Here is a 113,314-nt window from a genome sequence, read left to right on the forward strand (position 1 = left end):
CGCCAGCGCTTGGTCTGGCCGGTGGCCCTGTCCTTGTAGCTGGCGTTCAGGCTGGCGTTGGCGACCGCCAGGCGGTAGGTGCCGGGCTGGGTCAGGTTGAGGTCGAACACCGTGCGCAGCTTGCCGCGCGACACGTTCTCGGGCTGCACCGTGCCGCCGTCCGGCGCGGTGACCGCCAGCTTCTCGATGTTGAGGGGGAAGTGGTTGAAGAAGAACAGGTCGTTGGAGACCGCCGCATCGACGGTGATCCACTCGGCCTTCGACAGGACGGTGCTCGACGGCTTGAGCCACACGTTGTGGGCCTGGGCGTGGGACAGAAGGCCGCACAAGGCGGCCGCGCAGAAGGTGAGGCGATAAGCGATTCGCATGGCTGGGATTCCTTGGTGATGGATCAGGGTTTGAGGTCGAGGGTGATGGCGCCGAGTTCGCTCTTGCCCTGGTCCTTCAGGGACACGGGGGCCTTGGCGGGCCAATCGAACGGGACGGTCACGACTTCGCGGCCGCCCGATTCGCGCGAGGCCTCCACCACCAGCTTGTAGCTGCCCGCCGGCAGCTTGGGCAGAGGGCCGGTTCCTTCGCTGAAGGCCAGATCGTGCCGGCCGGCGGGGCGGGTGGGGCCGGTGATGCCGTCGATCGGGACGCTCAGTTCGCGCCCCGTGCGCCGCCACCATTGGCGCATGTCCTTGAGCCACTTGACGCCCTCGTTGTCGCGCTTCTTGACCTCGTACCACACGGCCAGCGTGCCGGCGACGGCGTTGTCCGCCCGCTCCAGCCACGCGGCCACGTAGGGGCGGTGGTATTCGGCGACGTCCAGGCGGGGAATTTCGACGCCGATGTTCAGCCCGGCCGCGAACACGGCGGGCACGACGCCCAGGCCGGTGCCCAGCGCCAGGCTGTAGCGGGTCGATGCGATGGCGGATGCCATGGGTATTTCTCCTTCGGTTGGGTGGGGGTGAAATCGTCAGGAATGGATGAACAGCAGGGCCAGCAGCAGCGGCACCAGCAGCCCGAGGCCCACCATGGGCCAAGTGAAGGGCCGGCGTGCGGCATGCATCTTCAGGATGAACAGCCCCGTGACGCTGAAGACCAGGCAGGCCACGGCAAGGATGTCGATGAACCAGCGCCAGACGGCGCCGGTGTTGCGGCCCTTGTGCAGGTCGTTCAGGTAGGAGATCCAGCCGCGCTCGGTCAGCTCGTACTCGGCCTGCCCATCGGCCAGTCCGATCCGCAGCCAGGCGTCGCCTCCGGGGCGCGGCAGGGGCACGTAGATCTCGTCCTGCGACCATTCGGCCTCATGGTCGCCGATGTCCACGCGCCACTGCTGCCGGGCCCATTGCCGCAAGGCGTCGGGTACCGGGCCCTGCTGGCCGGCGCCCCGGGCCTGCGCGGCCAGCGCGTCGCGCAGCGCAACGGGCACCGTGGCCCCGAGATGGGTGACGCGGGGCCTGGCCTCGATGTCGGCCGCGTGGTTGAGCGTGAAGCCGGTGACGGCGAACAGCAGCATGCCGACGAGGCAGATGGCCGAGCTGACCCAATGCCATTCGTGCAGTGTCTTGAGCCAGTAGGCCCGGCGTTGGGAAGTGTCGTGCTGCTTGGCGTGCATCGATTCGCGTTACGGAAAACCAGCCGCGACCATCGACCGGAAAAGGTTGTCATTCGGGGTTGGCACTCACGCGAACTGACGCCGTGGTGATTGGCTGAATTTAGTAGAGAATGATAATCATTTTTATTCTCATGCGAGCCAGTATTGACGTTCAGGCCGAGATCCGCAGCCCTTCCGATGCGCTTTGGCAACGATTTGGAGGCGAGCGCCGCGCGGTGGTGTGCTTGAGTTCCGGGCGCGCCAAGGCGTCCGCGGAAGGGGCCGGTGTCGCGGCAGCCGGCCGGCAGGCTCTAGATGCAATACTGTTCAGATAGACAAATGGCCAGCATAATTCGGCTCCATCCAATCCATGGAGGACGGAGCCGATGGCAAGAACGCGCAAGGTACTGCCGCACCAGGTCGATGTCGCCCACCTGATCAGCACAGGTGTACTGGCAAGCGTGTGTTCGAGGCCTCTGATCGACGAGGTGCTGGCCGAGACAGGGCGAGGCAGTCAGCGCAATCGGCTACCCCACAGCCGTACGCGGCCAGAGCGCCTTCCCGCAGGCGCGCCTGCTCGGCCTGGTCGAGTGCGGCACGCACGCCATCGTGGCCGCCGGCATCGCCGCGTACGCACGCAGCGAGAAGGCGATGGCCACGGAACTGCTGCCGGGCTGGCTGCGCAAGGACATGTTGGTAATGGCCGACCGGGGCTTCTACAGCTTCAAGCTCTGGGCGCTCGCTTGCGACAGCGGCGCCACGCTGCTGTGGCGCGTGAGTTCCAACATCAAGCTGGCGGCGCAGCAGGTCCCGCCCGATGGCTCGTACCTGAGCACCGTCTTCGACAGTGAAGACAGCGCCCGGCGGCATGGCCGCACGGTGCGCGTCATCGAGTACACGCTGCGCGACTTGGCCGTCCCCACAAAGGACAGCTACCGCCTGGTGACCACTTTGCTCGACCCCGAGCAGGCGCCCGGCCAAGAATTGGCGGCGCTGTACCACGAGCGCTGGGAAATCGAGGCCGTCTTCGACGAGCTCAAGACGCACCTGCGGCAGGGTCGGCGGGTGCTGCGCAGCAAGACGCCCGATCTGGTGAAGCAGGAACCGTGGGGGCTGCTGCTGGCGCACTTCGCCATCCGCCAACTCATGGCACAAGCGGCTTGGCAGCGCGCACTCGACCCGGATCGCCTGAGCTTCAGCCACGCGGCGCGCGTGATCAAACGCAAGATGCCGCAAGCCGCGGCCGTTCCCCCTGAGCGCCTCGAAAGCTGGCGTGAGTCCCTGCTGGCCGAGATTGCCCGTGGTCGCTGCGTTAGTAGCCGCGGACGCCTCAACCCGCGCGGAGTCAAGCGCAAGATGAGCAGCTTCACCGTCCGCCATCGCGGCGCGTTGCTCCACCAGCGACATCAGCCCACGCCAGTACTGCGTATCTGAACAGTATTGGGACTAGTGCGCCGACACGGAGATATCGAAACATGAAACCGCGTCTTTGCGCCCAGGGCGGCGTTGCAAATCCTCGCGATACCGCCCGGTATCGCCGCGGTTCGCGCCTTGCCCTGAACGCAAATCCATCGGTTTCATTGTGTTCCGATATCTCCGTGCCGGCGTACTAGATGGGCGAGGGTTCGGCCGGGTCGGCCGCTTCGGGCATGAAGCTGTCCCGGAAGGTGAACCAGAGCGAGACGAAGAACATCGCGCCGATCACCAGCCCCGTGGGCAGCAGGCCCGCCGCGGCGATGGCCGCGCTGCCCGTGACGGCCGTGAGCACCAGCAGCACCAGGCCGGCGCCGAAGGACATGGCCATCCACATGGCACCGAACAGCAGGAACGCGCGGGTGTTGCGCAGCACGGCGACCAAGCTGAAGAACAGGCTCTTGACCGGGGACACGGCATGCCAGTGCACCAGCGCCGGCGCGTGCCAGAACGCCAGCGACAGGGGCAGGTACAGCAGTGTGGTCACCCACATGGCGGTGCGGAAGCGCGGGTCCATCACCAGCTCGCGCGTGACGCCGTCGCCGCCCAGGTAGACCTGCGCGAACTGCCCGCCGTCGATCAGCGACGAGATGCCCATGACGATCATGACGCCCACGGCGTACAGTGCGCCCAGCACCAGCATGGCGCGCGTCTGCCGCGGCCCCTGGCGGAAAGCGGTGAACAGGATGACCGGCATGGGCGCGCGTCCCTCGTCGGCTTCGCGCGTGGCGGCCATCAGGCCCAGCGTGGCGGCGGGCATCAGCACCAGGGCCAGCACGCCGCCCACCCACGGCACCATGGCGGCCAGCGACATCAGCAGGATGAAGATGCCGAACAGGCTGCCCAGGGCCAGTGGTTGGCGGAAGAAGGTGCGCACGCCGTCGCGCACCCACCGCGTGCCAGTCCGCGCAGGGACGATCCGCAGTTTCATCGGGCGGCCTCCGCCATTGCAGGCTGCGGCGTTCGCGTGGGGAAGGCCCGGTGGCTCATGGGCACAGCGGCTCCGCGATGCGCTGGCGCAGCACGCGCTCGAAGTGCCGGGGGTCGTGCGGCGTCAGCATGCTGGCCGCGCGCGGCAGGTGGAAGTCCCACAGGCGCGAGACCCAGAAGCGCAGCGCGCCGGCGCGCAGCAGGGCGGGCAGCAGGCGCCGCTCGGCGCCGGTGAGCGGGCGCACCGACTGGTAGGCCGCCAGCATGGCCTGCGTGCGCGCCGCGTCGGCACGGCCGGTGGGCAGGTCGATGGCCCAGTCGTTCAGCGCCACGGCCAGGTCGAACAGCCAGGTGTCGACACCGGCGAAATAAAAGTCGAAGAAGCCGGTGAGGCGTGGCGCATCCGGCTTGCCATCGAACATCACGTTGTCGCGGAACAGGTCGGCGTGCACCGCGCCGCGCGGCAGGGCGGCGTAGGCCGAGCTGGCGGCGACGTGGTTCTGAAACGCCAGTTCGGCACGGATCAGCGCGGCCTGCGCGGGTGTGAGGTGGGGCAGCACCACCGGCACGGTCTCGTTCCACCAGGCGAGGCCGCGCAGGTTGGGCTGGTGGCGGTCGAAATCGCGCGCCGCCAGGTGGGCGCGCGCCAGCATCTCGCCCACCTGCGCGCCGTGCGCGGGGCCGGGCGCCAGCTCGCTCCTGCCGCGCAGGCGGTTGACCAGGGTGGCGGGCTTGCCGCGCAGCGTGTGCAGGATGTCGTCCTCGCCGGCGCCGATCCGCGTGCCCGGCAGCTTGGCCAGCGGCTCCGGCACCGGCACGCCGTGGCGCGCCAGGTGCTGCATCAGGTGCAGGTAGAAGGGCAACTGGGCGTGCGTCAGGCGCTCGAACAGCGTCAGCACCCATTCGCCCTCGGGCGTGGTGACGAAGTAGTTGGTGTTCTCGATGCCGCCCTCGATGCCGCGCAGCGCGCTCGCGTGGCCCAGGCCCAGCGAGTGCAGCAAGGTGCTGGCCTCGCCCTCGGAGACTTCGGTATAGACCGCCATGCAGTCAGAAACTCAGAACTTTCCAGGTGCGTTGCCCCGCGCTGCCGGGGCCGGCCTCGGGGCTTTGTAGGCGCGTGGCGTCGGCCGGGCGCACGTCGTAGGCGGGCACGGGGGCCTTGGGCTGCACGGTGATGCTCTTGGTTTCGCCGCCGGAGCGCACTTCGTCCACGCGGCTGCCGGCGTCTTCCACGTGGATGTGCTCCACGCGCTGCGTGCGGCGGTCCAGGGGCGTGGCATCGCGCACGGCCGGGCCGGCGGCGTCGGGCTGGGCCCAGGCGCCAGCCCCGGCGCCGAGGGCCGCACCCAGCAGGACGATGCGGCAAAGACGGTGGACTTGCATGGGCCGATTGTAGGCCGGCGCGGCGTTCATGGCGGGCGCTGGCCGGGGAGGAGGGCGGTCACCGCGGGCCCCACGGCGTGGATTTGACGAACGCCATCGTCGCCAGGCCATAGGCGGCCATGCCCAGTGCCACCAGCGCAAAAATGGTCCACGCCGGTGCCGCGGCGCTGGCCAGGGCCACGCCACCGGCGGCCACCACCACTAGCCGCAGCGTGCCAGCCATGACCGGGCCCGCCGCCTTGCCAGCCGCCACCGACGAGAAATACAGCGACAGGCCCACCCCGAACAGCGCGTAGCACGGCCCCGCCCACTGGAAGTACGACGCGGTGGAGGCCAGCACTGGCGCGTCCTGCGTGAACAGGCGGGTCCACACGTCAGGCCACCAGGTCACCACCAGGCCGATCGCCCCCAGCATCGCCCCGGCCATCGCCGCGGCGGTCCAGGCCACCCGGCGCGCGCGCGCCGCCTGGCCGGCGCCCATGGCCATGCCCACCAGCGGCACCGAGGCGACGCCCACCGCGAAGGCAATGGGCACCAGCAGGAACTCCAGCCGCGTGCCGATGCCGTAGCCGGCCAGCGCCTCGGGGCCGAACTGCGCCACCAGCCGCGTCAGGATGAGGATCGTCAGCACCGTCTGCAGCGGCGAGATGCAGGCCACCGCGCCCGCCTGGAGGATGGTGCGCAACGTTTCCATCCGCACGGGGGTGCGCCGCAGCGGCAGCTGGATGCCGGCGCGACCCGCCAGCAGCCAGGCCAGCAGCGCCGCCGCCCCGACGCCATAGGCCACGACCTGGCCGGCGGCCACGCCGCGCATGCCCAGCGCGGGCAAGGGCCCCCAGCCCAGCCCCAGGGCGCCGCTGATGACCACCTGCGCGACCGAAATGAGCAGCAGCGCGACCGACGGCACCGTCATGCGCCCCGCGCCCCGGATCACCGACGACAGCGTGTTGACCACCCACACGAACACCGACCCCAGGAAGGCGACCTGCCCATAGGCCACCGCGTGCCGCAGGATTTCGCCCTGCCCGCCGAGCAGGGCGTAGAGCGCCTCGCCCAGCACCAGCATCGCCAGCATGTACAGGCCGCCGCCCGCCACCCCGATCCACAGCGCATGCACCGCCAGGGCGTTGGCCCGCTCGGTCTGGCCGGCGCCCAGGGCGCGGCTGATGGTGGACGACACGCTGCTGCCCATGGCGCCCGCCGACAGCATGGACTGCATCATGACCATGGGAAACACCAGCGCCAGGCCGGCCAGCGCGCCGGAGCCGAACCGGCCGACGTAGATGGTTTCCGACACGCTGGCCAGCGCCGCCGCCAGCAGGGCGCCCATGTTGGGCAGGGCAAAGCGCACCAGCAGGGGCAGCACCGGCGCGGTGATCAGCGTTTGCGTGCGGTCTGCCGCGGCAGCCTGGGCCGGGCCGGCGGTGGAAGAAGCGGATGGCATGCGGTATCCTCGGTTCTGGAGTTCTTTGTATCTGCAACGATTGTATATACAAATAAAGCGATGGCCCACACGTCCGCATCACCCCAGGGGTGTACCTATTTCAAGCTGCGGCAACTGCTGCGCAGCGTGTCGCGCCTGTACGACGCCGAGATCGGCCAGGCCGGGCTCAAGGGCACGCAGTTCTCGCTGCTGGGGTACGTGCTGGCGCTGGGGCCCGTCAACCCCGGCGAACTGGCCGAGCGCATGGGCCTGGACGGCTCCACGCTGACGCGCAACCTGCGCCTGCTGCAGGAGCAGGGCTGGGTGCGCCAGGGGCCCGGCGCCAACGCGCGCGAGCGGCGGGTGGAGATCACGCCCGAAGGCCAGGCCAAGCACGCCGAGGCCCGGGTGCACTGGAAGCGCGCCCAGCAGACGCTCAACCAGGTCCTGGAGCCTGGCGAGGTGGCGCACCTGCACGCCGCCATGGACCGCGCGCAAGCCCTGCTACACGACCGGGAACACGGCGGCGCCGACCCGGCCGCCTGACGCGCGCCACCGGGCGGGCACAATGCCGCCATGCAAGAAACCGCCCCCGAAGCAGCCCCTTCCACCCCCGCGCCGGACGCGCCACCGCGCCCCCTGTTGCTGCTGGTCGATGGTTCCAGCTACCTGTACCGCGCCTACCACGCCCTGCCCGACCTGCGCGCCAACCCGGGCGATCCGGCGAGCCAGCCCACCGGCGCCATCCGCGGCATGATCAACATGCTGACCGCCCTGCGCAAGGACTACCCGCACGCGCAGTACGCCGCCTGCGTGTTCGACGCCTCGGGCCCCACCTTCCGCGACGCCATCTACCCCCGCTACAAGGCGCAGCGCGCGCCCATGCCCGACGACCTGCGCAGCCAGATCGCGCCGATCCACGAGGTGGTCGGCCTGCTGGGCTGGCGGGTGCTGGCGGTGCCCGGCGTCGAGGCCGACGACGTGATCGGCACGCTGGCCCACGCGGCCGAGGGGCAGGGCATGGAGGTCGTCGTCTCCAGCGGCGACAAGGACCTGGCGCAACTGGTGACCGAGCACGTCGCCATCATCGACACCATGAGCGGCAAGCGGCGCGACCTAGCCGGCGTGCAGGCCGAGTTCGGCGTGCCCGCCTCGCGCATGCTGGACTACCAGACCTTGGTGGGCGACGCCGTGGACAACGTGCCCGGCGTGGACAAGGTCGGCCCCAAGACCGCCGCCAAGTGGCTGGCCGAATACGGCTCGCTCGACGCCATCGTGGCCCATGCCGGGCAGATCAAGGGCGCGGCGGGCCAGAACCTGCGCCAGGCGCTGGACTGGCTGCCCACCGGGCGCGAGCTGCTCAAGATCCGCACCGACTGCGACTTGGCGGGGCACGTCGAGGGTCTGCCAGCTATGAATTCAATAGCTGCCGGCGCAATGCAGGAGCCGGCCTTGGCCGATTTCTATGAAAAATATGGTTTCAGGACCCTGGCCAAGGGCCTGAAAAAGCCCGCGCCCGCGCCAGCCCCGGCCGCCGACCTGTTCACCGACGCGCCCGCCGCCTCGCACGCGGAAGGCGGCGGCGTGCGCTACGAGACGGTGCTGGACTGGCCCGCCTTCGACCGCTGGCTGGCCCGCATCGAGGCCGCCGAATTGACCGCGCTCGACACCGAGACCACCTCCCTCGACGAGATGCAGGCGCGCATCGTCGGCCTCAGCTTCAGCGTGGCGCCGGGCGAGGCGGCCTACATCCCGCTGGCCCACACCGGCCCCGACGCGCCCGAGCAACTGCCCATGGACGAGGTGCTGGCGCGCCTCGCGCCCTGGCTGGAGAACCCGCGCGCGCCCAAGCTCGGCCAGCACGTCAAGTACGACCGCCACGTCTTCGCCAACCACGGCATCGAGGTGCGGGGCTACGTGCACGACACCATGCTGCAGAGCTACGTGCTGGAAGTGCACCGGCCGCATGGACTGGCCAGCCTGGCCGAGCGCCACCTCGGCCGCGGCGGCGTCAGCTACGAGGACCTGTGCGGCAAGGGCGCGCACCAGATCCCCTTCGCCCAGGTGCCGGTGGACAAGGCCGCCGAGTATTCGTGCGAGGACTCCGACCAGACGCTGGACGTGCACCTGGCGCTGTGGCCGCGCCTGGAGCAGGACGAGCGCCTGCGCGCCATCTACGCGCTGGAGGTGCGGTGCAGCGAGGTGCTCTACCAGATCGAGCGCCACGGCGTGCTGATCGACACCGCGCTGCTGCGCAAGCAGAGCCACGAGCTGGGCCAGCGCATCGTCGCCCTGGAGCAGCAGGCGCACGAGCTGGCCGGCCAGCCCTTCAACCTGGGCTCGCCCAAGCAGATCGGCGAGATCTTCTTCAACAAGCTCGGCCTGCCCGTGGTCAAGAAGACCGCCACCGGCGCCCCCAGCACCGACGAGGAGGTGCTGGAGAAGCTGGCCGAGGACTACCCGCTGCCCGCCCGCATCCTGGAGCACCGGGGCCTGTCCAAGCTCAAGGGCACCTACACCGACAAGCTGCCGCAGATGGTGGACGCTGGCGGGCGCGTGCACACGCACTACGCGCAGGCCGTGGCCGTCACCGGGCGGCTGTCCAGCAACGACCCCAACCTGCAGAACATTCCCGTGCGCACCACCGAGGGCCGGCGCATCCGCGAGGCCTTCATCGCGCCGCCCGGCCACGCCATCGTGAGCTGCGATTACAGCCAGATCGAGCTGCGCATCATGGCCCACCTGTCGGGCGACGCGGCCCTGCTCAAGGCCTTCGCCGACGGCCTGGACGTGCACCGCGCCACCGCCGCCGAGGTGTTCGGCGTCGCGCCCGACCAGGTGAGCAGCGAGCAGCGGCGCTACGCCAAGGTCATCAACTTCGGGCTGATCTACGGCATGAGCAGCTACGGCCTGGCGCGCAACTTAGGCATCGACAACACCGCCGCGCGCAACTACATCGAGCGTTACTTCGAGCGCTACCCGGGCGTGCGGCGCTACATGGACCAGACCGTGGCCTTCGCGCGCGAACACGGCTACGTCGAAACCGTCTTTGGCCGGCGCCTGACCCTGCCGGAGATCAAGGGCGGCAACGGCCCGCGCCGCGCCGCGGCCGAACGCCAGGCCATCAATGCGCCGATGCAGGGCACCGCGGCCGACCTGATCAAGAAGAGCATGGTCGCGGTGCAGCAGGCGCTGGAAGCCGAAGGCCGCGCCAGCCGCATCATCATGCAGGTGCACGACGAACTGGTGCTGGAAGTGCCCGAGGCGGAGATCGACTGGGTGACGGCCGAAGTGCCTCGCCTGATGGCCGGCGTGGCCGCCCTCCAGGTGCCGCTGGTGGCCGAGGTCGGCGTGGGGCCGAACTGGGAGCAGGCGCATTGAGCCTAGAAACGGCAGTTGACCGCGCTCGCTATCGTCAGGAGCGCCGCATGAACACTGACTTCGCCGCTTCAACGACCCGCACCTGTTGGGTGAGAGCGCTACGCACCCGCCAGCACCGCGCTCGCCGCGCCATGCGGCGTTGCTCGTCCTTGCAGGCATCAGCCTGCCGCGTCCTCGCGCCTTGCCTGCCACGCCGATCACGGCACTGGCGGGCGCGTTCAACTGCCGTTTCTAGGCTGAGTGGCTTCGGATTTCAGGTCAAATCGGCCTGAAGCCCGCGCCAGATATATGCTGAAAGCTATTGAATAAATAGCAAACGAGGTGGCCTGGGCCACCTCGTTCACGTTGGGGGACGGGGCTCAGGCCCGCAGGTAGGCCAGGCCGGTCAGCCGGCCCTTGCCTTCGTAGACGACCTGGCCTTCGCCCGGACGGTAGAGGTCGGCCACCTGCACCGCGCCGCCAATCAGTTCGGTGATGAAGGCGCGGCGGTTGGGCAGGTCCAGCGCCAGGCCAATGGCCTCGCGCAGGTTCGACAGCAGGATCTCGTGGTCCACCGCCTTGCCGTCGCGGACCTTGGCGCGGTTGAGCGTGTTGCCCTTGGGCGGGTCGCCCCGGTCGGTCCAGTAGAGGGTGTCGGTCTGCTCGTCCCAGTCCAGGTCGATGGGCTCGGGCAGCTCGCCCAGCAGCGTCTCGATGTCGGTGCGGCGGGCCGGGTCGGCGCCGGCGGGCAGCGCCAGCGGCGCGCGCACGATGCGGCCTTCGTTGCCGTTGGGCTTGCCCTTCAGCGTCCAGTAGATGTAGCCGCCCTTGGCATCGACGGCGACACCCACGCAGTGCCGCGTGGGGTCGGTCCGGTCCTCGCCGGCGCCGGTCTGCACCAGCGTCGTCAGGTCCGAGCCGTCGGGGCGGCAGCTCATCACGCGCATGCCCTCGCGGTCGCACCAGTAGAGGCGGCGAGTGTGCTCGTTGAAGGTGATCTGCTTGCCCGTGGTGAAGCTGCCGACGGGCACGATCACCTGGCGGTCGCTGCCGTCGTAGTTGCAGCGCTCGACGTGGCCGTCGTTCTCCCAGTAGTCCTCGCCCACGCGCACGAGGCCCATGTAGCTGATGAAGATGTGCCGGCCCACCGGATCGACGGCCACGCCGTCGGGAGCGGATTCCAGGCCCTCGGCGAGGGTCTGGAGGTCGGTGCCGTCGGTGCCCATGGACATCACGCGGGATACCCTGCCCAGGCTCAGGAAGATCAGGCGGTCGGAATTGGTGCTCACTTGGTTTTGTCTCCGGAAGGATGTGTGGTTGCGGGCGCGGGATTCAGGTCAGGCCGCAGGCGCCGCCTCGCGATGGTAGCGCGTCACGCGCTCGACCTCGTTCCTGCTGCCCAGGATCACGCTCACGCGCTCGTGCAGCTGGCGGGGCTGCACGTCGAGGATGCGCTCGCGGCCGTTGGTGGCGGCGCCGCCGGCCTGCTCGACCAGCCAGCCCATGGGGTTGGCCTCGTACATCAGGCGCAGCTTGCCGGGCTTGTGGGGCTCGCGCTTGTCCCAGGGGTACATGAAGATGCCGCCGCGCGTCAGGATGCGGTGCACGTCGGCGACCATGCTGGCGATCCAGCGCATGTTGAAGTCCTTGCCGCGCGGGCCTTCACGGCCCGCCAGGCATTCGTCGACGTAGCGCCTGACGGGCTCGTCCCAGTGGCGCATGTTGCTCATGTTGATGGCGAATTCCTGGGTGTCCTCGGGAATGCGCAGGCCCTCGCGCGTGAGCACGAAGCTGCCCTGCTCGCGGTCGAGCGTGAACACGTCCACGCCGTCGCCGACGGTAAGCACCAGCGTGGTCTGCGGGCCGTAGACGCAGTAGCCGGCGGCCACCTGCTGGCGGCCGGGCTGCAGGAAGTCCTGCTCCTCCACGCCGCGGTCGTCGTCGGGCATCTTCAGCACGCTGAAGATGGTGCCAATGCTGACGTTGACGTCGATGTTGCTGGAGCCGTCCAGCGGATCGAACAGCAGCAGGTATTCGCCCTGCGGGTAGCGGTTGGGCACGACGTAGATGCCTTCCATCTCTTCCGAGGCCATCGCCGCCAGGTGGCCGCCCCATTCGTTGGCCTCGATCAGCACCTCGTTGGCGATGATGTCCAGCTTCTTCTGCACTTCGCCCTGCACGTTCTCGCTGCCGGCGCTGCCGAGCACGCCGCCCAGCGCGCCCTTGTTGACGGCGTGGCTGATGCTCTTGCAGGCGCGCGCCACCACCTCCAGCAGCAGGCGCAGCTGGCCGGGGATGTGGCCGTCGACGCGCTGCTTCTCGACCAGGTGGCGGGTGAGGGAGATGCGGGTGTTCTTCATGGTCTTCAGGCGCTGGTCGCGGGGGTGTCGGCGAGGGCGCGGGTGACGACCTCGCGCACGTCGTTGCTGAGATCGGCCTTGGCGGCGACGCGGGCGATGGCCTCGCGCGCGGCGCCGCGGTAGGGCTCGGCCAGGCGCGCCCAGGCGTCCATGGCGCGCGCCAGGCGGGCGGCGACCTGCGGGTTGAGGGCGTCCAGCTCCAGCACGCGGTCGGCCCAGAACAGGTAGCCGGCCGCGTCCCGGCGGTGGAAGGCGGCCGGGTTGCCGTGGCAGTAGCTGAAGATCAGGCTGCGCGCGCGGTTGGGCGTGCGCAGGCTGAAGTCGGCGTGGCGCATCAACTCGCGCACGGCGGGCAGCACGTCGCCGCCGCGGTCGGGCGCGCGCGCCTGCAGGGCGAACCACTTGTCCAGCGCCAGCGGCTCGTGGCGGAACAGCTCGTAGTAGCGCGCCAGGGCGCGGCCGGCCAGCGCGTGGCCGCCGTCCACCAGGGCGCGCAGCGCGTTCAGGCGGTCGGTCATGTTGCCGGCGGTCTTGACGTGCTGGTAGGCCTTGCCGGGCCACACCGGGTCGCCGCTGGCGCGCGCGCCCAGGCACAGCATGCGCAGCGCCAGGCCGGCGAGGGCGCGCCGGCCGCTGGAGACGGGGTCGGGCGTGTAGGCGCCGGTGTCGGCGTTGCCCTCGTAGGCCCACTGCCAGTCGGCCTGCAGCTCGGTGGCCAGTTGCAGCTCCATCGCGTCGCGCACGGCGTGGATGCGCTGGGGGTCGGCATCGTCCAGCTGCTCGGCGATGTAGTCCTCGCCCGGCAGGGTCAGCACCAACTGCTTGAAGGCGGCGTCCAGGCCGGGGTGGCGCAGCACCGCGCGCAGGGCCTGCATGCAGGCATCGTTCAGCGGCCTGACCGGCACCGGGACTGCACCGTCAGCTATCAGATCGAGAGCAATCCGCAGGGCGAGCCGCTGCCCGGCTTCCCAGCGGTTGAAGGGGTCGCCGTCGTGCGCCAGCAGGTGCATGAACTGGTCGGGGCCGTGGCCGGCGTCCAGCTCGACGGGAGCGGAGAAGCCGCGCAGCAGCGAGGGCACGGGCTCGGCGTCGATGCCGGTGAAGACGAGGGTGGCCTCGGCCTCGGTCAGCACGAAGGTGTCGCCGCCCAGCAGAGCGCCGTCCCGCGGCGCCAGGGGCAGCGCCTGCCCGTCGGGGCCGATCAGGCCCAGGCGGATGGGGATGACGAAGGGCTGCTTGCCGGGCTGGCCCGGCGTGGGCGGGCAGCGCTGCGCCAGCGCCAGCGTGTAGGTGCGCGCGGCGGCGTCGAAGCTGCCGCGCGCCTGCACCACGGGCGTGCCGGCCTGGCTGTACCAGCGCTTGAACTGGGGCAGCAGGCGCGCCAGCTCGCTGCCGGGGCTGGCGTCGGCCATGGCCTGGGCGAAGTCGTCGCAGGTGACGGCCTGGCCGTCGTGGCGCTGGAAGTACAGCGCCATGCCGCGCCGGAAGCTGTCGCGGCCCAGCAGGGTCTGGATCATGCGCACCACCTCGGCGCCCTTCTCGTAGATGGTGGTGGTGTAGAAGTTGCTGATCTCCAGGTACTCGTCGGGCCGCACCGGGTGCGCCATGGGGCCGGCGTCCTCGGGGAACTGCGCGGCGCGCAGGGCGATGACGTTCTCGATGCGCCGCACGGCGCGCGCACTGGGGGTGCCGGCCAGGTCCTCGCTGAACTCCTGGTCGCGGAACACCGTCAGGCCTTCCTTCAGCGAGAGCTGGAACCAGTCGCGGCAGGTGACTCGGTTGCCCGTCCAGTTGTGGAAGTACTCGTGGCCGATCACGCTTTCCACCGCGTCGAAGTCGCTGTCGGTGGCGGTGGCGGGCTTGGCCAGCACGTACTTGGTGTTGAAGATGTTCAGGCCCTTGTTCTCCATGGCCCCGGCGTTGAAGTCGCTGGTGGCGACGATCATGAAGCGGTCGAGGTCGAGCGAGAGGCCGAAGCGCGCCTCGTCCCACAGCACGGAGTGGATGAGCGAGTTCATGGCGTGCTCGGTCTGGTCCAGGTCGCCCGGGCGCACGTAGACCTGCAGCAGGTGCTCGCGCCCGGCGCGCGTGGTGATGCGCTGCTCGCGCGCCACCAGCCGGCCGGCGACGACGGCGAACAGGTAGCTGGGCTTCCTGTGCGGGTCGTGCCAGGTGGCGAAGTGGCGGCCGCCTTCCAGCTCGCCTTCGCCCACCAGGTTGCCGTTGGACAGCAGCACCGGCCAGCGCGCCTTGTCGGCGCGCAGGGTGACGGTGTAGGTGGCCATCACGTCCGGCCGGTCGAGGAAGTAGGTGATGCGGCGAAAGCCCTCGGCCTCGCACTGGGTGAAGAAGTCGCCGCCGCTCATGAACAGGCCCATGAGCCGGGTGTTCTTCTCGGGGGCGCAGGTGGTGAAGACCTCCAGGTCGAAGGGCTCGCCGCCCTCGGGCAGGTTCTCCAGCACCAGGGCGTCGCCCTCCATGCGGAAGGAGCAGCCCTGGCCGGCCAGCATCACGCGCGACAGGTTCAGCTCGTCGCCGTCGAGCCGCAGCGGCTGCGCCGGCACGTCCAGGTTGCGGCGCACGCGCATGCGGTTGAGCACCCGCGTCTTGCCCGGCTCCAGGTCGAGGGTGAGATCGACGTTGTCGATCCAGAAGGCGGGCGGGGCATAGTTCTGCCGGCGGGTGACGGCGGTGGTGTGTCCTTCACGCATCAAAGTATCCTTGCTTCAAAATCAATAGCTACCGGATAAATACCGGTGCGGGCTGGAGGCATAAAATGCTTGAAATCTGGGCATCACACCCCCTGCTTCAGGCTGGCCTCGATGAACGCGTCCAGGTCGCCGTCCAGCACTTTCTGCGTGTTGCTGATCTCGACGTTGGTGCGCAGGTCCTTGATGCGGCTGTTGTCCAGCACGTAGCTGCGGATCTGGTGGCCCCAGCCGACGTCGGTCTTGCTGTCTTCCAGCTTCTGCTGCTCTTCCTGGCGCTTGCGCATCTCGTGGTCGTACAGGCGCGAGCGCAGGCGCTTCCAGGCCACGTCACGGTTGCTGTGCTGGCTGCGGCCGTCCTGGCACTGCACCACGATGCCGGTGGGCAGGTGCGTCAGGCGCACCGCCGAGTCGGTCTTGTTGATGTGCTGGCCGCCGGCGCCGCTGGCGCGGTAGGTGTCGGTGCGCACGTCGGCGGGGTTGATGTCGATCTCGATCGAGTCGTCCACCTCGGGGTAGACGAACACGCTGGCGAAGCTGGTGTGGCGCCCGCCCGAGGAGTCGAATGGCGACTTGCGCACCAGCCGGTGCACGCCGGTCTCGGTGCGCAGCAGGCCGTAGGCGTACTCGCCCTCGACCTTGATGGTGGCGCCCTTGATGCCGGCGGTCTCGCCCGGCGTCTCGTCCTCGATGTCGGTCTTGAAGCCCTTGCGCTCGGCGTACTTCAGGTACTGGCGCAGCAGCATGCTGGCCCAGTCCTGCGCCTCGGTGCCGCCGGCACCGGCCTGGATGTCGAGAAAGCAGTTGCTCGGGTCGGCGGGCTGGTTGAACATGCGGCGGAACTCCAGCTCCTCCACCGTGGCGGCCAGCCGGGCCACGTCGTCGGCGATGGCTTTCAGGCCGGCCTCGTCGCCCTCGTCGCGGCTCATCTCGAACAGCTCGCCGCTGTCGGCCAGCTCGCGCGTCAGCTCGTCGAGCGTGACGACCACGCCGTCGAGCGCTTTCTTCTCCTTGCCTAGCTCCTGGGCCTTCCTGGGGTCGTTCCAGACCGTGGGGTCTTCGAGCGACGCATTCACCGTGCGCAGGCGTTCGGCCTTGGCAGGGTAGTCAAAGATACCCCCGGAGCTCGGCGGTGCGAGCGCTGAGGTCCTCGATGCGGGTGCCGATCTGGTTGATGTGTTCTGCGTCCATGGTGTGCTGCTTCCGGCGAAATCGGTGGAAAGGGCGCCCGGCGGGGGCGCGGAACCCGCGATTTTCTCACCAGCGGCGCCGGCCGGCCCGTCAGGCCTCCGCCAGGAACGCCTCGACCATGCGCGCCAGCCGCTCGGGCTGGTCGTGGTGCAGCATGTGGCCGCAGTCGGGCAGCGTTTCCAGCCGCATCCGCGGCACGGCCTTCAGGCGCTCGTGGAATTCGGCCAGCGTGTAGCGGCCTTTCCACCAGTGCGCCATGCTTTCGTCGCTGGCCTCGACCACCAGGGTGGGCGCCGTGATGGCGGCGTACAGCGCCAGCATCTCCTCGACCTGGAAGAGCTGCGCGTTGATGATGCGGTGCGCCGAGTCGCCCATGATCTCCCAGCGCGTGGCGCCGTCCTCGCCGGTGCGCGGCTCGGCCCAGTGCCGCGCCAGCCAGTCGGCCTTGTCCGGCGGCAGGCGGTGGTTGGTCTTCACCAATCGGGCGGCGACGCCGGCCGCGTCGTCGTAGCCGCGCAGCGCGCGCGCGCCCTGGTGCAGGGCCTTGATCTCGTCCAGCCACCGCGCGTAGCGGGCGGGCGCCTGCTTGGGGCGGGTGGCGGGCATGCCGAAGCCTTCGAGGTTGACCAGGCGGCGGATGCGCGCGGGCCGCACCCCGGCGTACATCATGGCGACGTTGCCGCCCATGCTGTGGCCGACCAGATCGACCTGCTGGCCGGGCGCGTAGTGGTCCAGCAGCCACTCCAGGTCGCCCAGGTAGTCGGCCATGGCGTAGTGGTCGCACGCCGGCCCGGTGGAATGGCCGAAGCCGCGCCAGTCCGGCGCGATGACCAGGCGGCCCTGCAGGAACGCGGGCGACAGCGCGTCCACCATGAACTGCCAGGACGCCGCCACGTCCATCCAGCCGTGCACCAGCACCAGCGGCGGCGGCGCGCCGCCCGGCTCGCCCCACAGGCGCACGTGGTAGCGGTGCAGGCGGACGGGAACGAACGCGCTGCGTGAAGGGCGGAGAACTTGATAGGTGGACATCGGCGCGGATCATAGGGCGCCGGCCGCGCGCCTGCAGGGCGGGCCGAGTGCGCGTGGCCGGCGGTGGGGGGCGGATCGGTCGAGGAATAACAGCCTTATTGACCTTCAGCCCGCGTCCTTGAAGCGGTGGAAGCTATTTTTATGATAGCGAATGCCGCAAGTCGCCAGCAGCAGTGCCAGCAGACACGCGCCCCACTGAGACAGCTTGGGATGGCTGTGGGTGCCGCCAGCGCGGCCGGGGCGCCGGCGTCCACGACGCTTGTCCCGCAAGCGCTGGAAGCGTTTTCGACCTTAAGGCAGGTACTGCACGGGAACGGGGTAGCTCAGGTGGTTCTTGATGGCCGCCTCGTCGTTCTCCCGGCTCTGGTTGGGATTGGCGCCGACGCACCAGGTGTCGGACTTGGGGTGCTTGGCGCCCTCCGGGGTCATGACGCTGCACGCGCTCTGATCGACGATGCTGGCCCGGTTGGACGGGCAGTTGGCCAGCGCGCCGGCGCAGGCGGCGAACTTTTCCTTGACGAGCAAGGTATAGACGTTGTCCTGCGCGTCGGTGAAACGCACCTTCATGGGGTACGAGGGCATGGTGCCCACGCGGAAGCCGACGATGCGGTTGGTGTCGGGCATGGCCACGTCCTGCTTGACCTTGTCGCAGTTCGGGTCGCTCGCGTCCTGGCCCAGCGAGCAGGCGCCGTACTTCTTGAGGAGCGGCTTGTTTTCGGGCACCCGGTCGGCGGGATTGCCCAGCAGCACGTCGAAGCCGTCGTGGTAGTTGAAGGCGCGCCCGTTCTCCAGCCCCTGCACGCCGCCCACGGTGAATACCAGGCCGTTGCCCAGCTCGCTCATGAAGCCCACGGCGTCATCCACCGAGAAGCCGTAGGCGCTCATGCCCAGGTCGTCGTGGATCAGCTTGACGTAGGGGTTGAAGGCGAGCTTGGGGTTGGCCTGGACGGCGCTCTGGCTGTAGTTGTATTGCAGGTCCTGGATGTACATGGCCTGCACGTAGGCGTGGTCGCGGCCCTGGGCCGTGGTGGCGCCCAGCTTGTTGTCGCCCGCGCCGCAGCCTTCGTTGTAGGGCACCCAGCCGTAGATGTGCTTGATGGCCTCCCAGTACTTGAACTCGGCGACGTGCGGCGGAATCTTGCCCGAGCCTTTGGGCTCGCCGGTGCATTGCTTGGCGTCGTACATCGCCAGGTACTTCTTGTGGTTCTCGGCGAAGAAGTCCTTGACGAGGGCCAGCTTGTCCCGCATCGCCTGCGGGGCGGGGCAGTCCTGGGGATATTTCTTGCTGGTGTAGGCGGAGATGTCCTCGCTGCCCCAATCGACGCACGAGCCCCACAGGTCCTGGATGTTCTGCACCGACTGGCCCCATTGCAGGGTGCGTTGCTCCTCGGGCGTGCATTGCTTGTCGAGGCACTTCTTCACCGTGAGCACCGGCGGGTTCTGGCCATCGGGCGGCTGCACGGGCACGTCGGGGTCCTGGATCAGGTAGCCGCCGCGCTGGGCAAAGATGTTGTAGCCGCCGGGCAGGCGCACTTCGCTCATGTTGTAGACCGGCCAGCCTTCGCCCAGGCCGTCCAGGAAGCTGCGCAGCGCCTTGCGGAACTCGGCAGGCTTTTGCACCGAGCCGCTGTAGCCGATGTAGGGGTTGTCCCTGGGGCCGATGGCCACGGGCATGTAGACGTGATCGACGTAGGAAATGTTGTAGCCCACGTTGGCGGGCTTGAGCAGCCGCGCGGCCTGCCCCGCGGGCACGTCGGAATCGCCGAAGGTGTATTCGGACAGTTGCGCGAAGGCGTCCTCGGGGAACTGCACCTTGCTGGCGTACGTCGTCAGCGTGCACGCCGTGCCCTGCGCCTGGCAGGCCACGTCGGCGGGGGTGGCCATGGGCTTGTCTTCGTCGTTGCGCAGGCGCTTGTCGCGGTCGGCCAGCAGCACGCGGCCGCCGTTCCACCAGGTGATGTACTGCTTGGGGCCGAGTTCGCTGTAGAGCGGCAGGGTGATGGTGACTTCGGAGCCGGGCGGAATGCCCTGGCCGTCGTTGACGTAGAGCTTGTAGACCACGTCGGTGGGCAGCGCCTCGGTGGTGCGCAGGCAGCCCTGAACCCACAGGTTCTCCGCATTGGTGCTGGTGGAGAGCACGGGGTAGATCTGCTCGTCGGCGTTGTTGCGGATGGTGATGGTCTTGGGCGCAACCGTCACGTCCTGCATGTCGTAGTCCTTGCAGACGACGGAGCCCTTGGGCGCGCCCGCGCCCGGCGGCGGCGCGGTTACGCCGCCGGGGCTGGAACCGCTGCCGCCGCCGCAGCCCGCCAGGGCAAGCGCCGCCAGCAGGGCCATGTGGGAAGGTGATGGGATGTTGTGCATTTCAGAGACTCCTTGTAGTTGCAGGCTGTTATTGGTCATCGGGCACGCGCTCGAAAAGCCCGTGCGCCAGGTCTTCGGCGTAGAACTCGACCTGCATCCGCCCCGGGCCGTCCAGGCTGAACTGAACGGCCGAGACGGAGCCGGGCGGGGCGTTTTCGCCCTGCAGGTCGAAGGCGAACAGGTCGCCGTCGCGGGGGCGCAGGCGGTGGCGCACCTGGGCGGGGCCGATGACGAGATCGAGCGCCGTGCCATCGGCGTTGAGCACCACCTGGGCATCGCCGTAATAGGCGTTGGCGTAGCGCCCGGCATAGCGGGCCAGCGGCTGGGGCGGCGCGGGATGGGCGGGCGCGGGTTGGCCGGCCAGGCGGCCCAGTGGGCGGTACATGTCGTGCATCCTGGCCTGCATGGCGGCCAGCCAGTCGGCGCTGGGCACGCCATCGGCCACATCGCCCAGGGCCTGCTCGCCAAAGGCCAGCGCAATGGCCTCGGCCAGGCCGCGCGGCTGGGCGTTGGTGAGCACGATGATGCCCAGATCGGCCTGCGGCCACAGGATGAAGGCGGTGTGCGCGCCCAGCAGGAAGGCGCCGGAGTGCGAGACGCTGGGGTGGCCGTGCGGATCGGGCCCGACGTTGAAGCCGTAGCCATAGGCGCCGCCGGGGCGGGCCGTCAGCGCCGCCTGCAGCGCGGCGGGGTGGACAAGTTGCCGCCCTTGCCACCGGCCCTGGGCCAGCACCAGCGCCATCCAGCGCGCCATGTCGGCCGCGCTGGCGCTGGCGCCGCCGGCGGGCGATTGCGCGTCGGGCTGGCGCGGGGGCTGCTGCACGGCGTAGCGGGCGGGCGACGCGCCGTAGCTGTCGTAGCTCAGGCCGATCTGCGCATGGCCCCAGGCGCGGTTGGCCTGGGCGGCCAGGTCGGCGTAGCGCGAGCTGGCGTGGGCCATGCCCAGCGGCTGGTACAGGGTCCGCTCGGACAGGGTGGGCCAGTCGGTGCCGCGCGCCTGCGCCAGGGCCTGCGCGGCGGCCGTCAGGCCGAAGTTGGTGTAGGCATAGCTGCCGTAGGGGTGGAGGGCGGCGTGGCGCAGGCGCTCCAGGATGGCATTGCGCGAGTAGCCCAGGTCCTCGAGCTGGTCGCCGGCGTGATCGGGCAGGCCGCTGCGGTGGGCGAACAGATCGCCCAGGCTCAGGCGGGCGTTGTCTTGCGCCTGAGGATAGGCCAGGGCGAAGTTTGGCAGCAGCCGCTGGATGGGCGTGTCCCACCCCACCGTGCCGCTGCCCATGTGTGCGGCCATGGCGGTGGCGGCCAGGGACTTGGACACCGAGGCGAGCGGGAACACCGTGTCGGCATCCACGGGCGCGTCGCTGTCCACCCGGCGCACGCCGAAGCCGCGGGCATACACCGTCTGGCCGCCATGCACCACCGAGACGGCCACGCCCGGCACGCCGGTGCGCGCCATCCATCGCGGTACCAGGGTGTCCAGCCGTGCGGCGGCCTGGCGCACCCGGCTGGCGTCGGGCGCACCGCCACCGCCGCAGGCGGCCACGGTGAGCACCAGTACAGCGGCGGCGAGGCGAGGAAGGCGCGGCAACCGCATGTTCAGGCTCCGAAAAGCTCGTCGAGCCAGTCCATCGACACGGCGGCGGAATAGGCCAGGTTGCCGGTCTGGCAGTGGCCTTCGGCCCCTTCCTCGGCGGTGAAGACGTGGCGCCAGGCCGGGCCGCCGACGGCGCGCACGAAGCGCTCGGACTGGGCCAGCGGCTCGGCGCCCTCGCCGGTGCCGACCAGGGCCAGCGACGGGCAGCGGATGCGGCGCAGGCGGGCGTCATCCACCCGGAAGTCGCGCAGGTGCTGGTAGGCCCCGCGCAGGCTCGCCTGGCCCAGGCGCACGATCAGGTTGCGCATCATTTCGCGCGTTTGCGCCGGGATGGCGCTATCGGGGATGTGGTCGATGTCCTCCAGCCGCACATCCTCGGCATCGGGCAGCAGGGCGGGGTCGAAGCCGACGAACGAGGCCATGTAGGCGTGCAGGTCGATGATGGGTGAGTTGGCGATGAGCGCGCGCACGCGCGGCTCGTGCGCGGCGATGCGGGTGGCGAAGTAGCCGCCGAAGCTGATGCCCATCAGCGCCACGCGGCGCGGGTCGGTCTCGCGGCGCGCCAGCACGTGGTCCAGCGCCAGCCGGCCCACGTGCTCGTATTCGGGGATGAAGTGCATGCCTGGGTCGAAGCGCAGCGTGTCCATCTGCCCCGGACCGGTGAACAGCAGCAGGTGGTAGCCGCGCTCCAGCGCCGCGCGGCCGTAGGACAGCCAGGTTTCCTCCAGCGTGCCGTCGTAGCCGCTGATGAGCAGCAGTGTCTTGCCGCGGCGTCTGAGCCTGCCGTAGAGGTTGTGTGGGTCGGGCGCGCGCACGTAGTACGCCGGCAGTGGTGTGCCGCCGAAGGGCAGAAAGACTTCCTCCACGTCCCCGCCCTGCCCACGCAGGGCGGCCAGGAAGCATTCACGGCTCTTGCGGCCCAGGCGCGCGTGCTCGGGATCCAGCACGCCGCAGTAGTACTCGGCGGCGCGGTAGCTGTTGCAGGCCACCAGGTACTGCTCACGCGCGCTGACGGCGTGGCCCCGCTGGGCACGGGCCTGGGCGTCGGCCTCCTGGCGCTGGGCAGCGGCGGCGAACTCCGTCACCCAGCTGGCCGGGATGCCGTTCTGTATGCGCTGCGCCAGCGCCAGGCACTCGCCCACCGAGGCGCCCCCGTAGCGCGCCGTGCCCAACTGGCGCATCAGCTGGTAGTCCATCTCGGCGTTGGCAAAGCCCGCCACGCGGGTGCTGCCGCGCTCCATCTTGTCGGCAGGCTGGGGCTGCGCCAGCACGGGCAGGACCCAGCTGGCGGCGGCAGCGGCCATGAAGTGGCGGCGGCGTGGCAAAGGGATGCGCAGGTCTTTCATGACGGTCTCCGGTTTTTCCCGTGGGCGCTGGCGCAGGCCAGCAGCGCGGCGGCAAACATGAGGGATTTCCAGGAAGGATGGCGCATGATGTCGGTTCTTGAGATGCTCTTGTTTTAATAGCTGTCCGTGCTTTCATGGCAAGCGCTGGAGGCCTAAATACTTTGTTTATCGACAGATCGGGCGGGGCTCTGAAAAGTCTAGATACAGATATTTGCCGGCCGTGGGCCATGTTCGGGGCCGGCATCCCAGGTTGAGGGAATGCGTCCCGAGTATCGGACTGTAACTATAATTCGGCGCATGCTGTCTTCCCAGCCGACACCCCTGTTGGCCCACTTCCACACCGGCGACCTGGAGCCGTCCGTGCGCAGGGAGGCGTGGAGCGACATCGCCCACCGCTACGTGGATTTCCGCCCCGCGCCCGACGTGCCGCTGGAGGCCGAGCTGACCATCCTGGCCAGCGACGCCTGCACCCTGGGCACCACGCGCTCGTCGGCCTACGAGATGCGCACCGGCTCGCACCGCGCGCAGCCCGACGACATGGTGGCGCTGACCCTGATGCAGTCCGGCGACCTGCTGCCGGACGCCTACCCACGCAAGCGGGCGGGCGCCCTGAGCCTGTGCGCTCCGCGCGAGGCGGGCGCGTTCCGCTGGGGCCAGGGCGCGCGCCAGGTCTTCCTGACCTTGCCGCGCCGCGACGTGGCCGCCGCGCTGGGGCGCGAGCCCCGCACCCTGCTGCTGACGGCGCAATGCGCGCTGGCCCCGGCGCTGGCCAGCCAGATGAACCACATGGCCCTGCTGCTGGGCCAGAGCGACGCCGTGGACGCCACCGAATACGCCGGCCTGCTGGACGCCACGCGCGCCCTGGCGCTGCTGACGCTGCGCAACCTGGGCCGCCAGGGCGCGGGCGTCGACCTGCCCGACCCGACCGAGAGCCTGCACGCCGGCCGCCACGCGGCGGCGCTGCGCTTCATGGCGCAGCACGCGCAGCGCCACGACCTCGACGCCGCCGCCATCGCGCGCGGCGCGGGCTGCTCGCGCTCGCGGCTGTACGAGGCGTTCACTGCGCAGGGCCAGACGGTGATGGGCACGCTGCGCGAACTGCGCATGCAGCGCGCCCGGGCGCTGATCGAGCAGGACCGCAAGCTGCACGTGGGCGCGCTGTCGTGGCGCTGCGGGTTCGCGGATCAGTCGGACTTCAGCAAGCTGTTCAGGGCGCGCTTCGGACTGTCGCCTTCCGACTGGCACCGGCGGGCGTGGGCCGACCCCGGCGTCCAGTCGGCCGCCTGAGGCCCGGCGCGGCGGCGGACGGGCAGGGCGGCGTACTAGACTTGCCGCCCATGATGAACACACTCACCCTCGGCGCCAGCGATCTGCGCGTCACCCCCATTTGCCTGGGCACCATGACCTTCGGCGAGCAGGTGGGCGAGCCGGACGCCCACGCCATCCTCGACCGCGCCATCGAGCGCGGCGTCAACTTCATCGACACGGCCGAGATGTACGCGGTGCCGCCGCGCGCCGAGACCTACGGCGCCACCGAGGCCATCATCGGCCGCTGGCTGGCGCGGCGCCCCGGCCTGCGCGGGCGCATCGTGCTGGCCAGCAAGGTCGCCGGCCCCTCGCGCGGCATGCCCTGGGTGCGCCAGGGCCTGGGGCTGACACCCGCCGACATCGTGGCCTCCTGCGACGCCAGCCTGAAGCGCCTGCGGACCGACGTCATCGACCTCTACCAGATCCACTGGCCCGAGCGCCACGTGCCCGCCTTTGGCGGCCTGTACTACGACCCGGCCAAGGAAGTGACGCAGACCCCCATCCGCGAGCAGCTCGACGCCCTGGCCGGGCTGGTGCGCGCCGGCAAGGTGCGCCACGTTGGCCTGTCCAACGAGACGCCCTACGGCGTACACGAATTCGTGCGCCTGGCCGAGCAGCACGGCCTGCCGCGCATCGCCAGCACGCAGAACCCCTACGCCCTGATCAGCCGCACCTACGACAACGGCCTGGACGAGACCTGCCACCGCCTGAACGTGAGCCTGCTGGCCTATTCGCCCCTGGCCTTCGGCCTGCTGACGGGCAAGTACGACGCCACCGGCATCCACGCCGCCGACGCGCCGCGCGGCCGAATGAGCCTGTTCGACCGCATGAAGAACCAGCGCTGGGGCCGCCCCGCCGCGCTGGAGGCCGCACGCCGCTACAACCAGTTGGCGCACGGCCACGGCCTGACGCCGACGCAACTGGCGCTGGCCTTCTGCTACCGCTCCTGGCGCGTGGCCAGCACCATCATCGGCGTGACCTCCATGGCGCAGCTCGACGAAGACCTGGACGCCTGGAGCGTGCAACTGTCGCCCGAGATCCTGGCGGCGGTGGACGCCATCCGGCTGGAGCTGCGCGACCCCGCGAATTGAGCCCGTGGCCAAGCCCGTCCGCGTCAGCGAAACGCCGGCCACCGCGCTGCTGCGCGCGCACGGCATCGCTTTCACCGAGCACCCCTACGAATACGTCGAGCACAGCGGCGCCGAACACAGCGCCGAGGTGCTGGGCTTCGACCCCTTCAGCGTGGTCAAGACGCTGGTGATGCAGGACCAGGACACCCGGCCGCTGATCGTGCTGATGCACGGCAACCGCAAGGTCAGCACCAAGAACCTGGCGCGCCAGATCGGCGCCAAGTCGGTCGAGCCCTGCAAGCCCGAAGTCGCCAACCGCCACAGCGGCTACCTGGTGGGCGGCACCTCACCCTTCGGCACGCGGCGCGCCATGCCGGTGTACGTCGAATCGACCGTTCTCGATCTGCCGCGCATCGCGATCAATGGCGGGCGGCGCGGTTACCTGATTGGCATCGAGCCACGGGTGTGCATGCAACTGCTGGGGGCCAAGCCCGTGCAGTGCGCGATCGAGCTGTAGCGGCTCAGGCGTCGGTCCGCGCCGGCCGATCGTCGCCCAGCAGCACGGCGACGAGTTCGCGCACCAACTGAAACTGCCTGGCGTTCAGCCGGTCCATGTCCTCGACCAGCGCCTGTCGCGCAGCCGCCACGTCGCCAGTTGCCGGGGCCGCTGCGCTGGCTGAGCCTTCGCCGAACCGCAGCCATTCGGCCGGCACGCGCAGCCACTGGGCCAGCACCTGGATGCGTGCCTGAGTGGGAATGGCCTCGCCAATCAGCCATTTGCGTGCCGCGTGCAATGTGATCCCGCGCTCGCTGCGCAGGTTGAATTCCCGTGCCAGCCCCGACGCACCCAGCGCTTTCCAGCCGGCCTGATCGAGCGCCTGGCGAAGGCGCTGACTGAAGCCTTCCTGCTCGCTCACCGTGTTCATCGTGGGGATGGTGGCGATGGGTTGACAGATAGTCAGTCAAAAAAACTTGATCAATTGTAAATTCTCGATGCAGAATACGTCCTGATACAGAAAGTCAGGAGGGGTCGCCGCGCATCGTCGAGCTGGGAACGAAGACCCAGGCCAGCAACATGAACTGGCTGCCGTGCCCGCAATTGGCCGATCTCAATGTCATCAACTTGGAGGATTGAAATGACGAACGGATGGAAAACATGGGCGCCAGCACGCTGCGGCCGGCTGCTCTTGCTGTGTGTCGGCCTGGCCGTCGCGCAAACAGCGCTTGCGGAGCCCTCGGAGGCCCAGATGCGGGCGGCGATCGAGGCGAAGTTCGGCAACGTCAACGCCGGCGCCGACGAAACGGCGCAGCGCTGCAACAACCGTGAATACAACCGCGGCCAGGGCGATCCGGTGCTGGCGATGCAGTGCCTCGCGTACGGCATCGGCGGTGGCGTGACCAATGGCGGGCGCAATGCGCGCGCGCCGCAGTTCAAGCTGACGCGCTTCGAGAAGATCGCGTGCGAGAAGGCGCAGGGCAAGGCCGGCTACCTGTGCGACTACGTCATGGGCTATGGCAGCAACATGGCGAGCAACTCGCCGGCCATCGAAGGAATGATGCGCAGCGGCGCGGCGACCCAGGGCCGCTTTGTCAAGCGTGACGGCGGCTGGATTGCGCTGGACAACTGAACCAGGCTCCCTGAGAAGCGCCATGCAGTCCCTTTCTTTTGGGGTTGGGTCGCATGCTTGCATCGCAGACGCTTGGCGTCGGGGAAACAGCCTTCTTTGGCGGTATTGCCGACCCTGGACAGCCTTTCAACGAAACGGCGGTACTCATGCCGTGCGTGTCCGATAAACGCTTGCGGCCGGAGGTGGGTTTCCACCCCAAGAAAAGTATTTTGTCGGGCAGTTGAAAAAACTTTAGAACAGTTCTGTCAGAAACAAAAGGAGAAAAAATGAGGCTATTCACTTGGACTTGGCTGAGCGCCGGCATCCGCCGTGCCTGCGTGTCCTCAATCTAGTTGTTCAGCCGAATTGATGACATCCTGAAGAACCTGGCGCCGCCGAGGCCTGCTGGGCGGAAATCCGAAGCTGGAATTCAAGACAAAAAGAGGAAACCGAGAATGAGGAATGGAAAGATGACCTTGCTGGGGGCGCTGGTCGTCGCCACGCTGGCGGCTTGCGGCGGCGATGGCGATGGCGATGGATCGGATTCGGCGCCGCCGCCGTCGGGTGCACCGGCTCCCGCCCCCGCCCCCAGTCCGGCACCCGCCCCGGCACCTGCACCTGCACCTGCACCTGCACCTGCACCAGGGCCGGCATCCCAGGCTGGGTCAGGGCGCGATTGCGTCAACCCAGACCTTCACAAGGTGGGCACGGTGTACTCGTACGAGGTACGGAACAGCGGGGCCGAGAACGGGGAGTCGCTCTGGGAGCATGCCGTCAAGCGCGAAGCCGAATTCAATGGTTATGCCGGGTCGGTGGAGCACGAGATCAAGACCACGATAAAGCCGGCGGGACAACCGACGAGGAGCGGTCTTCAATATCTCTATGAGCGCCTGGCGGAATCGACCGTTTTCCGCTATGGCATGGTGATTCCCACGGTGCTCGGCCAAGGCATTCCCGATGTGGTGATCACCACGGTGTACGAGCCGCCTGTCGGGTTCAGGGCGCTGGCGCTGGGTGTCGGCGAGTCTTATGCTCTCGAGTTGCAGGGCACGGTTTCCGCCACCGGCGGTCCGACCGGAAGCGTGCCTCCGGTTCAGCTTTCCGAGCACTGGACGGAAACCTACTTGGGCCAGGAGACCGTCACGGTGCCGGCGGGTACGTTCACCACGTGCAAGGTCTGGACCCAAGTCATCGGGACTGACAGCGATGTCATTAATTGGGTGGCCAAGGGTTCCGGGTTGCCGGTGCGTAGTCTTCAGCGCGCGGAGGGCAAGGAATGGCTGAGCGAATTGCTGCCCGGCGCTACCCTCAACGGCGAGCCGATCCGCATCGAGTGAGCATGGCCGCCATGGCGGCCGTACCCCATCCGGGTTCACTGGCAAAATAGCCATCTGGTCCGCGCCGATCCATCGCGGACAGCTATTGATTCAGGAGTAACCCGTGAACTCTCTCGGCCCCTTGCTGGCGGCCCTGGCCGCCTACCTGGTCGGCTCGCTCAGCTTCGCCGTCATCGTCAGCCGCGCCATGGGCCTGGCCGACCCGCGCACCTTTGGCAGCGGCAACCCCGGCGCTACCAACGTGCTGCGCTCCGGCTCCAAGGCGGCGGCCGTCGTCACGCTGCTGCTCGACGCCGCCAAGGGCTGGCTGCCGGTGATGCTGGTCAAGTGGTTCGGCCCGGCCTACGGGCTGGGCGAGGGCACGCAGGCGCTGGTGGGCGTAGCGGCTTTCCTGGGACATTTGTGGCCCGTGTTCTTCCGCTTCCATGGCGGCAAGGGCGTGGCCACGGCGGCGGGGGTGCTGCTGGCCTTCGAGCCGTGGCTGGGCGTGGCGACGCTGGCCACCTTCCTCATCATCGCCATGTTCTTCCGCTATGCGTCGCTGGCGTCCATGGTGGCGGCGGTGTTCGCGCCGGCCTACTACCTGCTGGGCGACGGCGTGGGGTGGGCCGCCTCGGGCGCCAAGACGCTGGCCATGGCGGCCATGGGCGTGCTGCTGCTGGTGCGCCACCGCGAGAACATCCGCCGCCTGCTGGCCGGCACCGAATCGAAACTGGGAGCGAAGAAGCCATGAGCAGCACCATCACCCGCCTGTGCGTGTCGCGGCGCTACAGCGAGGCCGCCGTGTTCAACGGCATCGTGTACCTGGGCGGCATGGTGCCCGAGAGCGGCGCCACCGACATCCGCGGCCAGACCGCCGACGTGCTGGCGCAAATCGACGCCCACCTGGCCGCCTGCGGCAGCGACAAGGCGCGCATCCTGCGCGTGCAGATCTTCCTGGCCGACATCGCCGACATCGGCGCGATGAACGAGGTGTGGGACGACTGGGCCGCCCCCGGCCACGCGCCGCCGCGCGCCACCGTGCAGGCGGCGCTGGCCGACCCGGCGTGGCGCATCGAGGTGGTGGTGACCGCCGCGCAGCGCTGACGATATTGCTATATTAATAGTAGCTACAGACCCAATACCGGCGCCGGCTAAGGCCAGATTTGGCCTTGAAATCGCCCGTCGACGCCGGGCGAGCGTGAACTGGTCGGCAGCGCGCTGACCGCGGCGGCCCACCAGGATTTGGTGGCCCGCTTCCTCAGTCCCGGAAGTTGTCGAAGGACAAGGGCAGATCGGCCATCTCCTTGCGCACCAGCGCCATCACGGCCTGCAGATCGTCGCGCTTGGGCGCGGTGACGCGCACCGCGTCGCCCTGGATGGCGGCCTGCACCTTCAGCTTGCTGTCCTTGATGAGCTTCTGGATCTTCTTGCCGTCCTCGGTGGCGATGCCGTTGCGCACCTTGATGGCCTGCTTGACCTTGTCGCCGCCGATCTTCTGCACCGCGCCCTTGTCCAGGAAGCGCACGTCCACGTTGCGCTTGGCCAGCTTGTTGCGCAGGATTTCCTCCACCTGTTGCAACTGGAAATCGGCGTCGCCGAAGACGGTGATCTCCTTGTCCTTCAGCTCGATGGCGGCGGACGTGCCCTTGAAGTCGAAGCGCGTGCCGATCTCCTTGGCGGCGTTCTCCACCGCGTTTTTCACTTCCACCATGTCGGGTTCGCAGACCGTGTCGAAGGAGGGCATGGGTACCTTTTGCTGTCGGATTGAACGAATGACGAATGCGACAATTCTCCCATGATCGTGGAACGCAACGTGCCCCTGCAGCCGCTCAACACCTTCGGCATCGCCGCGCGCGCCGGCGCGCTGGTGCGGGTGCGCGGCGAGGCCGACGTGCGCGCGCTGCTGGCGCAGCCCGAGCTGGCGCCGCAGCCCAAGTTCATCCTCGGCGGCGGCAGCAACATCGTGCTGACGGGCGACGTCAAGCCCGTGGTGCTGAAGGTCGAGGTGCCCGGCCGCCGCGTGGCCGGCGAGACGGCGCGCCACACCATCGTCGAGGCTGGCGCGGGCGAGAACTGGCACGACTTCGTCGGCTGGACGCTGGATCAGGGCCTGCCCGGCCTGGAGAACCTGGCCCTCATCCCCGGCACCGTCGGCGCCAGCCCGGTGCAGAACATCGGCGCCTACGGGGTCGAGCTGCAGGACCGCTTCCACTCGCTCGACGCCATCGACCTGCGCACCGGCGAGCTGTTCACGCTGGACGCGGCGCACTGCGGCTTCGGCTACCGCGACTCGGTGTTCAAGCACGCGCCCGCGCAGCCCGGCGGCCTGGGCCTGGCCGGCCGCGCGCTGATCCTGCGCGTGCGCCTGGCCCTGCCCAAGGCGTGGCAACCCGTGCTGGGCTACCTGGACCTGGAGCGCCGGATGCAGGAGACCGGCATCACCCAGCCCGGCGCGCGGCAGATCCACGACTGGATCGTCGCCATCCGCCGCGCCAAGCTGCCCGACCCGGCCGTCATCGGCAACGCCGGCAGCTTCTTCAAGAACCCCACCGTCACCCCCGAGCAGTGCCAGGACATCATCGGCCGCGACCCCAAGGTGGTGCACTACCCCATGCCCGACGGCAGCGTCAAGCTGGCCGCCGGCTGGCTCATCGACGCCTGCGGCTGGAAGGGCAAGAGCGTGGGCAACGCGGCCGTGTACGACCGGCAGGCGCTGGTGCTGGTCAACCGCGGCGGGCCTGAGCGGCCGGCCACGGGGGGCGAGGTGATGACGCTGGCGAAGGCGATTCAGACCAGTGTGTATGAGCGGTTCGGGATTCGGCTGGAGCCGGAGCCGGTGGTGGTGTAGAGGTTGGCGGGTTTCGGCCACTTGCGATCGTAGGCGACTGGCTCGTATCTGGAAGCCAATCATGGATCGAGAAGGGTATTAACGGTACCCACCCGTAAAATTAGAAAATTCAGTGCGTCAAGTAATCAGTAAGGAAGATGGTTCCGTGAGCTTGGCACTAGAGAAAATTAAAGCAGCCGCGTTCGGTGGCACCCTTGCTTACGAAATGGCCCGAATGGAAGAGGAGCGGTCGTCCTGGCGCAAGGCCATGCTCGAAACCGACCTCATCGGCAAGCAGGTGCGAGAGCTTGCAGAGAGCTCAGCCTATGCACAGGTGGCGAAGGAACTCAAAGCCTTGCAATCGCCTGCCATGTTCATTGCCCAGCAGTACCAAGACCTCTTGGGGCCTAGCTCTGCCATTGAGTCTGCCTTTAAATCCTGGCAGGAGTCCGAGCGTGTCCAGATGAAGCAGATGCGAAAGATGTTCGATCCGATGGCCGACATTCGCAAAAGCGTTCTGGGGGACACCTCCACGCAGCAGTTCATCAAGGAGCTCACGGAAGGCAGCTCCGTCCGCGACTACGCGAAAGAGATTGCGGAGCGGCCTTTGGGCATTGGGTCGGTGGCCCAGATGCTGGCACAGCAGGCAGAGGACTCTCGGGCTCAGACGAAGAGGCTTTTTGAAGACCTGGGTGTGGGTCGCAGCATCCAGAGCTACCTAAAAGACTTCGAGCACATCAACAAGCAGTGGACGGTGCCTAATGAAATTCTAGGCATCGTAGGCTCATTTAAAGAGCTTCAGGACCAGCTTGGTAATGTCGCGTTGCCCACCATCGATTGGGGCTCAGCAGCCGCTTTGGCAAAGGCGCTGGGACCCGATGGCATCCAAGAGCAATTGGCCCTGCTGGGCATCGAGCCAGACGGCTCCATGCACGAGCCTGCTGAGAAGCCCGAGAGAGGGCTACTCAGTCGCAAACAATCGGATGCAGTGGCTTTGGTGAGCTTGCTGCTGGGCATCCTATTCTTCCTCTATCAGGAAATTTCGAGCCAGCAGGACAAGGCCAAGACGGAGGCCTTTCAAATGCAAACCACGGCCACCTTGCAGGTGCAGACGCAGCAGATTCAGGCCCTCACTGTCCTGATTGAAAAAGCCTTGGTTCAGACAGCACAGGAACCCGAAGAGCGCTTTGTCATGCGTGAACGTCCTGCCACTGTCCGTCTAAAACCCGAACACGGATCAGCCGTGGAGGGGAAGCTCATGCCCAATGAGGTGGTGCGAGCCATAGAAAAAGACGGCAAATGGGTTGAGATCGAGTATTACCACTGGCTGCATGAGGAGTACCGCACGGGCTGGGTTATGAAGAAATACCTAGAGCGCGTTCCTGCCAACTATCTCAAGGCCAAACCGTAGGCGCCGTTGGGCAGAGGCCATGCGAGTAAACGCGGGGAATGTCAGCTCTTCTCAATTTTTGATCTTGAGCCGCCGCTTTTGTAGTAGTCAACCGGGTGGACGACGGCTTTCTCGTCCCACTGAGCAACCACGGGTTGTGATGTGACGAGAGTACCCAGGTGAGATCGGATCAAACCGTTAGTGGTCATTAAGCCGGTAATCACCGCTGACCTGTGTACGACAGCTATCTGGCTTTGAATTCAACGTTCGCAAGGAGGCACTAGGTCGATCTCGGTATTGCACCGTCAGCGTTGCCTTTCACCCCGCCTCAACCATCCGCCCCGTCCCCCTCCGCGTGCGGAAAAACAACCACCCCGCAATGCTCATGTTCAGCAGATTCCACCCGATCCCATTCAGGAACGCCGCCCGGTAGCTGCCCGTCAGGTCGAACACCCACCCCGACATCCAGCCGCCCAGCGCCATGCCCACCATGGTGGCCAGGATGACCGCGCCCACGCGCGCGCCGGCCTCGCTGGTGGCGAAGTGCTCGCGCACGATGATGGCGTACGACGGCACGATGCCGCCCTGGAACAGGCCGAACAGGGCCGACACCACGTACAGCGGCACCAGCCCGTCGAACGGCAGAAACATCAGCAGCGCCACGCCCTGCAGCACCGAGCCCAGCAGCAGCGTGCGGATGCCGCCGATGCGGTCGCAGATCAGGCCCGAGACGAGGCGGCTGGCGATGCCGCACAGCAGCATCAGCGACAGCATGCGCGCGCCCTGCGCGGCGCCGTAGCCCAGGTCGGTGCAGTAGGCCACGATGTGCACCTGCGGCATGGCCATGGCCACGCAGCAGGCCACGCCGGCCAGGCACAGCAGCGCCTGCGCGTGCGCGGGCGGCAGGCCGAAGGGGCGCTCGGGCGGGTAGGGCGAGGCGCGCGGGGCGTGGCCCGCCGCCGCCACAGCGGCCTCGGTCGGCTGCGCGGGCGGGCGCTGTCGCATGCGCAGGGCCAGCAGCGCCATGCCGAGGCCGCAGCCCAGGCCCAGCGCGATGTAGGTGGGCCGCCAGCCGAAGTGCTCGATGCCCCATTGCGCCAGCGGCGGCCACAGCGCGCCGGCCACGTAGTTGCCGCTGGCGCAGATGGCCACCGCGATGCCGCGCCGCTTGTGCCACCACAGGGTGGTGTCGGCCATCAGCGGCGCGAAGGTGGCGGCGCCGCCCAGAAAGCCCAGCAGCGCGTGCGCGGCGCCAAAGCTCCACACGCTGCCCGACGCGGCGGCCGACAGGTAGCCGGCGCACACGGCCAGCGCGCCCACCTGCAGCACGCGGGCGATGCCGTGGCGGTCGGCTTGCCGGCCCATCATGATGCCGCCCAGGCCCAGGCTCAGCATCATCAGCGTGTACGGCAGCGACGCCGCGCCCCGGCCGACGCCGAACTCGGCCTGCACGGCGGGCAGCACCACCGACACCACGTACATGCTGCTGTTGCCCAGCGCCACCAGCCCCAGCGTGGTGGCCAGGCGCCAGGCGGCGGTGCGCGAATCGATCAGGCTGGGGTCGGCGGCGGCGGACATGCGTTCTATGCGTAGCGGCAGATGTAGTGGTACGCCTGGGCCACGCGGATGTCGAAAGACGAATTGGCCGGGATGGCGAAGGTGTCGCCGGGGCCGGACTGCTGCCATTCATCGCTGCCGGCCAGCCGGTACTCGCACGAGCCGGCCACGCATTCCATGGTCTCGGCCGCGCCGGTGGTGAAGGTCAGGGTGGCCGGCAGCACCACGCCCACGCTCTGGCGCGAGCCGTCGGCCAGGGTGAAGCCGTGGGAGACGCACTTGCCGTCGAAATAGACGTTGGCCTGGGTGGTGAGCGTGGCGGCGGCGATGGTGTCGGTGGTCATGGCGCGGGGAGGTCGGATGAAAGCCGCCGATGTTAGCCGCCCGGCGACAATCGCCGCCATGACCCCCGTGCGCACCCGCTTCGTGCTGATCGAGACCAGCCACGCCGGCAACGTGGGCGCCGTGGCGCGCGCCATGAAGGTGATGGGCTTCGACGACCTGGTGCTGGTCGCCCCGCGCTGGCCCGACGTGCTGAGCCGCCCCGAGGCCATCGAGCGCGCCAGCGGCGCCACCGACGTGCTGGCGCGCGCCCGCGCCGTGCCCACGCTGGACGAGGCGCTGGACGGCATGACCCACCTGTGCGCCACGGCGATGACGCCGCGCGACTTCGGCCCGCCCACGCGCGCGCCGCGCGAATACTTCGATTTGCTATTGAATAATGAGCTGCCGGCGCAATACCCGAGCGGGCTGGAGGCCGCAAACGCTCAAAATCCACCGCCCGAGGGCGTGGCCTTCCTGTTCGGCAGCGAGCGCTACGGCATGAAGAACGACGACGTGTACCGCTGCCACGTCGCCCTCAGCATTCCCACCGACCCGGCCTACGGTTCGCTCAACATCGCGGCGGCGGTGCAGCTCATCGCCTACGACTGGCGGCTGGCGCTGGACGCGCACCACGGGGGCTGGGCGGCCCGGCCGCCGGCCGGCGTGCCGGCGCACCGGCCGGCCGATGCCGCGCAGGTGGCCGGCCTGCTGGCGCACTGGGCGCGGGCGCTGGCGGACATCGGTTTTCTCGACCCCGCCGCGCCCAAGAAGCTGATGCCGCGCCTGGCCCAGCTCTTCAACCGCGCGCAACCGAGCGCGGAGGAAATCCACATCCTGCGCGGCATCGCCCGCGCCATGCAGCGTGCCCACGCGGCGGACGAGGTTGCGCCGACGGCACCGGCGGCCGGCCAGCCGCCGCGCTAGACTCGCCCGCACCATGTTCGACCGCATCCGCTCCTACGCCCAGGCCATCCTCGAGCGCGATCCCGCCGCGCCCAGCGTGTGGGACGTGGTGTTCTCCTACCCCGGCTTCCACGCCCTGGTGCTGCACCGCCTGGCGCATCCGCTGTGGACCGCCGGCTGGCACTGGCTGGCGCGCTGGGTCTCGCACTGGGGGCGCTTCCTCACCGGCATCGAGATCCACCCCGGCGCGAAGATCGGCGAGCGCGTGTTCATCGACCACGGCATGGGCGTGGTGATCGGCGAGACGGCCGAGGTCGGCGACGACTGCACCATCTACCAGGGCGTCACGCTGGGCGGCACCGCGCTGATCAAGGGCGCCAAGCGCCATCCCACGCTGGGCCGGGGCGTCATCGTGGGCGCCAACTCGCAGGTGCTGGGAGGCTTCGTGGTGGGCGACGGGGCCAAGATCGGCTCGTCGGCCGTGGTCACCAAGCCCGTGCCGGCCGGCGCCACGGCGGTGGGCAACCCGGCGCGCATCATCCACGCCGAGACCGACGCACGGCGCGAGGAGGTGGCAGCCAAGATGGGCTTTTCGGCCTACGGCGTGACGCAGAACGACGACCCCGTCAGCCAGGCCCTGCGCGGCCTGATCGACGGCACCGCCAGCCAGGAGCACCAGATCGCCCTGCTGTGGCAGGCGGTCGAGAAGCTCGCCTGCAAGCTCGACCCCGACTGCGTGCCGTGCGACGCGGCGAAGGAAGAGCGCTTCTCGGCCGACAAGCTGAACGAGCTGGTGGGCAAATAGCCCCGCCAGTCGGCCGGTCTATCGCGGCGGCCGCACCGCCGACTTGGGGCGGAACGCCTGGCACACCGCGTCGTGCGTTTCCAGGTACGGCCCGCCGATGAGGTCGATGCAATAGGGCACGGCGGCGAAGATGCCGTGCACCACGGGCCGGCCGGCTGCGTCCTTCAGCCCCTCCAGCGTCTCGGCGATGGCCCTGGGCTGGCCGGGCAGGTTGATGATGAGGCTCCGGCCACGGATCACCGCCACCTGGCGCGACAGGATGGCCGTGGGCACGAAGCGCAGGCCGATCTGGCGCATCTGCTCGCCGAAACCGGGCATCTCCTTGTCGGCCACGGCCAGCGTCGCCTCGGGCGTCACGTCGCGCGGCGCCGGGCCGGTGCCGCCGGTGGTCAGCACCAGCGCGCAGCCGGCCTCCACCAGCTCGACGAGGGTGCGGCTGATGACGTCCTGCTCGTCCGGGATCAGGCGCGGCTCGAAGGCCAGCGGGTTCTTCAGCGCCCGGCCCAGCCAGTCCTGCAGCGCGGGCAGGCCCTGGTCCTCGTAGGCGCCGGTGGAGGCGCGGTCGCTGATGGAGACGATGCCGATCCGCACCGCGTCGAAGGTCTGGCTCATGGCTTGGTTGCAATCAAATCAGGAGCGGCCGGCGCTCAGCCGGCGCGGCCGTCGTCGGTGTAGCCTGCGTCCTCGGCGTCGATGGGCTGCACTTCGGGCGCGCTGTCCTCGGCCTGCGCCAGCGCGTCGCGCACCAACTGGAACAGCTCGCGGTAGGCCCGGCCCTGGCGCGGCGCCTGGCCGGTGGACAGGGCCTGCTGCGCGCTGGCGGGGGCCGGCGCGTCCTTGCGCGCCTGGCGCACCAGGGCGCGCAACTGCTGCGCGTCGGTGGCCGGGAACTGGGTGACCCAGGCGCCCACCGCCGCGTCGTCCTCGACCAGGCGCTCGCGCCAGCGCTCGGCGGCGTGCAGGCGCAGGGTGTCGGCGGCCGAGCCCTTGCGCTGCACTTCCAGCGCGGCGCGAATGGCGTCGATCTGGTCCGCGTCCAGCAGGCGCATCAGCTTGCCGACGAACTGGCTCTGGCGGCGCCGGCCTTCGAAGTCCTTGATGCGCGCCAACTCCTGCAGCGCGTCGATCAGGCGCGCCGGCAGGTCCAGCGGCTCGCGCAGGTCGGCGCGCAGCGCGAGCAACTGCTCGCCCAGCGCCTGCAGCTCGGCGCTGTGCGATTTCAGCTCGGTCTTGCTGGGGACTTCGCCGCGCTGCTCGCGCTTCAGTTCGAGGTCCATCTCGCTGCCTTCGGCGACGAACTGGCCGCGCACGAAGTAGCCTCTCTTGGGTTTCCGGGACATGCGTGAGGAGTTGAAAAGTCGACAAGTATGATAGCCGCCACCATGAGTTCCTCTCTCCCCGCACACCAGCCCCAGGCGGGCTTCAGCTATTCCCGCGCTTTCTTCGAAGACCTCGTGGACACGGCGATCCAGCACGCGAAGAAGCTCGGCGCCACCGATGCCGGCGCCGAGGCGTCGGAGGGCACGGGCCTGTCGGTGAGCGTGCGCAAGGGCGAGCTGGAGACGGTGGAGCGCAACCGCGACAAGTCGCTGGGCGTGAGCGTGTACCTGGGCCAGCGGCGCGGCAACGCCAGCACCTCCGACTTCTCGCGCGCGGCCATCGAGCGCACGGTGCAGGCCGCCTACGACATCGCGCGCTTCACCGCCGAGGACCCGGCGGCTGGCCTGCCCGACGAGGCCGACATCGCCACCGCCGCCGAATCCCGCGACCTGGACCTGTTCCACCCCTGGCCGATCACCAGCGAGCAGGCGGCCGGCATCGCGCTGGCCTGCGAGCGCGCGGCCTTCGCGGTGGACCGGCGCGTCACCAACAGCGAAGGCGCCAGCGTGTCGGCGCAGCAAAGCCATTTCTTCGCCGCCCACACACACGGCTTTCGTGGCGGCTACGCCAGCTCGCGCCACAGCATCTCGGTGGCGCCGATCGCTGGCAGGGGCGACGGCATGCAGCGCGACTACTGGTACAGCTCCATGCGCGACGCGCGCGAACTGGCCAGCCCCGAGGCGGTGGGCCGCTACGCCGCCGAGCGCGCGCTCAGCCGCCTGAAAAGCCGCAAGATCGCTACGCGCGAATGCCCCGTGCTGTTCGAGTCGCCCCTGGCCGCCGGGCTGCTGGGCGGCTTCGTGCAGGCGGTGAGCGGCGGCGCGCTGTACCGCAAGACCTCGTTCTTGCTCGACTCGCTGGGCCAGCCGGTGTTTCCGGACCACATCGACATCGACGAAGACCCCTTCGTGCCGCGCGGCAAGGGCTCGTCGCCGTTCGACGAGGAGGGCGTGCGCGTGCAGCCGCGCAAGGTGGTGGACGGCGGGCGGGTGCAGGGCTACTTCCTCGGCACCTACTCGGCGCGCAAGCTGGGCATGAAGACCACCGGCAACGCCGGCGGCTCGCACAACCTGACGCTGTCCTCGCGCCTCACGCGGCCGGGCGACGACCTGGACGAGATGCTGCGCAAGCTGGGCACCGGCCTGTTCGTGATCGAGCTGATGGGCCAGGGCGTGAACTACGTCACCGGCGACTACTCGCGCGGCGCCAGCGGCTTCTGGGTGGAGAACGGCCAGATCGCCTACCCGGTGCAGGAGATCACCATCGCCGGCAACCTGCGCGAGATGCTCAAGGGCATCCAGGCCGTCGGCGCCGACGCCTACAACTACGGCGCCAAGACCGTCGGCTCGGTGCTGATCGACCGCATGACGGTGGCCGGGAGCTGAAGCCGTCTCCCGGGCCGCGATTTTCAAGTGTTTTTGGGGATTGCTAAATAGGTATTGATATCTCAACATCCCAGAGCCGCCGGCATGTGATCTCGCCGGCCTGGGGCGCCAGCGCGTGGCCGAACTTGCGCTGCCACACAAACAGCAGCGGAGTCGCGCAGGTTGGCGCGCTCTTGGAGTAGCAGTGCGTCTTGCGGCGCCGCGCCAGATAGCAGCGCAACGGTTGTTCATGCTCTCGATGATGTGCGTGTGCGCCTTGCCTTGGGTGTGCTGCCCGGCGGGGAAGATGGCTGCGTAGCAGCGCCAGTGGTCGGTGCAGTACTGGATGTGAGGGCCTTGAGGAATCTGCGCGCCCAGCGCTCGGGCTGCTCAGGTGTCACGATCGCCCAGCGCCGAGAATTCGGCAGGAAGTGCGATCAATAGCCCACCACAGCCAAATTGGTCTTTTTGAACCCACGTAGCTCCACAGCTCATCGGCCTCGACGTACTGCACCTGCGCCGCATCCAGGCGCGCCAGCGCCTGACCGCAACCTCCTGGCGCACCCAGCCGATGATGGTGTTGTGACTGGGCCCCACCAGCCGCTCGGTAGCCCGCAGGCCACGCCTTCGGCGTAATGGCGCAAAGCGCTTTGCTTGATCGCCGGGTCAATGAGCCGGTGATCGCGCTCGCCGAAGGTCAGCGCGCAGCCCTTGCAGCGCCAGCGCTGTGTGGCCGTGGCGGCTGCGGCCATTCTTGACCACCTGATCGGTCAGGTGCAACGTGGGCAAGCGAGGTTCATCCGGCAATCTTGAGGGAAAAATGCAAGTGTATCAATACCTGTTTAGCAATCCCTGTTTTTGGCCTGAAGCCGGTGCGGATATTGCGCCGACAGCTATCTATTCAGTAGCAATCGACGCGGCGCGGCGGGTTATTGGGCGCCGTCGGGGCCGCGCTGCTGGCGCGCGGGGCCCCGGCGCTCTTCGCGCTGGCGGTCTTGCTGCATCAGCGGCGCATCGTTGCCCCGCGTGACACCCGGCATCGCGCGGTGGCGCTCGCCGCCCAGGCGGTCCGGCGGGGCGGGCCGCTCCATCTGCCGCGGCGCGGCCTGCGGCATCGGCCGGGGCGGCGCGGGCGCCATGGGCAGCACCTGCGGTGGGCGCGGCGGCTGGTCGCGCACCATGCGATCCCGATCCCGCTCGAAGCCGGGCCGCACCATGGGCGTGGACCGGGTGGGCGGGCGGTCTTCGGGCCGCATGCCTTCGATGATGCGGGGTGGCTGGGCTTCCTGGCGCAGCCGCGGCGGCGCCACGCCGCGCTCGGCGCCGAAGCGGTCCGGATCGGTCATGCGCGCATCCGGCCGGCGCGTCGACAGCGGGGCCTGCGTCGGCAGGCCGGGCACGTAGGCGCGCGGCGGCGGCGCGATGACGCGGCTGCCGTCCAGCACCCCGGGCGGCAGGCGGCTGCCGTCGCCGAAGCGCGGCCGGCGCCCGCGCTCGCCGCCGCCGAACTGCTCGTGCGGCGCCACGGTGATGGCGTGCGGACGGCGCTGGAAATGGAAGTTGTCGGCCGGCGGACGCACGCGCTCGGTCGGGCCGCCCCAGTCGTTCACGCGCCGGCGGTAGCGCGGGCTGGCGTGGTAGTGCGGCTGCCAGTGTTCGCCCGGCGCGAGCGGAAACCACGCCGCGCCCGGCAGGCCGCCGCCCAGCGACACGCCCCAACTGCCGCCGCTGCCGGCGCCGCCGACGAAGCCCACCAGCGCCGGCGCGTACACGGGACGGCGCGCCACCGGGCCGGGCACCCAGGCCCAGCGCGGGCCGATCTGCGCCCAGCGGCCGTAGTGCGAGGGCGCGAAGCCCCAGGGCGCGTCGTCCACCCAGGTCCAGCCCCAGGGGGCGACCCAGGTCCAGCGGCCGTGGCGGTAGGGCGCCCAGTCGGCCACGGTGACGCTGGGGTACCAGACGGGGCCGTAGGTCGCGTCCTGTCCCCATTCGCCGTACTGGTCGAGCTGCTGGTAGCCGGGCATGTCGCGCGACAGGTAGCGCGCCGAGCGCGACTGGTCTTCCAGCGCGTCGCGCGCGGCGGCCCACTGGTCCAGCGCGTCGCGGCCCAGCGCGGGGCCGGCCTGCACCACGCCCAGGGCGCGGCCGGCGAACACGGTCTGCTGGCGCCCCGCCATGGTGGTGGACTGGCCGCCCTCGCCGTACACGGTGGCGCTGCCCGCTGCACCGTCACGCGCGTGGTGTCGGCGCGCGGGTCCACGTCCACGCGGTATTCGCCGGGCTGGCTGGCGACCACGGCCAACTGCGGCGTGTCGATCTCGACGCGCTCGCCCGGCTGCAGCTCGCGCACGCGCAGCGACAGTGTGCCTTGGGTCAGCGCGACCTGCGTGGTGTCGTCGTCCAGCGCGGTGACGCCCAAGTCGGCGGGGCCCTGCAGGCGCAGCGCGATCCAGCCGCCGTGCAGCTCGGCGCGCGAGCCGGCGTCGAGGGCCACGCGCGTGCCGGTGGTGACGGGCCAGTTGAGCGTGGCGGGCGCCCAGCCGGCGCGCTCGTCCTGAGCGATGCGGGCCGGGCCCTCCAGCGCGCTGACGTAGGCCACGCGCGCGGGCGGGTCGGCTTCGGCCTGCTGCTGGCTCCAGCCCGGCAGCGGCGCGGCCAGCAGCAGCGCGGCGGCCAGCCAGCGGCGCCAGACGGAGGTCGAGGGGGTTGCATCCATGGTGGTCGGGGGCGGCGAGGGGAAAACGGCTCTCGCGCCCCTTGATTCAACGCGCCAGCGGCCCGATCGGTTTGTCGCCACCCGATCGGGTCTGCAAAGCTGGCGTCCCGTGTGCAACCGGATGTGTGCGGGTCAGCCCGTGAGTGCTGACTTGACCGCCGCGCTGACGGCGCCCATGTCGGCCTTGCCGGCCAGCCGCTGCTTGGCCGCGCCCATGACCTTGCCCATGTCGCCCGGGCCGGCGGCGCCCAGCTCGGCCACGATGGCCTGGACCTCGGCGGCGATCTCGTCCGCCGACAGGCGCGCGGGCAGGTAGGCTTGGAGCACGGACATTTCGGCGGCTTCCTTGTCCACGAGATCCTGGCGGCCGGCCTTGGCAAAGGCCTCGATGCTGTCCTTGCGCTGCTTGATGAGCTTGTCCACGATGGCAACGACGGCGGTGTCGTCCAGCGTGACGCGCTCGTCCACTTCCTTTTGCTTCATGGCCGCCTGCAGCAGGCGGATGGTGCCCAGGCGCCCGGTGTCCTTGGCGCGCATGGCGGTTTTCATGTCCTCGGTGATCTGGTCTTTCAGGCTCATGGTGTTTTCCTTGGGGGCAGAAACGACAAAGGCCCGCTGAGCGTCCCCGGCGAGCCTTTGGCGGTGAAGAGACCGACCGGAATCAGTACAGCTTCTTGGGCAGTTGCATGCTGCGCACGCGCTTGTAGTGGCGCTTGACGGCGGCGGCCTTCTTGCGCTTGCGCTCGGCGGTGGGCTTTTCGTAGAACTCGCGGGCACGCAGGTCGGTCAGCAGGCCCAGCTTCTCGATGGTGCGCTTGAAGCGGCGCAGCGCCACGTCAAACGGCTCGTTCTCTTTTACGCGGATGGTGGTCATTCGAAGACAGTTTTTCCAATGTGCGGCCAGAGGGTGGGAAGGAAGATCGGGCCTTCACGCCATGCGCCGCGGATGTGCCCCGCCTGTGTAACTAGTATTTGGCCGGCAGGGCTTTGCCAGCAAAGCCTGCGATTTTATGCCATTTTTGGGCGGGCCCGCGCATTCGGGCCGCGTCGGCCGTCAGCCCTTCCAGGTGAACGGGAACTTGAACTGCCGGATGAACCCGTCGGGCACGTAATCGCCCACCACGCCGTAGCGCTCGGGCCAGGGCCGGTCGCTCTGTACGGCGGTGCCGAACAGGTGGTCGAGGAAGGCGTAGTGCGCGGCGTAGTTCTTGTCGATGGCCTCGTCGTCCTGGCTGTGGTGCCAGTGGTGGAAGTTGGGCGTGACGATGACGTAGCGCAGCGGCCCCAGCCGCACGCTGACGTTGCAGTGGTTGAAGACGGCCTGGAAGCCGACGATGACAATGTAGGCGTCGATCACGTCCTTGCTGAAGCCCAGCACGTAGATCGGCGCCAGCACCAGCGTGCGGGTGATCAGCAGTTCCAGGATGTGCTGGCGCGAGCCGGCCATCCAGTCCATGCTCTTGACGCTGTGGTGCACGGCGTGCAGGCGCCACAGCAGCGGCACCTCGTGGTAGGCGCGGTGCGTCCAGTACTGCACCAGGTCGGCCACCAGGATGATGAGAAGCAGCGCCACCCAGAAGTTGAGCCCCGCCACCCAGCCGCGGATGCCGTCGTGCGCGGCCCAGCCGAAGAGTTGGTGCACCAGCAGGTTGGTGGCCAGCAGGATGAAGCCCACCACCATGTGGTTGACGATGAAGTGGGTCAGGTCGGTCTGCCACTCGGGCCGGAAGACGGGCTGGCCGCGCCGCAGCGGGAAGAGCTTCTCGATGAAGATGAAGATCAGCGAGGAGCCCAGCAGGTCCAGGATGAACCAGTCCAGCCCGATGTAGGGCGTGTGGTCGGGGAAGTCGGGATCCACGGCGACCTTGTGCCCGCCCAGCAGCACCGCCAGCGCCACCAGCAGGAAGGCGAACGACGACAGCCAGCGCGCGCGGTCGAAGATGATGTTGACCAGTGCCAGGCTGCCGGCGATCACCATCGACCAGAACAGCAGCGTGCGCAGCATGCCCACGTCGTAACCGCGGCGCAGCTCGGGCGTGGTCAGGTACTCGGGGAAGTGGAAGGCCAGCACCCCCAGCAGGCACAGGATGGCCAGGGTCAGGGCGATGGTGCCGCTCACCAGCCCGCGCCCGCGCGTCAGCGCGCCGTGGCTGTCGACGTAGCGGTTCAGGCGGTCCAGATCGAGCATGGGGGCGGTGCGCAAGCGAGGGTGGCGGATTCTAGGGCGCGCCGGCCCCGGCTCAGGCGGGCCGCCGCGCCAGCGCCTCGGCGCAGGCGGCCGCGCTCGCCCAGGCCCACTGGAAGTTATAGCCGCCCAGCCATCCGGTCACATCGACCACCTCGCCGATGAAATACAGGCCCGGCTGGCGCGCGGACTCCAGGGTCTGCGACGACAGCTCGCGCGTGTCCACGCCGCCCAGCGTGACCTCGGCCTTGCGGTAACCCTCGGTGCCGGTGGGCACCAGGGACCAGCGCGACAGGCTCTCGGCGAGCTGGGCCAGCGCCTTGTCGGACGCCTCGTTGATGGGCCGCTGCCATGCGGCGTTCTGCGCCAGCCAGGTCTCGGCCAGCCGCGCGGGCAGCCAGGCGGCCAGCTCGTTGGCGATGAGCCGGCGCGAGCGCGCCTTGGCCGCGCGCAGCTCGGCCGCCAGATCCACGCCGGGCGCCATGTCGATGTGGATCGGCGTGCCCGGCTGCCAGTAGCTGGAGATCTGCAGCACCGCCGGGCCCGACAGGCCGCGGTGGGTGAACAGCAGATCTTCGTGGAAGCTGGCGCGCTGCTTGCCGTCGCCCGTGCTGACTTCCACCGGCAGCGCCAGGCCGGCCAGCGCGGCATGGGGCGCCCAGGCGGCGGCGTCGAAGGTCAGGGGCACCAGACCGGGGCGCGTGTCGGTGGTCTTGAGGCCGAACTGCCGCGCCAGCGTGTAGCCCAGGCCGCTGGCGCCGATCTTCGGGATCGACAGCCCGCCGGTGGCCACGACCAGCGCCGGGGTTTCGATGACACCTCTTTCACTATGAATAATATAGCTGTTGGCACAATATCCATGCGGGCTTGATGCCGATTCTGCTTGAAATTCGACCTTCTCCACCCGGCACGGCTGCCAGCGCTCCACCCGGCCGCCGTGCGCCGTCGCGGCGTCGCACTCGGCCAGCAGCAGCGCGATCAGGTCCTCGGCCGATCGGTCGCAGAAGAGCTGGCCCTTGTGCTTCTCGTGGAAGCCGACGCCGTGCCGCCGCAGCAGCGCCATGAAGTCCTGCGGCGTGAAGCGCGCCAGCGCCGAGCGGCAGAAGTGCGGGTTGCGGCCGATGAAGTGCCGGTGCGGCGCGGCCGGGTCGAGCGCGCGGTTGGTGAAGTTGGCGCGCCCGCCGCCGGAGATGCGCACCTTCTCGGCCACGCGCTCGGCGTGGTCGATCAACAGCACGCGCAGGCCGCGCTGGCCCGCTTGCGCGGCGCAGAACAGGCCGGCGGCGCCGGCGCCGAGGATGACGGCGTCAACCTCGGGCATGGACGGCGGCCACGCCGCGCACCACGTCGCCCACCACCATGATGGCCGGGCTGCCTAGGCCGGCGGCCCGCAGGTCCTGCAGCAGCGCGCCCAGCGTGGTGACGCACTGGCGCTGCGCCGGCAGGCTGGCGCGCTCGATCACGGCCGCCGGGGTGTCGGGCGCCAGCGCCGCCAGCAGCCCAGCCTGGATGCCCGCGGCGCTGCCGATGCCCATGTAGATCACCAGGGTCAGGCGCAGGTCGCGCGCGGATTCGGCCAGCCGCGCCCAGTCCACGCCCGGGCCGTCCTTCTGCGGGTGGCCGGTGACGAAGATCACGCCCTGCGCGTGCTCGCGGTGCGTCAGCGGCGCGCCCAGGCTGGTGAGGGCGGCCAGCCCGGCGGTGACGCCGTTGACCACCGCCGGCTCGATGCCGGCGCGGCGCAGGCTTTCCACCTCTTCGCCGCCGCGGCCGAAGATGAAGGGGTCGCCCCCCTTCAGGCGCACCACGTTCTCGCCTGCCCGCGCGGCGTCCAGCATGAGCTGCTCAATGGTGTCCTGCGGCGTGCTGCGGCAGCCGCCGCGCTTGCCCACGTAGGTGATACGCGCGCCGGGGCGGGCGTGGGCCAGCACGCCGTCGCCCACCAGGTCGTCGACCAGGATCACGCTGGCGGCGGCGATGGCCCGGACCGCCTTGAGGGTCAGCAGCTCGGGGTCGCCGGGGCCGGCGCCGACCAGGGTGACCTGGCCGGGGGGTGGCATGGGCTTCATGCCGACAACCGCTGCAGGCTGGGAGAGTCGGCCGCGGCCTCGATGGCCTTGCAGGCGCGCACGAGGTGATCGACCTGGCGGGCGATGGGCTCGGCCAGCGGCAACTGGCCTTCCAGCACGGCGCGGATGTACGCGGCGGTGGCGGGCGCGTCCACGCTCGCGGGCAGGGCGGGGAGGCTGGCCAGCGGGCCTGTCTGCGCTTCCTGCACGCGCTCCATCCGGCCATGCAGGAACAGGTCCATGCGCGGGGTGCGGCGCGCATCGGCCACGGGCTCGCCCTCGGTGCCGCGCAGCAGCAGGGCATGCGTGCCCGTGAGCTGGAAGGTGGCGGCCATCGACTCGGCGTATTCGGGGTGGGTGTAGCTGCCCACCACCAGCGCCGGGCCGTCCACCGGGTTCATCAGCTTGACCAGGCTGTGCGCCGGGTTGCGCAGGCCGATGGCCCGCCGAGCATCCAGCAGGCGCGCCAGGCCGGGGTGCAGCGCCTCGGTCGGCACCATGTGCACGCGGCCGGGCGGGACCGGCTGGCCGGCGGGCGACGCGTGGATGCCCAGGGCGTCGAACACCGCCCGCGCGGTGATGCGCGCGTCCTCGGTGGCGGTGCCGTGCACCAGCACCGGCAGGCCCTTGCGCGCCAGCAGCAGCGCCAGCAGGGGCGTAAGCACCGGTAGCTTGCGCGCGCCGTTGTAGCTGGGCAGCACCACCACCGGGCGCCCGCTGGCGGGCAGCCTGGCCAGGCGTGCGTCCAGGGCGTCCAGATAGCCAGCCATTTCCTCGGGTGTTTCGCCCTTGATGCGCATGGCGATGCAGAAGGCGCCGACCTCCAGGTCGGTGCACTGGCCGTCGAGCACGCGGCCCAGCAGGTCCGCCGACTGCGCACGCGACAGCGGCCGCGCGCCGCGCGCGCCGCGGCCGATGTCCTTGAGGTAAATGCTGATTCCCATGGGGCGATTGTGGTGGCGCGGCGACGAGTCTGGGCTTGATGGGTGTCAAGAATACGGCAGTTGCCGCGCGGCCGCCCATTGTGCCGTCCGCGACACCTGAGGCCGCCGCCGCCCGTCGCGGCGCTGGCGGTTCGCCGCCGCTTCTGGCACCATGCGGTCAATACCGTATCCTTGAGGAATCCCGCCATGTCCACCGTCGCCAATGTCCTGTCGGCCAAGAAAAACGCCTCGCTGGCATCCTTGCCGCCCACCGCCACCGTGCGCGATGGGCTGCAACTGATGGCCGAGCGCGACGTGGGCGCCGTGCTCATCATGCAGGGCGAAGTGCTGCTGGGCATCTTCACCGAGCGCGACTACGCACGCAAGATCGCCCTCAAGGGCCTGTCCTCGGCCGACGCGCTGCTGGCCGACGTGATGACCGCTCGCCTGTACGTCGTCAGCCCGCGCCAGACTGTGCAGGAGTGCATGGGCATCATGACCCAGGGCCGGCTGCGGCATCTGCCGGTGGTCGATTCCGGCCAGGTGGTGGGGCTGGTGTCCATCGGCGACCTGGTGAACGCCATGCTGGCCGAGCAGCGCTTCCTCATCGCGCAGCTCGAAAGCTACATCGCCGGGGGCTTGAGGTAGTCTTCGCGCGCTGCATGGCCCTTCGGCCTTGCGAGAGGTTCTGGCGCGGATAATCCGGCGCCATGTCCCTCCTGGTCCTCGGCATCGAATCCTCCTGCGACGAAACCGGCGTGGCCCTGGTGCGGGCCGACGACGACGGCGCCGTGCCGCACCTGCTGGCGCACGCGCTGCACACGCAGGCGGCGATGCACGCGGACTATGGGGGCGTGGTGCCCGAGTTGGCCAGCCGCGACCACATCCGGCGCGTGCTTCCCTTGACAAATCAGGTGCTGGCCCAGGCTGGGAAAGCGCTTCCAGCTATCGATGTCGTAGCGTACACGCGCGGTCCCGGCCTGGCGGGCGCGCTGCTGGTGGGCGCCGGCGTGGCCTGCGCGCTGGGCGCGGCCCTGGGCCGGCCGGTGCTGGGCGTGCACCACCTGGAGGGGCACCTGCTGTCGCCGTTCCTCAGCGCCGACCCACCCCAGTTCCCGTTCGTCGCGTTGCTGGTCAGCGGCGGCCACACGCAGCTGATGCGGGTGGACGGCGTGGGCCGCTACGCGCTGCTGGGCGAAACCATCGACGATGCGGCGGGCGAGGCCTTCGACAAGTCGGCCAAGCTGCTGGGCCTGGGCTACCCCGGCGGGCCGGCGCTGGCGCGGCTGGCCGAGTTTGGCGACCCGCGGCCTACAAGCTGCCGCGTCCACTGCTGCACAGCGGCAACCTGGACTTCTCCTTCGCCGGCCTGAAGACGGCGGTGCTAACCCAGGCGCGCCGGTTTGAAGGCCAGCCCTGCGAGCAGACGCGCGCCGACTTGGCCGCCAGCACGCAGGCGGCCATCGTCGAGGTGCTGGTGAAGAAGTCGCTCAAGGCCCTGGAAGCCACCGGCCTGAAACGCCTGGTGGTGGCCGGCGGCGTGGGCGCCAACCAGCGGCTGCGCGAGCAATTGGACGGGGCCTGCGCCCAGCGCCAGGTGCGCGTGCATTACCCCGAGCTGCACTTGTGCACCGACAACGGCGCCATGATCGCCCTGGCCGCCGCGATGCGGCTGCAGTCCGGGGTGGCCCGGCCGCGCACCGACTACGCGTTCGACGTGCGGCCGCGCTGGCCGCTGGACCAACTGGCCGAGGCTTGAGCGGCGTCAGCCGATGGGCAGCGTGGTCGCCTTGCTTTCGGGCCGAGCCTTGGCCAGGGTCAGCGTGAGCACACCGTTTTCCAGCTTGGCGCTGCTGGCGGCGGCGTCGATGTCCTGGGTGAACTCGTAGGCCCTCTTGTATTGGCGCGGCGCGCCTTCGACGGTCTCGACCTTCACGGCCCGGCCTTCGATGGCGATGGCCAGTTGCTCGCGGCTGACGCCGGGCACGTCGATGCTCAGGCTCCAATGCGCGCCCTCGTCCTTGAGTTGCGTGCCGGCGCAGCGGGTGGCGGCCAAGGTGTCGTCCAGGAAGCGGTCGAGCGAACGCAGGGCCGGCGCATAGACCGAGCGGCGCATGGCGGGAGTGGCGGCGGTGGCGAAGAACATGGTGAATCTCCTTTGCGGTGACGACTTAAATGGAACCGGCGGCCGATGGGCGGCGGCGCCGTTTCCTCCGTGCTTCGAAAATGCGCGCGGCGAGGGCGTTTTCAAGCGGGCCGCGCAAGAAAGAAATCGCGGCGGCGCCGCTTGATTTCGCGCCGGCCTGCCCCATGGCGCACCGGGTCCGAGGGGCGGCCGGCCGGCTTGGGAACGGGTTAGGATCGAGGCTGGCGTTCGCCGCCTGCGCGTCACTGGGTGGCATGCAGGCGCTGCTGCCAACGCTTCAACCTGGTGGGCGAGTCCCTGGGCCGGGCCGGCGCATCGCCGCCGGCGGCTCCCAGCGTTTCTGACCGCCCGCGTTTCCCTTTACCCCAGGGCCGCCGCTGAGCCGGCCGCCCTGTCTACGTGTTCTGACTGGAGTGTTCATGCCACATCCCGCCTCTCGCCGCGCCCTGCTGGGCGCCTCGCTCGCGCTGCTCGGCGCCGCCTCGACGTCCGCCTACGGCCAGCGGGGGCGCGGCGTGCAGCCGATCAAGCTGGCGCTGATCGAATCGCTCAGCGGCTCGTTCGCCAACACCGGCGAGGCGGTGTTTCGCAACCTGGTGCTGGCCACCGAGCGGGTGAACGCGCGCGGCGGCGTGCCGACGGCGCAGGGGCGCCGGCCGCTGGTGCTGGAGCGCTACGACAACAAGGGGCAGACGGAAGAGTCGCTGTCGATGCTGCGCGCCGCCATCGACAGCGGCTGCCAGTTCGTGCTGCAGGGCAACTCGTCCGCCGTGGCGGCGGTGCTGATCGACGCGATCAACAAGCACAACGCGCGCGATCCGCGGCGGCGCGTGATCTTCCTCAACTACTCGGCCGTCGATCCCATTCTGACCAACGAGCTGTGCAGCTTCTGGCATTTCCGCTTCGACGCCCACGCCGACATGCGCATGGCGGCGCTGATGGAGGTGCTGCGGCAGGACGCGGCGCTGAAAAGCATCTACCTGATCGGCCAGGACTACAGCTTCGGCCAGGCCGTGCTGCGCGAGGCCCGGCGCCAGTTGGCGGCCCAGCGGCCCGACGTGGCCATCGTGGGCGACGAGCTGCACCCCGTCGGCCGCGTGAAGGACTTCCTGCCCTACGCCGCCAAGATCCGCGCCAGCGGCGCGCAGGCCGTGCTGACGGGCAATTGGGGGAACGACCTGACCCTGCTGGTCAAGGCCGCGCGCGACGTGGGCTTCGGCGGGCGCTTCTACACCTTCTACGGCAACGCGCTGGGCGCGCCGGCGGCCATCGGCGAGGCGGGCGTCGGCAAGGTGGTGGCCGTGGCCGACTGGCTGCCCAACGTGCCCACGCCCGAGAGCGCGGCGTTCTACCAGTCGTTCCGCCGGCGCTTTCCCAGCCCGCGGGACGACTACGTGCACCTGCGCATGCAGCTCATGATCGAGGCGCTGGCGCAGGCCATCGCGCGCGCGCGCGGCACCGACCCGCTGGCGGTGGCGCGGCAGTTGGAACGCGCGGACGTCACCCTGGCCGGCCGGCGCGGCCAGATGCGCCCGGACGATCACCAGTTCCAGCAGCCCCTGGTCGTCGGGGTGATGGACCGCCGCGATGCGCCCGGCGTGCCTTTCGACGTCGAGGGCTCGGGCTACGGCTTTCGCGTCGTGCGGGAAACCGCCGCCGCGGACGCGGCGCGGCCCTTCAGTTGCAGCATGGCGCGGCCCTGAGCAGGCGCGCGCGGCGCTGCAGCGAGGATGCGACCGCTTTCAGCGCAGCGGCTGCTCGTTCAGCACCATGTCCTCGTTGCGGTCGGGCAGGCGGCGGGCCAGCCGCCGGACAAGGCCGAACAGCCATGCCACCCCGCACAGGCCAGCCAGAAGCAGCACGATGGACAGCCAGATCCAGAAGGGGGGCGCGATGTCGATGGGCATGAGGTTCTCGAAGGGCATGATGTTCTCCTTGAAAGCGGGGGGCTTCATGCCGCCTGCGGGGCGCCGATGAAAGCCACCAAGCGGTCCATCACCTCCCGGTGGCCCAGCAGGCGGTGGTGCCCCAGCCCTTCGGTGACGTGCACCTCCAGCGGACGCTGGGGGCAGGCGGCCATCAGGTTGAACATGTGCTCGATCGGTACTTCGGGGTCCTCGGCGTCGTGCACCAGCAGCGTGGGCTGGGAGGTCTGCGCCAGCATCTCCCCTACCGCCAGACGCTCCCAGTCCATGGGACTCTTGCTGCGCTCCACCATCAACTGCCGCCCGCGCGCCAGCACCGACTGCGGCAGCCGCATCAGGCGGGCGAACTCCTCCGTTACCCACTTGCAATGGTCGAGCGAGCTGAACAGCACCTGGCGCCGCGCCTGCAGGCCCCAGTCGAGCTGCGCCCACAGCGCCATGGACACGCCGAAGGAGTGGGCGACGAGGGTATGGATCTCACCGACATGCGCGGCGACAGCGGCGACGGCGCCGGCGAACTCTGGCAGCGTGGCCGAGCGTCCGCTGGAGTGCCCATGCCCAGGGGCGTCGAAGGCGACCACGCGGTAGCCGGCATCCACCAGCGGCTGCACCATCTTGCCCAGGTGCGTGCCGCGCGCGCCCCAGCCGTGGACTAGCAGTACCGTGGGGCCGCTGCCCCAGCTGTACAACGCGAGGTGGCCACGCCCGAAGGGCAGGGTGGCCCTTTCGGCGCGTTCGCGCAGACACGCCTGCCAGGGGCGTTCGGCCACGCGGGGCGGGCGTGTCAGCAGCACATAGGACAGGTGCGCGGCGGCGGCGGGCGACGTGGCGTGGAGGACGGCGAATGTCTGGCGCAGCCATTTCACGGCGGGGGTTTCGACGAATCGCCCCGCCTTGGGAAGCGCGTGGGGCGCGGGGTAGGCAAGGCCCTGGGGTGGGGTGATCACGGCACAGGAATCGGTGGGGGACATGGCAGGTTCTCCTGAGGTGGGCTCGCGCCGCGATGCGCGGGGCGATGTCAGGACTGTAGAAATCACGCCGCTCGGCGCACAGGTGAAGATCGTCACCTGCGGTCCCGCTCGACCCTGGAAATGGCAGTCGACCGCTTGCCACCTTCAGGAAAACCGCATGCCCTGTGACGTGCGCTTACCCTGGCCCGCCACGCCGATCACGGCACTGGCGGGCGCGTTCAATTGCCGTTTCTGGGATGTCTCGGAAGACGGTGAATCAGAGCGTGCGCAGCAGTGCCAGCATGCGCGTGGCCGACAGCGGCTTGGTGAGCAGGGGCAGGCCGGCGGCGGCGGCGCGCGCCCTCAGCTCCGGGTCGGTTTCGCCGCTAAGCAGGAACACGGGCTTGCCCAGCGCGCGCAGCCGCAGGGCGAGATCGAATCCGTTGCCGCCGTCGGGCAGGCGCACGTCGCAGATGGCCAACTGCCCGAAGCCGCGCAGACGCCAGGCATCGGCCACCGTTTCCACGTGGCGCACGTTCTGCCCCCAGAGGCCCAGCAACTGGCGCATGGCGTCGGCCACCAGGGCGTCGTCCTCCACCAGCAGGATGTCGCGCGCCGGCAGGGGCGGAGCATCGAGTTGCCCCGGCTCGGTCTGCGCTGCCTCGGGCGACTCCTGCTCGGACTCGTCGGGGGTTAGCGTCGGCGGCGCATCCGCGCACGGAAGCGTCAGCGTGAAGCAGGTGCCCCGGCCGGGTTCCGAGCGCAGCGCCAGGCTGCCCAGCATCAGCTCGGCGAAGCGGCGCGAGATGGCCAGGCCGAGACCGTAGCCGTGCTGGCGATTGCGTGCCTGGTTGTCGATCTGCACGAACTCGTGGAACACGCTCTCCTGCTGGTCCGCGGCGATGCCCGGCCCGGCGTCGCGCACCTGTACGCGGCATGCTTGCGCGCCCGGCCGCACCGCGATGGCCACGCAGCGCCCGGCGGTCGAGAACTTGATGGCGTTGTCCAGCAGGTTGGACAGCACGCGCCGCAGCATGATCTCGTCCGCATGCACGTACCGGCCGGCGCCCTCGCGCATCAGTGCGACGACGCGCACGCCGGCTTCCTCGGCCATGGGGCCGTGCTGCTGCACCACGCCGCGGATCAGCGGGGGCAGGTCCACCACGGCGATCCGGGCTTGCATCGAGCCGGCATCGGCCTGGGTCAGGTCCAGCACCTGCGACAACAGGTCGTCGAGCGCGCGCCACGACTGGCGGATGCCGCCGAGCGCGCGCAGCGCCTCGGCGTCGGGGCGCGGGCCGAGCGCGCGCGCCAGCGGCTCCAGGTACAGGCCGATGGCGTGCACCGGCTGGCGCAGGTCATGGCTCACCGCGGCGAAGAAGCGCGACTTGGCCACGCTCAGGTCGGCCATGGCGTCGGAGGCGCGCTCGGCCTGGCGGCGGCGCACCGATTCGCGGCCGATGCGCTGCGCATGCACGGCGGCGGTGTAGATGATCATGGCGGCCATCACCACGCCGCACGCGCCCAGGAAGAACACCATGGGCCGCCGCTCCATCACGCCATCGACCATGAACCGCAGCACCGTCGGGCCCAGGATCAGGGTCACGGCCAGCGCGGTGCGCTCGATGTCCCGCACGCCCCACATCGCCACTATGCCCGCGGTCGCCACCAGGTACACGCCCAGCAAGGAGTGGAGGCTGTGGTTGCCGGGAACGTACAGGAGCCAACAGGCGCTGCCCACCGCCACCGACGACTGCCAGAGGTAGCGGCGGTAGATGCCGCGGCGCTGGCGCAGGGACAGGGTCTTGAAGTCCGGCCGGCGCACGCGCAGGAAACCCCAGGTGCCGGCGCTGGCCACCAGCACGAACCACAGCGTCGGCTTCCACCAGGGCAGCGCGGGCAGGAACAGCATCGCGCCCAGCAGTTCGCACAGGCGGCTCAGCAGCACCAGCGACACCGGCTGGGTGGTGCCGACGGCCTTCACCTGCATGGGCAGCGGCAACCGGCTCACGCCAGCTCGGGGTCGTATTGCGCTGCCTGGGTGCGGTTGGAAACCTGGAGCACGCGGAAGATCTCGGACAGGTAGTTCTTCACCGTGCCCTCCGACAGGTCCAACTGCCGCGCGATCTGCTTGTTGGACAGGCCCTGGCGCAACAGCGCGCGCACTTCCTCCATGCGCGGCGTGAGGCCGGCCGCCGGCAGCGGCACGGCCGCCGCCGGCGGCTGATAAGGCAGCCGCCGGCCTTCCAGCGCCGCATCGATGGCCTGCTGCATGCGCAATGCGCCTGCGCTCTTGGGTACGAACGCATACACGCTGGGCAGGTCGAGCGCGCGGCGGATGACGTCGGGCGAGGTCAACGCCGACACCACCACCATGCGCAGTTGCGGGCACTCGCGCGCCAGCAGCGCCAGGCCAGCACCCTTGTCCATGCCGGGCATGTTCAGGTCCACCAGGGCCAGCGCCGGCTGCGCCAGATGGCGCGCCTGCTGGCGCAGCGCACCGGCATCGGCTGCCTCCAGCAGGCGGGCGCCGGGCCACATCGCCGCCACCATCAGCTTGACGCCGTCGCGCACCAGGTCATGGTCGTCGGCGATCAGGATGGTGGGCGCCCGGATTGCGGTGTCGGGCTGGCAAGGGCAATCGATCATGCTCCAGAGGATAGGCGCCGCGCCGCCTGGAGAGCAAGGCCTTCTGGGGGTGAAATTGGTCATATCCTCCCTTTGGAGGAGGGCCGGCGGGTCGTTCACAGCTTCTCAGTCGTCGTCCGACGCGCGATGCGTGCCCACCAGTTGCTGCTGCACCTGCGGCGGCGCCACTTCGTAGTGCGACAGCGCCAGGGCGTAGCTGCCCTGGCCGGCCGTCATCGCGTTCAGGCGGCTCTGGTAGTCCGCCAGCTCGGCCAGCGGCACCTGCCCGCTGACGGTGAGCTGCCCCGGCTGGCCGCTGTCGGTGCCGCTGACCAGGCCGCGCCGCGCCGACAGGTCGCCCGTGATGGCGCCCATGGCGGTCTCGGGCGCGCTGATGTGTACCTGCGCGATCGGCTCCAGCACCACAGGCCCGGCGTCGCGGATGGCGGCCTGGAACGCCTTCTTGCCCGCCGTGACGAAGGCGACTTCCTTGCTGTCCACGGCATGGTGCTTGCCGTCGTGCACGATCACGCGCACGTCCTGCACCGGGTAGCCGGCGATCACGCCCTCGGCCAGGGCTTCGCGCACGCCTTTCTCCACCGCCGGCATGAACTGGCCCGGAATGGTGCCGCCCTTGACCTGGTCGACGAACTCGAAGCCCGCGCCGCGCGGCAGCGGCTCCACGCGCAGGTGGACCTCGCCGAACTGGCCGGCGCCGCCGCTCTGCTTCTTGTGGCGGTACTGCGCGGCGGCGTTTTGCGTCACCGTCTCGCGGTAGGCGATGCGCGGCGGGCGCGTGTCCACGTCGAACTTGTGCACCTCGCGCAGGCGCTCCAGCAGCGCGCGCAGGTGCAGCTCGCCCAGGCCCTGAACGATGGTCTCGTGGGTGCCGGGCGCGCGCTCGATGCGCAGGCAGGGGTCCTCGGCCACCAGCTTGGCCAGGATCTCCCACATGCGCTGCTCGTCACCACGCCGCCTCGGCGCGATGGCCACGCCATGCACCGGCACCGGGAAGGGCAGGGGCTTCAGGTGGATGTGGTCGTCCTCGGCCGCGTCGTGCAGCACGGCGTCGAAGTGCAGCTCGTCGATCTTGCCGATGGCGCACAGCTCGCCCGGCCCGGCGCTCGCCACTTCCACGTGGTTCTTGCCCTGCTGCAGGTACAGGTGCCCCAGCTTGAAGGGCTTGCGCCCGTCGCCGACGTAGAGCTGCATGCCCGGCGCCAGGGTGCCCTGGTGCACGCGCACGAAAGCCAGCTTGCCGACGTAGGGATCGACGCTGACCTTGAATACGTGCGCCAGCACGTGCGCGGCCGGGTCAGGCCGGGCATGGATCAGTTGCGCGGCCTCGCCTTCGCCCTTCAGGAAGTCGGGCGGATTGCCTTCCGCGGGGTTGGGCAGCAGCTTGGCGATGATGTCCAGCAGCTCGGCCACGCCGGCGCCGCCGCGCGCGGAGACGAAGCACACGGGGATCAGGTGCCCCTCGCGCAGGGCCTGCTCCAGCGGCGCGTGCAGCTCGCCGGCGTCGACGTCGCCGTCGTTCAGGTAGCGCTCGACGAAGGCGCCGTCCACCTCCACCACCTGCTCCACCAGCGCGCGGTGCGCGTCGGCGACGGCGCCGAAGTCGCTGTGGCCCTCGCGGTTGAAGAAGCAGTCCACCACCTTGGTGCCGCCGGCGTCGGGCAGGTTGAGCGGCAGGCATTCCTTGCCGAAGGCGGCCTGGATGTCGGCCAGCAGCGCGGGCAGGTCGGTATCGGGCGCGTCGATCTTGTTGACGATGATCAGGCGGTCGAGCTGCCGCTCGGCCGCGTAGGCCATCATGCGCCGCGCCATCGGCTCGATGCCGGCGGCGGCGCTGATGACGATGGCGGCTGTTTCCACCGCCTCCAGCGCCGCCAGGCTCTGGCCGATGAAGTCCAGCGCGCCGGGCGTGTCGATCAGGTGAATGCGGCAGCCGGCGTGCGCGGTGTGCATCACCGCCGACTGCAGCGAGTGCTGGGCCTTGATCTCCAGCGGGTCGTGGTCGCTCACGGTGCTGCCGCGCTCCACGCTGCCGGCCGCGCCGATGGCGCCGCTGGCGGCCAGCAGGGCCTCGGCCAGCGTGGTCTTGCCGGCGGCGGCGGGGCCGACCAGGGCCAGGGTGCGCAGTCGTTCGACGGGGGTGGGGGCGGGCGTGGTCATGGGTGTCGTCGTCTCCTCGGGCCCCAGCCTAGCCGCGCGCCGCTCCCAGCGCAAGAGCGGGTGACGCCTATTGCGGGTGGGCCAGCAGGTGTTGGCCCAGCGCGTGGTAGGCCGGCAGCGAGGTCGGGTCGATGCCCGCGTTGCCCGCGATCGGGTGGGACGCATAGCGCGCGATCACCATCTCGGCCTTCGGATCGACGTAGATGACCTGGCCATGGATGCCCATGGCGGCGAAGGCGCCGTGCTCTCATCTCGCCGAAGCGCGCCAGGTCTCTCAGGCCGGTGTTCAGGCCGCCGCCGGCGAACTCGGTGCCCACGCTGTCCACCGAGAAATAGGCGTCCTGCTCCATGCCCATGCGGCTCCAGATGCGCTCGGACAGCACCTCGCCCACCGACTGCCCCGTGACGCGGCGGACGATCCAGCCCAGCACGTCGGAGTTGATCGTCTGGTAGCTGAAGGCGCCGCCGTGCTCGCCGGTCTTCTGCACCGTCCGCAGGTATTCGTAGAAGGACCGGGGGCCCTCGTAGCCCGGCGGCCGGGGCAGGATGTTGCCGGCGCGCGCATAGGACCAGATCTCGGCCTTGGGATCGGCGTAAGCCTCGCTGAACTTCAGTCCCATGCGCATGTCCATCACGTTGCGCACGGTGGCGTCGCCAAAGCCGCTGTCCTTCAACTCAGGCACGTACTGCGCCACCTTGGCGTTTTCGTCGATCTTGCCCTCGGCCACCAGCGCGGCGGCCAGGGTGCCGAAGAACGACTTGGTGACCGATTGCGCGATGTGCTGCCCGGTGGGCTTGAAGACGCCCGCGTAGCGCTCGTACACCACGCGGCCCTTGTGCAGCACGATCACGCCGTCGGTGTAGTTGGCGTCGAACGCCTGGCCCCAGGTCATGGGATCGGTCCTGCCGATGGGGACGAAACCCACGGCGTCCAGGTCATTGCGTTCGGCGCGCGGCAGGGGCGACGACGGCAGCAGGCCGCGCGACACGTTGGTGGTCGGGGACAACTGGCGGACGTTGGAGAAGGTCCAGCGCAGCTGGGGAAATCGGTAGGAGGAGCCGTCGTCGCGGCGGATGATCTTGTCCGGCGGTGGCGGCGAACCGACCATCCAGCCCAGCCTGGCCGGGTCGGAATCCTGCGCGCTGGGAGGCGGGGCGGGCTGGGCCGCGGCGCCGGCCGCCAATCCCACGCCGAGCAGGGCGGACAGCACCGCGCGGGCTGCAAACGGTCGCTTCATTCGAGTCTCCTTGGTTGTCGTTGCGGGTTTCGCGCCTGGATCATAGGTGCGGGCCACTATGCTGGAGCCATGGACACCCTCGACCCCGACACCACGCCCGCCGATGTGCTGACCTTCTGGTTCGGCGCCTACCCCCTGGATGCCGCTGCCATGGTGCGCGTGCAAGGCCAGTGGTTCCGCAAGGACGAGGCCTTCGACGCGCGCCTGCGCGAGCGCTTCGGCCCCGCCATCGCCGCCGCGCGCGCCGGCCGGCTCGACGCCTGGGCGGAGCAGGCCGAGGGGCGCCTGGCGCTGACCGTGCTGCTGGACCAGTTCACGCGCAACGCCTTCCGCGGCCGGCCCGAGAGCTTCGGCGGCGACGCGCAGGCGCTGGCCCTGGCGCTGGAGGGCATCGCGCGGGGCCACGACCAGGCCGTGCCGCCGATGGCGCGGCCTTTTTGCTACCTGCCCCTGGAGCACTGCGAGGACGGCGAGATGCAGGCGCGCAGCGTGGCCCTGTTCGAGGCGTTGGCGACCAGCCCCGGCGCGCAGCCGGCGCCGCTGTTCGCCGCCAACCTGGACTACGCGCGCCGGCACCAGGACGTGATCCGGCGCTTCGGCCGCTTTCCGCACCGCAACGCCATCCTGGGCCGCGCGGACACGCCCGACGAAGCGGCCTACCTGGCGCAGCCGGGCGCCGGCTTCTAGCCGCTGGCGGCCGTTTCTGAATGAAAATGGACTGTATCCAGCGTGGGTATTGAGCCATAAGCTATTTAATTAATAGCTATCCGGCCCATGCGTCTCTTCCCGCCGGGGTCAGCGCCGGCGCCTCAGCCGTGTCCATCTCGTCAGCGCCAGCAGAGCCACTGCCCACGCCAGCGCCCCCGCGCCCAGCGCCGGCACCGGCGCGATGCCGCTGCCGGCGGGTGGCATGGGCGTGCCCTGGAACTCGTAGGCGCCGATGTCCACCGTGCGCACGCGGCGCGGCTGGCCGTCCAGGTCGCGCCCATCGGGGCTGTCCACCACGCCGTCGTCGCCGTGGTCGATGGCGTCGGAGTCGGCGCGCAGGCGGAAGTCGCCACCCGCCGCATCGGCGAACGACGGGTTGCCTCGGCGTGTGCCGGGGCCGTAGGGACGGTCGCCGGGCTGGGGCGCGGGGCTGCCGAAGACCAGGTTGTGGTGGTCGGTGAAGCCGGGCAGGTTGCCCTCAAAGCTGATCCCGGCGCTGGAATTGCTGGCGAACAGGTTGTTGGCCAGCACGCCGGCAACGCTGGAGCCCAGGTCGGTGCGCGCCCCGGCACGCAGCCCGTACTGGTGGCCCGCCACGGTGTTGTTCAACAGCCGTGCCTCGACGGTGGCGTTGCTGCCATCGGCCAGAACGCGCAGGCCCGTCTCGGAGCCTTGCCCGGCCACCAGGTTGTTGATGACCGCGGCGCGCGTCGCACCGATATATGCGCGCACGAGGATGCCCTCGTCGAAGCCGCGGCCCTGGACGATGTTCTTGCGCACCTGCGCGTCCAGCGCCAAGGTGCCGGGCGTGGACGGGGCGCTGCCGTAGAAGCTGATGGCGGCGCACGCCTCCAGGTCGTAGGCGTTCACATCATTGCCTTGCACGGTGGCCGACATGCCGGGCTGGAACGCATACACGGCGATGGCCGGCGCGCAATAGCCGTTCGCGCCGGACTGGTGGAGGGTGTTGCCCTCGAACACCCCCTGCGCCCGGCCATAGGCACCGGCGGCGTTGGACGCGGTCAGCTCAGGGGCGGAGTTGGAGCCGACCCCGATCAGTTCGCTGCCAGTGACCGTCAGCTTCAGGTTGCCGCCCCCCGGCGCCAAAAACCCCCGCGCGCGGCTGGCGCCACCCCGTGAAGTCAGGCCGATCACCACGACGTCCAGGTCGGCCGTGGTGGCCAGCGCGGTGATCGTGCGCACGCTGGGCTGGGCTTGGCCAGGCGTCAGGGTGAGGTTCTTGCGAATGGTCACGTCCTCGGCGATATGGCTATCGGTGACCAGGATGATCGTGTCGCCGCTGTCGGCGCCGTCGATGCAGGCCTGCAGCGTGGTATTGCATGGCGCGGCGGGGCCGGGGTACTGGCGATTGGCGGCCTGCGCACTGAAAGCGGCGCCCAGGCTCAGCAGCGCGGCCAGGCCGCGCAGGGTGGTGGTTGGTGTCAATGGATCCTCCTGGGTTTTGTCCGGCGCGATGCTAGGGACGCAGGGGGACGCGCGGTAGGTGCCGAAAGTCATATGACCTTCGGCAGGCATGACCTTCTTCACATGGCGGCGCCAAGGCCGCGCCGCGCATCATGAAAGCCTGTTCTCAGCAAGAGGTTTCCATGAAGCAATTACTCATCGCGGCGCTGGGCGCCGCCATCGCCATGCAGGCCTTCGCGGCCGACGAGGCCCCTGCGCCGCCGGGGAACCCGGACCGGTACATCGAGTGCGGGGCCGAGGCGGATGCAGCCCGGGTCGATGCCTTGAAGACGCTGCCCGACGGCAAGGTGGCATTCCAAGTTTCCACCTGGGCGGACACCTTCCACGGCGTGGCCGACCCGCGCCGTCCCCGGTACTCGATCGAGAAGCAAGTGCTGGCCCTGGCCGGCAGGAAATACTTTTGCCTGCACGAATGACCGCCAGGCGGTGCTGCTGGCGTTGCCCCTGTTTTGCTTCTTTATCGATAGCTACAAGCGAATATTGGGCGCGGGCTGCGGCCTGATTTTTCTTGAAATCGGCGCTCAGCGCGCGGCCGGCTGGTCCTGCGGCGGCGTCGGCAGCCACAGCTCCATCGTGCGCGGCTGGCCCTTCAGGCGGTCGGGCAGACTGGTGACCCAGACGCCGGTGCCGTCCGCCTGCGGCCAGTGGGGCCGCACCGCGTCGGCCAGGGCGTGGGCGCAGGGCTGCACGGCGGAGTCGTGCACGACGAAGGTGGGCTGCTGCCAGGGGACCGGGCGGCGGGCCTGCCGCACGGCGGCGGTGCGCGTGACGTTCTCGATCGGTGTCACGGCCAGCACACCCTGGCCGGCGCCGTTCAGGCGCTGGCGCAGCGCCTCGGCGCGCGGGCGCGCGGACTCGTCGTAGATCTGGAGGTACAGCCGGGTGCCGGGCGGGCAGGCGGCTTTCAGCGCGGCGGCCTGCGCGGCGTCGAGCGACTCGACCTGCGTGGTGGGCGCCGGCGCCGCCGGTGTCGCCGCTGGCGAAGGCGCAGGCGCGGCGGTCATCCCGGCCGGCGCGGGCTCCGAGGCGGGCGGGGCCGCGGCGATGCCGGCGGGCGGCGCCGCGCCGCGCAGCAGCGCCCAGGCCTGCGCCCAGCCGCTCAGGCTGTCCGGTGGCCGGGGCGCGGGGTGCCAGTAGCTGAGCGCGCCGCTGTCGCCGCGGGGCTTGAGGGCCAGCGCGCACAGCTCATCCCGCTGCGCTTGGAGGGCGGGCGCGCAGGCCGCGCCGGCGTCGGTGGTTGCGCCGCAGTGCGCGCGGGCGCGGCCCAGCAGCCGCGTGACCGTGTTCTGCTCGGCGGGCGTCACGGCGCCGCTGCCGTCCAGCGCGCGCAATTGCTCGACGTGCGCCAGCATCTGCGCGCCGACCGGGGCGCAGGCGGTGGCGCCCAGGGCTCCCATCTCGCGCGCGGCGTCGGCCAGCAGTTCGCGCACCTCGGTCTGCCTGCGCTCCTCGTCGCGCTTGAACTGGTCCTGCACCTGCCACAGCGACAGCAGCAGGGTGCCGGTGACGCCGACGCCCACCGACGTGCCGATGGCCGCCGCCCGGGCGCCGCGGCGCCAGCGCGGCCCGACCGCCTCGGCCTGCGCGGGCGGCGCGGCGGCGGGCCGGCGCAGGCGCGCGGGGCTGGCCAGCTTCTGCGTCTGCGGCCGGTCCCAGCCGGGCAGCTGGGCCAGCCAGCGGTCGTACAGCGCCAGGCCGACGTCCTCGCCCAGGCGCTGGTAGCTTTCCCATTGCGCCTCGTCGAAGAACTGGTCGCCCGTGGACTCGTGCGGAAACCCGGGGCGCCGCTGCGCGTAGGCCAGCAGGTCCAGGTCCAGCGCCGCGTGCACGCTGGGCTTGACGATCAGCAGCGTGCCGTCGCGCTCGTTCTGGCCGCCGCCGCTGCGGCGGTAGCGGATGCGCGCCAGCAGCACGCCCCGGCGCGCGGCGTTGTCCGCCAGGTCCTCGGGCGAGAGCACGCAGATGCCGCTGCCGGCCAGGCTGAACAGGCGGTCGGCTTCCTGCCGCGGGTAGAACTCGATCTCGGCGTCCAGGTCGATGCGGGCCTTGCGCACCAGGTTCTCGATGTCGGCGAACTGGTAGTCACCGTCTGCGCCGGCGTCCGACAGGATGATGAAGTCGCACTCGCGCTTGATCAGCGCATAGACCCCGGTGTTGTCGAAATGGCCGCCGTCCGACAGGTACCACCACGGGCGCGCGGCGCCGAAGAAGGTGGCGCCGGCCTCGCTCCACAGCATCATGGGCTTGGGCGCGCGGCGCCACAGCCAGGCGGCGGCGGCCGCCAGCGGCCGCTCGGGCAGGGGCGACTCGATCCAGTGGCCGAGCCGGATGCCCAGCATGAACATCACCAGCGCCCAGCCGCGCGTGGTGTAGGCGCCGGCACCGGGCGCCGCCGCGGCGCCGGAGATCGCCACCCAGCGGCCCAGGCTGCCGGGCGTGTCGCCGTCCGCCGTGCCGGCGGCATCAGCGGGCCAGCGCACCACGTCGTGCGGCCCCACTTCCAGCGCGCGCGCCGAGGCCACCACCAACTGGCCTTTGCGGTCGGCGTTGAACAGGCCCGAGGCGTCGTCGCGGGTCTGGTTCAGGCAGGTATTGATCAGGTGCAGCGGCCCGCCGCGCATCTCGGGCCGGTGCGCGGCCAGCGGCACGTCGTCGCCGCCGGCCACCTCGGTGACGCTGCGCAAGCGCGCGTCGGCCGGGGTGAACGGCGTCCACAGCCCCCGGCGCGGATTGCCCACCGAGAGGTAGGCGCGCACCAGCCGCGCCTGGTAGAAGCCCGCCAGCGACGAGGCGTTGGCGGCCTGCGCCAGCCGCGACGTGGTCAGCCACCACACCAGCGCGGCCAGCCCCAGCATGCCCCAGCGCATCCAGGCCGGAAAGGCGCGCAGCGCCGGCAGCGGCGCCTCGGCGAACACCCACCACTGCGTGGCCACCAGCCAGGCCAGCGCCAGCACCAGCGCCGCCAGATGGCCGGCCAGGCCGAGCAGCAGCGGGCCGACGACGGCGCGCGCGGTGCGCTCCATCGCCCGCGCCGCCAGTTGCTGCAGCGGCAGGGCCAGCGCGCGCAGCGCCACCACCAGCGCGCCGCCCAGGCCCACGCCGCCCCAGACCCAGGCCGGGTCCGGGGTCGCCGACAGCGCCAGCAGCAACTGCCAGCTGGCACCATCCAGCGCGCCCATGCCGGCCAGCGCCGCCGCGCACAGCAGCGCGCCGCGCAGGCCGTAGGTGAGGCGGTTGCGCAGCCGCGCCACGGCGAGGGCGCGCGGCTCGCGCGCCAGGGCCAGCCGCAGCATCGCGTAGGCGTGGCCGGCGGCGGCCGACCACAGCGCCAGCACCAGCAGCGGCGCGGCCAGCTCGGCTTGGCGCCAGGCCAGCACCAGCGCCCCGGTGCCCGGGCGCTGCGTGCCGAGCAGCGCCACGCCGATCAAGGCCACCAGCAGGCCGGCGTCGCCGAGGTAGACGCGCCGGCCGGCCGCGGGCGTGCGCGCCGTCTCCGGCGCTGCCCAGTAGGCGACCAGCAGGGCGGGCAGCAGCGCGGCCGACCACAGCAGGGCCAGCGCGAACCAGGGCGATGCCCAGCCCTGCCAGCGCGTGGCGTCGAGCGGGCCCAGGCTGTCCTGCAGCAGGTGCGGCAGGGTCACCAGCAGCGCCAGCGGGATGAGGGTGAACAGGGCCTCGACGTGCACCGCCAGGAAGGCGCGCAGGAAGCTGACGGCCAGGATGCCCAGGTCGCGCGAGCCCGCTGGCGTGAGGTAGCGGCCGTTGCGGCGCAGCCAGTCCAGCACCGGCGAGCCGCCGGCCGCCAGCAGGCGCTGGGCCTCGGTCAGGCCGACGCCGCAGACCAGGCGCCCCAGCATCGCGCCGACGTAGCCGCCGCCGGAGACGGTGGACAGGTAGTCGATGCGGCGCAGCAGGTCCTGCGCCGCCAGGCCCCGGATCAGCCCCAGGCCAAAGGTGGCGCTGCGCACCCCGCCGCCCGACAGCGCCAGCCCCACCGTGGGCGCCTGCCGCGCCCGCGCGTTGCCCAGGCCGGCCGCGCGCCGGCGCCGCAGCACGGCGGCGCGCTCGTCGCGCCGGAGCTGCTCCAGCGCCGTGCGGTTTGCTCGCGTGGGGGCCATGGCCGCACTGTGGTGGGTGCGCGCGGCGCCGTCAACCTCCGGACGAGGGATCGACGCCGCCGCTGGGTTGGTTCACGCGCGCCCGAATTGATGACGCTCAAACCTCATCCGCGGCGCATGGGCCCATGGAGCCGAAAGGCCGCGGAGCAGACCATGCCAGCGACCGCCATGGCCGGGCTTGGCCCGGCCAGTGGCGGTGCCCCCTTCGAGGGGTGAGGAGGAACAACGCGAAGCGCGTGGAGCCTGGGGGTGGGCCCATTCACAGCATCTCGAAGTCGATGAAGCCGCGCTCCACGTTGGTGGCCAGCAGCCTGGCGCGCACCTTGTCGCCCACCTTCAGCGGGCGGCTGGGCAGCAGCTTGCCCTCGGCCGGCGGGTTGAACACGCGCACCCAGGTGTTGCCCTTGGACGCGCCGGTCACCACGCCGTCGAACTCCTCGCCGATGCGCGACTCCAGCAGCATCGCCGCCTCGGACTTGCGCATCTGCCGCTCCACGCGGTTGGCGGCGTCCTCCTGCTTGGTGCAGTGGTTGGCCAGGATCTCCAGCTCGGCCGGGGCATAGGGCGCCTTCGCGCCGGCCAGCGCGGCCTTCAGCAGGCGGCTGGTGATGAGGTCGGGGTAGCGGCGGTTGGGCGCGGTGGAGTGCGAGTAGTCGCGCACCGCCAGCCCGAAGTGCCCGATGTCGGGACCGCCCGGCGTCTGCAGCACGTATTCGCCCCGGCCCATCAGCTTGACGATGACCAGCGACAGATCGGGAAAGCGCAGCGGGTCGCGCCGGCGCTGGCGCGCCAGGAACTGCTCCAGCGCCAGCGAGTTGGGCTCGGCCGGCAGCGTCTCGCCGTATTCGGTCGCCACCTCGGCGATGCGCGCCCAGCGCTCGGGCGAGCGCACCACGCGGCGGATGCTGGCGCGCCTCTTGCCGGCCAGGAAGCGCGCCGCCACGCCGTTGGTGGCCACCATGAACTCCTCGATGATCTGGCGCGCGCGGTTCTGGTCCTGCTGGCGGATGTCCACCACCTGGTCGCCCTCGAATACCGCGCGCGGCTGGAAGGTCTGCAGGTCGAGCGAGCCCTTCTCGCGCCGGTTGGCGCGCAATTGCTGCGCCACGCTGTCCTGCGTGCGCAGTTGCGCGTCCATGCCGGGCACGGCGTCGGCGGCCGCGGGCAACGGGCCCTGGCCTTCGAGCCAGGCGGCCACCGCGTCGTAGGCCAGTTGGGCCTTGTTGTGCACGCGGGCGCGCACGATGGTGCTGCGCGCCAGCTCGCCGCTGGGGGCGAACACCATGTCGGTGACGGTGGCCACGCGCTCCACGTCGGGGTTGAGCGAGGTGAGGTCGGTGGACAGCTTCTCGGGCAGCATCGGGAAGATGCGCGCCGATGTGTAGACCGAGGTGGTGTTGATCTGCGCGTGGCGGTCGATGGGCGTGTCCTTGCCCACCAGCGTGTCCACGTCGGCGATGGCCACCAGGATGCGCACCGAACCGTCGGCCAGCGTCTCGCTGACGCTGAGCTGGTCCAGGTCGCGCGAGTCGTCGTTGTCGATCGAGCACCACAGCAGGCCCGTGAGGTCCAGGATGCCGGCGCCATCTTCCTCACTGGGGCCGTCGATGCCGTCGAGCTGCCGGCGCACGGCGCTGGAGAACTCCGGCTGCAGCCCACGCTCGCGCATGGCGAGGACGGCCAGCTCGGCCAGTTCCGACTTCTGGTGCGGGTGCAGCGTGTGGTTCATGGCGGTGGTTCCTCGGGTGGAAAAGGTCGCGGCCATCATAGCCACGCGGTCGTGCTCAGCGCAGCGTGTACAGCGGAATGTCGCGCGCCCGCCCCAGCGCGTCGAGCTGCCGGCGCGACTTGCCCAGCGCCCAGGCGGCGATGGCCTCGTGCGCGGCGGGCGCGAAGGGCGCGCGCGCGTCGGGCGGTGGCAGGGCGGCGGCCTGGAACAGCGCGGCGGTGAAGTGCGGCTCCAGCGCGGCCACGGCCACGCGCCCGTCCTTGCAGGGGTAGACGCGGTAGCCCGCGTGCGCGCCGCCGACGGCGCCGCCGGGCAGGGTCAGGCCCCACGCGCGGGGCAGGGCCAGCCACTCGGCGGCGCTGGACAGGGCCACCTGCCGGCGCACGCCCCGGCCGCCGCGCGCCAGCAGCAGCGCCGCGAACACGGCCTCGACGGCCATCAGCGCGCCCGTCATGTCGGCCGGCAGGGTGGGCGGCAGCTCGGTGCCGGTGATGAGGCCGGCCTCGGCCAGGTAGGTGAGGTCGTGGCCCGGTTCCTCGGCGCGCGCGCCGGGCGCCCCGACGATCTCGACCAGCGACAGCCGAGGGTGCGCGCGGTGCAATGCCGGCCAGCCCAGGCCCAGCTTGGCCAGCGCGGAGGGGCGGAACGACGTCAGCAGCACGTCGGTCTGAGCCAGCTCGCGCGCCAGCCGCGCCTGGCCGCGCTCGGTCTTGAGGTCCAGCGCCACCGTGCGGACGCCGGCGTGCAGCTCGGCATAGGCGCCGGGTTTGTACCGGCCCATCGGGTCGCCGCTGATGTCGGGCGCCGGACCGGGCGGCTCGACCTTGAGGCAGCGCGCACCCAGGGCGCGCAGCCGCATCAGCGCGGCCGGGCCGGGCAGATTGAGGGCGAGACTGACGATGCGCGTGCCGCGCAGCGGGCGGGAGGAGGGCGGGGACGAGAGCATCATGGGGTGGCGATGACTATGAAATTAATAGCTGAAAGCGTAATGTTGACACCGACAAAAGGCCAAAAAGGCTTGAAAAATATGGGAAATGCCGACCGTCACATGTCAGGGTGCTGAGGATAGTTTTCATCTGACCCCATTTCACCCCATTTCACCCCGATAACTCTTCCGGCAGCTTGCCTGCCGCTTGTATTGATTGGCGCGCCGGTCCCGCAGATTCCATGCTGGCACGGACCACCACAGAGTCCACAACAGATGCCGGATATACGACTGCAGGCGTTTCCCCAACAGCCAGAACATCAATCAGTTTCTTGCCTTTGGTGGGGAGTCCATATATGAATTGTTAGACCTCATGCCGAGAATTTGGCCATCTTGCTTGGGGCAATTGCGTAAGTGAACGTTATCTCATCAGCGGATGACCCGTGGCCCCGGCTTAGAAGGCTGTCGATCTTTGTAGCTAAGTAGTAGCCAGCGGTGTTCTGCCAGATCACTATTTCACCAAGCTTTGGGGAGCGGACACGAGATGAAGTGTCGTAGCTTGACGCATCTGCAATCTCAGTGATCTCCGTAACACCAACAGCCAAGGCGACAGAACGGATACTTGGCGGATCATTGTAGGCGTGAATCGCTCGATTACTACCACCGGACCACGCTGTTTCAAAGGCCATGTCACCCGCCCCTACAACATAGCGACCGTTGTTATTTGAGTAATAAAATGTCACGGAGCCTGAGAGGGCGGGCGAAACGTAACGCTCCGGCCCAAACGAAATAAGCGGTGCAGTCGCTACAGGAACGACTGTGAACGGATTAGCGCCAAGCGGTGGGCGTGGTCTGATTTGTTGTCCATGGATATCGCGAAGTAGCTCTGCGTACCGCGACTCATAGGCAAGGTCGTCACGAAAATCTACGTACACGCGCGTCCCAAGAAACGTTGGCGTCGGAGACAGGGATAGGTTGTTGCGAATGATGGGTACTATCCGATCGCCAGATATATTTTTCATGAGTTGTGCGGTAAGAATCATTTTTTCATATCCCACACCGCCAACGCCGACGTTGGCTTTCTCGACGTAAGGATCACTGCAAACGGCCAGAACTCGTTGCGCTGCTGTAAGTCCAGTCTCCATGAAGCGTGGAAGATCGCTGCCAAGTGTCAGATCCCATTGGTCCAGCAACACGTCAACACCGTTCGCGACTAATCTGGTTGCAAGAGCAAGTACCCAATCTTTATGAACCTGATTGTCGTGCGAGTAGGAGATGAAGACTTTGGGCGGGATTGTCGGCATGCGAAGTCCTGTGGATGAGGTCTAACGCCCTGAGTTCAGCCGCCGCCGTAGGCGGTCGGCTGCGACGAACGGTTAGACCCGAAGGCCGGAAGGGAGCGCCCAGACTTGAAGATGGGCGCAGCCCACGAGAAAGCACAGCGCCACGGAAGCGGCGCTGTGCTGCAAGAATGATAGCTGGTAGCGCTTGCTACACAAGCGCTAGAGACCAAAAAGGCTTGAAACTGGCGCAATGAATGCAGGCGAAGCCCGGCGCAGCGCCAAAACCCCCAAGGAGAAACCTTTGAGAAAGGCGAAACGCTGGAATTAATAGCGGCCTGCATAAAGCGGAATATGAAGGGACTAACTAGACTTAGACGACAACATAGCGTATGTCATCAGTCGCATAAGACGGGATCATGCGCGATGATCCCTCTCAAGTTGGCCTGGACCGCCGTTTAGGCCACCTAAAAATCAGCCGATGGGCTTGCCTGCATGGCCGAGGCAAGCCGCATCAATGCCTCACATCCGCTCGAAGATCGCCGCGATGCCCTGGCCGCCGCCGATGCACATGGTCACCAGCGCGTAGCGGCCGTTGGTGCGCTGCAGTTCGTACAGCGCCTTGACGGTGATCACCGCGCCGGTGGCGCCGATGGGGTGGCCCAGCGAGATGCCCGAGCCGTTGGGGTTGACCCGGGCCGGGTCGGCCCCCAGCCCCTTGGTGACGGCGCAGGCCTGCGCGGCGAAGGCCTCGTTGGCCTCGATCACGTCGATCTGGTCCAGCTTCAGGCCGGTCCTGGCCAGCACCGCCTGGGTGGCGGGCACCGGGCCGATGCCCATGAGCTTCGGGTCCACCCCGGCGTGCGCGTAGCCGACCAGGCGCGCCATCGGTTTGGCGCCGCGGGCCTGGGCCGCGCCGGCTTCCATCAGCACCACGGCGGCGGCGGCGTCGTTGATGCCGCTGGCGTTGGCGGCGGTGACGGTGCCGTTCTCCTTCACGAACACCGGCTTCATCTTCTGGAAGTCCGCCAGCGTGGCGCCGGTGCGGAAGTGCTCGTCCTTGTCGAAGGCGACCTCGCCCTTGCGGGTCTTGAGCATGATGGGCAGGATCTGGCCGGCGAAGCGGTTCTCGGCCCACGCGCGTTCGGCGCGCAGGTGGCTCTCCAGGGCCAGCGCGTCCTGGTCTTCGCGGCTGATGCCGAATTCCTTGGCCACGTTCTCGGCCGTCACGCCCATGTGGATGGTGTGGAAGGGGTCGTGCAGCGCGCCCACCATCATGTCGATCAGCTTGGTGTCGCCCATGCGCGCGCCGAAGCGCGTGGCCAGGCTGGCGTAGGGCGCGCGGCTCATGTTCTCGGCGCCGCCGCCGATGGCCACGTCGCAGTCGCCCAGCAGGATGCCCTGGCTGGCGCTGACGATGGCCTGCAGGCCCGAGCCGCACAGGCGGTTGACGTTCATGGCCGGCGTTTCCTTGGGGCAGCCGCCGTTGACGGCCGCCATGCGCGACAGGTACATGTCGCGCGGCTCGGTGTTGACGACGTGGCCGAAGACCACGTGGCCCACGTCCTTGCCCTCGATGCCGGCGCGGGCGACGGCTTCCTTGACCACGGCGGCGCTCAGGTCCACGGTGGGGATGTCCTTGAGGCTGCCGCCAAAGGTTCCGATGGCGGTGCGCACACCGCTGACGACGACGACTTCACGGGCCATGCTTCGAATCTCCTTGGATGGATGTGGAAAAACACCGCAGTATGCCCCCATCGGAGGGCATCCGCTGGCGCGCGCTTGACTGTCATCAAGCCGTCACGGGGCGGCGTTAGCCTAGCGGCAAGACGGGACGAACCATGAGCGAAGAAGAACTGATGCGCCGCCTGCGCGGCGACCTGCTCGACAGCTACGACGAAGAGTTGGAGATGGCGCTGGACGACCCGTCCGCCGGCGAATACGCCGGCGACGGCGAGCGCGCCGCGCGCCGCCGCTACTTCCGCGAGCTGTTCCATCTGCAGGGCGAGCTGGTCAAGCTGCAGGACTGGGTGGTGCACACCGGGCACAAGGTGGTCATCATCTTCGAGGGGCGCGACGCGGCCGGCAAGGGCGGGGTCATCAAGCGCATCACCCAGCGGCTGAACCCGCGCGTGTGCCGCGTGGCGGCGCTGCCCGCGCCCAGCAACCGCGAGAAGACGCAGTGGTACTTTCAGCGCTACGTGGCGCACCTGCCGGCGGCCGGCGAGGTGGTGCTGTTCGACCGCAGCTGGTACAACCGCGCCGGCGTCGAGCGGGTGATGGGCTTTTGCTCCGACGATGAGCTGGAGGAGTTCTTCCGCAGCGTGCCCGAGTTCGAGAAGATGCTGGCGCGCTCGGGCATCCAGCTGATCAAGTACTGGTTCTCGATCTCCGACGAGGAGCAGAACCTGCGCTTCCTGGGCCGCATCCACGACCCGCTGAAGCAGTGGAAGCTCAGCCCCATGGACCTGGAGAGCCGCCGCCGCTGGGAGGACTACACCAAGGCCAAGGAGGAGATGTTGGAGCGCACCCACATCGCCGAGGCGCCGTGGTGGGTGGTGCCCGCCGACGACAAGAAGACTGCGCGGCTCAACTGCATCGCCCACCTGCTGGCCTGCATGCCCTACCAAGAGGTCTTGCGTCCCGAAGTCGTGCTGCCGCCGCGCGTGCGCCGCGACGACTACATGCGCCAGCCCACGCCCGACACGATGACGATTCCCCAGGTGTATTGAGCGTTAGCGTTCGGCGTGGGCCGGTCGCGCTCAGCGTTCGACGTTTTCCCGCACATCGGCCACCGGGTGCTGCCCGAAGTCGGCGCGCGCCAGGTAGGCGAGCACGCGGCGCGCGGCCTCCTCGGGGGTGGTGAGCGCGCCGCCCTGCTGGAGCTGCTCGAAATTGCCCCGGTCGGGGAAGGCCGCCGCGTCGGCGCCGCGCAGTTGCGCCTGCATGCCGGTGTCGATCACGCCCGGCGCCAGCGCGCAGACGCGCGCGCCGTTGGGCTGGCCGGCCTCGTCCAGCGCCACGCAGCGGGTGAACAGGTCCATGCCCGCCTTGGCGGCGCAGTAGGCCGACTGCGAGGCCATCGGCCGGCGGCCCAGCCCGGAAGAGATGTTGAGCACCCGGCGCGCGCCGCGCCAGCCGCGCGTGGCGCCCAGGAAGGCGGCCGTCAACTGCATCGGCGCCTCCAGTCCCACGCGCAAGGCTGCGGCCAGGTCGGGCGCCTGGGCGTCGCGCAGCGGCACGATGGCGGGGATCGTGCCGGCGTTGTTGATCAGTGTGGAGCTGGCGAAGTCGCCAGGGCCGAAGGCGGCCAGCCACTCGGCGAGGCGGCCGCTGGCGGCGGCGCCGTCCGACAGGTCGGCGGGCCATTGCGTCAGCGCGGCGCCGGCGGCCTGCGCCTGCCGCGCCAGCGCGTCGCTGGTGCCGCGCGAGAGCGTCAGCAGCACATGGCCGGGCGCCAGCAGCTGCCCGGCCAGGGCCAGGCCCATGCCGCGCGAGGCGCCGGTGAGGATGTAGAGATGGCGGGGAGGTGCGGGAGGGGTCATGCCGCCAATCTACCTCAGTGGATTGGCGGCTGTCCGCGGCACGGGATCAGGGCGTGATGCGGCTGATCTTGGAGCCGGTCAGCGCCACGCCGGCTTCCAGGCCGACGTTGTTCATCACGAAGCCGGCCACGGGCTGCTGCAGCGTCTGCGAATCGACCGAGCCGGTGGCGCCGACCTTGCCGACGGCCACGGTGGCGTCGGCGCCCGCCGTCCAGCCCCGGCTGGCCTGGAAGCGCCGCAGCGCCTCGCGCGTGTTGAAGACGTAGATCACCGCACGCGACTGCCCGCCGGCCTGCCAGCCGATCGACGCGCTGGTGGTGCTGTAGTAGTCGGCCGTGCGCCCGCCCACGCGCAGCGCGCCGCGGCCGTGCTCGGCGCCGACGATCAGCGCGCCGCCGATCACTTCGGGAAACACCAGCACGCCGGCCGAGCGCGCCACCATCTCGCGCGTGCCGGGCACCACCTGGTACAGGCGCGCCAGCGTGCCGTCGACCGCCGCGTCCAGGCGGGCCTGGCTGCTGTTCGCGCTGGACGAGGCGGGCGGCGGCGCGTTGGGCGGCGTGGTGGTGCAGCCGGCCAGGGCCAGACCGCCCAGGGCCAGCGCGGCGGCCAGCAGGCGGGTGGAGGACAGGGGAGTGCGTCGGGTCGGGGTGTTCATGGAATCTCCTTGGCGGATGTCGTTGGCGGAGGGCCGTTCCTGCTGGCCGCGCGATTACTTTACGTCGTGTTGCGCGGGAGGGCGCGTAGGACGATGGCGCGCGCGGGTGAGCGACGAAGGAGACTCCTGTTTTAATAGCTGCTGGCGCAATATCCGAGCTGGCTGCAGGCCGAAAAGTCTTGAAAACATCAGAACGGCGCCGGGCTTTCCAGCGCCAGCGTCTGCCCCGTCACCGGGTGCGCCAGCCGCAGCGCGCAGGCGTGTAGCATCAGCTGCGGCGCGGCGTCCCGCAGCCCGTAGAGCAGGTCGCCGACGATGGGGTGGCCGATGGCCTGCAGGTGCACGCGCAGCTGGTGCGATCGGCCGGTGACGGGCTCCAGCGCCAGGCGCGTGGTGCCCGTGACGGCGTCCCAGCCCAGCGGCCGCCAGCGGGTGAGGCTGGGCTTGCCCAGGGCGTGGTCCACCTTGCTGAGCGGCCGGTTCGGCCAGTCGAGGATGAGGGGCAGGTCGATCTCGCCCCAGCCGTCGGCGCTGGCGGGCGGCGCCGGCCGGCCGTGCACCAGGGCCTCGTAGCGCTTGTGCACGCGGCGCCCGGCGAAGGCGGCGCCCAGGGCGCGCTGGGCCTGCGGCCCGCGCGCCAGCAGCATCAGCCCGCTGGTGGCCTGGTCGAGCCGGTGCACGACCAGCGCGTCGGGCCAGCGCCGCTGGGCGCGCGCGCTCAGGCAGTCGGCCTTGTCCTCGCCGCGGCCGGGCACGGCCAGCAGGCCGGCGGGCTTGTCGAGGGCCAGCAGGTGGGCATCCTCGTGGACCACCAATTCTGGATGAAATGGGGCTTCAGCCGGCACGGGCATTGCGCAGTAAGCTATGCAAAAAATAGCAAATCACATCACCTTGCACAACTCAAGCCCATGGCGCGCTTTCTTTTGCTGGCGTCCGGTCGGCGGGCGCCTACATTGCTGCGCGCAGGGTGTGCACATCGAGCGGCGAGACCTCCGGCGCCTGGTTGCCCCAGCGGGTGCGGATGTAGCTCAGCAGCGCGGCGATGTCGGCGTCGCCCAGCGTCAGCGTGAAGGGCGGCATGCCGTAGGGGCGCGGGTGGCCGGCCGTGGCGGCGTTGAAGCCGCCGAACAGCACGGCCTGCAGCAGGTTGTCGATGGGCCGCAGGGTGATGGCGCGGTTGCCGGCCAACGGCGGATAGGCGCCGGCCACGCCTTCGCCCTGCGTGCCGTGGCAACTGGCGCAGTGCTGTTCGTACAGCTTCTCGCCCGCCCCGGTACTCCGGTGGCGCGGCGCCCCGGGGGTGTCGCTGGCGGCGGGCACGGGCTGCTGCGGCAGCGACTTCAGGTAGGTGGCCATGGCGGCCAAGTCATCGTCGGACAGATGCTGCGTGCCGTGCATCACCACCTCGGCCATGGGGCCGCTGGCGCTGCCGCGCTCGGCCACGCCGGTCTTGAGCAGGCGCGCGATGTCCTCTTCCGGCCAGTCGGCCACGCCGGCCTCGCGCGCGTCGAGCAGCGACGGGGCGTACCAGCCCTGGGCCGGCAGGCGGGCACCGCCCAGGCTCTGCCAGTCGGCGCCGCCCAGGGCGTCGCGCGTGGCGTGGCAGGCCGTGCAGTGCGCCACGGCGCGCACCAGGTAGGCGCCCCGGTTCCAGGCGTCGCCGCGCGCGGGCTCGGGCTGGTAGCTGCCGGGACGGAAGTACAGCGCGCGCCACACCGCCAGCGCGGCCTGGCTGCCGTAGGGCCAGCGCAGCGCGTGCGCGGGCGGCCGGCCGCGGGTCGGCGGCAGGCTCTGGAAGTAGGCGTACAGCGCGTCGGAATCCGCGCGCGTCAGCAGCGTGGTGTGGGTGTAGGGGAACACCGGCACCAGCAGCCGCCCGTCGGCCGAGCGGCCGTGGTGCAGCGCGCGCCAGAAGGCGGCGGCGCTCCAGCGGCCGAGGCCGGTGTCGAGGTCGGGCGTGAGGTTGCTGGCGTAGACGGTGCCGAAGGGCGTGGCGACGGGCCGCCCGCCCGCCGCCAGCGGGCCGCCGCGCGCGGTGTGGCAGGCCAGGCAGTTGCCGGTGCGCGCCAGGTAGGCGCCGCGCGGCAGCAGGGCGGGGTCGGCGGGCACGGCCGCCGCGGCGCCGCCGATGTCCACGCCGTCGTTGTAGTTGACGTGCCACAGCCACGCGGCCAGCGGCAGCGCCAGGGCGGCCAGCGCTGCCAGGGCGCGGCGCCAATGTTTCGTCACGGCTGTTCTCCGGGCGCTGGCGCGGTGCCGCAGGAGAGATCCGGCGCGCCGGGCGCTGGGTCGGGCCGGCGCGGCGCGGGGTGGGCGTCGGCGGGCACCGGCCGGGTGGCGAGCCAGGCGACCACGGCGTAGGCGTCGCTGTCCGGCAGGCGCTGCACCACGCGGGCCATGCAGTCGGGCTCGTGGGCGCGCCGCTGGCCGGTCTTCCAGCCGCCGAGTTGGGCCATCAGGTAGTCCAGCGGCAGGCCCAACAGCCCCGGCACCTGGGGCTGCGCGCCGGTCAGCGCGGGGCCGTGGCATTGCACGCAGGCCGGCAGGCGCAGGGTGGCGTCGCCGTGCAGGGCCAGCTCGCGCCCGCGCTGCAGCACCTGCGCCGAGGGCGGGCTGGCCAGCGGCGCGGGCGGCGGGTAGGGCGCCTGCATCGACGCGAAGTGCCGGGCGATCTCCCACAGGTAGGCGTCGCTCATCACATCGACCATGCGCGTCATCAGCCCGTAGTGGCGCCGGCCGTCGCGGAAGTTGAGCAACTGGTTGTAGAGGTAGCCCGCGGGCTTGCCGGCCAGGCGCGGGTAGTAGCCGTCGGGCCCCGCGCGGCCTTGATCGCCGTGGCAGGCGGTGCAGGCCAGGGTGCGCTGGGCGATGCTGTCCTCGAACGCTGGCGGGGCGGCCTCGGCGGCCAGCGCGCAGGCCAGGGGCAGCAGCCCGCGGGCGATCTGGTGGAGCGGATGCCATCGGCGTTCGGGCGCGTGGGATTCACGGCGCCGTACACCCCCGGCGATGCATGAAACGAACCGGATCCAAGGGTCGCGAAGCAGGCCAAGCCAGCGGACGCCGTGGAAGGGCTGGGCCCGCCCACTGGCGTCGTCCCCCTGGGGGGAAGGCGCGCAGCGCCTTAGGGGGGAGCCCATCCCTACCGGACGACGATCTCGGTGCGCCGGTTGCGGGGCTCGGCCACCTCGTCGTCGGTGGGCACCACCGGTTCGCGCTCGCCCCGGCCGACGGCTTGCACGCGGCGGGGGTCGAAGCCGCGCTGGATCAGCATCTCGCGGATGGCGCGGGCGCGCTGCAGCGACAAGCCGTCATTGGCGCCCACGGTGCCGACGCGGTCGGTGTGGCCGGTGACGACGATCTCGCCGCCGGGCCGCGCCGCGGCCTGCGCCAGGACGTCTTGCAGATCGGCCAGGGACTCGGATGTGAGCTGCACGCCACCAACCTCGAAGAGCAGCGTGAACCGCCGCTCCGGCGCCGGCTGGGCCGCCAACAACTGGCCATGGCGCTCCAGCACGCTGGAAGCGTCCGTCTGCCCGGTCTCGATGCGGCCGCGCGCGAGCACGCTGGCGTCCTCGTAAGGCCGGGACAGGACGGCGCGGCCCGATTCGGTGCCGACCTCGACCGCGCCGGCCTTGCCGCCCGGCTGCGGCAGCAGCACCACGCGCGTGGCTGGCGCGCAGCCGGCGGCCAGCAGCGCCAGCACGCCGACGAGTGCCCAGCGCGTCATGGGGCTTGCTCCACGATGAAGTCGGTGCCGCGCACGCCGATCACGGTGGTCGGCGTGGTGACCTTGACCTGCTCGGGCTTGAGCTTGGCGATCAGGCCCGTGACCATGCGCAGGCTGCCGCGCAGCAGCGTCACCAGCACGTTGCCGTCCTGGGTGGTGGGCTCGAAGCGGAATTGCGCCAGGTCCACCGCGCTGTCGGGGCCGATGGAGAGGATGGTGCCGTCCGTCAACGTGACGGCGGCGGCGCTCCGGGGGCCGGTCAGCACGCGGTCGCCTTCCCGCAGCGCATCGCCGACCACGGCCGCGCTGCGGGTGGCGCCGCGCACCAGCGTGACTTCGCCTTGCACGGTCTTGAAGGTGCCTTCCCGGGCGTCGCCAGGCGTGGGGGCCGGTTCTGCGGCCGAAGACGCTCCGGTGGGCACCGGGGCCGGCGCCTGGGCCAGGGCGGCCGAGGCGGCGAGAAGCAGGGCGCCGGCGATGGCGCGCGCGAGGACGGGGATACTGTGGAACATGGACCAGCCTCTCTTGGCAAGCCGAGCCCGGCGGCGGCCGGGTTTCTCGGGGGCGTTGTCGTTCTTGTCGGGGTGGACCGGGGAATGGTACTCCAGCCCCGGCTCACCACCGGGGAGCGGCGACAATCGGTGCCCGCGCGGCACCCCGGCTGATTTTCACGTGACCCTCATCCTCGCGCCCATGGAAGGGCTGCTCGACCACGGCCTGCGTGCCATCCTGACGCGGGTGGGCGGCGTGGACCGCTGCGTGTCGGAGTTCATCCGCGTCACCGACCAGTTGCTGCCCGCGCGCAGCTTCCTGCGCGTGGTGCCCGAGCTGCGCCACGGCAGCCGCACCGCCAGCGGCGTGCCCGTTCGCCCGCAGTTGCTGGGGTCCGACCCGGCTTGTCTGGCCGAGAACGCCGCTCAGCTGGCCGAACTGCGGCCGGCTGGGATCGACCTCAACTTCGGCTGCCCGGCCAAGACGGTGAACCGCCATCGCGGCGGCGCCGTGCTGCTGGACGAGCCGGAGCTGATCCACCGCATCGTCGCCGCCGTCCGGCGTGCCGTGCCGGCGCACGTCGCGGTGTCGGCCAAGATGCGCCTGGGCTACGAGGACGACGCGCGCACGCTGGATTGCGCCCGCGCCATCGAGAGCGCCGGCGCCGGCGAGTTGGCCGTGCACGCGCGCACCAAGGCCCACGGCTACCGCCCGCCCGCGTACTGGGAATCCATCGCCGGGGTGCGCGCCGCCGTGCGCCTGCCGGTGATCGCCAACGGCGACATCTGGAGCGTGGAGGACGCGCGCCGCTGCCGCGCCGTGACCGGCTGCGACGCGCTGATGCTGGGCCGTGGCATGGTGCGCAGCCCCGGGCTGGCGCGGGCCATCGCGGCGGCCCGACCCGGCGCGCCGGGCGGCGCGGCCGCGGCCGTCGCCGCCCTGCCATGGCGCGGCGTCGTGCCGCTGCTGGCCGATTTCTGGGCCGACGTCTGCGGCCGCGTCGAGCGGCGCCACCGTGCCGGCCGCCTGAAGCAGTGGCTGAACTACCTGCGCGTGGCCTACCCCGAGGCGCAGCAGGCCTTCGACGCACTGCGCGCCGTGCACGACCCGGCCGCCATCACGCCGTGGCTGGAGCGGCTGGCGCGCGAGACGCGCGCCGTGCCCGCCGACGCACTCCTTCTCATCGACTGACCCCAGGAACACCCACATGGCTTCCAGCCTGCTTGCCCTGCTCGACGACATCGCCACCGTGCTCGACGACATCGCCGTCATGACCAAGGTCGCCGCGCGCAAGGGCGCGGCCATGGCCGACGACGTGGCCACGCTCACCAAGGTCTCGGCGCAGAAGACCGCCGGCGTGCTGGGCGACGATCTCGCCCTCAACGCCCAGCAGGTGACCGGCGTTCAAGCCAACCGCGAGCTGCCGGTGGTGTGGGCGGTGGCCAAGGGGTCGCTGCTGAACAAGGCCATCCTGGTGCCGGCGGCGCTGGCCATCAGCGCCTTCGCGCCCTGGGCCGTGACGCCGCTGCTGATGGTGGGCGGCGCCTTCCTGTGTTTCGAGGGCTTCGAGAAGGTCGCGCACAAGCTGCTGCACTCGAAGGACGAGGACGCGGCCCACGAGCGCGAGCTGCAGGCCGCCCTGGCCGACCCCCACCTGGACCTGGCGGCACTGGAAAAGGACAAGATCAAGGGCGCGGTGCGTACCGACTTCATCCTGTCGGCGGAGATCATCGCCATCACGCTGGGCGCGGTGGCGGGTCAGGACATCTGGACGCAGTTGGCGGTGCTGTCGGGCATCTCGCTGGTCATGACGGTGGGCGTGTACGGCCTGGTGGGCGGCATCGTCAAGCTGGACGACCTGGGCCTGTACCTGAGCCGGCGCGCAGGCGGCCTGGCGCCGGCCATCGGCCGCGGCATCCTGCGCGCCGCTCCGTGGCTCATGAAGGGGCTGTCGATCGCCGGCACGGCGGCGATGTTCCTGGTCGGAGGCGGCATCCTCGTGCACGGCGTCCCGGCCCTCCATCACCTGGTGCAGGACGGGTCGGCGGCCGCGGGCGGCGGCTTGGCGGGGACGGCGGTGGAGATGTTGGCGAACGCCGCCACCGGCATCGTGGCCGGGGGCGTCGTCGTCGGCGTGGTGACGCTGATCAGGCGCCTGCGCGGCAAGCCGGCGGCGCATTGAGATCCGCGCAGGCCTGCGTGGCCCGCTGTGGTCAGAAGGCGCTGGCCATGGGCGCTGGTTCCGGCAGGGAGAGCGCGCCATTGGCCTTGAGCGCCTGCAGCTCGTCGTCGGACAGCTTGAGCAACTGCTGCAGCACCTCGCGCGTGCCTTCGCCCAGCGTGGGCGGGGCGTGGCGGATCGGCAGGCGCTGGCCGTCCAGGCGGTAGGGCGGCGCGAACACGTTGGTGCTGCCGGCCACCGGGTGCGGCCACTGCTCCACCAGCCCGCCCTGGCGGGTGCGCTCGCTGGTGAGGGCCTCGTGCAGGCCCGCCACCTCGCCGCAGGGGATGCCGCAGGCGGTCATGCGCTGGAGCAGCAGCGCGCGCGGCAAGCTGGCGATGGCGGCCTTGAGCATGGGGACCACCTCCAGCCGGTTGCGGGCTCGCTCGACGTTGGTGGCGTAGCGCGGGTCTTCCACGATGTCAGGGCGTTCGATCACCTCGCGGCAGAACTTCTCGAACTGGCTGTTGTTGCCCACCGCGATGATGAGCGGGCCGTCGGCGGCGTCGAACATGCCGTAGGGCACGATGGACGGGTGGGCATTGCCGAAGCGGGGCGGGTCCTCGCCCATCACCAGGGCGTCCAGGCCGTAGTAGCCGGTGATCATCAGGCCGCAGTCGTACAGCGCCATCTCGATCAGGCGGCCCTTGCCGGTGCGCTCGCGGCTGGAACAGGGCCGCCAGCACGGCCTGGGCGGCGTACATGCCGGTCATCAGGTCCACCACCGCCACGCCGAACTTCAGCGGCGGCGTGTTCGCCTCGCCGTTCAAGGCCATCAGCCCGGCCTCGGCCTGGATCACCAGGTCGTAGCCGGGGCGCTTGGCCTCGGGGCCCGAGCTGTTGTAGCCGGCGACGGCGCAGTAGATGAGGTCGGGCTTGAGCGCGCGCAGTTGCTCGTAGCCCACGCCCAGCTTCTCGGCGCCGCCGGTCTTGAAGTTGTGCACCACCACGTCGCACTGCGGCACCAGCTCGCGGATCAGCTTCAGGCCGTCGGGCTTCTGCAGGTCGATGGTGATGGACCGCTTGTTGCGGTTCATGCTGCTGTAGTAGGTGGTCTCGGTCTTGCCGATGCGCAGGCCCCAGTCGCGTGTGTCGTCGCCGCGGCCGGGGTGCTCCACCTTGATGACTTCGGCGCCGAAATCGGCCAGCACCATGGCGCACATGGGGCCGGCGAACACGCGCGAGAGGTCGAGCACGCGCACGCCTTGCAGGGGAAGGCCGGCGTTCGCGCCGGGCGGCGGGGTGGAAGCAGGGTTGGTGGTCATGTGTGTCGTCTCCTTTTGTTTTGCGAGGCTATCAGCTATCTGGCCCCTCGCGCGGCCGCACAAAAAAGCTAATGATGTTTTCGGGGTCTACCCCGCGTGGAAAAAGCGATGGAAGCTATTGAATTGATAGTATATTCACCCGCCTTCCAGCAGGGCGTCGAAGCCCTGCGGCGGCTCGAAGCGCTGGTTGCGCCAGACCACGCGCGTGGGCACCGGGTCGGGCAGGGCGCGCTCGCGCACCGGATGGCCGGGGTCGCCGGGGTAGCACAGGGTGCGCGTGCCCTCGTTCTCGATCGACTCGGGCTGGATCAGCGGCGGCCGGCGGCGGCGCGCGTCGGCCATGGCCTGCGCCACGTCGGCGTAGGCCAGCAGATGCATCAGGCTGATGATCTGCGGGGGCGCCAGGTCGATCTCGTGCTGGCGGTACTGCCTCAACGCGGCCCGCGGGGTGAGCCAGCGCGCCTCGGTCACCTCGACATCGTCGTGCCGCGCTTCCTGCGCGTGCGGCGCGGCGGCCAGGAAGAAGCGCGTGTCGAAGCGCCGGTTCATCAGCGACGGGCGGCGCGGCGTGATCCAGCGCGACCAGGGCGCGAGATCCTGGGTGTCCAGCCGCAGCTCGTGCCGCGCCAAAAGCTCGCCGAACGCCTGGCGGCGGTCCGCGGCGCTCCAGGCCAGGGGTGGCACGGCGCCCGCGCGGCGCGCGTAGAGCACGCCCGATTCCTCGAACGCTTCGCGCACGGCGGCGACGTAGAAGGCGGCGGCCAGTTCCAGGGCGAGGTCTGGCTCGTTCAGCAGCGGCTGCAACTCGGCCGGGGCGCGGTCCAGCCGCGCCAGCACGTCGGCCCCGCCGTCGGCCGCATCCACCTTGCCGCCGGGAAACACGTAGGCGCCGCCCAGCACGGCCGAATCGGCGTGGCGGCGCATCAGCAGCACTTCGAGCCCGTCGCCGCCATCGCGCAGCATGACCACGCTGGCGGCGTCGCGCGGCGGGGTGTCGATGACGAGGTCGTGGTTGAGTTCCATCGCCGCCATTGTGGGGCAGGCCGGGGCGGTGGCCTGTCCGCCCGGCAACAGGGCCCGGCGAGCGGCTGCATTAAAGTGCGGGCCGCGAACCGACTACAAGGAGAGAAGCAAAGCATGGACAAGATCGATTTTTCCGGCCGCGTGGCCATCGTCACCGGCGCCGGCGGCGGCCTGGGCCGGCTGCACGCCCTGGGGCTGGCCGAGCGCGGCGCCAAGGTGCTGGTCAACGACCTGGGCGGCGCGGTGGATGGCAGCGGCGGCTCGGCCACTGCGGCGCAGAAAGTGGCCGACGAGATCCGGGTCCTCGGCGGCGAGGCGATCGCCAACGGCGCCTCGGTGACCGACTTCGCCGCCGTGCAAGCCATGGTGCGGCAGGCAGTGGACGCCTGGGGCCGCGTGGACGTGCTGGTCAACAACGCCGGCATCCTGCGCGACAAGTCCTTCGGCAAGATGGACATGGCGGACTTCGACCTCGTCGTCCAGGTCCACCTGATGGGCGCGGCCCACTGCTGCAAGGCCGTGTGGCCGCACATGGTGGCGCAGAAGTACGGCCGCATCGTTATGACCACCTCGTCCACCGGCCTGTACGGCAACTTCGGCCAAGCCAACTACGGCGCCGCCAAGCTGGCGCAGGTGGGGCTGATGCAGACGCTGGCCATCGAGGGCGCCAAGCACGGCATCCACGCCAACGCCCTGGCGCCCACCGCCGCCACGCGCATGACCGAGGGCCTGATGCCCGAGGAGGTGCTGGCCGCGCTGAAGCCCGAGGCCGTGGTGCCGGCCATGCTGGTGCTGGCCAGCGAGCAGGCGCCCAGCCGCACCATCCTGTGCGCCGGCGCGGGCACCTACGAGGCCGCGCACGTCACCCTTACGCGCGGCCTGCACCTGGGCCTGACGCCCGACACGCCCGAGCGCCTGCTGGCGGCGCTGTCCCAGGTCACCGACCGTACCGGCGAGACCGTGCCGGGCAGCGGCGCGGCGCAGGGCGACAACGAGGTGCGGCAGGCGCTGGCGGCCCGGCGCTGACCGCCCCCCGCGGACCTTTGAGCCCGCGCAAACCAGAGATTTCCGCCTGTGATACCGTCCGCGTCCCCCCTGCTCCAGAGGACATGACATGAAGACGCTGACGGACCGGCTCGCCGCCCTGACGCCGCAGCGGCTGCGGGGCATCGGCCGCGGCATCGAGAAGGAAAGCCTGCGCGCCCAGCCCGACGGATGGCTCGCGCTCACGCCGCACCCGGCCGCGCTGGGCTCGCCCCTGACGCACCCGCACATCACCACCGACTTCAGCGAATCGCAGCTGGAGCTGGTCACCGGCGTGCACGGTGACGTCGGCGCCTGCCTGGCCGAGCTGGGCCGCATCCATCAGGTGGTTTGCCACGAACTGGCCGCGGCCGGCGACGAGATGATGTGGGCGTCCAGCATGCCGTGCGGGCTGCCGCCGGACGAGATGATCCCGCTGGGCTTCTACGGCACCTCCAACGTGGCGCGCGCCAAGAGCGTTTACCGCATGGGCCTGGGGCATCGCTACGGCCGGCGCATGCAGACCATCTCGGGCATCCACTACAACTGGTCGCTGCCCGGCGTGGGCAGCGAGGCGTACTTCGGCCTGATCCGCAACTTCCGCCGCCACGCCTTTTTGCTGCTGCTGCTGTTCGGCGCCTCGCCGGCGGTCTGCTCCAACTTCGTCGAGGGACGCCGGCACGAGTTGCAGCCCCTGGGCGAGCACACCATGCACCTGCCCTGGGCCACGTCGCTGCGCATGGGGCGCCTGGGCTACCAGAGCGACGCGCAGGCCTCGCTGGCCGTCAGCTACAACAACCTGGAGAGCTACGCCGATTCGCTGGAGGAGGCGTTGACGCAGCCGTACCCCGCCTACGAAGCCATCGGCCTCCAGAACCCCGGCGGCGACTACAACCAGCTCGCCACCACGCTGCTGCAGATCGAGAACGAGTTCTACGGCACCATCCGTCCCAAGCGCGTGATCCGTCCCGGCGAGCGCCCGCTGCACGCGCTGCGCGAGCGTGGCGTCGAGTACGTCGAGGTGCGGCTGATGGACCTGGACCCTTTCGAGCCGCTCGGCATCCGCGCCGGAACGGCGCGCTTTCTCGACCTGTTCCTGCTGCACTGCCTGCTGGCCGACAGCCCGCCCGACACGCCGCGGGAGATCGCCGCGCTCAAGCAGAACCAGCACCTTACCGCCGCGCGCGGCCGCGAGCACGGCCTGCGGCTGGAGCGGGACGGCCGGCAGGTGCCGCTGGCCGACTGGGCGAGCGAGATCGTGGCTCAGCTCGGCCCCATCGCCGCCGCCATGGACGCGGTGGACGGCGGCAGTGAACACGCGCAAGCCCTGGCCGCCGCCCAGGCCGCGCTCGACGCCCCCGAGCGCCTGCCTTCGGCGCGCGTGCTGCGCGCCGTGCAGCACGACCACGGCGGCAGCTTCATCGACTTCGTGCGCGAGCGCTCGCTGGCCACCCGCCGCGAGCTGCTGGCGCTGCCGTACCCGGCCGACCTGAAGGCGCGCTTCGACGCCCTGGCCGCCGAGTCGGTGGCCGAGCAGAAGCGCATCGAGGCCCACGACAGCGTGCCGTTCGAGACCTACCGGCGCGAATACACATCGCCCGAGCGGCTGGGCCCGGGGCGCGGCGCGGTCATGGCCGGCAGCGTGTCGGTGTGAGCGCCTTGGTCAACTGATTTTGAATGAAAATAGGTCCTGGCCCGCATGGGTATTGCGTCAGAAGCTATTAAATAGAGAGCAACTGACGCGGTGAAGCGATGCCTTGAAGGCGCGATGCCCACGCACTGATGGGGCCAAGACAAACGGCACGCCGATGGCGTGCCGTTTGTCTTGGCGGGCAGGCCGCCCGGCCCGCGCGGGTGCCTATGACTTGGCGGCGGCCGAAGCCTTGTCGGCCGGCTTGGCCGCCGCTTTCTCCTTCTTGGGCTTGGCGGGCGCTTTCTCCGTCGTGGCCGGGGCGCCGGTGTAGGCCGCGCCGTTGACGGTCAGGCCCGCGGCCGAGAACCGCGCGGAACTCTTGTTGCCCATGCCCTTGACCCGGCTGATCAGGTCACCCCAATCCTTGAAGTCGCCCTTCTTGCGCTCCTTGATGATCTTGCCCGACAGGCTCGGGCCGATGCCCTTGATGCCATCGAGATCGGCGGCGCTGGCGCTGTTGACCTCCACCGCGGCGAACGACGCGGCCGCATAGAACAGCATGGCCAGGATGGTCAGAAGTTTCTTGAGCATGGAACAGTTCCCTTTCATGGTCTTGGATGTGCCGGCGCAAGCCCGCCGGCGAGGCTTGCGTCGAAGTGTAACGGCTTGCCGGCGGCGCGGGCGCCGTCACAGCTCCTCGATGCGGCGCGGGGGAAAACTCTCCCAGGCCTGGCAGCCCGGGCATTGCCAGAAGTAGCCCTGCGCCTCGAAGCCGCAGGCGGCGCAGCGGTAGCGCGCCAGCGGACGGGCCGCGTGGTCCACCGAGCGCTGCACCACGGGATGGGCGCCTTCCTGCGCGAAGGGCTCGTGGCCGAGCCAGCGCGCGGCGGCGATCAGGGACGGCTCCTGCGCCATGTGGCGCACGTAGCCTTCGCGCGCCTGCTGCATCGGCGTGCCGGTCACGACCTCGGCCTGCACCAGGGCGTCGGCCACGTCGATGGAAGGCGTCGCGGCGTAGCTGCGCCGCAGCAGGTCGGTGGCCCGGGCCGTCTGGCCGCTGTCCTGGCCGATGCGCACCAGTTCGCTGGCCACCAGGGGCAGGGCTTGCGGGGCGTGCGGCTCCAGCCGGGCGAGCTGCTCGAACGCGCCGGCCATGTCGCCTTGCGCGGTCATCAGCCCGGCGAGCTGGATGCGCGGCCGGGCGGCGCCGGGGTTGTCGGCGATGGCTTGCTCGAGGAGTTGGCGCGCGGCGACGGGGTCCTTCTTCTTGTTCAGGGCATGGTCGGCCTGCTCGCACAGGTAGTGGGCCAGCCGGCCGGTGAAGTCGCCTTGGCCGGCTTGCTGCAGCCGCCGCGCCGTGTCGGCGGCCTGGGGCCAGTCGCGCGAGCGCTCGTGCAAGGCCAGCAGGGTCAGCCAGGCCTGCTCCTGGTAGCGCGTGCCTTCGAGTTTGCGCAGGGCATCCTCGGCGCGGTCGAGCAGGCCGGCCTTGAGGAAGTCCAGCGACAGCGCGTGCTGGGCGCGCTCGCGGTCGCTGTTGCTCAGGTCGGCGCGCGACAGCAGGTGCTCGTGCACGCGCACGGCACGCTCGTACTCGCCGCGGCGACGGAACAGGTTGCCGAGGGCGAAATGCAGCTCGGACGTGTCCGGATCCTTCTGCACCGCCTCGATGAAGGCGTCGATGGCCTGGTCTTGCTGCTCGTTGAGAAGGTAGTTCAGTCCCTTGAAGTAGGCCTTGGGCGCCTGGCGGTTCTCGATGCGCAACTGGCGCAGGTCCAGCCGCGAGGCCACCCAGCCGAGCGCGAAGGCGATCGGCAGGCCGAGCAGGATCCAGCCGAGGTCAAACTCCATGCGGCGCGGGCGGAATCAACGTGTCATCCAGCGGCAGGTGGCCGGAATCGGAGTCGGCGCCCTGGCGGCGGGCCGAACGGCGGGTCCACCAGCCCGGCAGCATGCCAAGCACGCCCACCACCAGGCCGAGCGTGAAGGCCGCCAGCACGATCAGCATCATGGGCGCGCGCCACTGATGTCCAAACAGGAGGTGCACGGTGGCGTCTTGCTGGTTGTTCAGCGCGAAGGCGAACAGGGCAAAAAAAATGGCTGCTTTCAGTATCCACTTCAGCAGCCGGGTGAGCTTGGTCATGAATCCTCGTCGGGGTCGAGGACGATTCTAGCGAGGGTTCAAGGTCCGGCGCTGCCGCCGGCATCGACCGGCTGCGCCCCCACGGCTTCGCGCAGGGCCTTGCCTGGTTTGAAGTGCGGCACGCGCCGCTCGGGAATGTGCACGCTCTCGCCAGTGCGCGGGTTGCGGCCCATGCGCGGCGGGCGGCGGTTGACGGAGAAGCTGCCAAAACCCCGGATCTCGATGCGGTGCCCGCGCACCAGCGCGTCGCTCATCGCATCCAGGATGGTCTTGACGGCCGCGTCGGCGTCGCGCTGCGTGAGCTGGCCGAAGCGCTCGGCCAGCAATTCGACCAGGTCGGAACGGGTCATCGGCAGCGTTGAGCATCCTGCGTTCCGCGTTTTGCGTGATTTTCACGCTCGACGCTTGACGCAAGACGCCCAACCTCTCCTTACTTGTCGCTGTGGTCCAGCTTGGCGCGCAGCAGGGCGCCCAGGCTGGTGGTGCCGGCGTTGCCGGTGCTCTGGTTCAGGCTGGCCATGGCTTCCTGCTGGTCCGCGGCATCCTTGGCCTTGACGGACAGCTGGATGTTGCGCGACTTGCGGTCCACGTTGACGACCACGGTGGTCACTTCGTCGCCCACCTTCAACACCTGGCTCGCGTCTTCCACGCGGTCGCGGCTGATCTCGGAGGCGCGCAGGTAGCCCACCAGGTCGTTGCCCAGGTCGATCTCGGCGCCGCGGGCATCCACGGTCTTGACCTTGCCGGTCACGATCTGGCCCTTGTCGTTCATCGTCACGAAGGTGGTGAACGGGTCCTGGTCGAGCTGCTTGATGCCCAGGCTGATGCGCTCGCGGTCCACGTCCACGGCCAGCACCAGGGCCTCGACTTCCTGGCCCTTCTTGTAGTTGCGCACGGCGGCCTCGCCGGGCTCGTTCCAGGACAGGTCGGACAGGTGCACCAAGCCGTCGATGCCGGCGGCCAGGCCGACGAACACACCGAAGTCGGTGATCGACTTGATGGGGCCCTTGACGCGGTCGCCGCGCTTGGTGTTCTGCGCGAATTCCTGCCACGGGTTGGCGCGGCACTGCTTCATGCCCAGGCTGATGCGGCGCTTGTCCTCGTCGATCTCGAGGATCATGACCTCGACCTCGTCGCCCATGGAGACGATCTTGGACGGGGCCACGTTCTTGTTGGTCCAGTCCATCTCGGACACGTGCACCAGGCCCTCGATGCCGGGCTCCAGCTCGACGAAGGCGCCGTAGTCGGCGATGTTGGTGACCTTGCCGAACATGCGCGTGCCCTGCGGGTAGCGGCGCGACACGCCCAGCCAGGGGTCGTCGCCCATCTGCTTGAGGCCCAGGCTGACGCGGTTCTTCTCGGTGTCGAACTTGAGGATCTTGGCCGTGATCTCCTGGCCGGTCTGCACCACTTCGCTCGGGTGGCGCACGCGGCGCCAGGCCATGTCGGTGATGTGCAGCAGGCCATCGATGCCGCCCAGGTCCACGAAGGCGCCGTACTCGGTGATGTTCTTGACCACGCCGTTGACGATGGCGCCTTCCTTCAGCGTCTCCATCAGCTTGGCGCGCTCTTCGCCCATGCTGGCCTCGACCACCGCGCGGCGGCTCAGCACCACGTTGTTGCGCTTGCGGTCGAGCTTGATGACCTTGAATTCGAGCGTCTTGTTCTCGTAGGGGGTCAGATCCTTGGTGGGACGCGTGTCGACCAGCGAGCCGGGCAAGAAGGCGCGGATGCCGTTGACCAGCACGGTCAGGCCGCCCTTGACCTTGCCGGCGGTGGTGCCGGTGACGAATTCGCCCGATTCCAGGGCCTTTTCCAGCGCCAGCCAGGAGGCCAGGCGCTTGGCGGTGTCGCGGCTCAGGATGGTGTCGCCGTAGCCGTTTTCGATGGAGCCGATGGCCACCGGCACGAACGCGCCGGGCTCGACCTCGACCTCGCCCTGGTCGTTCTTGAATTCGTCGATGGGGATGTAGGCCTCGGACTTGAGGCCGGCATTCACGACGACGAAGTTGTGCTCCACGCGCACGACTTCGGCGGGAATGACTTCACCCGGGCGCATTTCAGTGCGCTGCAGTGATTCCTCGAACAGGGCGGCAAAAGATTCGGACATGTTGGTTTCCTCGTCCGCGCGGACAGGTTCACGACGGCACCATTGCGATCGTTTCCAAGGCTGTCGGCGGAAGGTATTTAGCAGCTTGGGGCCGCTGGGTCAGATTGAACAACCACCGGGCTCGGTGCGCTGGGAATGCGCGGCGGGAAGCCGGGTGGACCAAAAAACGGACGGTGCGCCACTGGGGCGCATCGTCCGGGTGGGCGGCCTGGGCGCCGATGACGGCGCTAGAAGGGCTGCCTCTCCTGCCACCAGCGGAGCACCTGCTCGACCGATTGCTCGATCGACAGTTGCGAGTTGTCCAGCAGCAAGGCGTCCTGCGCGGGCTTCAAGGGCGCGGCGGTGCGGGACTGATCCCGCGCGTCGCGCGCTTCCAAGTCAGTGCGAAGACTCTCAAGTGTAGCTGAAATTCCCTTGGAAATCAACTGGTTATGGCGTCGCTCAGCGCGCTGGGCGACATCGGCGGTCAGGTACACCTTGAGCGGTGCATGGGGGAAGATCACCGTGCCCATGTCCCGCCCGTCGGCCACCAGGCCGGGCAGGCGCGCCGCGCCGCGCTGCAGGTCCAGCAAAGCCTGGCGCACGCCGGCGAATGCGGAGACGCGGGACGCATCCATGCCGGCGGCCTCGCTGCGGATGGTCTCGGTGACGTCCTCGCTGCCGAGCCAGACGCGGTCGGCGTCGAAGCGCACCGGCAGCGCGCGGGCGATGGCGGCGATGGCGTCGGCGTGCTCCGCCTCGGGCGCCAGGCCCTGGCGGCGTGAGGCCAGGCCCGCCAGGCGGTAGAGCGCGCCCGAATCCAGGTAGTGCCAGCCCAGGCGCCGCGCCACGGCGCTGGCCAGCGTGCCCTTGCCCGAGGCGGTGGGTCCGTCGATGCAGATCACTGGCACGGCGGCGGCCGGCTCGGCGATGGCCAGCAGCGTCTCGAAGTAGTCCGGGAAGGTCTTGGCAACGCACTTCGGGTCTTCGATGCGCACCGGCAGCCCGGCGGGGTTGAAGGCCGCCAGCGAGCCGCACATCGCCATGCGGTGGTCGTCGTAGGTGTGCAGGCCAGCGGCGCGCCACTGGGCCGGCGCCAGGGGCCAGACGCGCAGGAAGTCGGTGCCTTCCTCGACGGTGGCGCCGAGCTTGCGCAGCTCGGTGGCCATGGCGGCGAGGCGGTCGGTTTCCTTCACGCGCCAACTGGCGATGTTGCGCAAGGTGCTGGGACCGTCGGCGTACAAGGCCATGACGGCCAGCGTCATGGCGGCGTCGGGGATGTGGTTGCAGTCGAGGTCGATGGCCTTGAGCGGCCAGGCGCCGCGCTGCACGCGCAGCCAATTGGGGCCGCTGTCGATGTGCGCGCCCATCTGGCGGGCGGCATCGACGAAGCGGATGTCGCCCTGGATGGAATCCAGGCCGATGCCGTCGATTTTCAAGCCATTTTGGCCTTTAGCCGGCGTGGATATTGCGCCTGAAGCTATGAAATAGCTAGCAGACGAGGCGTCGGCCTCGACGTGGATCTCGCCCGGCGAGCGGTAGCGGCTGCCGCGCGGGATGACGAAGCGCTGCCAGCCCTCGCGTCGCACCTGCACGCCGAAGCGCGCCAGCAACTGCAGCGTGATGTCGATGTAGGGGCGCGAGATGAGTTCGCCCACCACCTCGATCGCGATGTCGCCGGCGTCGGGGCGGCTGGCCGCCAGCGGCAGCGCCATCAGCAGCGCGGTGAGGAACTGGCTCGACACGTCGCCGCGCACGGGGATGGGCTGGTCCAGCCTGAGTTGCGGCTGGCCGATGAGGAGCGGCGGAAACCCCGGCTGGCCCGTGTAGTCGATGCGGCAGCCGAGCGCGCGCAGGGCATCGACCAGGTCGCCGATGGGGCGTTCGTGCATGCGCGGCACGCCGCTGAGGGCGTAGTCGCCGCCCAGCACGGCCAGTGCGGCGGTGAGCGGGCGCATGGCGGTGCCGGCGTTGCCCAGGAACAGGCTCGCCCGGCGCTGGGGCTCGCGGCCGCCGATGCCTTCGATCACGGCGCGCGTGCCTTCGACCTCCACGCCGCAGCCCAGTTGCCGCAGCGCTTGCAGCATCACCCGCGTGTCGTCGGAGTCCAGCAGGTCGTGCACCACCGTGCGGCCTTCGCACAGCGCGGCGAGCAGCAGCACGCGGTTGGAGATGCTCTTGGAGCCGGGCAGTCGCACGCTGCCGCAGACGGCGCGCAGCGCCGGAACGTCGAGGAACGGAAGGTCGAACACGGCCAGCGAAGGAGGACGAAAGGGGGTGGGGTGCTACTTGGCGCCTGGCGCCACGCGCCAGTGCGCGCGGGCGTGGCTGGCGCGGTGGATGAGGCGCTCCAGCGCGTCGGTCTGGCCGGCGGAGATCAGTTGCTCCAGCTCGGCCAGCGCGTCCTGGAACAGGCGCGTCTGCCGGGTCAGTTCCTCGCGGTTGGCGATGAGCACGTCGCGCCAGACCTGCGGGTCGCTGGCGGCGATGCGGCTGAAGTCGCGAAAGCCCGGGCCGGCCAGGGAGAGGTATTCGTCGCCCTGCGGCTGACCGGTGATGCCGTTCATCAGCGCGAAGGCAATCAGGTGCGGCAGGTGGCTGACGGCGGCGAAGGCGGCGTCGTGCGACTCGGGCGACATGCTGGCCACGCGGCAGCCCAGGGCGCGCCACAGCGCGGTGGCTTGGTCGATCTTGCCGGTCAGCGTGCGCTCGATGGGGGTCAGGATGACTTGCTTGCCGGCGTAGAGTTCGGCGTCGGCGTGCTCCACGCCGGCGACCTCGCGCCCGGTGATGGGGTGGCACGGCACGAAGATGCCCACGCCGCCCTTGAGCGTGCGGCGCGCGGCATCGACGACGTCGCGCTTGGTGGAGCCCACGTCGATGACCAGCATGTCCGGGTTCAGCAGGTGGCGGATGGCCTTGAGCGTGGTCTCGGTCGCGGCCACGGGCACGGCCAGCAGCACCAGGTCGGCGCCCGACACCGCCAGCAGCGCCGATGGCGCCTCGATATCGATCACGCCCAGTTGGCGCGCGCGCTCGGTGGTGGAGGGCGACTTGCTGTAGCCGACCACGCGCCGCACCAGCCCCGCGCGCTTGAGCGCCAGGGCGAACGAGCCGCCCATCAGGCCGCAGCCGATCAAGCCCAGTTGTTCAAACATCGTGTCCGAGGGGGTAGGCGCCCAGCACCTTGTAGAACGCGCACACCGATCGCAACTCGTCCAGGGCCGCGCCCACGTGCGGCTGGGAGGGGTGGCCGGCGATGTCGATGTAGAAGTAGTAGTCCCACTGCCCCGACTTGGCTGGACGCGACTCGAAGCGCGTCATGCTGACGCCGTGTTTCTTCAGCGGGGTCAGCATGTCGTGCACGGAGCCGGGCTTGTTGGGCACCGACACGACGAGGCTGGTGCAGTCCTTGCCGGTGGCCGCCGGCATGGCCAGCGTCTGCGGCAGGCAGATGACGGCGAAGCGCGTGCGGTTGTAGGCCTCGTCCTGGATGGCATGGGACACGATGTGCAGGCCGAACTGCGCGGCCGCGCGCTCGCTGGCCAGGCCGGCCCAGGCCGGGTTGGTGGCCGCCAGGCGCGCGCCCTCGGCGTTGCTGGAGACGGCGCGGCGCTCGGCGTGCGGCAGATGGGCGGAGAGCCAGCCCTGGCACTGCATCAGCGCCTGCGGATGCGCCATCACCACCTCGATGCCGTCCAGCGCATTGACTTGGCGCAGCAGGTTGTGGCGCACCAGCAGGCTGACTTCGCCCACGATGTGCACCGGTGAATGCCGGAACAGGTCGAAAGTGCGCGCCACCACGCCTTCGGTGGAGTTCTCGACCGCCACCACGCCGAACTGCGCCGTGCCGGCGGCGGTGGCGTGGAACACCTCGTCGAAGCTGGCGCAATGGATCAGGTTGGCGGCGCTGCCGAAGAACTCGACCGCCGCCTGTTCGGTGAAGGTGCCCTCGGGGCCCAGCACCGCCACGCGCTGGGGCACTTCGAGCGCGAGGCAGGCCGACATGATCTCGCGCCAGATGGCGGCCACGTGCTGGTTGAGCAGCGGGCCGGGGTTGGCGGCCTGGACCTTGGCGATGACCTGGGCCACGCGGTCGGGGCGGAAGAAGGGCGTGCCCTCGTGGCGCTTGAGCTCGCCCACCTCCTCGGCCACTCTGGCGCGTTCGTTGAGCAGCGAGAGCAGTTGTGCGTCCAGGCCGTCGATCTGCGTGCGCAGCCGGGCCAGGGCTTCGGATTGGATGGGAGGCGAGCTCATGCGCGGCGTGATCAAGCAAAGGCGCCGGCCAGGAGGGGCCGGCGCCGGAGGAAGGGTGGCGTGATTATTTCTTGGCGCCCGAAGCCGCGCCCGAGGACGCGGGCGCGCCGACGATCTTGTTGGCGGCGGTGTCGAAGGTCTTGACGCCGCTTTCCACCGTCGAACGCGTCGCGTCGATCACCTTCTTGGCCCAGGCATTGGCGGCGTCGGAGCCGAGCGCCTGGAATTTGGCGCTGGCCGGGGATTCCATGTAGGCGATGATGGTCTTCATTTCATCTTCGCTCAGCTTCTCCATGAAGATGGGCACCAGGGCCGACTCGGCCGCCTTGCCGACCTGGGCTTCGATGGTCTTGTGCGTGTTCTCGGTGAACTTCTTCAGCTCGACATCCAGTTTGTCGCGCACTTCCTTCTGGCGCGCCGGCGGAACGGTTTCGTCCAGGCGCTGGGACCAACTGGCCAGCAGCGGCTGCACGGCACTGGCCGTCAGCTGGCCAGCCATGGCGTCGCCATCGGATTTCTGCTGCATCTGGGCCAGCTTCACGGCCAGCGCTCGTTTGGAGTCCTGGGCCACGGCGCCCGTGGACAGGGCGCAGGCAGCTGCAAAAACAATAGCCGTGGGAAGTTTGGAAAGAACTGCTTTCAAGATTTGATTACTCCGTTGAGTCGTTCGGAAGGATGTCGACGTCCGCGTCCTGGGCATCATTTTCCACGATGCGCTGCAGGCCGCTCAGTTGGGCGCCGTCGTCGAGCGCGATGAGCGTGACGCCCTGGGTGGCGCGTCCCATCTCGCGGATCTCGGCCACGCGGGTGCGCACCAGCACGCCCTTGTCGGTGATGAGCATGATTTCATCGTCCGCGCTGACGAGCGTCGCGGCCACGACCTTGCCGTTGCGCTCGCTTTGCTGGATGGCGATCATGCCTTTGGTGCCCCGGCCGTGCCGTGTGTATTCGGTAATGTTCGTGCGCTTTCCGTAACCCTTCTCGGTGGCGGTCAGGACGCTGGTGCGCACATGGGGTTGCGCGCCCTCGGCGTGGGCTTCGCCATCGGCCACGAGCATGGCGATGACGCTCTGTCCTTCTTCCAGCGACATGCCGCGCACACCGCGCGCCTGGCGGCCGAGCGAGCGCACGTCGTTCTCGTCGAACCGCACCGCCTTACCGCCGTCCGAGAACAGCATCACGTCGTGCCGGCCGTCGGTCACGGCGGCGCCGATGAGCTGGTCGCCTTCGTCGAGCTTGATCGCGATGATGCCGATCTTGCGCGGGTTGCTGAATTCGTCGAGCGCCGTCTTTTTGACCGTGCCGCCCGCGGTGGCCATGAAGATGTAGTGGTCGGCCGGGAAGGTGCGGGCGTCGCCGGTGAGCGGCAGCACCACGTTGATCTTCTCGCCTTCGGCCAGCGGGAACATGTTGACGATGGGCCGCCCGCGCGAGCCGCGCGAGCCGGCGGGTACTTCCCACACCTTGAGCCAGTACAGCCGTCCCCGGTTGGAGAAGCACAGGATGTAGTCGTGCGTGTTGGCGATGAAGAGCTGGTCGATCCAGTCGTCTTCCTTGGTCGCGGTGGCCTGCTTGCCTCGGCCGCCCCGCTTCTGCGCGCGGTATTCCGACAGCGGCTGGGCCTTGATATAGCCCGCGTGGCTGAGCGTCACCACCATGTCGGTGGGCGTGATCAGGTCTTCGGTGGCCAGATCCTGCGCGTTGTGCTCGATGACGGAGCGGCGGGCGCTCCCTTTGGCCTGGCCGAATTCGTTCTTGAGCGCGGCAAGCTCATCGCCGATGATCGTCGAGACGCGCGTGGGCCGGGCCAGGATGTCGAGCAGATCCTCGATCTCGGCCATCACCTCCTTGTACTCGGCGACGATCTTGTCCTGCTCCAGTCCGGTGAGGCGCTGCAGGCGCATCTGCAGGATTTCCTGCGCCTGGGTGTCGGACAGGCGGTACAGGCCGCCCGGCTGCAGGCCGAATTCGCGATCCAGGTCTTCGGGGCGGTAGTCGTCGGCGCTGATCGTCACGCCGTCCTCGCGCGTGCGCGTCAGCATCTCGCGCACCAGCGAGCTGTCCCATTGCCGCGCCATCAGTTCGGCCTTGGCCACCGGCGGTGTGGGCGACTCGCGGATGATGCGGATGAACTCGTCGATGTTGGCCAGCGCCACGGCCAAGCCTTCCAGCACGTGGCCGCGGTCGCGCGCCTTGCGCAGGTCGTACACGGTGCGCCGGGTGACGACTTCGCGGCGGTGTTGGAGGAAGACCTCCAGCAAGTCCTTGAGGTTGCACAGCTTCGGCTGTCCATCCACCAGGGCCACCATGTTGATGCCGAAGGTGTCCTGCAACTGCGTCTGCTTGTAGAGGTTGTTCAGCACCACCTCCGGCACTTCGCCGCGCTTGAGTTCGATCACCAGGCGCATGCCGGACTTGTCCGACTCGTCCTGGATGTGGCTGATGCCTTCGAGCTTCTTCTCGTGCACCAGTTCGGCCATGCGCTCCTGCAGCGTCTTCTTGTTGACCTGGTAGGGGATCTCGTCAACGATGATGGCTTGGCGCTGGCCCTTGTCGATGTCCTCGAAGTGGCACTTCGCGCGCATCACCACCCGGCCCCGACCCGTGCGGTACCCCTCCCGCACGCCCTGGATGCCGTAGACGATGCCTCCGGTGGGAAAGTCGGGAGCCGGCACGATCTCCATCAGCTCGTCGATGGAGGCCAGCGGGTGATGCAGCAGGTGCAGGCAGGCGTCGACCACCTCGTTGAGGTTGTGCGGAGGGATATTGGTGGCCATCCCCACGGCGATGCCGCCGGAACCGTTGATCAGCAGATTGGGCAGGCGGGTCGGCAGGACGGTGGGTTCGAGCTCCTTGCCGTCGTAGTTCGGCACCATGTCGACCGTCTGCTTGTCGATATCGGCCAGGATCTCGCCGGCGATCTTCTCCAGTCGGCATTCCGTGTAGCGGTACGCGGCCGCGCTGTCGCCGTCCACCGAACCGAAGTTGCCCTGTCCGTCGATCAGCGGGTGGCGCAGGGAGAAGTCCTGCGCCATGCGCACCAGCGCCTCGTAGGTGGCCGAATCGCCGTGGGGATGGAAGCGGCCGAGTACGTCGCCGACCACGCGAGCGCATTTCACATAAGGGCGGTTCCAGACATTGTTCGCCTCGTGCATCGAAAACAGCACCCGGCGATGAACCGGCTTGAGGCCGTCGCGCGCATCCGGCAGGGCTCGACCCACGATCACGCTCATCGCGTAGTCGAGGTAGCTTCGCCGCATCTCCTCTTCCAGGCTGATCGGGAGTGTCTCTTTGGCGAATGAGGTCATATATATGGAAGCAACCCTGAGCGGCGAAAACCGTTGATTTTAGGTGCTTTGAGTTGTCGCGTCGGAGCAACATATCATCGCGATTCGGGCGTTGTCTGACGGCTGGGGCGCCCGTTCTGGGCAGAATCCGCAGGGACGTGTGGCACAATCAATCCAGCGTTTTTGGTGGTGGTCACTTGAAGCGTCCGATTTATCGCAGCCCGGCTGCGGCTTTTTTCCCCTGAGGAGAACCATGAAGAAACTGAACAAAGTAGCGATCATGTTCGCTGTCGCAACCGTGGCTGGTTCCGCCTTCGCAGCTGGCTCGACGATCAATTCCGACAACTGGCGTAGTGGCCATGGCAACCTGATCTGGAAAAACGGCACCAACGAACTGTGCTGGCGCGATGCGTTCTGGACGCCCGCCACCGCAGCGCCTGGCTGCGATGGCGCGCTCGAGGCGCCCAAGGCCGCGCCTGCGCCCGCACCTGTCGCGGCGCCTCCCGCTCCGGCCCCCGCACCTGCGCCCGCACCTGTGGCCGCTCAGAAGGTGACGTATGCCGCCGATGCTTTCTTCGACTTCGACAAGGCCGTGCTGAAGCCCGAGGGCCGCGCCAAGCTGGACGACCTGACGAGCAAGATTCAGGGCATCAACCTGGAAGTGATCATCGCTGTCGGCCATACCGACTCGGTGGGCTCCAACGCCTACAACCAGCGCCTGTCGGTGCGTCGCGCCGAAGCCGTGAAGGCCTACCTGGTGTCCAAGGGCATCGAGCGCAACCGCATCTACACCGAAGGCAAGGGCGAGACCCAGCCCGTGGCTGACAATCGCACCGCCGAAGGCCGCGCGAAGAACCGCCGCGTGGAAATTGAAGTGGTCGGTACTCGTCCCAGCAAATAATCCGATTCACGGACGACGTTCGTAAAGCCTTGGGGGTGAAAGCTCCCAGGGCTTTTTTGTTCTTGTGACCGAAGTGCCTGGGCCACCTCGACGCGCCGTCCTCCCCTGGAGTGTCGTGGCGGCAGTTCTGATACTGGCATCCCTCATGGTTGCTGCGGCTGTGCTCTCTTCCGAACGCGCCGCAGACGACGGGGCTTGGCTGGATCGCGGCCATGGTCAGACGACGGTGCTGATGGTGCTGTCACCGCGCATGGTTTATGCGCTGCGCGAATGGCCGCGCATGCGGCAGGCGGCTCAGGATGCCGGCTTTCGAGTTCTGGCCGCTCGTGATCCGCGGGTGCCGCTGGCTGAGTGGTGGGCCGGGATTCGCGCTGCAGGACAGCCGGAACTGGCATTCATGGAGACCGTGGACGAACACATGGCGGTGAAGCTGGGCGCGCTCAACCACACGCCAGCCAGCCTGGTGGCCCGCTGCGGTCAGTGGCACCCCTGGCCGGTCCTCGGGGTGATGCCGGACGTGACCTGGGTGTCGGTGCTTCGCGCGCGAGAGGCGCAGTTGAAGGAGGCCGCATGCCCTTGATGCCGCCAACGATCAGGTCAGCGTTGATCGTTGGCGTGATGGTCATCAGGGTGTCCGCAGAGGCTCAAGAGGCCCATTTCGCGTGCATCGCACCCCTGGCCTATCTTGCGCTGGACGCCCAGGCCGTGGGGCGTGACGACAATGGGGTGGCTGCCCTGGGAACCTATGAGCGCGTGAGTCCGGACGGCCGCTTTATCCTCCGCTCCTATTCGGGCGCCCAGCTGGGCAGGGTCAGCCTGATGGAACTGCCGGCCGGTGCGGCCGGCCCTGTGAAAGCGTATTCGACGCCGTTGTCCAACGAAGCCTTTCCGGTTCAAGGGACATGGCGCTACCTGGTCGATGTGACTGGCGAGCACTATCGTTTCACCGACGTGCTGCGGCAGCAGATGCGCGCCCCGCCTTTGTTCAAGGGCGGCATGACCGGTTTCTATGCTGCCGCATCCGAGATACCCACACCGGACAATGCGTTGCTACCCGATGGGACCCGCGGGCAAGCATCATCGCAAACCATCCATATTCGTTCGCTCAGTTGGCCCCAGGACGCCAACTCCGACAACCAGGGCGTCGGGCCATTGCAGGTTGCCACCATAGAAGTGCATGACGATGGCCGGACGGCGCGTCTGGCCGGTACCACGAGGCCACGTTTCATCTGTGGCGGGCGAACACACATCGACGGCAGCGTCTATGCATTGCCCATGATCTCGGTCGATGGCGGGGAGTTCTCAGCCATACCCCAAACGCCCAGGTCTGGCCAGCCTTCCATGCGCGTCTACGGTTTGGCGCCTCGGGCCATGGCCACCGAGCATCCTTGCGATCTGCGGGCGGATCTGGGCTCTTCACCCAGCAAGGCCGTCTTCGGATTTTCGCGGGGGGGCGCGCAGGCCTGGTTGACCTACAGCGACCTGGGCCACGTCTATGTCTTCGATCGCGGCCTGAAGCAGGCCTTCCGGCTCGACCATGCCATGCACCGGGTGCTGGCCAGCGCTTTTCCCGGGTTGACCAGGGATGGCCGCGTCATCTATGGCGCTACTTGGCGCACGTGCGCCGACGCCAAGATCTGCCCCGAGCAGGCGGGCTACGTGGTTGCCGACCCCTACCAGAGCCGTGCATACAGGGACTACTGGCAAAGCCGGGGGACGGCGCCGCCCAAAGCCTGCATCACGGTGCAGGAAATTCAGGCCGAACGCGTCCGATTCGCCGATTTTCACCGGCTGGCGCCCTGAGCCGGGCGCTCCACGGCGGCGCCGGCGTGGGCGGCGCATGGGACAATCCCGCCCATGAATGCCGCCAATGTCGATCAGGCCGAGTTGGCCAAGTTCTCCTCCCTGGCCCACCGCTGGTGGGACATCGACGGGGAATTCGCGCCTCTGCACCAGATCAACCCGCTGCGCCTGGACTGGATCGATGGCATCCGTCCCCTGGAGGGCACCCGCGTGTTGGACGTGGGCTGCGGTGGCGGCATCCTCGCCGATGCCATGGCGCGCAAAGGCGCCGAGGTGCTGGGCATCGACCTGGCGGACAAATCGCTCAGGGTGGCTCAGTTGCACGCACTGGAGTCGCAGACGCCGCGAGTGGCCTACCGCCACGTCGCGGCCGAGGCGTTGGCGGAGGAAATGCCGGGCCAGTTCGACGCCGTGACCTGCATGGAAATGCTGGAGCATGTGCCCGACCCGGCGTCCATCGTCCAGGCGTGCGCGACCTTGGCCAAGCCGGGCGGATGGGTTTTTTTCTCCACCATCAACCGCAGCCCCAAGTCGTTTCTGATGGCGATTGTCGGGGCCGAGTACGCACTGAACCTGGTGCCGCGCGGCACGCATGAATACGCGCGCCTGATTCGGCCGAGCGAACTGGCGCAGTTCTGCCGCGCCGCCGGCCTGGACCTCGAGCACAGCCGGGGGCTGACCTACAACCCGCTGTCTCGCCGCTACCGCCTGTCGGCAGATACCGGCGTCAACTACATGATCGCGGCCCGCAAGGCAGAGCGATGATTTGGCGCCGGGATATTCGCTGCGTGCTGTTCGATCTGGACGGCACCCTGATCGACAGCGCCGCCGACCTTGGCCTGTCAGCCGACGAGATGCGCACCGCGCGGGGCTTGCCGTCGTTGCCCGTGCAGGCGTATCGCGCCAGCGCGGGTTCGGGCGCCCGTGGCATGCTGAGGGTGGCTTTTGGCCTGTCGCCAGAGGATCACGGATTCGCGGAACTGCGGGAAGAATTCTTCGCCAACTACGAGCGCCGCATGACCCGGCTGACCCGCACTTTTACCGGTGTCGAATTCTTGCTGCTGGCCCTGCGCGAGCGTGGGATGCTGTGGGGCGTGGTCACCAACAAGTCGCGGCGCTTCACCGAACCGCTCACGGCATCGATGCCTCTTTTTGGCGCCGCTGCCACCATTGTCAGCGGCGATACCACACCGCATGCCAAGCCGCATCCGGCGCCGCTTGTCGAGGCCATGCGGCAGGCCGCTGTTTCCCCCGCGCATTGCATCTACGTCGGCGACGATGAGCGCGACATCCAGGCCGGCAAGGCCGCCGGTGTGGCCACCGTGGCCGCCCGCTACGGCTATCTGGGCGTGGGCACCGACGTGGAGCGCTGGCGTGCCGATGCCGCCATCGATGAGCCGCTGCAGCTCTTGAATCTGTTGAATCCAGCCTAAAATGCATGTTCCAGGGGCTGCATTGGTTTCGACGTGGGTTGGAAGCGCTTCAGGGCATGCCGAGGTTCAGTCACCTCGTAAAACAGCTGAAACAAACTAACTGCAAACGACGAACGTTTCGCACTCGCCGCCTAAACAGCGGTGAGCCTCGCAACAGCAGGCCGATGGGCTGGGCAAGGGCGGCGCAAGCCGTCCCGGCTGCGGGGGAATCCACATTGGCTGGCTTGCGTCCGGGTGCCTTGGACGCAGGTAAGACAAAAGGGCACTGGCTGCCGGCGTAGCGTGCGACTGCGCGACGCGGGCGGTGAGACTCAAAACAGACCGCTAAGCATGTAGAACTGGGCGTGGAAGATTTGCGGACGCGGGTTCAAATCCCGCCAGCTCCACCACCATATCATCCAAGGACGTTCGCCACCTTCCGGTGAACGTCCTTTTTCATTGGCTGGTCAGCAACTTAGCCTCCGCAGTCGTCCGAGATAGTTCGCCTGAAGCCGGAGCAAAACCGGGGAACAGACCGGGGAACAAGCCGGGCTACAGTCCGCAAATCGGGGTTTTGTTCCCCGGTCTCCCCTGTTTCCCCGCCCTGGAGGCCATTCGATGCTGACCGACCTGCACTGCAAGAACGCCACCTGCCCGCCCGACAGAAAGCGTGCCCGCTTCACCGACTCGGCTGGCCTTTACCTCGAAGTCAGCCCGGCCGGCTCCAAGCGCTGGTTCTGGAAAACCTACGCCGACGGCAAGGAGGGCCGCCTGGCCCTGGGCAGCTACCCGGCCATGCGCGTGGCCGATGCTCGCAAGGCGCGTGACGCGGCCAGGTTGCAGAAGGCCGTCGGCGTTGACCCGGTGCAGGCGCGCAGGCTGGACAAACTCAGGGCCAGCGCGAGGGCGGCGGCACCTTCAAGGCTGTGGCCCTGGAGTGGCGTGCCAAGCAAGTGGAAGGCTGGAGCCCCGAGCATGCCCGGCGCACGCTGCGCCAGTTGGAGCGCGACCTGTTCCCCTGGCTGGGCGACCGGCCCATGGCCGCCATCGAGCCGATGGAGCTGCTGGCCGTATTGCAGAAGGTCGAGGAACGCGGCGCGCTGGAGACGGCCGACCGCGCCCTGATGCTGGCCCGCCAGGTGTACGAATACTGGCTGCCCACCGCCGACAAGGCGCAGCGCAACATCACCGAGGGCCTGAAGAAGCGCCTGACGCCGTACCGTGGCAAGCACTTCGCGGCCATCGTGGAGCCCCAGCCCTGCCGCTGCTGGACCGCGCCCGCCATGGCTGGTCTGCGTGCCGCACAGGGCAGCGAGCACCGCACGATCCACTTCAAGGACTCCAGCAGCTACCTGCCCCAACACCAGCTCCGATTCCTGAAGGGTGGCAACCGAGGGAGGGCATGCCCGGACAGATGCCGGACTTTTGGGGCGGTTGGGCAGTAGCGACCTGAGCTGCCGTGGTCCAAAGCTGGGGGTTCTCAATGCCTCCAGGGTCCTGCAAGACAAGGGTGCGTCAGCGCACAGACTCGCTGGTCCGATCAGGCTCCAATGCAGGCAGACAAGGGGTGCGCCACCGGCCTCTGGAGGTCACCATGAACATTGCCACCATCCTCGCTGCCCTGGCCCTGGCGGCCATCGGTGCCACCGTGTACTTTCTCGACAGCATTGGCCTGGGCATCGCGCTGATCGTGTGCGCGGCCGTCGTTTCGCAGATGGCGACCCTGCCCAACATAGGGTGGCGATATGCCCGCCGCAAGCAGGGCGAGGGCCAGCACCCGGCGCCACTCGATGCCGTGGCTGGCGGAGACCTTCTGGAAAGCGCCGTGGCCGAAATCGAGGAAGGCCGTGTGGACACCCGCAGCTTCCTCAAGAACCTGAAGGCGGCCTTGCACCCACCGGATGGCGCTGCTTCATCCCATGGAAACAAGGACCAGACGTCAGCCCGGCCTGAACCATTCGCGAACGACGCAACTCACCACAAGGAGTAGATCATGAGCTTGAGCACCATTTTGCTGATCGTCCTGATCCTGGTATTGATCGGCGCGTTTCCCACCTGGCCGCACAGCCGGAGTTGGGGCTATCTCCCGAGCGGCATCGTCGGCCTGATCGTGCTGGTACTGGTCGTCATGCTCCTGACGGGACGCCTGTAAACAGGCGCTGGTTCTCGCGCGGCCCCCGAAGGCCTTGCGACGAGGGCGAGGCCCGGCTCAGAATGTCGCTTGCCAACGCGCCGAGGAGGCAGTGCGCGTTGCGATGGCTGGCGGCGTTTCGATTCGCAGGAGGATTTCACCCCATGACCAGGACATTCGAGATGGGCGATCACGTGACGTGGAATTCCGAGGCCGGCCGAGTCTCGGGGACGATCATCGCGGTCCATACCGCAGATTTTCTCTACAAGGGCCACGTACACCGTGCCTCGCCGGCCGATCCGCAGTACGAGATCAAGAGCGACAAGACCGATCACGTCGCCGCGCACCGGGGCGGCGTGCTGGAGCACGCACCCTGAGGGCGCGGCGTGGCGCTGCCTTTCTTCACGGTCGGCCACTCCAACCGGCCCATCGAGGACTTCACCGCGCTGCTGGCGCAGGTGGACGTGGGCTTCGTGGCGGACATCCGCAAGGTGCCGGCCTCGCGGGCCAACCCCCAGTTCAACCAGGGCCCGCTGTCCGACGCGCTGCGGGCGCGCGGCGTGGCATACGAGGCCATGGTGGCACTCGGCGGCCTGCGCGGCAAGGCCAGGGGCGTGCTGTCCGGCGTCAACGGCTTCTGGACCAACGACAGCTTTCACAACTACGCCGACTACGCGCTCTCCCCGGATTTCCACGCCGCCCTCGACCACCTGATCGAGCGCGGGCGCCGGCAGCGCTGCGCGATGATGTGCTCCGAAGCCGTGTGGTGGCGCTGCCACCGGCGCATCGTGGCCGATCACCTGATCGCCCGGGGCGAGACGGTGCTGCACATCCTGGGGCGCGGCCAGGTCGAGCCGGCCCGCCTGACACCGGGCGCCGTGGTGCAGCCGGACGGCGCGGTGGCGTACCCGGCATGAGTGTGTCCCGGTCAGGCCGCGCACCGCCAGGTGACGATGCTGTAGCCCAGCCCCGACGCGCTGGCGTGCCGCTCGCGCGCCGCTTCGCGCCACTCGGGGCCGAGGGTGGGGGCGAAGGCGTCACCGTCGAAGTCGGCGTCGATCTCGGTCACCACCACCTCGTCGGCTAGCGGCAGTGCCTGGGCGTAGATCTGCGCGCCGCCGATGATCCAGACCTGATCCGCGTTCTCGCAAATCTGTAGCGCCTCGCGCAGGCTTGATGCGGGCTTCGCGCCGTTTTCATGCCAATCCACCTGCCGCGTGACGACGACGTTGGCGCGGCCGGGCAGGGGGCGGAAGCGCGCGGGCAGCGAGTCCCAGGTCTTGCGCCCCATGACGACCGGGTGGCTGAGCGTGGTGCGCTTGAAGTGCGCCAGGTCTTCGGGCAGGTGCCAGGGCATGGCGCCGTCCCGGCCGATCACGCCGTTGCGGGCGCGAGCATAGATCAGGCCGATGCGGGGCGTCTTCGAGAGCGTGCGCGGGTCGGTCATCCGGTTACTTCAAAATAAATAGCTGTCGGCGCTTTATGGACGCCGGTTACAGCCCGATTTGACTAAAAATCACACCGCCACCGGGGCTTTGATGGCCGGGTGGTGCTGGTAGTCCAGCACCTCGAAGTCCTCGTAGGCGTAGTCGAAGATCGAGGGCGGGCGGCGCACGATGCGCAGCGTGGGGTAGGGGAAGGGCTGGCGCGCCAGTTGCTCGCGCACCTGCGCCGCGTGGTTGTCGTAGATGTGGCAGTCGCCGCCGGTCCAGATGAAGTCGCCCAGCGCCAGGTCGCACTGCTGCGCCAGCATGTGCGTCAGCAGCGCATAGCTGGCGATGTTGAACGGCACGCCCAGAAAGATGTCGGCGCTGCGCTGGTACAGCTGGCAGCTCAGGCGGCCTTCGGCGACGTGGAACTGGAACAGCGCGTGGCAGGGCATCAGCGCCATGCGGTCCAGATCGGCCACGTTCCAGGCGCTGACGATGATGCGGCGCGAATCGGGGTTGGCCTTGAGCGTGTCCACCACCTGCGCGATCTGGTCGATGTGCCCGCCATCGGGGCGCGGCCAGGACCGCCACTGCACGCCATACACCGGCCCCAGGTCGCCCGTGGCGGGGTCGGCCCACTCGTCCCAGATGGTCACGCCGCGCTCCTGCAGCCAGCGCGCGTTGCCGTCGCCGCGCAGAAACCACAGCAGTTCGTAAATGATGCTCTTCAGGTGCACCTTCTTGGTGGTGACCAGCGGAAAGCCCACGGCCAGGTCGAAGCGCATCTGGTGGCCGAACACGCTTTTCGTGCCCGTGCCCGTGCGGTCGCCCTTGGGCGTGCCGTGCTCGGACACATGGCGCATGAGGTCTTCGTACTGATGGCGGATGGGGCGCGGCGCGTCGGGGTTCATGGCGGCGATTGTGGCCCATCGCGGCGCACAATCGCCGCCATGAACCTGCCCCTGAAGCTGCTGGCGCGGCTGCGCCGCCACCCGTCGTCGGCGCTGCTGGCCGCGCAGCTGGCGGCGGTGCTGCTGTACCCGCTGGCCGAGGACATGCCCGGCGCCCAGGCGCTGCTGGCCGCCCTCGGCTTGGTGGTGCTGGGGCTGGCGCTGCGCATGGTGCGGCGCAGCCCGGCGGCGGTCGGCTGGGCGCTGGGGCTGGCGCTGTGCGTGGTGGTGCTGTCGGTCTGGCACGCGCTGGCGCCGGCGCCTCGGCTGCTGCTGGCGGCGTCGCTGCTGGAGTCGGCCTTCTACTTCTACGCCGCGGCGGCGCTGACCGCGTACATGCTGCAGGACGACGTGGCCACGCTCGACGAGCTGGTCGCCGCTGGCGCCACCTTCACCGTGCTGGCCTGGGCTTTCGCCCACCTGTTCATGGCCTGCCAGGTGCTGGCGCCGGGCAGCTTCACGCCGGTGGCGGCGCCGCGAAGCTGGTTCGACCTGCTGTTCCTCGGCTTCACCACGCTCTCTGGCGTGGGCCTGGGCGACGTGATGCCGGTGCGGCCGATGGCGCGCGCGCTGGTCATGCTGGGGCAGTTCAGCGGTGTGATGTACATCGCCCTGGTCGTCTCGCGGCTGGTGGGCATGGCGATGCGGCGCAACGCCAGCCCGCGCCGCTGAAGGGCTGGCCGCTCCTGATTCACAAGCGCCGACGAAGGGGGTGACAAGCGTCTCCAGATACTGTATAAAAAAACAGTTTCCTGGTGATCCGACATGCCTGTTTCCTCCCTTTCCTTCCAGCGCCCGCCCGACCTGTGGCGGGCCGACGAACTGGCCGCCGGTCCGCCGCGCACGGTGCCCACCGGCCACGCGGCGCTGGACGCCGAGCTGCCCGGCGGCGGCTGGCCGCTGGGCGGGCTGATCGAGCTGCTGCAGCCCGCGCCCGACACGCCCACCTGGCCGCTGCTGCTGCCCGCCGTGGCATGTGGTGGCGCCGTGGCCCTGGTGAACCCTCCGCACGAGCCCTTCCTGCCCGCGCTGGCGGCGGCGGGCGTGCGGGCGGGCGGCGTGCTCTGGCTGGCGGCCGACGCGCCGGCGGCGCAGTTGTGGCTGGCCGAACAGGCGCTGCGCTGCGCCGACGTGGCGGCCGTGCTCGCCTGGCTGCCGCGCGTGCGCGCGGCCGACCTGCGCCGGCTGCACCTGGCGGCGGCGCAGCGCGGCGACCCGCTGCTGTTCGCGCTGCGGCCGGCCAGCGGCGGCGGCGGCCTCGCCCGCGCCGCTGCGCCTGCAGGTCGATGCGGAGGCGGGCGCGCTCGCCCTGCGCGTGCGCCTGCTCAAGCGGCGCGGCCCGCCGCTGGACGCGCCCCTGCGCCTGCCCGCGCAGCACGGCCGCCTGCGCGCGCTGCTGGCCGCCAGCGCGCCCGCCCTGCGGCCGGGCGCCGTGGTGCTGCCCTTCGCGGCGCGCGCCGATTCGGTTTCAGCAGGAGGAGACGATGCACTGGATCGCCTTGCAGTGGCCGCCTGAAGACTGCGCAGCAGCGGAGCATGAGGGCACCATCCGGCCGTCGCCGGGCCGCCCCAAGGCGGCCGGGGCCCCCTCGGGGGGCAGCGGACCACGCGAAGCGGGGGAGCGTGGGGGTCTGATCCGGCCGTCGCCGGGCCGCCCCAAGGCGGCCGGGGCCCCCTCGGGGGGCAGCGGACCACGCGAAGCGGGGGAGCGTGGGGACGAACATCTCGCCTGGTGGGCGCTGCGCTTCACCCCGCGCGTGGCCTGGGTGGACGAGGCGCTGCTGCTGGAGGTCTCGCCCACCCTGCGCCTGTGGGGCGGGGTGAGCACGCTGCGGGCACGGATCATTGAAGAAAATCCGGCCCCAGCCCGCATGGACATTGCGCAATCAGCTATTGGAATCATAGCGATCGCACGCCTGCGGCTGCGCCGCGAAGGGCTGGCCGTGCCCGCCGGCGGCGTGGCGGCGCTGCCCCTGCGCACGCTCGGCGCCGCGCGCGCGCACCTGCCGCTGCTGGCGCGCCTGGGCTGCCGCACCTGGGGCGACGCGCACGCGCTGCCGCGCGGGCCGATGGCGCGGCGCTTCGGCCCTGGCCTGCGCGCCGCGCTCGACGTGGCCTGGGGACTGGCGCCCGAGTGCTACCCGTGGCTCACCCTGCCCGAGCGGTTCGACCAGGCGCTGGAGCTGCCCGCGCACGTGGACGACGCCCCGGCGCTGCTGTGGGCGGCCAGCCGCCTGCTGACCGCGCTGCAGCACTGGCTGGCCGCGCGCCAGCAGGGCGTGCTGGCCTTCGAGCTGGCGTGGACGCTGGACGCGCGGCGCCTGGACGGCCGCCCCCAGGCGGCGGGCGGACCACGCGAGGCAACGGAGCGTGGGGGCGGCATCATCATTCGCACTGCCCAGCCGGCCCAGGCGCCCGCCCACCTGCGCCGCCTGCTGGCCGAACGGCTGGCGCACACGCGCCTGCCCGCGCCCGCCGTGGGCCTGCGCCTGCGCGCGCTGCAGACCGCGCCGTGGCGGCCCGGCAGTGCCAGCCTGCTGCCTGGCGAGCAGCGGCGCGGCGAGCCGCTGCACGTCTTCATCGAACGCGCCAGCGCCCGCCTCGGGCCGGCCAGCGTGCGCCGCGCCGTGCCGCGCGCCGACCACCGGCCCGAGTGCATGCAGACCTGGCGCCCCGCCGAGCCGGCGCAGGCTGGTAGGGACTCGATCCTTCCTGATGCCATGGCCCCCACCTGGCTGCTGCGCGAGCCGCTGCCCCTGGCCGTGCAGGACGGCCAGCCCTGCCACCGCGGCACCGCGCTGCGCCTGCTGACCTCGCCGCGCCGCGTCGAGGCCGGCTGGTGGAGCGGTGCCGTCCCGGAGGAGGGGGCTTGCGCCGCGCGCGATTACTTCGTGGCCCAGGGCGGGGCGGCCGAGCTGCTGTGGGTGTACCGTGAGCGCCCCACCTCGCGTCGGCCCGATGCCGCGCCACGCTGGTTTTTGCAGGGCCTGTATGCCTGAGAGCGTGTTGGCGATCCCGGCGCGGGCGGGCGGGCGCGGGCTTGGGCGGTCTGCGGCGTTGCAACCCTTGCCAGTGGCACAAGCCACTGGCTGCGGCTCGCGCCTTGCAGCCCATCCCAATCCGCATCCCGCGCACCTCACGCCGGGATCGCCAACACGCTCCGAGGCCGCCTCGGTCCACGCCCTGCCGCCGCGCCCGCCAGCGCCGCCGGCCTACGCCGAGCTGCACTGCCTCACGCACTTCAGCTTCCAGCGCGGCGCCTCCAGTCCCGAGGACCTGGTGCGCCGCGCCTGGGTGCTGGGCTACGAGGCGCTGGCCATCACCGACGAATGCTCGGTGGCCGGCGCGGTGCGGGCCTGGAAGGCGCTGGGCGACTGCCGGCACGACCCGCCCACGCCGCGCGCGCGGCCGTTGCGCCTGCTGTTCGGAGGCGAGTTCCGCTTCGGCGGGCAGGGCACGCTGGTCGCCCTGGCGCGCGACCTGGGCGGCTGGGGCCACCTGTGCCAGCTCATCACCCAAGCCCGCCGCGCCGCGCCCAAGGGCGCCTACCGCCTCGACTCGCCCATCGATGCCCTGCGCGCGCTGGCCGGCTGCGAGCTGCTGTGGGCGCCAGGGCGTGACAGCCAGGATGCTTCCGATTTGATAGCTGATTGCGTAGAGCTGGCGAGGGTCAGCGGCCTCATTGGCTTGAAAATCAACCTGCTGCTGGAGCTGCACGGCGCGGCCGACGACGACCTCTGGCTGGCGTGGATGCGGCAGGCTGCCGCCGCCGCCGGTTGCCCGCTGGTGGCGGCCGGCGACGTGCGCATGCACGTGCGCGCCGCCAAGCGCCTGCACGACGTGATGACCGCCATCCGCGTGGGCCGGCCCGTGCACGAATGCGGCTTCGCGCTGCAAGCCAACGCCGAGCGCCACCTGCGCCCGCGCCACCGGCTGGCGCGCAGCCACCCGCCCGACCTGCTCGATGCCACCCTCGCCGTGGCCGCGCGCTGCACCTTCGTGCTGGACGAAGTGCGCTACCACTACCCGCAGGAGGCCGTGCTGCCCGGCCTCACGCCCACCCAGACCCTGGCGCGGCTCACCCGCGACGGCGCGGCCTGGCGCTACCCGGAGGGCGTGCCGCCGCACATCCAGGGCTTCATCGACAAGGAGCTGGCGCTGATCGACGACTGCCGCTACGAGATGTTCTTCCTCACCGTGCACGACATCGTGCGCTTCGCCCGCGACCAGGGCATCCTGTGCCAGGGCCGGGGCTCGGCCGCCAACTCGGTGGTGTGCTATTGCCTGGGGATCACCGAGGCCGACCCGCGCCATTCCAGCCCGCTGCTGGAGCGCTTCATCAGCCGCGAGCGCCAGAACGAGCCGCCCGACATCGACGTCGACTTCGAGCACGAGCGGCGCGAGGAGGTCATCCAGTACATCTACCGCAAGTACGGCCGCGAGCGCGCCGCGCTCGCCGCCACGGTGATCTGCTACCGCACCCGCAGCGCCCTGCGCGACACGGGCCGCGCGCTGGGCGTGGATGAGCGCCTGATCGACGCCTTCGCCAAGGACCACCAGTGGTTCGACGAAGGGCTGGACAGCGCGCGCCTGGCCCAGCGCCTGGACGCGCTGGCGCGCCAGGCCGGCGTCGCCATCGGCGCGCCGCAGGCCCGGCTGTGGCTGGAGATGGCCGGCCAACTGCGCGGCGCGCCGCGCCACCTGAGCCAGCACGTGGGCGGCTTCGTGCTCACCGACACCGCGCTCACGCGCCTGGTGCCGGTCGAGCCCGCCGCCATGGAAGGCCGCCAGGTCATCCAGTGGGACAAGGACGACCTGGAGGCGATGGGCATGCTCAAGGTGGACGTGCTGGCCCTGGGCATGCTCACCGCCCTCCGCCGCTGCGTCGATCTGGTGGCCCAGCGGCGCGGCCGGCCCTTCGCGCGCGGCGACATCACCGGCGACGACGCGGCCACCTACCGCATGATCCAGTGCGCCGACACCGTCGGCACCTTCCAGATCGAGAGCCGCGCGCAAATGTCGATGCTGCCGCGCCTGAAGCCCGCCGAGTTCTACGACCTGGTGGTGCAGGTCGCCATCGTGCGGCCCGGCCCCATCAGCGGCGGCATGGTGCATCCGTACCTCAAGGCGCGCGAGCTCTGGCGGCGGGACGGAACCTATGAATGCGAGCGCTCGGCGCTGGAGCCGCCGGACATCAAGTCACCCGCGCTGGCCAAGGCGCTGGCGCGCACGCTGGGCGTACCCATCTTCCAGGAGCAGGTGATGGAGATCGCCATCATCGCCGCCGGTTTCACGCCCGGGCAGGCCGATGCGCTGCGCCGCTCCATGGCCGCGTGGAAGCGCCACGGCGGCGTGCACCGGTTCGAAGCCTTGCTGAAGGGCGGCATGCGCACGCGCGGCTACGACGCAGCCTTCGCCGACCGCATCTTCAACCAGATCCTGGGCTTCGGCGAATACGGCTTTCCCGAAAGCCACGCCTACAGCTTCGCCCTGATCGCCTACGAGAGCAGCTGGCTCAAGTGCCACGAGCCCGAGGCCTACCTGGCCGCCATGCTCAACGCGCAGCCCATGGGCTTCTACGGGCCGGCGCAGCTCATCCAGGACGCGCAGCGCCACGGCGTGCGCGTGCTGCCGCCCGACGCCGCCGCCAGCGACTGGGACTGCACGCTGGAGGGCATGCCGGGGCCTGTTTTTGAATCAAATCAGCCTCTGGCCAGCATGGATATTGCGCCTGAAGCTATCAAAACAGTAGTTGACGACACTCGCCCCGCCGTCCGCCTGGGCCTGCGCCTGGTCAAGGGGCTGGGCCGGGATGCCGCCGAGCGCGTCATGCAGGCGCGCGCGCAGGCGCCGCTGGCCAGCGTGGACGACCTGGCTCGCCGCGCCGGCCTGGACACGCGCGATCTGAACCGGCTGGCCGCCGCCGACGCCCTCGCCAGCCTGGCCGGCCACCGCCGCCAGCAAGCGTGGCGTGCCGTGAGCCCCCACGCCTCTCCGCTGGCGCGTGGTCCGCTGTCCCCCGGGGGCGGCCCGGCGGCGGCCGATCTGCTGCAGGACGCGCCCATCCACGAAGCCCCGCTCACGCTGCCCGCCGCGCCCGAGGGCGAGGAGATCGTGCACGACTACGCCGCCCTCGGCCTGACCCTGCGGCGCCACCCGCTGGCCCTGCTGCGCGCGCGGCTGGCGCGGCGCGGCGTGCAGAGCAGCGCCGAGCTGGCCGCGCTGCCCCACGGCCGCGCCGCCATCGCCTGCGGCCTGGTCACCGGCCGCCAGCAGCCCGGCACCGCCAAGGGCACCATCTTCGTCACGCTGGAGGACGAGACCGGCCCCGTCAACGTCATCGTCTGGAAAAGCGTGCGCATGGACGAGGCCCAGCGCAACGCGCTGCTGCGCTCCGAGCTGCTGGCCGTGGAAGGCGAATGGCAGCGCGCCGAGGACGGCGGCGGCCACGTGCGCCACCTGATCGCCCGGCGCCTGCACGACCTGACGCCGCTGCTGGGCCGGCTGGCCGGCAGCATCACCAGCCGCGACTTTCACTGATGCGCGCGCGGCCGGCGGATACTGCCCCCTCGCCACCGGCGTTGTTCCCCATGAGCGAGCTGCCCCTTCCCGCCGCGCCCCGGCGCCTGTTCACAGCGCTGTTCCCCGACGCCGCCGCCTGCGCCGCCGTCGATGCCGCGCGCCGGCGCTGGGCCGGCCTGCCGCCGGGCCGCCCCAAGGCAGGCCAGCTCCCTCGGGGGGCAGCGGACCACGCGCAGCGGGGGAGCGTGGGGGCCAATGGCCTGCCGAGCCGGCTGCACCCGGTGCCCGAGCGCATGCACCTCACGCTGCAGTTCTTCGGCCAGGTGGACGCGCCGCACGCCCAGGCGTGGCAGGCGTTGCTGAGCGGACTGCGCTTCGAACCCTTCGAGATCGAGCTGGATCGCGCCGAGCTGTGGCACGCCCCCAGCGGCGTGATCGCCGTGCTGCGCCCCGCGTCCAACCCGGCGCTGGACGCGTTGCACCACGTCACCGCCCAGCTCGCGCGCCAGGCCGGCCTGCCCGCGGCCACGCAGGGTTTCAGGCCGCACCTCACCACCCTGCGCCGCGCCAAGGCCACCGAACTGGCGCCCCTGCGCCAGCCCATCGGCTGGACCGTGCGCGCCATCGACCTGATCTGGTCCGACCTGCACGCCCAGCCGCCGCGCTACCACCGGCTGGGGCGCTTTCCAGCGCCGTGAGCCGCCGCCCTGAAAGCGCGAAAGCGCTAAAATCTGGTTGATTCAACCAACTTGTCTGGAAACCGCCATGGAAACCGCCGTCGGCCTGTTCGAGGCCAAGACCCACCTCAGCGAATACGTCGCCCGCGCCGAGCGCGGCGAGGAAGTGATCATCACGCGCCACAACAAGCCGGTGGCCAAGATCGTGCCGCTCTCGGCCCGGCCGGCGGCGCCCGCGGGCAATACCCCGCCGTTCATCCAGCGCACTTTCAACATGGGCATGCCGCTGGTGGATTTGACCAAGGCCAATCAACTGGCCGCCGAACTGGAAGACGAAGAGCTGATTGCCAAGATGCGCCGCATCGAGGACGAATACCTGAAGCGGCATGCGGGTTCCTGACACCAACCTCCTGCTGTACGCCATCAACCCCGACAGCCCCTGTCGGGACGCGGCGCAGCAGTGCCTGAACGAGGCCGCGCAATCCTCCGAGGGCATGGGCCTGACGTGGATCGGCCTGCTGGCGTTCTTGAGGCTGACCACGCGCCCGCCGGTGCTGCGCGAGCCCCTCGCGGTGCAGGCGGCGCTGGACGTGGTGCACGACTGGCTGGCGCATCCGAGCGTGAGCATCCTGCAGCCGGGCGCGCGGCACATGGACATCATGTCGCGCCTGCTGCTGTCCGCCGGCACGGCAGGCAACCTGACCAGCGACGCACACCTGGCCGCCATCGCCATCGAGCACAACGCCGAAGTGCTCACCTTCGACCGCGACTTCGCCCGCTTCACCGGTCTGCGCTATCAATTGTTGAGCTGACCACGTAGATTCCACGCCGGCCCACGGCCAAAAAGCTTATGAAAACCCCGCAAACCCCCGTCATGTCGGTCGCCGACATCCGCAAGACCTTCCTCGATTTCTTCCAGGCCAAGGGGCACACCGTGGTGGCCTCCAGCCCGCTGGTGCCGGGCAACGACCCGACGCTGATGTTCACCAACTCGGGCATGGTGCAGTTCAAGGACGTGTTCCTGGGCTCCGACAAGCGCCCCTACGTGCGCGCCACAAGCGTGCAGGCCTGCCTGCGCGCCGGCGGCAAGCACAACGACCTGGAGAACGTGGGCTACACCGCGCGCCACCACACCTTCTTCGAGATGCTGGGCAACTGGTCGTTCGGCGACTACTTCAAGCGCGAGTCGATCACCTGGGGCTGGGAACTGCTCACGCAGGTCTACCAGCTGCCGGCCGACAAGCTGCTGGCCACCGTCTACATCGACGACGACGAGGCCTACGACATCTGGACGAAGGAGATCGGCCTGCCGCCCGAGCGCGTCATCCGCATCGGCGACAACAAGGGCGGCAAGTACAAGAGCGACAACTTCTGGATGATGGCCGACACCGGCCCCTGCGGCCCGTGCAGCGAAATCTTCTACGACCACGGCCCGCACATCCCCGGCGGCCCCCCGGGCAGCCCGGACGAGGACGGCGACCGCTTCATCGAGATCTGGAACCACGTGTTCATGCAGTTCGACATGCAACCCGACGGCAGCGTGGTGAAGTTGCCCGCGCCCTGCGTGGACACCGGCATGGGCCTGGAGCGCCTGGCCGCCATCCTGCAGCACGTGCACAGCAACTACGAGATCGACATCTTCGACGCGCTCATCGCGGCCGCCGCGCGCGCCACGCACACCGCCGACCTGGCCAACCCCTCGCTCAAGGTCATCGCCGACCACATCCGCGCCACAGCGTTCCTGGTCAGCGACGGCGTGATCCCGTCCAACGAAGGCCGCGGCTACGTGCAGCGCCGCATCATCCGCCGCGCCATCCGCCACGGCTACAAGCTGGGCCAGAAGATGCCGTTCTTCCATCAACTGGTGCACACGCTGGTGGCGCAAATGGGCGACGCCTACCCCAAGCTGCGCGAACAAGAGGCGCACATCACCAGCGTGCTGAAAGCCGAGGAAGAGCGCTTCTTCGAGACGCTGGCCAATGGCATGGAAATATTGGAAGAAGCGGTGTATGGATTGGAGTGGAATCGAAAGGACGGTGCCAAGATCGACAAATTATCTGGTGCAGTGGCTTTCAAATTGCACGACACGTATGGCTTTCCTCTCGACCTAACAGCTGATGTTTGTCGAGAGTGGGAAGTTGAAATCGACGAGGCCGGCTTCAACGCCGCCATGGAACACCAGAAGGCCACCGCCCGCGCCGCCGGAAAGTTCAAGATGGACAAGGCGCTGGCCTATGACGGCGCGGCCAACCAGTTCACTGGCTACGAGCAGCTCGCGGAGACTACAAAAGTCATAGCGATCTATGTAGAAGGTGCGCTGGCTGGCGAGCT

The 113,314-nt window shown here is 69.8% G+C and carries 104 protein-coding genes, 1 other RNA gene and 5 pseudogenes (2 of these 110 only partly in view); 46 read left to right on the plus strand and 64 right to left on the minus strand.

What is annotated here, in order from left to right; genetic code table 11:
* The 3 genes in view from IPG65_RS13320 to IPG65_RS13330 are tightly spaced (at most 36 nt apart) and all read right to left on the minus strand, a layout consistent with a single transcriptional unit that may run on beyond the window.
* Positions 1–368, minus strand: partial view of a DUF4198 domain-containing protein gene (locus IPG65_RS13320; RefSeq protein ID WP_293190346.1) — the beginning only. It extends 439 nt beyond the left edge of the window; 368 of the gene's 807 nt are visible here — the first part of the coding sequence; its start codon is at positions 366–368; its stop codon lies beyond the left edge, outside the window.
* A gap of 23 nt (positions 369–391) precedes the next feature.
* Positions 392–925, minus strand: coding sequence for a DUF2271 domain-containing protein (locus IPG65_RS13325; RefSeq protein ID WP_293190348.1), 534 nt, complete (start codon positions 923–925; stop codon positions 392–394).
* A 36-nt stretch (positions 926–961) separates the two neighbouring features.
* The gene (locus tag IPG65_RS13330; protein ID WP_293190350.1) at positions 962–1,603 is read right to left on the minus strand and encodes a PepSY-associated TM helix domain-containing protein; all 642 of its coding nucleotides are present in this window, start codon (positions 1,601–1,603) and stop codon (positions 962–964) included.
* A gap of 365 nt (positions 1,604–1,968) precedes the next feature.
* Between IPG65_RS13330 and IPG65_RS13335 the strand changes: the two are divergent.
* Positions 1,969–2,836: pseudogene (locus IPG65_RS13335) on the plus strand (IS4 family transposase); the annotation flags it as partial.
* Between the two features lie 355 nt (positions 2,837–3,191).
* Here the strand turns inward: IPG65_RS13335 and IPG65_RS13340 are convergent.
* From IPG65_RS13340 to IPG65_RS13355, 4 genes are read right to left on the minus strand one after another with little or no spacing between them, the layout of a single operon-like run.
* Positions 3,192–3,986, minus strand: coding sequence for a BPSS1780 family membrane protein (locus IPG65_RS13340; protein WP_293190352.1), 795 nt, complete (start codon positions 3,984–3,986; stop codon positions 3,192–3,194).
* 55 nt (positions 3,987–4,041) lie between these two features.
* Entirely contained in the window at positions 4,042–5,028 is a 987-nt protein-coding gene (locus tag IPG65_RS13345; protein WP_293190354.1) for a homoserine kinase, read from the minus strand.
* 4 nt (positions 5,029–5,032) lie between these two features.
* Positions 5,033–5,368, minus strand: coding sequence for a hypothetical protein (locus IPG65_RS13350; protein ID WP_293190356.1), 336 nt, complete (start codon positions 5,366–5,368; stop codon positions 5,033–5,035).
* A gap of 58 nt (positions 5,369–5,426) precedes the next feature.
* Positions 5,427–6,812 (minus strand): MATE family efflux transporter, encoded by a 1,386-nt coding sequence (locus IPG65_RS13355; RefSeq protein ID WP_293190358.1) that lies wholly within the window; start codon positions 6,810–6,812, stop codon positions 5,427–5,429.
* Positions 6,813–6,872: 60 nt separating this feature from the next.
* Here IPG65_RS13355 and IPG65_RS13360 point away from each other — a divergent pair, with 60 nt between their 5' ends.
* Positions 6,873–7,337, plus strand: coding sequence for a MarR family winged helix-turn-helix transcriptional regulator (locus IPG65_RS13360; protein ID WP_293190360.1), 465 nt, complete (start codon positions 6,873–6,875; stop codon positions 7,335–7,337).
* Between the two features lie 30 nt (positions 7,338–7,367).
* The gene (gene polA / locus IPG65_RS13365; RefSeq protein WP_293190362.1) at positions 7,368–10,172 is read left to right on the plus strand and encodes a DNA polymerase I; all 2,805 of its coding nucleotides are present in this window, start codon (positions 7,368–7,370) and stop codon (positions 10,170–10,172) included.
* A gap of 359 nt (positions 10,173–10,531) precedes the next feature.
* Here the strand turns inward: polA and IPG65_RS13370 are convergent, their stop codons facing one another.
* The 8 genes from IPG65_RS13370 to IPG65_RS13405 all read right to left on the minus strand — a co-directional run bounded on the left by IPG65_RS13370 (position 10,532) and on the right by IPG65_RS13405 (position 22,740).
* Positions 10,532–11,440 (minus strand): 3-hydroxyacyl-CoA dehydrogenase, encoded by a 909-nt coding sequence (locus IPG65_RS13370; protein ID WP_293190364.1) that lies wholly within the window; start codon positions 11,438–11,440, stop codon positions 10,532–10,534.
* 48 nt (positions 11,441–11,488) lie between these two features.
* Positions 11,489–12,511: a class 1 fructose-bisphosphatase gene (locus IPG65_RS13375; protein ID WP_293190366.1), complete on the minus strand. Its 1,023-nt coding sequence runs from the start codon at positions 12,509–12,511 to the stop codon at positions 11,489–11,491.
* Positions 12,512–12,516: 5 nt separating this feature from the next.
* Entirely contained in the window at positions 12,517–15,222 is a 2,706-nt protein-coding gene (gene pepN / locus IPG65_RS13380; RefSeq protein ID WP_293190368.1) for an aminopeptidase N, read from the minus strand.
* Positions 15,223–15,305: 83 nt separating this feature from the next.
* A protein-coding gene (prfB, locus tag IPG65_RS13385; protein ID WP_293190370.1) for a peptide chain release factor 2 occupies positions 15,306–16,410 on the minus strand; the annotation gives its coding sequence in 2 pieces (ribosomal slippage) (positions 15,306–16,328 and positions 16,330–16,410; 1,104 coding nt in all).
* Positions 16,411–16,500: 90 nt separating this feature from the next.
* Positions 16,501–17,439: an alpha/beta hydrolase gene (locus IPG65_RS13390; RefSeq protein ID WP_293190372.1), complete on the minus strand. Its 939-nt coding sequence runs from the start codon at positions 17,437–17,439 to the stop codon at positions 16,501–16,503.
* 291 nt (positions 17,440–17,730) lie between these two features.
* Positions 17,731–19,803 carry a hypothetical protein gene (locus IPG65_RS13395; RefSeq protein ID WP_293190374.1) on the minus strand — a complete coding sequence of 691 codons (2,073 nt, stop codon included), beginning with the start codon at positions 19,801–19,803 and terminating at the stop codon, positions 17,731–17,733.
* Between the two features lie 28 nt (positions 19,804–19,831).
* Positions 19,832–21,394, minus strand: a complete 1,563-nt coding sequence (locus tag IPG65_RS13400; protein ID WP_293190376.1) for a serine hydrolase — start codon at positions 21,392–21,394, stop codon at positions 19,832–19,834.
* Positions 21,395–21,396: 2 nt separating this feature from the next.
* Positions 21,397–22,740 carry an alpha/beta fold hydrolase gene (locus IPG65_RS13405; RefSeq protein ID WP_293190377.1) on the minus strand — a complete coding sequence of 448 codons (1,344 nt, stop codon included), beginning with the start codon at positions 22,738–22,740 and terminating at the stop codon, positions 21,397–21,399.
* A gap of 297 nt (positions 22,741–23,037) precedes the next feature.
* Between IPG65_RS13405 and IPG65_RS13410 the strand changes: the two genes are divergently transcribed.
* Genes IPG65_RS13410 through IPG65_RS13420 form a run of 3 tightly spaced genes read left to right on the plus strand, consistent with a single transcriptional unit; the run spans position 23,038 to position 25,635 of the window.
* Positions 23,038–24,027: an AraC family transcriptional regulator gene (locus tag IPG65_RS13410; protein WP_293190379.1), complete on the plus strand. Its 990-nt coding sequence runs from the start codon at positions 23,038–23,040 to the stop codon at positions 24,025–24,027.
* 53 nt (positions 24,028–24,080) lie between these two features.
* Positions 24,081–25,139 carry an aldo/keto reductase gene (locus IPG65_RS13415; protein ID WP_293192962.1) on the plus strand — a complete coding sequence of 353 codons (1,059 nt, stop codon included), beginning with the start codon at positions 24,081–24,083 and terminating at the stop codon, positions 25,137–25,139.
* A gap of 4 nt (positions 25,140–25,143) precedes the next feature.
* The gene (locus IPG65_RS13420) at positions 25,144–25,635 is read left to right on the plus strand and encodes an aminoacyl-tRNA deacylase (RefSeq protein WP_293190381.1); all 492 of its coding nucleotides are present in this window, start codon (positions 25,144–25,146) and stop codon (positions 25,633–25,635) included.
* Positions 25,636–25,639: 4 nt separating this feature from the next.
* Here IPG65_RS13420 and IPG65_RS13425 read toward each other — a convergent pair whose 3' ends face one another.
* On the minus strand, positions 25,640–26,044 hold the full coding sequence (locus IPG65_RS13425; protein WP_293190383.1) for a hypothetical protein: 405 nt from the start codon (positions 26,042–26,044) through the stop codon (positions 25,640–25,642).
* 210 nt (positions 26,045–26,254) lie between these two features.
* Here IPG65_RS13425 and IPG65_RS13430 point away from each other — a divergent pair, with 210 nt between their 5' ends.
* The 4 genes from IPG65_RS13430 to IPG65_RS13445 all read left to right on the plus strand — a co-directional run bounded on the left by IPG65_RS13430 (position 26,255) and on the right by IPG65_RS13445 (position 29,148).
* Positions 26,255–26,746, plus strand: coding sequence for a hypothetical protein (locus IPG65_RS13430; protein WP_293190385.1), 492 nt, complete (start codon positions 26,255–26,257; stop codon positions 26,744–26,746).
* Positions 26,747–27,435: 689 nt separating this feature from the next.
* The gene (locus IPG65_RS13435; RefSeq protein WP_293190387.1) at positions 27,436–28,062 is read left to right on the plus strand and encodes a hypothetical protein; all 627 of its coding nucleotides are present in this window, start codon (positions 27,436–27,438) and stop codon (positions 28,060–28,062) included.
* A 103-nt stretch (positions 28,063–28,165) separates the two neighbouring features.
* Positions 28,166–28,795 carry a glycerol-3-phosphate 1-O-acyltransferase PlsY gene (plsY, locus tag IPG65_RS13440; RefSeq protein WP_293190389.1) on the plus strand — a complete coding sequence of 210 codons (630 nt, stop codon included), beginning with the start codon at positions 28,166–28,168 and terminating at the stop codon, positions 28,793–28,795.
* Positions 28,792–29,148: a RidA family protein gene (locus IPG65_RS13445; RefSeq protein WP_293190391.1), complete on the plus strand. Its 357-nt coding sequence runs from the start codon at positions 28,792–28,794 to the stop codon at positions 29,146–29,148. Before plsY ends, IPG65_RS13445 begins: the two co-directional genes overlap by 4 nt.
* Before the next feature lie 154 nt (positions 29,149–29,302).
* On the opposite strand, the gene IPG65_RS13450 is transcribed toward IPG65_RS13445, so the two are convergent.
* A complete protein-coding gene (locus IPG65_RS13450; protein WP_293190393.1) occupies positions 29,303–29,788 on the minus strand; it encodes a YajQ family cyclic di-GMP-binding protein in 486 nt (161 codons plus the stop codon).
* A gap of 51 nt (positions 29,789–29,839) precedes the next feature.
* Here IPG65_RS13450 and murB point away from each other — a divergent pair, with 51 nt between their 5' ends.
* A complete protein-coding gene (murB, locus tag IPG65_RS13455) occupies positions 29,840–30,892 on the plus strand; it encodes a UDP-N-acetylmuramate dehydrogenase (protein WP_293190395.1) in 1,053 nt (350 codons plus the stop codon).
* Between the two features lie 145 nt (positions 30,893–31,037).
* Positions 31,038–32,282, plus strand: a complete 1,245-nt coding sequence (locus tag IPG65_RS13460) for a hypothetical protein (RefSeq protein WP_293190397.1) — start codon at positions 31,038–31,040, stop codon at positions 32,280–32,282.
* Between the two features lie 297 nt (positions 32,283–32,579).
* Here the strand turns inward: IPG65_RS13460 and IPG65_RS13465 are convergent, their stop codons facing one another.
* Both IPG65_RS13465 and IPG65_RS13470 read right to left on the minus strand, forming a co-directional pair.
* Entirely contained in the window at positions 32,580–33,839 is a 1,260-nt protein-coding gene (locus IPG65_RS13465; protein WP_293190399.1) for an MFS transporter, read from the minus strand.
* 5 nt (positions 33,840–33,844) lie between these two features.
* Entirely contained in the window at positions 33,845–34,162 is a 318-nt protein-coding gene (locus IPG65_RS13470) for a pyrimidine/purine nucleoside phosphorylase (RefSeq protein ID WP_293190401.1), read from the minus strand.
* Between the two features lie 67 nt (positions 34,163–34,229).
* Here IPG65_RS13470 and IPG65_RS13475 point away from each other — a divergent pair, with 67 nt between their 5' ends.
* Positions 34,230–35,066 carry an RNA methyltransferase gene (locus tag IPG65_RS13475; RefSeq protein WP_293192964.1) on the plus strand — a complete coding sequence of 279 codons (837 nt, stop codon included), beginning with the start codon at positions 34,230–34,232 and terminating at the stop codon, positions 35,064–35,066.
* A gap of 13 nt (positions 35,067–35,079) precedes the next feature.
* Positions 35,080–35,850 (plus strand): serine O-acetyltransferase, encoded by a 771-nt coding sequence (cysE, locus tag IPG65_RS13480; RefSeq protein WP_293190403.1) that lies wholly within the window; start codon positions 35,080–35,082, stop codon positions 35,848–35,850.
* 18 nt (positions 35,851–35,868) lie between these two features.
* On the opposite strand, the gene mog is transcribed toward cysE, so the two are convergent.
* Both mog and yjgA read right to left on the minus strand, forming a co-directional pair.
* Positions 35,869–36,462, minus strand: a complete 594-nt coding sequence (mog, locus tag IPG65_RS13485) for a molybdopterin adenylyltransferase (RefSeq protein ID WP_293190405.1) — start codon at positions 36,460–36,462, stop codon at positions 35,869–35,871.
* 35 nt (positions 36,463–36,497) lie between these two features.
* On the minus strand, positions 36,498–37,190 hold the full coding sequence (gene yjgA, locus IPG65_RS13490; protein ID WP_293190407.1) for a ribosome biogenesis factor YjgA: 693 nt from the start codon (positions 37,188–37,190) through the stop codon (positions 36,498–36,500).
* A 42-nt stretch (positions 37,191–37,232) separates the two neighbouring features.
* Here yjgA and pmbA point away from each other — a divergent pair, with 42 nt between their 5' ends.
* Positions 37,233–38,615 carry a metalloprotease PmbA gene (gene pmbA / locus IPG65_RS13495; RefSeq protein ID WP_293190409.1) on the plus strand — a complete coding sequence of 461 codons (1,383 nt, stop codon included), beginning with the start codon at positions 37,233–37,235 and terminating at the stop codon, positions 38,613–38,615.
* A 43-nt stretch (positions 38,616–38,658) separates the two neighbouring features.
* Here pmbA and IPG65_RS13500 read toward each other — a convergent pair whose 3' ends face one another.
* The gene (locus tag IPG65_RS13500; protein WP_293190411.1) at positions 38,659–38,835 is read right to left on the minus strand and encodes a hypothetical protein; all 177 of its coding nucleotides are present in this window, start codon (positions 38,833–38,835) and stop codon (positions 38,659–38,661) included.
* A gap of 688 nt (positions 38,836–39,523) precedes the next feature.
* Positions 39,524–40,801, minus strand: a complete 1,278-nt coding sequence (locus IPG65_RS13505) for a DUF6600 domain-containing protein (protein WP_293190413.1) — start codon at positions 40,799–40,801, stop codon at positions 39,524–39,526.
* A 30-nt stretch (positions 40,802–40,831) separates the two neighbouring features.
* Between IPG65_RS13505 and IPG65_RS13510 the strand changes: the two genes are divergently transcribed.
* A complete protein-coding gene (locus tag IPG65_RS13510; RefSeq protein ID WP_293190415.1) occupies positions 40,832–41,152 on the plus strand; it encodes a hypothetical protein in 321 nt (106 codons plus the stop codon).
* Between the two features lie 290 nt (positions 41,153–41,442).
* Here IPG65_RS13510 and IPG65_RS13515 read toward each other — a convergent pair whose 3' ends face one another.
* From IPG65_RS13515 to ybiB, 6 genes are all read right to left on the minus strand, one after another.
* On the minus strand, positions 41,443–41,889 hold the full coding sequence (locus IPG65_RS13515; RefSeq protein WP_293190417.1) for a GatB/YqeY domain-containing protein: 447 nt from the start codon (positions 41,887–41,889) through the stop codon (positions 41,443–41,445).
* Between the two features lie 82 nt (positions 41,890–41,971).
* Complete coding sequence (gene rpsU / locus IPG65_RS13520) at positions 41,972–42,184, minus strand: 30S ribosomal protein S21 (RefSeq protein ID WP_007833691.1); 213 nt, start codon at positions 42,182–42,184, stop codon at positions 41,972–41,974.
* A gap of 180 nt (positions 42,185–42,364) precedes the next feature.
* A complete protein-coding gene (locus IPG65_RS13525; protein ID WP_293192966.1) occupies positions 42,365–43,498 on the minus strand; it encodes a sterol desaturase family protein in 1,134 nt (377 codons plus the stop codon).
* 52 nt (positions 43,499–43,550) lie between these two features.
* Positions 43,551–44,816: an NAD(P)/FAD-dependent oxidoreductase gene (locus IPG65_RS13530; protein WP_293190727.1), complete on the minus strand. Its 1,266-nt coding sequence runs from the start codon at positions 44,814–44,816 to the stop codon at positions 43,551–43,553.
* A complete protein-coding gene (gene cobA, locus IPG65_RS13535; RefSeq protein ID WP_293190729.1) occupies positions 44,803–45,564 on the minus strand; it encodes a uroporphyrinogen-III C-methyltransferase in 762 nt (253 codons plus the stop codon). The genes IPG65_RS13530 and cobA overlap by 14 nt, the downstream gene beginning before the upstream one ends.
* Complete coding sequence (gene ybiB, locus IPG65_RS13540) at positions 45,561–46,508, minus strand: DNA-binding protein YbiB (protein ID WP_293190732.1); 948 nt, start codon at positions 46,506–46,508, stop codon at positions 45,561–45,563. Before ybiB ends, cobA begins: the two co-directional genes overlap by 4 nt.
* 186 nt (positions 46,509–46,694) lie before the next feature.
* On the opposite strand from ybiB, the gene IPG65_RS13545 reads away from it, so the two are divergent.
* On the plus strand, positions 46,695–47,135 hold the full coding sequence (locus tag IPG65_RS13545; protein ID WP_293190734.1) for a CBS domain-containing protein: 441 nt from the start codon (positions 46,695–46,697) through the stop codon (positions 47,133–47,135).
* 62 nt (positions 47,136–47,197) lie between these two features.
* A pseudogene (gene tsaD / locus IPG65_RS13550) lies at positions 47,198–48,246 on the plus strand (tRNA (adenosine(37)-N6)-threonylcarbamoyltransferase complex transferase subunit TsaD).
* Between the two features lie 6 nt (positions 48,247–48,252).
* On the opposite strand, the gene IPG65_RS13555 reads toward tsaD, so the two are convergent.
* Positions 48,253–48,633 (minus strand): Hsp20/alpha crystallin family protein, encoded by a 381-nt coding sequence (locus tag IPG65_RS13555; RefSeq protein WP_293190736.1) that lies wholly within the window; start codon positions 48,631–48,633, stop codon positions 48,253–48,255.
* A 419-nt stretch (positions 48,634–49,052) separates the two neighbouring features.
* On the opposite strand from IPG65_RS13555, the gene IPG65_RS13560 reads away from it, so the two are divergent.
* Positions 49,053–50,336 (plus strand): branched-chain amino acid ABC transporter substrate-binding protein, encoded by a 1,284-nt coding sequence (locus tag IPG65_RS13560; RefSeq protein ID WP_293190739.1) that lies wholly within the window; start codon positions 49,053–49,055, stop codon positions 50,334–50,336.
* Between the two features lie 39 nt (positions 50,337–50,375).
* On the opposite strand, the gene IPG65_RS13565 is transcribed toward IPG65_RS13560, so the two are convergent.
* From IPG65_RS13565 to IPG65_RS13590, 6 genes and pseudogenes are all read right to left on the minus strand, one after another.
* Positions 50,376–50,588, minus strand: a complete 213-nt coding sequence (locus IPG65_RS13565) for a hypothetical protein (protein WP_293190742.1) — start codon at positions 50,586–50,588, stop codon at positions 50,376–50,378.
* Entirely contained in the window at positions 50,585–51,529 is a 945-nt protein-coding gene (locus IPG65_RS13570; RefSeq protein ID WP_293190744.1) for an alpha/beta hydrolase, read from the minus strand. The genes IPG65_RS13565 and IPG65_RS13570 overlap by 4 nt, the downstream gene beginning before the upstream one ends.
* Positions 51,530–51,785: 256 nt before the next feature.
* Positions 51,786–53,519 (minus strand): hybrid sensor histidine kinase/response regulator, encoded by a 1,734-nt coding sequence (locus tag IPG65_RS13575; RefSeq protein WP_293190746.1) that lies wholly within the window; start codon positions 53,517–53,519, stop codon positions 51,786–51,788.
* The gene (locus IPG65_RS13580; protein WP_293190748.1) at positions 53,516–54,157 is read right to left on the minus strand and encodes a response regulator transcription factor; all 642 of its coding nucleotides are present in this window, start codon (positions 54,155–54,157) and stop codon (positions 53,516–53,518) included. The genes IPG65_RS13575 and IPG65_RS13580 overlap by 4 nt, the downstream gene beginning before the upstream one ends.
* 105 nt (positions 54,158–54,262) lie before the next feature.
* Complete coding sequence (gene fusA, locus IPG65_RS13585; RefSeq protein ID WP_293190749.1) at positions 54,263–56,314, minus strand: elongation factor G; 2,052 nt, start codon at positions 56,312–56,314, stop codon at positions 54,263–54,265.
* Between the two features lie 67 nt (positions 56,315–56,381).
* Positions 56,382–57,423: pseudogene (locus IPG65_RS13590) on the minus strand (serine hydrolase).
* A gap of 198 nt (positions 57,424–57,621) precedes the next feature.
* Here IPG65_RS13590 and IPG65_RS13595 point away from each other — a divergent pair.
* Positions 57,622–58,239, plus strand: a complete 618-nt coding sequence (locus IPG65_RS13595; protein WP_293190751.1) for a DUF924 family protein — start codon at positions 57,622–57,624, stop codon at positions 58,237–58,239.
* 108 nt (positions 58,240–58,347) lie between these two features.
* Here the strand turns inward: IPG65_RS13595 and IPG65_RS13600 are convergent, their stop codons facing one another.
* Complete coding sequence (locus IPG65_RS13600) at positions 58,348–59,706, minus strand: choice-of-anchor Q domain-containing protein (protein WP_293190754.1); 1,359 nt, start codon at positions 59,704–59,706, stop codon at positions 58,348–58,350.
* Between the two features lie 161 nt (positions 59,707–59,867).
* Between IPG65_RS13600 and IPG65_RS13605 the strand changes: the two genes are divergently transcribed.
* Entirely contained in the window at positions 59,868–60,161 is a 294-nt protein-coding gene (locus tag IPG65_RS13605) for a hypothetical protein (RefSeq protein ID WP_293190756.1), read from the plus strand.
* 105 nt (positions 60,162–60,266) lie between these two features.
* Here IPG65_RS13605 and IPG65_RS13610 read toward each other — a convergent pair whose 3' ends face one another.
* The 6 genes from IPG65_RS13610 to bktB form a co-directional block, all read right to left on the minus strand.
* Entirely contained in the window at positions 60,267–63,863 is a 3,597-nt protein-coding gene (locus tag IPG65_RS13610) for a hypothetical protein (protein ID WP_293190758.1), read from the minus strand.
* A gap of 259 nt (positions 63,864–64,122) precedes the next feature.
* On the minus strand, positions 64,123–65,592 hold the full coding sequence (locus IPG65_RS13615; protein WP_293190760.1) for an RNB domain-containing ribonuclease: 1,470 nt from the start codon (positions 65,590–65,592) through the stop codon (positions 64,123–64,125).
* A gap of 55 nt (positions 65,593–65,647) precedes the next feature.
* Entirely contained in the window at positions 65,648–66,541 is an 894-nt protein-coding gene (locus IPG65_RS13620) for a CoA transferase (RefSeq protein ID WP_293190762.1), read from the minus strand.
* Positions 66,542–66,888: 347 nt separating this feature from the next.
* Positions 66,889–67,821 (minus strand): toll/interleukin-1 receptor domain-containing protein, encoded by a 933-nt coding sequence (locus tag IPG65_RS13625; protein ID WP_293190764.1) that lies wholly within the window; start codon positions 67,819–67,821, stop codon positions 66,889–66,891.
* Positions 67,822–67,856: 35 nt separating this feature from the next.
* Positions 67,857–68,141, minus strand: coding sequence for a DUF1010 domain-containing protein (locus tag IPG65_RS13630; RefSeq protein WP_293190766.1), 285 nt, complete (start codon positions 68,139–68,141; stop codon positions 67,857–67,859).
* A gap of 178 nt (positions 68,142–68,319) precedes the next feature.
* The gene (gene bktB / locus IPG65_RS13635; RefSeq protein ID WP_293190768.1) at positions 68,320–69,504 is read right to left on the minus strand and encodes a beta-ketothiolase BktB; all 1,185 of its coding nucleotides are present in this window, start codon (positions 69,502–69,504) and stop codon (positions 68,320–68,322) included.
* A gap of 134 nt (positions 69,505–69,638) precedes the next feature.
* Between bktB and ppk2 the strand changes: the two genes are divergently transcribed.
* Entirely contained in the window at positions 69,639–70,529 is an 891-nt protein-coding gene (gene ppk2 / locus IPG65_RS13640; RefSeq protein WP_293190770.1) for a polyphosphate kinase 2, read from the plus strand.
* A 30-nt stretch (positions 70,530–70,559) separates the two neighbouring features.
* Here the strand turns inward: ppk2 and IPG65_RS13645 are convergent, their stop codons facing one another.
* The 7 genes from IPG65_RS13645 to IPG65_RS13675 all read right to left on the minus strand — a co-directional run bounded on the left by IPG65_RS13645 (position 70,560) and on the right by IPG65_RS13675 (position 76,239).
* Entirely contained in the window at positions 70,560–71,342 is a 783-nt protein-coding gene (locus IPG65_RS13645) for an SDR family NAD(P)-dependent oxidoreductase (protein ID WP_293190772.1), read from the minus strand.
* 46 nt (positions 71,343–71,388) lie between these two features.
* Positions 71,389–72,000, minus strand: coding sequence for a YSC84-related protein (locus tag IPG65_RS13650; RefSeq protein WP_293190773.1), 612 nt, complete (start codon positions 71,998–72,000; stop codon positions 71,389–71,391).
* Positions 72,001–72,188: 188 nt separating this feature from the next.
* On the minus strand, positions 72,189–72,851 hold the full coding sequence (locus tag IPG65_RS13655; protein ID WP_293190774.1) for an RluA family pseudouridine synthase: 663 nt from the start codon (positions 72,849–72,851) through the stop codon (positions 72,189–72,191).
* Positions 72,852–72,948: 97 nt separating this feature from the next.
* Positions 72,949–74,229, minus strand: coding sequence for a cytochrome c (locus tag IPG65_RS13660; protein ID WP_293190776.1), 1,281 nt, complete (start codon positions 74,227–74,229; stop codon positions 72,949–72,951).
* A complete protein-coding gene (locus IPG65_RS13665; RefSeq protein ID WP_366819766.1) occupies positions 74,226–75,137 on the minus strand; it encodes a cytochrome C in 912 nt (303 codons plus the stop codon). The genes IPG65_RS13660 and IPG65_RS13665 overlap by 4 nt, the downstream gene beginning before the upstream one ends.
* A 2-nt stretch (positions 75,138–75,139) precedes the next feature.
* Entirely contained in the window at positions 75,140–75,727 is a 588-nt protein-coding gene (locus IPG65_RS13670) for an OmpA family protein (protein ID WP_293190778.1), read from the minus strand.
* Entirely contained in the window at positions 75,724–76,239 is a 516-nt protein-coding gene (locus IPG65_RS13675) for a FecR family protein (protein ID WP_293190780.1), read from the minus strand. The genes IPG65_RS13670 and IPG65_RS13675 overlap by 4 nt, the downstream gene beginning before the upstream one ends.
* 160 nt (positions 76,240–76,399) lie before the next feature.
* On the opposite strand from IPG65_RS13675, the gene IPG65_RS13680 reads away from it, so the two are divergent.
* Positions 76,400–77,410, plus strand: a complete 1,011-nt coding sequence (locus tag IPG65_RS13680) for a tRNA-dihydrouridine synthase (RefSeq protein WP_293190782.1) — start codon at positions 76,400–76,402, stop codon at positions 77,408–77,410.
* Between the two features lie 16 nt (positions 77,411–77,426).
* Positions 77,427–78,401 carry a DUF808 domain-containing protein gene (locus IPG65_RS13685; RefSeq protein ID WP_293190785.1) on the plus strand — a complete coding sequence of 325 codons (975 nt, stop codon included), beginning with the start codon at positions 77,427–77,429 and terminating at the stop codon, positions 78,399–78,401.
* A gap of 31 nt (positions 78,402–78,432) precedes the next feature.
* Here the strand turns inward: IPG65_RS13685 and IPG65_RS13690 are convergent.
* Positions 78,433–79,705, minus strand: a pseudogene (locus tag IPG65_RS13690) (CoA transferase).
* A 135-nt stretch (positions 79,706–79,840) separates the two neighbouring features.
* Complete coding sequence (locus tag IPG65_RS13695) at positions 79,841–80,728, minus strand: NUDIX hydrolase (RefSeq protein WP_293190788.1); 888 nt, start codon at positions 80,726–80,728, stop codon at positions 79,841–79,843.
* Between the two features lie 114 nt (positions 80,729–80,842).
* Here IPG65_RS13695 and IPG65_RS13700 point away from each other — a divergent pair, with 114 nt between their 5' ends.
* Together IPG65_RS13700 and gshA are read left to right on the plus strand one after the other, a co-directional pair.
* Positions 80,843–81,754 (plus strand): SDR family NAD(P)-dependent oxidoreductase, encoded by a 912-nt coding sequence (locus IPG65_RS13700; protein WP_293190791.1) that lies wholly within the window; start codon positions 80,843–80,845, stop codon positions 81,752–81,754.
* Between the two features lie 88 nt (positions 81,755–81,842).
* Positions 81,843–83,405, plus strand: coding sequence for a glutamate--cysteine ligase (gshA, locus tag IPG65_RS13705; protein ID WP_293190794.1), 1,563 nt, complete (start codon positions 81,843–81,845; stop codon positions 83,403–83,405).
* A gap of 204 nt (positions 83,406–83,609) precedes the next feature.
* Here gshA and IPG65_RS13710 read toward each other — a convergent pair whose 3' ends face one another.
* The 10 genes from IPG65_RS13710 to gyrA form a co-directional block, all read right to left on the minus strand.
* Complete coding sequence (locus IPG65_RS13710; RefSeq protein ID WP_293190797.1) at positions 83,610–83,975, minus strand: helix-hairpin-helix domain-containing protein; 366 nt, start codon at positions 83,973–83,975, stop codon at positions 83,610–83,612.
* 96 nt (positions 83,976–84,071) lie between these two features.
* A complete protein-coding gene (gene lapB, locus IPG65_RS13715; protein WP_293190799.1) occupies positions 84,072–85,232 on the minus strand; it encodes a lipopolysaccharide assembly protein LapB in 1,161 nt (386 codons plus the stop codon).
* Complete coding sequence (locus IPG65_RS13720) at positions 85,222–85,524, minus strand: LapA family protein (RefSeq protein ID WP_293190801.1); 303 nt, start codon at positions 85,522–85,524, stop codon at positions 85,222–85,224. The genes lapB and IPG65_RS13720 overlap by 11 nt, the downstream gene beginning before the upstream one ends.
* A gap of 38 nt (positions 85,525–85,562) precedes the next feature.
* A complete protein-coding gene (locus tag IPG65_RS13725) occupies positions 85,563–85,874 on the minus strand; it encodes an integration host factor subunit beta (protein ID WP_293190803.1) in 312 nt (103 codons plus the stop codon).
* Positions 85,875–85,954: 80 nt separating this feature from the next.
* The gene (gene rpsA / locus IPG65_RS13730) at positions 85,955–87,718 is read right to left on the minus strand and encodes a 30S ribosomal protein S1 (protein ID WP_293192972.1); all 1,764 of its coding nucleotides are present in this window, start codon (positions 87,716–87,718) and stop codon (positions 85,955–85,957) included.
* 143 nt (positions 87,719–87,861) lie between these two features.
* Positions 87,862–89,865 (minus strand): bifunctional 3-phosphoshikimate 1-carboxyvinyltransferase/cytidylate kinase, encoded by a 2,004-nt coding sequence (locus tag IPG65_RS13735; protein ID WP_293190805.1) that lies wholly within the window; start codon positions 89,863–89,865, stop codon positions 87,862–87,864.
* Between the two features lie 33 nt (positions 89,866–89,898).
* Complete coding sequence (locus IPG65_RS13740) at positions 89,899–90,771, minus strand: prephenate dehydrogenase/arogenate dehydrogenase family protein (RefSeq protein ID WP_293190807.1); 873 nt, start codon at positions 90,769–90,771, stop codon at positions 89,899–89,901.
* On the minus strand, positions 90,764–91,870 hold the full coding sequence (gene pheA, locus IPG65_RS13745; protein WP_293190809.1) for a prephenate dehydratase: 1,107 nt from the start codon (positions 91,868–91,870) through the stop codon (positions 90,764–90,766). The genes IPG65_RS13740 and pheA overlap by 8 nt, the downstream gene beginning before the upstream one ends.
* A gap of 64 nt (positions 91,871–91,934) precedes the next feature.
* A complete protein-coding gene (locus IPG65_RS13750) occupies positions 91,935–92,411 on the minus strand; it encodes a DUF2059 domain-containing protein (protein WP_293190811.1) in 477 nt (158 codons plus the stop codon).
* A gap of 109 nt (positions 92,412–92,520) precedes the next feature.
* On the minus strand, positions 92,521–95,178 hold the full coding sequence (gene gyrA, locus IPG65_RS13755; protein ID WP_293190813.1) for a DNA gyrase subunit A: 2,658 nt from the start codon (positions 95,176–95,178) through the stop codon (positions 92,521–92,523).
* Between the two features lie 232 nt (positions 95,179–95,410).
* On the opposite strand from gyrA, the gene ompA reads away from it, so the two are divergent.
* From ompA to IPG65_RS13815, 12 genes and pseudogenes are all read left to right on the plus strand, one after another.
* The gene (gene ompA, locus IPG65_RS13760; RefSeq protein ID WP_293190815.1) at positions 95,411–96,058 is read left to right on the plus strand and encodes an outer membrane protein OmpA; all 648 of its coding nucleotides are present in this window, start codon (positions 95,411–95,413) and stop codon (positions 96,056–96,058) included.
* Between the two features lie 160 nt (positions 96,059–96,218).
* Positions 96,219–96,638: a hypothetical protein gene (locus tag IPG65_RS13765; RefSeq protein ID WP_293190817.1), complete on the plus strand. Its 420-nt coding sequence runs from the start codon at positions 96,219–96,221 to the stop codon at positions 96,636–96,638.
* Positions 96,629–97,861, plus strand: coding sequence for a hypothetical protein (locus IPG65_RS13770; RefSeq protein WP_293190819.1), 1,233 nt, complete (start codon positions 96,629–96,631; stop codon positions 97,859–97,861). Before IPG65_RS13765 ends, IPG65_RS13770 begins: the two co-directional genes overlap by 10 nt.
* A gap of 54 nt (positions 97,862–97,915) precedes the next feature.
* Positions 97,916–98,626: a bifunctional 2-polyprenyl-6-hydroxyphenol methylase/3-demethylubiquinol 3-O-methyltransferase UbiG gene (gene ubiG / locus IPG65_RS13775; protein ID WP_293190821.1), complete on the plus strand. Its 711-nt coding sequence runs from the start codon at positions 97,916–97,918 to the stop codon at positions 98,624–98,626.
* Positions 98,626–99,294 (plus strand): HAD-IA family hydrolase, encoded by a 669-nt coding sequence (locus IPG65_RS13780; RefSeq protein ID WP_293192974.1) that lies wholly within the window; start codon positions 98,626–98,628, stop codon positions 99,292–99,294. Before ubiG ends, IPG65_RS13780 begins: the two co-directional genes overlap by 1 nt.
* A 13-nt stretch (positions 99,295–99,307) precedes the next feature.
* Positions 99,308–99,683: a transfer-messenger RNA gene (gene ssrA / locus IPG65_RS13785) on the plus strand.
* Between the two features lie 208 nt (positions 99,684–99,891).
* A pseudogene (locus tag IPG65_RS13790) lies at positions 99,892–100,092 on the plus strand (Arm DNA-binding domain-containing protein); the annotation flags it as partial.
* A 107-nt stretch (positions 100,093–100,199) separates the two neighbouring features.
* Positions 100,200–100,718 (plus strand): hypothetical protein, encoded by a 519-nt coding sequence (locus IPG65_RS13795; RefSeq protein WP_293190823.1) that lies wholly within the window; start codon positions 100,200–100,202, stop codon positions 100,716–100,718.
* 149 nt (positions 100,719–100,867) lie between these two features.
* A complete protein-coding gene (locus IPG65_RS13800) occupies positions 100,868–101,263 on the plus strand; it encodes a hypothetical protein (RefSeq protein ID WP_293190842.1) in 396 nt (131 codons plus the stop codon).
* Positions 101,264–101,266: 3 nt separating this feature from the next.
* On the plus strand, positions 101,267–101,425 hold the full coding sequence (locus IPG65_RS13805) for a DUF3309 family protein (RefSeq protein WP_293190844.1): 159 nt from the start codon (positions 101,267–101,269) through the stop codon (positions 101,423–101,425).
* Between the two features lie 143 nt (positions 101,426–101,568).
* Positions 101,569–101,781 (plus strand): DUF2945 domain-containing protein, encoded by a 213-nt coding sequence (locus IPG65_RS13810; RefSeq protein WP_293190846.1) that lies wholly within the window; start codon positions 101,569–101,571, stop codon positions 101,779–101,781.
* A gap of 9 nt (positions 101,782–101,790) precedes the next feature.
* Positions 101,791–102,321, plus strand: coding sequence for a DUF488 family protein (locus IPG65_RS13815; RefSeq protein ID WP_293190848.1), 531 nt, complete (start codon positions 101,791–101,793; stop codon positions 102,319–102,321).
* Between the two features lie 11 nt (positions 102,322–102,332).
* Here IPG65_RS13815 and IPG65_RS13820 read toward each other — a convergent pair whose 3' ends face one another.
* Positions 102,333–102,851 carry a dihydrofolate reductase gene (locus tag IPG65_RS13820; protein WP_293190851.1) on the minus strand — a complete coding sequence of 173 codons (519 nt, stop codon included), beginning with the start codon at positions 102,849–102,851 and terminating at the stop codon, positions 102,333–102,335.
* Between the two features lie 69 nt (positions 102,852–102,920).
* Positions 102,921–103,745 carry a thymidylate synthase gene (locus tag IPG65_RS13825; RefSeq protein ID WP_293190854.1) on the minus strand — a complete coding sequence of 275 codons (825 nt, stop codon included), beginning with the start codon at positions 103,743–103,745 and terminating at the stop codon, positions 102,921–102,923.
* A 39-nt stretch (positions 103,746–103,784) separates the two neighbouring features.
* On the opposite strand from IPG65_RS13825, the gene IPG65_RS13830 reads away from it, so the two are divergent.
* The 8 genes from IPG65_RS13830 to alaS form a co-directional block, all read left to right on the plus strand.
* Positions 103,785–104,456, plus strand: a complete 672-nt coding sequence (locus tag IPG65_RS13830; protein ID WP_293190857.1) for a potassium channel family protein — start codon at positions 103,785–103,787, stop codon at positions 104,454–104,456.
* A gap of 93 nt (positions 104,457–104,549) precedes the next feature.
* Positions 104,550–105,419 carry a translesion DNA synthesis-associated protein ImuA gene (gene imuA / locus IPG65_RS13835; protein ID WP_293190859.1) on the plus strand — a complete coding sequence of 290 codons (870 nt, stop codon included), beginning with the start codon at positions 104,550–104,552 and terminating at the stop codon, positions 105,417–105,419.
* Between the two features lie 122 nt (positions 105,420–105,541).
* The gene (locus tag IPG65_RS13840; RefSeq protein WP_293190861.1) at positions 105,542–106,783 is read left to right on the plus strand and encodes a DNA polymerase Y family protein; all 1,242 of its coding nucleotides are present in this window, start codon (positions 105,542–105,544) and stop codon (positions 106,781–106,783) included.
* A 184-nt stretch (positions 106,784–106,967) separates the two neighbouring features.
* Positions 106,968–110,324 (plus strand): error-prone DNA polymerase, encoded by a 3,357-nt coding sequence (locus tag IPG65_RS13845; RefSeq protein ID WP_293192976.1) that lies wholly within the window; start codon positions 106,968–106,970, stop codon positions 110,322–110,324.
* Positions 110,325–110,374: 50 nt separating this feature from the next.
* A complete protein-coding gene (gene thpR / locus IPG65_RS13850; protein WP_293190863.1) occupies positions 110,375–111,004 on the plus strand; it encodes an RNA 2',3'-cyclic phosphodiesterase in 630 nt (209 codons plus the stop codon).
* Positions 111,005–111,071: 67 nt separating this feature from the next.
* Positions 111,072–111,383: a type II toxin-antitoxin system Phd/YefM family antitoxin gene (locus IPG65_RS13855; protein WP_293190865.1), complete on the plus strand. Its 312-nt coding sequence runs from the start codon at positions 111,072–111,074 to the stop codon at positions 111,381–111,383.
* Positions 111,370–111,795 carry a TA system VapC family ribonuclease toxin gene (locus IPG65_RS13860; protein WP_293190867.1) on the plus strand — a complete coding sequence of 142 codons (426 nt, stop codon included), beginning with the start codon at positions 111,370–111,372 and terminating at the stop codon, positions 111,793–111,795. Before IPG65_RS13855 ends, IPG65_RS13860 begins: the two co-directional genes overlap by 14 nt.
* Before the next feature lie 62 nt (positions 111,796–111,857).
* A protein-coding gene (alaS, locus tag IPG65_RS13865) for an alanine--tRNA ligase (protein WP_293192978.1) crosses the window boundary here: on the plus strand, positions 111,858–113,314 show its 5' portion. 1,183 nt of this gene lie beyond the right edge of the window; only the first 1,457 of its 2,640 coding nucleotides appear in the window; its start codon is at positions 111,858–111,860; its stop codon lies beyond the right edge, outside the window.

The sequence above is a fragment of the Ottowia sp. genome (genome assembly GCF_016703145.1).
Classification (GTDB): domain Bacteria; phylum Pseudomonadota; class Gammaproteobacteria; order Burkholderiales; family Burkholderiaceae_C; genus Ottowia.

Coding starts and splice junctions, on each gene's coding strand:
- IPG65_RS13390 (WP_293190372.1), bottom strand. CDS start 17,439: ATGTCCACCTATCAAGTTCTCCGCCCTTCACGCAGCGCGTTCGTTCCC.
- ubiG (WP_293190821.1), top strand. CDS start 97,916: ATGAATGCCGCCAATGTCGATCAGGCCGAGTTGGCCAAGTTCTCCTCC.
- IPG65_RS13820 (WP_293190851.1), bottom strand. CDS start 102,851: ATGACCGACCCGCGCACGCTCTCGAAGACGCCCCGCATCGGCCTGATC.
- IPG65_RS13565 (WP_293190742.1), bottom strand. CDS start 50,588: ATGAAGCCCCCCGCTTTCAAGGAGAACATCATGCCCTTCGAGAACCTC.
- IPG65_RS13545 (WP_293190734.1), top strand. CDS start 46,695: ATGTCCACCGTCGCCAATGTCCTGTCGGCCAAGAAAAACGCCTCGCTG.
- IPG65_RS13360 (WP_293190360.1), top strand. CDS start 6,873: ATGGCCCACACGTCCGCATCACCCCAGGGGTGTACCTATTTCAAGCTG.
- IPG65_RS13430 (WP_293190385.1), top strand. CDS start 26,255: ATGACGAACGGATGGAAAACATGGGCGCCAGCACGCTGCGGCCGGCTG.
- pepN (WP_293190368.1), bottom strand. CDS start 15,222: ATGCGTGAAGGACACACCACCGCCGTCACCCGCCGGCAGAACTATGCC.
- polA (WP_293190362.1), top strand. CDS start 7,368: ATGCAAGAAACCGCCCCCGAAGCAGCCCCTTCCACCCCCGCGCCGGAC.
- IPG65_RS13855 (WP_293190865.1), top strand. CDS start 111,072: ATGGAAACCGCCGTCGGCCTGTTCGAGGCCAAGACCCACCTCAGCGAA.
- IPG65_RS13470 (WP_293190401.1), bottom strand. CDS start 34,162: ATGACCACCGACACCATCGCCGCCGCCACGCTCACCACCCAGGCCAAC.
- IPG65_RS13415 (WP_293192962.1), top strand. CDS start 24,081: ATGAACACACTCACCCTCGGCGCCAGCGATCTGCGCGTCACCCCCATT.
- IPG65_RS13570 (WP_293190744.1), bottom strand. CDS start 51,529: ATGTCCCCCACCGATTCCTGTGCCGTGATCACCCCACCCCAGGGCCTT.
- IPG65_RS13325 (WP_293190348.1), bottom strand. CDS start 925: ATGGCATCCGCCATCGCATCGACCCGCTACAGCCTGGCGCTGGGCACC.
- fusA (WP_293190749.1), bottom strand. CDS start 56,314: ATGACCACGCCCGCCCCCACCCCCGTCGAACGACTGCGCACCCTGGCC.
- IPG65_RS13560 (WP_293190739.1), top strand. CDS start 49,053: ATGCCACATCCCGCCTCTCGCCGCGCCCTGCTGGGCGCCTCGCTCGCG.
- IPG65_RS13395 (WP_293190374.1), bottom strand. CDS start 19,803: ATGCACAACATCCCATCACCTTCCCACATGGCCCTGCTGGCGGCGCTT.
- rpsU (WP_007833691.1), bottom strand. CDS start 42,184: ATGACCACCATCCGCGTAAAAGAGAACGAGCCGTTTGACGTGGCGCTG.
- IPG65_RS13740 (WP_293190807.1), bottom strand. CDS start 90,771: ATGTTTGAACAACTGGGCTTGATCGGCTGCGGCCTGATGGGCGGCTCG.
- IPG65_RS13650 (WP_293190773.1), bottom strand. CDS start 72,000: ATGAACACCCCGACCCGACGCACTCCCCTGTCCTCCACCCGCCTGCTG.
- IPG65_RS13720 (WP_293190801.1), bottom strand. CDS start 85,524: ATGACCAAGCTCACCCGGCTGCTGAAGTGGATACTGAAAGCAGCCATT.
- IPG65_RS13465 (WP_293190399.1), bottom strand. CDS start 33,839: ATGTCCGCCGCCGCCGACCCCAGCCTGATCGATTCGCGCACCGCCGCC.
- IPG65_RS13405 (WP_293190377.1), bottom strand. CDS start 22,740: ATGAAAGACCTGCGCATCCCTTTGCCACGCCGCCGCCACTTCATGGCC.
- gshA (WP_293190794.1), top strand. CDS start 81,843: ATGAAGACGCTGACGGACCGGCTCGCCGCCCTGACGCCGCAGCGGCTG.
- IPG65_RS13655 (WP_293190774.1), bottom strand. CDS start 72,851: ATGCCCGTGCCGGCTGAAGCCCCATTTCATCCAGAATTGGTGGTCCAC.
- IPG65_RS13450 (WP_293190393.1), bottom strand. CDS start 29,788: ATGCCCTCCTTCGACACGGTCTGCGAACCCGACATGGTGGAAGTGAAA.
- IPG65_RS13330 (WP_293190350.1), bottom strand. CDS start 1,603: ATGCACGCCAAGCAGCACGACACTTCCCAACGCCGGGCCTACTGGCTC.
- IPG65_RS13645 (WP_293190772.1), bottom strand. CDS start 71,342: ATGACCCCTCCCGCACCTCCCCGCCATCTCTACATCCTCACCGGCGCC.
- IPG65_RS13810 (WP_293190846.1), top strand. CDS start 101,569: ATGACCAGGACATTCGAGATGGGCGATCACGTGACGTGGAATTCCGAG.
- IPG65_RS13425 (WP_293190383.1), bottom strand. CDS start 26,044: ATGAACACGGTGAGCGAGCAGGAAGGCTTCAGTCAGCGCCTTCGCCAG.
- ppk2 (WP_293190770.1), top strand. CDS start 69,639: ATGAGCGAAGAAGAACTGATGCGCCGCCTGCGCGGCGACCTGCTCGAC.
- IPG65_RS13400 (WP_293190376.1), bottom strand. CDS start 21,394: ATGCGGTTGCCGCGCCTTCCTCGCCTCGCCGCCGCTGTACTGGTGCTC.
- gyrA (WP_293190813.1), bottom strand. CDS start 95,178: ATGACCTCATTCGCCAAAGAGACACTCCCGATCAGCCTGGAAGAGGAG.
- yjgA (WP_293190407.1), bottom strand. CDS start 37,190: ATGTCCCGGAAACCCAAGAGAGGCTACTTCGTGCGCGGCCAGTTCGTC.
- IPG65_RS13345 (WP_293190354.1), bottom strand. CDS start 5,028: ATGGCGGTCTATACCGAAGTCTCCGAGGGCGAGGCCAGCACCTTGCTG.
- IPG65_RS13595 (WP_293190751.1), top strand. CDS start 57,622: ATGGACACCCTCGACCCCGACACCACGCCCGCCGATGTGCTGACCTTC.
- IPG65_RS13630 (WP_293190766.1), bottom strand. CDS start 68,141: ATGCAGGCCGCTATTAATTCCAGCGTTTCGCCTTTCTCAAAGGTTTCT.
- IPG65_RS13700 (WP_293190791.1), top strand. CDS start 80,843: ATGGACAAGATCGATTTTTCCGGCCGCGTGGCCATCGTCACCGGCGCC.
- IPG65_RS13530 (WP_293190727.1), bottom strand. CDS start 44,816: ATGCCCGAGGTTGACGCCGTCATCCTCGGCGCCGGCGCCGCCGGCCTG.
- pmbA (WP_293190409.1), top strand. CDS start 37,233: ATGAGTTCCTCTCTCCCCGCACACCAGCCCCAGGCGGGCTTCAGCTAT.
- ybiB (WP_293190732.1), bottom strand. CDS start 46,508: ATGGGAATCAGCATTTACCTCAAGGACATCGGCCGCGGCGCGCGCGGC.
- imuA (WP_293190859.1), top strand. CDS start 104,550: ATGCCTGTTTCCTCCCTTTCCTTCCAGCGCCCGCCCGACCTGTGGCGG.
- IPG65_RS13805 (WP_293190844.1), top strand. CDS start 101,267: ATGAGCTTGAGCACCATTTTGCTGATCGTCCTGATCCTGGTATTGATC.
- lapB (WP_293190799.1), bottom strand. CDS start 85,232: ATGGAGTTTGACCTCGGCTGGATCCTGCTCGGCCTGCCGATCGCCTTC.
- IPG65_RS13350 (WP_293190356.1), bottom strand. CDS start 5,368: ATGCAAGTCCACCGTCTTTGCCGCATCGTCCTGCTGGGTGCGGCCCTC.
- IPG65_RS13830 (WP_293190857.1), top strand. CDS start 103,785: ATGAACCTGCCCCTGAAGCTGCTGGCGCGGCTGCGCCGCCACCCGTCG.
- mog (WP_293190405.1), bottom strand. CDS start 36,462: ATGAGCCAGACCTTCGACGCGGTGCGGATCGGCATCGTCTCCATCAGC.
- IPG65_RS13695 (WP_293190788.1), bottom strand. CDS start 80,728: ATGGAACTCAACCACGACCTCGTCATCGACACCCCGCCGCGCGACGCC.
- IPG65_RS13525 (WP_293192966.1), bottom strand. CDS start 43,498: ATGCTCGATCTGGACCGCCTGAACCGCTACGTCGACAGCCACGGCGCG.
- bktB (WP_293190768.1), bottom strand. CDS start 69,504: ATGGCCCGTGAAGTCGTCGTCGTCAGCGGTGTGCGCACCGCCATCGGA.
- IPG65_RS13610 (WP_293190758.1), bottom strand. CDS start 63,863: ATGGCCCCCACGCGAGCAAACCGCACGGCGCTGGAGCAGCTCCGGCGC.
- IPG65_RS13770 (WP_293190819.1), top strand. CDS start 96,629: ATGCCCTTGATGCCGCCAACGATCAGGTCAGCGTTGATCGTTGGCGTG.
- murB (WP_293190395.1), top strand. CDS start 29,840: ATGATCGTGGAACGCAACGTGCCCCTGCAGCCGCTCAACACCTTCGGC.
- IPG65_RS13625 (WP_293190764.1), bottom strand. CDS start 67,821: ATGCCGACAATCCCGCCCAAAGTCTTCATCTCCTACTCGCACGACAAT.
- IPG65_RS13620 (WP_293190762.1), bottom strand. CDS start 66,541: ATGATGCTCTCGTCCCCGCCCTCCTCCCGCCCGCTGCGCGGCACGCGC.
- cysE (WP_293190403.1), top strand. CDS start 35,080: ATGTTCGACCGCATCCGCTCCTACGCCCAGGCCATCCTCGAGCGCGAT.
- IPG65_RS13665 (WP_366819766.1), bottom strand. CDS start 75,137: ATGGGCTCCCCCCTAAGGCGCTGCGCGCCTTCCCCCCAGGGGGACGAC.
- thpR (WP_293190863.1), top strand. CDS start 110,375: ATGAGCGAGCTGCCCCTTCCCGCCGCGCCCCGGCGCCTGTTCACAGCG.
- IPG65_RS13710 (WP_293190797.1), bottom strand. CDS start 83,975: ATGCTCAAGAAACTTCTGACCATCCTGGCCATGCTGTTCTATGCGGCC.
- IPG65_RS13445 (WP_293190391.1), top strand. CDS start 28,792: ATGAGCAGCACCATCACCCGCCTGTGCGTGTCGCGGCGCTACAGCGAG.
- IPG65_RS13675 (WP_293190780.1), bottom strand. CDS start 76,239: ATGTTCCACAGTATCCCCGTCCTCGCGCGCGCCATCGCCGGCGCCCTG.
- IPG65_RS13615 (WP_293190760.1), bottom strand. CDS start 65,592: ATGAACCACACGCTGCACCCGCACCAGAAGTCGGAACTGGCCGAGCTG.
- IPG65_RS13800 (WP_293190842.1), top strand. CDS start 100,868: ATGAACATTGCCACCATCCTCGCTGCCCTGGCCCTGGCGGCCATCGGT.
- ompA (WP_293190815.1), top strand. CDS start 95,411: ATGAAGAAACTGAACAAAGTAGCGATCATGTTCGCTGTCGCAACCGTG.
- IPG65_RS13355 (WP_293190358.1), bottom strand. CDS start 6,812: ATGCCATCCGCTTCTTCCACCGCCGGCCCGGCCCAGGCTGCCGCGGCA.
- IPG65_RS13555 (WP_293190736.1), bottom strand. CDS start 48,633: ATGTTCTTCGCCACCGCCGCCACTCCCGCCATGCGCCGCTCGGTCTAT.
- IPG65_RS13685 (WP_293190785.1), top strand. CDS start 77,427: ATGGCTTCCAGCCTGCTTGCCCTGCTCGACGACATCGCCACCGTGCTC.
- IPG65_RS13340 (WP_293190352.1), bottom strand. CDS start 3,986: ATGAAACTGCGGATCGTCCCTGCGCGGACTGGCACGCGGTGGGTGCGC.
- IPG65_RS13605 (WP_293190756.1), top strand. CDS start 59,868: ATGAAGCAATTACTCATCGCGGCGCTGGGCGCCGCCATCGCCATGCAG.
- IPG65_RS13725 (WP_293190803.1), bottom strand. CDS start 85,874: ATGACCCGTTCCGACCTGGTCGAATTGCTGGCCGAGCGCTTCGGCCAG.
- IPG65_RS13670 (WP_293190778.1), bottom strand. CDS start 75,727: ATGACGCGCTGGGCACTCGTCGGCGTGCTGGCGCTGCTGGCCGCCGGC.
- IPG65_RS13580 (WP_293190748.1), bottom strand. CDS start 54,157: ATGATCGATTGCCCTTGCCAGCCCGACACCGCAATCCGGGCGCCCACC.
- pheA (WP_293190809.1), bottom strand. CDS start 91,870: ATGAGCTCGCCTCCCATCCAATCCGAAGCCCTGGCCCGGCTGCGCACG.
- IPG65_RS13860 (WP_293190867.1), top strand. CDS start 111,370: ATGCGGGTTCCTGACACCAACCTCCTGCTGTACGCCATCAACCCCGAC.
- IPG65_RS13825 (WP_293190854.1), bottom strand. CDS start 103,745: ATGAACCCCGACGCGCCGCGCCCCATCCGCCATCAGTACGAAGACCTC.
- IPG65_RS13375 (WP_293190366.1), bottom strand. CDS start 12,511: ATGAAGAACACCCGCATCTCCCTCACCCGCCACCTGGTCGAGAAGCAG.
- cobA (WP_293190729.1), bottom strand. CDS start 45,564: ATGAAGCCCATGCCACCCCCCGGCCAGGTCACCCTGGTCGGCGCCGGC.
- IPG65_RS13515 (WP_293190417.1), bottom strand. CDS start 41,889: ATGAGCCTGAAAGACCAGATCACCGAGGACATGAAAACCGCCATGCGC.
- IPG65_RS13410 (WP_293190379.1), top strand. CDS start 23,038: ATGCTGTCTTCCCAGCCGACACCCCTGTTGGCCCACTTCCACACCGGC.